The organism is Mongoliibacter ruber (assembly GCF_003003005.1).
Taxonomy (GTDB): domain Bacteria; phylum Bacteroidota; class Bacteroidia; order Cytophagales; family Cyclobacteriaceae; genus Mongoliibacter; species Mongoliibacter ruber.
On the sequence record NZ_PVTR01000013.1, the window covers coordinates 1 to 107662 of the forward strand.

The following is a 107662-nucleotide window of genomic DNA, read 5'->3' on the forward strand; positions in this document are numbered from 1 at the left end:
CTTCTGTTGAACCTCTATTCCCTTCGAACCTGAATATTTTCTATTTAGGCAGAATGCAAAATTACAGCAATGAATAAGGCTCAGCGATTTCTCAGATACGCATATCTACTCAACTAATCTTTTATTTCGATAAATTCTTAAATAAAATGCATTTTCAAAGAAATAAAAGGAATAATTCTATGCTATGCAGCCATAGAATTACGGTATTTAACCAATAGGCGGAATAAGTGTATGCATCATCCTTCCTTTCAAATAAAATTCCTGCTTGTTGAAGCTCAATGCTGTTTTGAGCAAAATTTAAAAAATTTCATAAACCAACCCTATGTTCAAATTTAGCATAGCTGCATGCTGAACATATCTTTGATCTTGCGCGTTGATTTGGATTCTTGGACCATAGATTCTTGAAATATCACTTCCCAACACAAGCAAAAGCCTGTCATTGCTCTCGAATTGATTGATAGCATACTTGAAATTTGCATTGAAGAAAAATCTATGATAATTAAGTCTGAATTTATTGTTCCCATCAAAATTGGTCATCACAGCACCTGCAAAACCTACAGCAGGTTCTATTATTATTTTGTCACCAATAGGGATTGCATAAGGAAGGTAAATACCTCCGGAATTCCACCTTGCCCTATCAAAAAAATTACCCAATAGTCTTGTTTCACCAACTTGGCCAGTTACACTAGACATAAACAATCCAATCCCCAAGCGATTCACAATCCCGATCTGAAAATTCAACCCTACTCCTGGCCTCATGTCATAATCATTGGCAAGAAGGTTGTCTCCAAGAAAAAAGGGCATTGTCAAGTTGCCACTTATACTAGGCTGCATTTTATATTTAGCCTTTTTTATCAGCACATCATTTTGCCCAAAAACAGAAAAGGATAAGAAAACTAAGATCGAGCAAAACCCAAAAAACCTCATTTGAATATTATTTCTATTTGACCCAGATCTGAAACAAGCTGATCTGATTTTACTACTGTTTCAAAAATATCCCTCACTTCTGACTCTACTGCCCCCAAATGATTCTCAAAGACAAACCTAGATCCTCCAAGAGTCATAAAGAAAAACCGAGCCTGGTTTTTACGAGGAATGACGATTTTAAATTCTCCATTTATATCAGTCTTTACTATGTAAACAAGCTTTAAAAAACCCCTTTGAGGTAAAAAGTTTTCATCTGTTGTGTAGTTGATGTTATATTTTAATTCCGTAAACCCAAACTCGTAATCTTCTACTGGGTTTCCTGATTCATCAGAAACTGTACCTATATAGGTAAAAAACATATTGTCCTCATAGACTTGGCAGCCATGGTTAAGAAAAACAACAAAAAGGAAGGTAAAAACTGTAAATACCTTCCCTATATATGTACTTGAATTTCTCATTTTAAACCTTTTGGGAAAAATGTCTTTATAGACTGTTTATTCAATAAATGCTCTCAATAATAGCGAAAATCAATTGCATTATTAAAAATTACGTTAAAAGAATCACATCTCCTACAAAGATTTTTAAAATAGTTCAATATTACATCTTTCTAATTTTCCATTTGGCCTTCAAATAGCCCCAAACCACCTTGGGGCTCATTGCTTTTTTCCTCTGGAAGCCTCCATCATGTCCCACATTTCTTCAGGAATCAAATCCAAATTATTAAATTCTCCTGCTCCTTTGAGCCACTCTCCACCATCAATGGTGATTACTTCTCCATTTACGTAAGCTGAAAAATCCGAAACCAAATAAGCTGCAATATTGGCCAGTTCCTGATGTTCTCCTACCCTGCCCACAGGTACTTTTTTGGCTGGATCAAACTTTTTGACCAGATCACCTGGTAGCAGTCTGCTCCACGCGCCTTCAGTTGGAAAAGGACCTGGAGCAATCGCATTAGACCTGATTTTATATTTTGCCCATTCTACAGCAAGCGAACGTGTCATAGCCAAAACTCCCGCTTTTGCAGCAGCGCTAGGCACGACATATCCAGAACCCGTCCAAGCGTAGGTTGTCACAATATTTAAAAACACACCTGGCTGTTTGGCATCTATCCATCTTTTTCCCGCAACCATAGTAACATTGGCTGTTCCCTTCAAAACAATATCCACCACTGTATTAAAGGCATTCGTTGACAGTCTCTCGGTAGGTGAAATAAAATTTCCTGCGGCATTATTGAGGACTACATCCACTTTACCAAACAAGGCATCTGCTTCATCAAAAACTTTGGAAACTTGATCTGCATCCCTTACATCACATGATACCGCCAATACTTTGCCTCCCGTCTCCGCTTCCATTTCTTTGGCAGCTTTATCAAGTACGTCCTGTTTTCTACTTGTTATTACCAAATTGGCTCCAAGCTTCAAAAAATAAGTCCCCATAGACCTGCCGAGTCCTGTACCACCACCTGTAATCAAAATGGTTTTCCCTTTCAATGCATTCTCTTTGAGCATTCCTTCTGTATATGTCATAATTCTTTGGGTTTAATAACCTTTGAATATAGGTATTACCCTAAGTAAAAAAAAGTACAATTGAAGAGGATTGGCATCATTTTATATGTTACCTAAAGGAATTAGCTTTGGTAAAATAATCGAACTCTATGTACCGCAATCTGTTTGTTGTTTTTTCTTTCCTTCTATTATCCTCCTGCTATGGTGATATAGATAAAAACATCAGCACCGACCTCCAAATTGAGGGAAATGAAGTATTCAATATTTCATTGGTTCTGGATGAATCCTTGATTTTTGCTTTTGATTCCTTTGAAGATTATAGAAAAGCTGATACCACTTCTGTGCTTGGATGTCCTAACATTCTGATAGATGAGACAGAAAAAAAAGTAACCTTGGAGTTTATGGGGAATAGACAATGTGTCAATGAAAACAATTTGAGCAGAACAGGTAAAATCCATGTAAGATTTATAAATGAAAGTTCTTTTACTTCCACTATTCTGGAATACGATGGCTATACTGTGAGAGGAAATAAAATTTCGGGGAAAAGAGAATTCATAAAAAGAAGGATGAGTAATGGATTCAACAACACCCCAATGGTAGAGACTTTCGAAAACTTTTTGATTATCGATGAAAAAGGCTCATCAAGCCAACTTAAGGGTGATTTTGAACACCGAACTTTGAGTTTAAATAATATTTCAACTGAAATTGTTTCAAATGGAAGCCTTGAAGGTAGAAATATTACCGGTAGACCAATTTTGATGAATAGAAATCAGCCAAAACGATATTCTATCACTTGTCTAAAAGGTGGTTTTGTCATTCCTTCTTCCGGAAGCGAAACATGGCAGGTAGTCAGACACACCAACCAAGCTACTTCCCACCAATTGATTTTTGAAAGTGAAGCTGCTTGTCAAAACCTCGCTACCATTACGCTTCATGATGGCCGAACTATTCAATATAGGCAATTATGATTATCCGCAATCATGCCACTAATCAATTAAACGAGGCTTATTTGGCAAAGTGATACTAATAGATATTGGATATTTATTGATAGTGGTTCGAAATCACAGGTTAATTCCATTATTTAGATTCTTCTGGTATGAAAGCGGATATACATACAGGCAATAATTATTTCTACTAATTCCAATTAAAATAAAAAAGCCTCTGAAAACGAGTCTCAGAGGCTAAATTCACAATACTTAATCTTAGTATCTGTAGTATTCAGGCTTGTAAGGGCCTTCCACTGTAACGCCGATATACTCAGCTTGATCTTGACTAAGCTCCTCCAAAACAACACCCAGTTTTGCCAAATGTAAGGCAGCAACTTTTTCATCCAGATGCTTTGGTAATACAAACACACCTGGTTCGTATTGATCTGTATTTGTCCAAAGCTCCAATTGGGCTAGTGTTTGGTTGGTAAATGAGTTTGACATCACAAAAGATGGGTGTCCTGTAGCACAGCCCAAATTGACCAGTCTACCTTCCGCCAAGACGATAATGTCATTACCTTCTATATTATATAAGTCTACTTGAGGTTTGATGACATTTTTGGTGTGGCCATAATTCTTATTCAACCAGGCCATATCAATTTCATTGTCAAAGTGACCGATATTACACACGATAGTCTTATCTCTCATTCCGCGGAAATGCTTTTCTGAGATAATATCCTTATTACCGGTTGCCGTAACCACGATATCTGCTTCTTTTACTGCATCCACCATTCTCTTTACCGCAAATCCATCCATTGCTGCTTGCAAAGCACAGATTGGATCAATTTCAGTGACTATCACTCTTGCGCCAGCACCTCTCAAAGAAGCCGCTGAACCTTTACCGACGTCACCATATCCAGCCACGACAGCTACTTTACCAGCCATCATCACATCTGTAGCCCTTCTTATAGCATCTACTAAAGACTCTTTACAACCATATTTGTTATCGAATTTAGACTTGGTCACTGAATCGTTAACATTGATGGCAGGCATTGGCAAAGTGCCTTTTTTCATTCTTTCATACAATCTATGAACACCGGTAGTGGTCTCTTCAGAAAGTCCTTTGATTTCTTTCACCAATTCCGGATAATTATCCAAAACCATGTTGGTAAGGTCTCCTCCGTCATCCAATATCATATTAAGAGGTTGTCTTTCTTCTCCGAAAAATAACGTCTGCTCAATACACCAATCGAACTCTTCTTCCGTAAGTCCCTTCCAAGCATAAACTGAAATACCAGCAGCTGCAATCGCAGCGGCGGCATGGTCTTGAGTAGAGAAAATATTGCAGGAAGACCAAGTCACCTCAGCACCAAGTGCTACAAGTGTTTCGATCAACACGGCTGTTTGTATAGTCATGTGAAGACATCCTGCTATCCTTGCTCCTTTTAGAGGTTGAGCAGCACCGTATTCTTCTCTCAGCGCCATAAGGCCAGGCATTTCTGCTTCCGCCAAAGTAATTTCTTTTCTTCCCCAATCTGCTAGGGAAATATCCTTCACCTTAAACTTGATGAATTTGTCAGATTTGATTTCAGACATATAATTATTGATTAATAAATTGATATTCAATTCAGAATTACAAAAATAGGCTTTTTGCTTGCAATATAAAATTTGGTGATCACAGGAAACTGACTTCTTTAAGCCCAAAATTCTTAAGGACTCCCTCTTGAGTTTCTATGATTAATTTTCCTTCCGGGGAAATGTTTACTATTTTTCCCTCGAAAACCTCTCCATCATCATAAAGAGCAAATTTTCCCAACCCAAAAAGATGAGACAAATAATGTTCATCCAGCTTCTGATTCTCTCCTTTTCTTAGCATTAAGTACCATTTTTCAATTTTTGAAATAAGATCGCCAAAGATTTCCTCCAAATCGAAATGGATATTTGTAAGGTTTTTCAATGAGCTGGCTTTGGGAAAAGGAAAATCAGTTTGATTGACATTCAATCCTATACCTATTACACTATACTCAACACTTTTTTGATTGATGATGTTTTCAATTAATACCCCACAAAGCTTTCCCGCTTCTGGATGAACAATATCATTTGGCCATTTGATTTTTATTTGCCTGTCATACACTGACAATAATTCCCAAATCGCCAGACACACCATTTTACTCAACAGAAACTGTTGGCTCGGACGAAGGAAAACGGGTCTCAATACAATCGAAAATGTTAGATTTTCTCCTGGATATGACCACCATTGACTACCTCTCTGACCTTTGCCTTTGGTCTGGGCATCAGTAATGAAAACACTCCCTTCTGAAGCTTCTTTACGCTTTATTTTTTCCATTGCCAACTCATTGGTAGAGTGACACTCTGTCATGAACTGGACATCTTTTCCTAGAAAAATGGTGTTGGCAAGGATTTTATACATTTTGATTAGTTAATTTGTAGGGCAATAAAGATATTACCATCCATTTTATGACCGGTAAATTTCAAAAAAAATAGGAGAAATAGCACATGACAGCAGAAGAGCTGAGTAAAATTATAGTAAAAGGAATGGAAGACAAGAAGGCTTCCGATATCGTTTTGATGGATTTGAGAGATGTAAGTAATTCATTCACAGATTTTTTTGTGATTTGTTCTGGAAATTCTGACACGCAATTAGAAGCAATTTCTGAATCTATAGAAGAACAAGTTTTCAAGTCAAACAAAGAAAAGCCATGGCGAAATGAGGGTAAAAATAACCTTCAATGGATTTTGATGGATTATGTCAACGTTGTGGCTCACGTTTTCTTGAAAGAAAAACGAGAATTTTATGGAATTGAAGAACTCTGGGGCGATGCCAAAGTTACAAGAATTGATTAAACCTGTTTGAACTTTAAGACAGTTTAAGCGTTTTACAACAAGTTTGCAGCATAGAAATAATAACAGATGAGCGATAATAAAAAATCTAAAAAGTTTATCCCAAAAGCACCCCAAAAACCAAATTTTCAACTTTGGTTGATTATAGCGGCTGTGGTAGTATTGGTAGGCATTACTTGGTTCAACCAAAGAAATGCTGTGATGGACATCACTTTAAAGAAGTTTGAAGATATCTATTTGGCCAATGATGTATCTAAGGTCATGGTGATATACAATCAAAACCTTGTTGAGGTCACACTAAGGTCTGAATCTCTTCAGAACAGGAAATATAAGGAAGAACTGGAATCAAACAGTCCCTTTTTCACTCCTGCGGGTCCTCATTACCAACTTAAAATTGCATCGGTAGATAAGTTTATTGAATATTACAATGAGCTGGAATCCCGTATGCCGGAAGACCAACGAATAAGTTATGAATCCAAAACCCAAGAGTCTTGGACGAATTGGTTTTCAAGTTTCGGTTTCTTGATTCTATTATTCCTGTTGTTCTGGATCATGATGAGAAGGATGGCAGGTCCTTCCGGGCCGGGTGGACAGATCTTCAATGTAGGCAAATCCAAAGCTCAGCTTTTTGATGCTGAAAACAAGGTCAAAATCACATTCGATAACGTTGCGGGTCTTGATGAAGCCAAAGAGGAGATTCAGGAGATTGTTGAATTCCTTAAAAACCCATCTAAATTCACCAAATTAGGCGGTAAAATTCCAAAAGGAGCATTGCTTGTAGGACCTCCTGGAACTGGTAAAACCCTATTGGCGAAAGCCGTAGCAGGAGAAGCAGGTGTACCATTCTTTACCCTTTCAGGATCTGACTTTGTAGAAATGTTCGTGGGTGTAGGTGCAGCACGTGTAAGGGATCTTTTCAAACAAGCCAAAGAAAAAGCACCATGTATCATTTTCATTGATGAAATTGATGCTATTGGTAGGTCAAGAGGTAAGGGACAAATGCCTGGATCCAATGATGAACGTGAGAATACTCTTAACTCTCTACTTGTGGAGATGGATGGTTTTGGAACTGATACGGGTGTAATTGTCCTTGCAGCCACCAACAGACCTGACGTGCTTGATTCAGCTTTATTGAGACCTGGAAGGTTTGACAGGCAAATAAGTATTGACAAACCGGATATCGTTGGAAGAGAAGCGATTTTCAAAGTTCACTTAGAACCAATCAAATCCTCTGATGATGTAGACCCTAAAAAATTATCTGCCCAAACTCCTGGATTTGCAGGTGCAGAAATTGCCAATGTTTGTAATGAAGCTGCCCTTATCGCTGCCAGAAGGAATAAGACAGCTGTAGATATGCAGGATTTCCAAGACGCTATTGACAGGGTCATTGGAGGCTTGGAGAAAAAGAACAAAATCATTTCCCCAGAGGAAAAGAAAATAGTTGCCTACCACGAAGCTGGTCACGCCGTTGCAGGTTGGTTCTTGGAGCATGCTGATCCTTTGGTTAAAGTAAGTATCGTGCCAAGAGGTGTTGCTGCCTTGGGTTATGCACAATACCTACCTAAAGAACAGTTTCTCTATCAGACTGAGCAACTTATCGATGAAATGTGTATGACACTTGGTGGAAGAGCGGCTGAAGAAATTATCTTCGGTAAGATTTCTACTGGAGCATTGAGTGATTTGGAGCGAATTACCAAAATGGCCTATTCAATAGTATCCATTTATGGTATGAATGAGAAAATCGGTAACGTATCCTTCTATGATAGCAAAAGCTCAGAATACAGGACGTCAAAACCTTATTCAGAGAAGACAGCAGAGACCATTGATGATGAAGTTAGAAAGTTGATCTTATTTGCTTACGAAAAGACAAAAGCGCTTTTATCTGATAAGAAAAACGAACTGGAAATTTTAGCCAAAGAGTTGCTTGAAAAAGAAATCCTCTTCCAAAGTGATTTGGAAAAACTCATAGGAAAGCGTCCATTTGGAAAAGAAACTACTTATGAAGCTTACACCAAAAAGGAGCTGAAAGAAGAAATTAAGCCGACTGAAATTTCACCGGATGCTGTTTCGACTGATGATTCCAAATCAGATATAAGTCCCTCTGAAGAAGAGGAAGTAGAAGAAAAAAAAGGTTAATGCCTTAAAACGCCCATATTTTAAAAGCTTCCTAGAAATAGGAGGCTTTTTTTAGTGCCCTATCCCGGATTTATTTCTCACGAAAGGTTTATTTTGCAAACATGAATATTCAACTACACGGAAAAAAGGTATTTTTTGCCTCCGATTTTCATTTAGGTGCCCCTGATGAGAAAACGAGTAAATTAAGAGAAAAGAAAATAATCAATTGGCTTGACAGTATTCAAGATGATGCTGCCGCGATTTTCCTGGTTGGAGATATTTTTGACTTCTGGTTTGAGTATAAAAAAGTCGTCCCAAAAGGATTTGTACGCTTTTTGGGTAAGATTGCAGAGCTCAGAGATAAAAATATTCCCGTTGTCTTTTTCACAGGAAACCACGATTTGTGGATGAATGACTACTTTGAAAAAGAATTGGATGTTCCTGTTCACCATAATCCCATACACTTGACCATTGAAAGCAAAAACTTTCTTATAGGCCATGGAGATGGATTAGGCCCCGGAGACAAGGAATACAAAGTACTCAAGCAGGTTTTTACCAACGATGTAGCAAAATGGCTTTTCAGGTGGCTTCATCCTGATGTTGGCGTGTGGCTAGCCCAAAAATGGTCTTCTAAAAGCCGTATTTCTAAGCTTGGAAAAGAAGAAAATGACTTCAAAGGGGAGAATGAGTGGCTTTGGCAATACTGTAAGCAAATTGAAAAGAACCAACATTTCGACTACTTCGTATTTGGACACCGTCACATCCCTTTGGATTTGCCTGTAGGATCCAAATCCCGCTATTTGAATTTGGGAGAATGGGTAAGTCAATATAGCTATGGTGAATTTGACGGCACAAAGTTTGACATCAAGACTTTTACTGAATGAAAAAGCTCTTGTTCCTTTTCTTTTGTATCATTACTCTACCAAGCTTTTCCCAAAATACAGAATGGGGACAGCCTGCAGTAATCAATTTCCCTCGTCTTGGCTTGCTATCTATAGACAATCAGGGGTTTATATTTATATCAGACTTGGAGGGAAATCTTTATCAGTATAACAATACAGGTATCCGGGTCAATAATTTCTCACCCCAAAGACAGGGGGCACTCAGTCAATTAGAAGCCGCATGGACCGTAAATATTTTTACATTTTCAGCTGATCTTCAGGAATATAGAATTCTGGATCGATTCATCAATCCAGTCTCAGAAAACAGAATACCACTTCACTTGATCACTCTCGCCAAGGTAGCTACTCTGGGGAACAACAATATCATTTGGGTGTTTGACGAAGCTGATCTTACGCTCAAACAGCTTGATTTTAGGCAACAAAGAATAGTACAAAACCAACCTTTAAATCTCGTATTGACCCAGTCTTCTCTCAGAATCGTTGACATAAGAGAATATCAAAATATGGTTTTTCTCAATATTGAAGATGAAGGCATTTATATATTGGACAATCAGGCTAACTTTCTTCAACAAATACCAATAGAGCTAAGCCAAAAGTTAAGCTTTTGGAAAGGAGAATTGGTCTATATTAAGGATCAGGAGTTGATTCTTTTTAGCCTGAAAAACAGAAGCAATATCAGCTTCCCAATCCCTGAAGGCATCCCTGCTCAAAACGTGGCAATCGATGCCACTTCGGTGATTTTTTACAATCATGAGAAAGTATGGATTTTCCCAAAAAATCAAACCCTGCTAAAAGACAAGTAAAAACCCCAAGAAAGATGTTATACCATTTTCTTGGGGTTATATTTCTCTATTCTAATGGATAGCAATTAGACAATTTCTACCAATGTAATATCGAATATTAAATCTTGTCCTGCCAATGGATGATTGGCATCAAGAATTATTTTTTCTTCATCTACACCTACCACTCTTACCGGTACAGGTTGTCCTTGTTGATTCTGAAGGGAGAGCTCCATGCCGATTTCAGGCTTGATATGAGGAGGAACTTGTGTCAAAGGTATATCCAACATCATGTCATCTCTTTTTTCTCCGTAAGCTTCAACACTAGGAATAGTCACACTTTTCTCCTGTCCTATTTCCATTCCTTGTACAGCTGCATCAAATCCTTTGATCATATTGCCATCACCGAGAGTAAATTGAAGAGGTTCTCTGTTTGCCGATGAGTCGAATACAGTGCCATCGTTAAGTTTTCCTGTGTAGTGAACTTTTACTGCATCGCCTTTACTTGCTATTGACATATTTTTCTTTATTTGTTGTTAAAGCTCAAAGGTAACAATTTTATTATGCCTATAAAAATCTGTCCGATTTCGAAAAATCAGGTGTACGGAAATGAAAAACACATGTTCAATATTGAACATATTTTTATGTAAATTAGCTGCAAAAGACAGAATATGAGGATATTTGGACTATGGCATCATTTTGTCAACTGAATTGCAAAACACATAATCATGGAAAATCAACAACTCGGTAAAATCCTAATCATTGACGACAACGAAGACTTATTATTTGCTGCCAAAATGCTATTGAAAAAGCATGCAAAGGAAGTGTCAATCGAGAAAGATCCAAGGAGAATTCCTTTTTTGATAAACAACAACTCGTATGATGTCATCCTCTTAGACATGAATTTCACTGAAGATACTACTTCGGGAAAAGAAGGATTTCATTGGTTGAAACAAATCAAGGAAATTGACCCGAAAGCCGTTGTTATCCTAATCACTGCCTTTGGTGATGTAGAAATGGCCGTCCAAGCGCTGAAAGAAGGTGCCACCGATTTTATCCTCAAACCTTGGCAAAACGAAAAATTACTTGCGACACTTACCTCTGCAAGTAGACTAAAAGACAGCTACAATCAAGTAGAAAAGTTAAATAAAAAGCAAAAACAGCTTCAATCAGACGCCAAAAAGCCATACACAGATATCATTGGTCAAAGTGCGTCAATGAAAAACATTTTCTCTATCATCGACAAGGTAGCACAGACAGATGCCAATGTCTTGATATTGGGTGAAAACGGTACAGGAAAAGAGCTTATTGCAAGGGCTATTCACGACAGGTCTCACCGCAAAGATGAGATATTTGTAGGAGTGGATATGGGGGCCATTACTGAGACTCTTTTTGAAAGTGAATTATTCGGCCACAAAAGAGGCGCATTTACAGATGCCAAAGATGACCGCGCGGGCAGATTTGAAATTGCCGATAATGGAACCCTTTTCCTAGATGAAATAGGAAACTTAAGTATGCCACTACAATCCAAGTTGCTCACTGTATTGCAACGCAGAGAGGTAACCCGAATAGGCACAAACAAAGCAATACCAGTGGATATCAGACTGATCTGCGCCACCAATATGCACGTGCATGAAATGGTGATGGAAAACACATTTAGGCAGGATTTGCTTTATAGAATCAACACTGTGGAAATCTTCCTTCCTCCCCTAAGAGAAAGGCATGATGACATCCCTGCTCTTGCAGACCATTTCTTAAAAGTCTACAGTCAAAAATACCGCAAAGATTTTGTAGGTTTCACTTCTTCCGGCATGCAATTGCTTCAGCGATACAATTGGCCGGGAAATATTCGTGAATTGCAACACGCTATTGAAAGGGCAATCATAATGGCTGAAGGAAATGAGCTGGATTCGAGGGATTTTTTCTTCCTTTCGGCAAAACCGACGAATGAAAAAATAAGCACCCCTGCGTCCTACAACTTGGATGAAGTGGAAAAAACCACTATCCAAAGGGCTATCGACAAAAATGGGGGGAATATATCCAAAGCGGCTAAGGAACTTGGCTTGACTAGGGCCTCCCTGTACAGAAGACTTGAAAAATATGGATTATAAGGTTGGATTATTGGGTAGGGTTGCCCTTCTCACGGTCTCTTTGTTTTTACTTTCATACTTTATCCTCAATAGTGCAGGGGTATTTGCTATTTCCCTGTTCATTATTTTGGTGATGGCTCAGATCATTTTCTTTCTGAGCTATGCCGAAAGTTCATTCAAAAAAGTCCGACAATTCCTCGACAATATCAAACAGGATAATTATACCAATGTCTATCCTGTCAAATTCGATGGAACAGAGACGGACGACCTTCATATAGAATTCAATGCCATTCTGGCAAAACTCCAGGAAGATCAGGCAGAAAAAGAGGCCAACTACCAATATTTCAGGTCAGTATTCCAACATCTCAGCATTGGACTTATTACTTATGATGAAGAAGGTAAAATCCAGATTGTCAACACAGCAGCCAAGAGGATGTTGAATATCAATCAACTTAGCCTTATTTCAGAAATACAAAACATCAACAAAGAATTGCACCACGCCATACACTCTTTGCGTACAGGAGGAAGTGAATTGATAAAAATAGCACATCCTGATGGGATCATGCAGCTCTCTGTCTATGTCATCGAATTGGTCATGCGCGACAGTAAGTTCAAATTAGTTTCCTTACAGAATATACAGAGTGAACTCGAAGAAAAGGAAATGGAAGCGTGGCAAAACCTCGTGCGTGTCCTCACCCATGAAATTATGAACAGCATAGCGCCTATTTCATCTTTGGCAGCCACCGTCAAGGGCGATATAGAATCTAAGATAGACAATAACGTACCTGTTGAACCTTCCGAGCTTGAAGATTACCTCATGGCAATCAGTACTATTGAAAAAAGAAGTGAAGGCTTAATCAATTTTGTGAGTGATTTTAGAAGCCTGGCCCACATCCCTACCCCAAAATTCCAGACAATAAGACTCAAGGCCCTGTTTGGACAAATGGAAACCCTTCTGCAGCATCAGTTTGAAAGGAATCAAATCCAACTTAAATGCAGTATTGAACCTGATGACCTGATTCTTTTTGGAGATCAAAACCTAATCGAACAGGTAATGATCAATCTTATCCAAAATGCCATTCATGCGGTGGAAGATGCGGTGACCAAAGTTGTTTCTTTGGATGCTTTTATTGATGAAGCCGGGAAAATCATTATCGAAGTGACCGATTCAGGCAAGGGTATTGAAGAAGAAGCACTTTCTAAGATTTTTATTCCTTTTTTCACCACTAAGAAAAAGGGATCAGGCATTGGATTAAGCTTGTCCAAGCAAATCATGAGAAGACATAAAGGAAATATTCAAGTAAGGTCTTCTCTTGGGTCGGGAAGTACTTTCAAACTGATATTTAACGCTTGATTTTCAAGAATTAATTTAAAAAAGTCTACCTCTTTTACTGTAAACATATCCTGGACCATCACATGCAGCCCAAGTCATGTTGATGAGCTTATTGTCTCTGGTGATGGTGATAAATTCCATATCCCCTTCACCACAATTTGCGGCCATCATTTGATTGGTTTCAAAAGTCAATTCAAAAGTATGGATGATTTCAGGATTGGGATGTGTTTCTTCTAACTTTTGATATTTACCAAAAGCTTGCTTGGGAATCTCCAAGAGCTCTCCCATTCCTTTGACTTTATTTGAAAACTTGATGAAAGTCCCATCATCATTGAAAATGTATTTTTCTTCAAAATCGATATCAACTGGTACCTCATCCACAGGCCAAGAATTCCTGATCTCGATCAGCGTCCAATAACCAAGCACATTGAATTCCGGCTCTTTGTCATCTTGGTTGCAAGACGCAAAGCCTAAGGCTAAAAGAAGAATCAAACTGCTTAACTTTTTCATCATGACACTAGATACGCAAATCAAACCAATTGCGACCACTAAAGGTTGGTAAATTCATGCAATTTCCAAAGAATCATAGAAAATTTCTCTTTGATGCAGGATATTAACGAGTAGTTAACTATTTCTTTACAACAATCAACTAATTGTTTGCAAATGTTCTTTATTTGATAATATCGGTTTCATCACCAAGTCATGTAGGCGATATACCTTGCCAGCAAAACTCAAAGACTTGAAAACTCAATTCAAAACAATCGTTGTCTCTGATATTCACCTTGGCACAAAAGGTTCCAAAGCCAAGGAGGTGGCCAGATTTCTCAAACAATATTCTTGTGAAAACCTCATCCTCAATGGAGACATTATCGATGGCTGGCAATTGAAAAAGTCAGGTTCCTGGAAAAGAAAGCATACACGGTTTTTCAACAGGATGCTCAAAATGATAGACCAAGACAACACAAAAGTCTTTTATTTGAGAGGTAATCATGATGATTTTTTAGATCAGATTCTTCCACTTCAAATCGGCAATCTTTCCATTCAGATGGATATGATATACGAAAGTTGCGGGAAGAAATATTTTATCACACATGGTGACATATTTGACAGTATTACTTCAAATCTCCGCTGGATAGCCTATTTGGGTGATATGGGTTATACTTTTCTATTATGGCTCAACAGGCAAGTGAATTACCACCGGAGAAAAAGAGGTCTCCCTTATTTTTCACTGAGCCAATTCATCAAAGGAAAGGTAAAATCAGCTGTATCCTATGTGGATCAATATGAAACTGAACTGGCAAAAATGGCTATGGCCAAAGGCTGCGATGGCATCATATGCGGGCATATCCACAAAGCAGAAGATAGAAATATTGATGGAGTTCATTATTTGAACTCCGGTGACTGGGTGGAATCTATGAGTGCGCTGGCCGAAGACCATAATGGCAACTGGCAGTTGATCTATTATAATGAAATAGATTTCAAATCCAGCTCTTCTGTTGTCAGTATGCCAAAACCGGCATCATCAGATATCAAAATAGTCGCATTCAGCAAGCCTCAGTCAAATCCGGGCCTCTCAGATTTTATGTAATATGAAGTTTTTGTTTGTTATACAGGGTGAAGGAAGGGGGCACATGACTCAGGCCATAGCACTGGCCGACATACTCCTAGAAGGTGGTCATAACCTAACGGCCGTTTGCATAGGGAAAAGCAAGAGAAGGCAGATTCCGGATTTTGTATATCAAAACATCAAATCACCGATTCACACTTTTGAAAGCCCAAATTTCATATCAGACAAAAAAGACAAGTCGATCAACATCGGGAAAACGATAATCCATAACCTCAGAAAATGGCCTATTTATAAGGAAAGCCTAACAGAGATTGACAATCTTGTCACAAAACATAAACCTGATGTAATCCTAAATTTTTATGATATCCTTGCTGGTCTATATCGTGCGATTTACCAACCCAAGTGTCAGTTTTGGACAATAGGGCATCAATACCTAGCTGGACATCCGGCATTTGAATTCCCTAGAAATTCCTTATTCAAAACACTCATTTTTAAACTTAACAATAAATTGACAAGTCTGAATGCTGACCTTAAACTGGCGTTATCCTTTCAACCCCTACCTCAAACTAATGAAAAAACTCTTGTTCTCCCTCCTCTATTACGAAAGGAAATAAGGCATCTTAAAGTAACTCAGCATGATTTCATTTTGGCCTATACTGTCAATCCAGGTTATGGTGAAGAGATTCTTGAATTTTCAAAAGCCAACCCAGGGATCAAGGTTGAAGCTTTTTGGGACAAAAAAGGTGCACCAAATCACTACAGGCCTTTACCCAACCTGGTTTTTCACCAATTGAATGATCGGTTATTTTTGGAAAAAATGGCAGCCTGCCGAGGTTTAATTACTACCGCTGGCTTTGAATCTGTCTGTGAAGCTATTTATCTTGGTAAAAAAGTCATGATGATCCCTGTCAAAGGCCAATTTGAGCAATCCTGCAATGCGCTGGATGCCATAAATGCAGGAGCTGGAATCCAGGCCTTAAGTTTTGACATTCAAAAATTTGATACTTACTTAAAAAAGGAATTAAGCCAACAGGAGATACAGAATAGGTGGGCAGATCAATTTAGTGGCATTTTTAAGAATCTTCTTGAAGAGAAAACTGCGCTCACTCCTGAGGTAAATACAAACCCACATTATGTTGCTCTAAATTGAATAGGAGCAAAAACAATAAACTGTTTTTTTGAACCTTTTAGGTCATTTGATGTTACCTTCGTGGTCGTGAATGGCAGGATAAAAAATTTTTATTTTAAATTTCCATTTTAGCGACGTTTAAATCGATTGCGGAAATATCCATAAAAATTTTTTAGTTTATTTTCGCAATTACCTGCTTCAGGCTTTCACAAATTAATGTAAATTCAAAATTGCTTAAGAGAGTGCAACCCATGAATATTGAGAAATTAAGGCTTCAGGAAGATAAAGACTGGAAAAAGCATTGGAAAAAGTGGGGTCCATATCTCACAGAAAGACAATGGGGAACAGTGCGTGAAGATTACAGTACATCAGGTAATGCTTGGGGTAATGTGACACACCATGAAGCTCGGAGCAAAGCCTATAGATGGGGGGAAGAAGGCATTGCAGGTATTTCAGACCATAACCAAAAATTGTGTATTGCTTGGGCATTTTGGAATGGAAAAGATCCCATGTTAAAAGAGCGCCTTTTTGGATTGACTGGTCCACAAGGCAATCATGGTGAAGATGTCAAGGAGCTCTATTACTACCTTGACTCCACACCTACCCACAGCTATATGAAGATGCTATACAAGTATCCTCAGCAAGAGTTCCCTTATCAAGAGCTGTTAAAAGAGAATGGGAGACGTACAAAAAATGACCCTGAGTTTGAACTCATGGATACGGGTGTATTTGATAAAGACGAATACTTTGACATCTTTTTAGAATATGCCAAAAATGATATAGAAGACATTGTTGCCAAAGCAACTATTCACAATAGAAGTGACAAGGAAGAAACTATTTGGGTAATCCCAACTATTTGGTTCAGAAAAACATGGTTTACAGGCCATGAACCATTCATGCCAAAGCTTTCCCTTTTAGACAAAAACAACGTCAAGGCATACAATCCCAAAAGCGGTAATTACTTTTTTTCTTTCGAAGGAGAACCTGACATCAAGTTTTGCGACAATGAAACAAACCGCGAAAAACTTTATCAGATTCCTAATGAAAAAAATTACTTAAAAGACGGCATCAATGACTATGTAATTCATAAAAATGAAGAAGCTGTAAATCCGGAAAATTCTGGGACCAAAGCTTCTGCAATCTATAAAATCACCATTCCAGCAAAGGGAGAAGCATCGGTAAAATTCCGCATGACACATTATTATGTGGAAACCGCTTTCAATCATTGTGATGAAATCATTTACGACCGTAAAAGAGATGCAGATGAATTCTATGCTGAAGTACAAGCAAGGGTAAAGGATGAAGACATGAAAAATGTCCAAAGACAAGCCTATGCGGGAATGATGTGGGGAAAGCAATTTTATTATTATAATGTAGAGCGCTGGCTGGAAGGTGACCCGGGCAGGTACTCTCCACCCAAAGAGCGGAAAAAAGGCAGAAACAGTGACTGGCGACATCTATACAATTTTGATATTATCTCCATGCCTGACAAGTGGGAATACCCTTGGTATGCAGCTTGGGATTTGGCCTTTCACTGTGTACCACTGTCAAGGATAGATCCTGAGTTTGCCAAGTCCCAGCTTGTGCTACTCCTCAATGAGTGGTATATGCACCCTAATGGACAGATTCCTGCCTATGAATGGAACTTCAGTGATGTCAACCCTCCTGTCCACGCCTATGCTGTGCAGAGGGTCTATCAGATAGATAAGAAAATGAATGGCGGAAAAGGAGATCAGGAGTTTTTGGAGAGGTGTTTCCACAAGCTGATGATCAACTTTACCTGGTGGGTAAATCAAAAAGACAGTGATGGGAAAAATATATTTGAAGGGGGATTCTTAGGCTTAGATAATATCTCTGTGATTGACCGATCGCACGCTCATCATTACAAAGGAAAACTCGAGCAAGCAGATGCCACTTCATGGATGGCAATGTTTTCATTAAATATGATGAGAATTTCACTCGACCTTTGTGAATTTAACAAGACCTATCAATATACTTCCATAAAATTTTTGGAGCATTTCCTTTATATCGCTGGTGCGATGAACAATATTTCAGGGGAAAGCATCAGTCTTTGGGACGACGAAGAAAACTTCTTTTTTGATGTTTTTCACCTTCCTGGCAAGGAACCAAAAGTAATGAAGGTCAAATCAATTGTTGGTATCATACCTCTTTTCGCAGTAGAATCTATCCGTCTGGACATGTTCGATAGTCTGCCAGATTTCAAAAACAGGATGGAGTTTTTCCTCAAAGAAAAACCAAAACTTGCCGCCTTGGTATCCAGCTGGATACAACCTGGTTTTGAAAAAAGAAGACTGTTTTCATTGCTTAGAGGGCACAGGATGAAGAGTATTTTGAACAAAATGCTAGATCCTCAAGAATTTCTCAGTGACTATGGTATCCGGTCCTTGTCCAAGCACCATGAAGAAAAACCCTACTCAGTAAGAATCAATGGAGACCACCTAACGATCAAGTACACTCCTGGGGAATCCGATTCCTTAATGTTTGGTGGAAATTCGAATTGGAGAGGGCCGATTTGGTTTCCTATCAATCACCTCATCATTGAATCATTAAGGAAATTTGACTACTATTATGGTGGTGAATTTTCGATTGAGTATCCTACGGGATCCGGCAATTACCTGACCATGGACCTTATTGCTAGAGAGCTTTCTCTGAGATGCATCAAGATATTTCTGAAGGACGAAAATGGCAATAGACCTGTTTATGGCAAACACAAGAAATTCCAAGAAGACCCTCACTTTAAGGACCACATTCTGTTTTATGAATATTTCCATGGAGATAATGGCTCAGGATTAGGAGCGTCTCATCAAACGGGTTGGACAGGTCTTGTTGCAGAAATGATTCATAAATATTACAAATCTTCAAAAAAGCCTACTGATAATGCTGAGGCCATATTTAGAATCCAATAGAATAGAAGCAGGTTGCGACGAAGTAGGCAGAGGTTGCCTCTGCGGACCTGTAGTGGCTGCTGCTGTAATTCTACCAGAAGACTTCGCTAACGAATTGGTAAACGACTCAAAAAAGCTCAAAAAAAGCGATAGATCTACCTTGGTAGCCGAAATTAAGGACGCTGCACTGGCTTGGGCAGTGGCGGAGGCGAGTGTTGAAGAAATAGACCAAATCAATATCCTCAACGCTTCCTTTTTGGCAATGACGAGATCCGTTGAAGCGTTGAAAATACAACCTGAACACCTACTCATTGATGGCAACAGGTTCAAAACAGCTTTAAATATCCCTTTTGACTGTATCATAAAAGGAGACGGGAAATTTGCCAGCATAGCCGCTGCCTCCATCCTTGCCAAAGTGTATAGAGATGAAATGATGGCGACCTTGGCGGAGCAATTTCCCGGCTATGGTTGGGAGCAAAATGTAGGATACCCAACCAAACGCCATAGAGATGGCATCAGGAAACTCGGCCTTACTCCTATTCACAGAAAATCATTTAAGCACCTTCCTGAACAAATGGTATTGAAGTTTTAGAATCGTAGCAGGATATATCCCTCCGGAATGTACTTTGTCAGAGTAGTCAACATAGACAAGGCAATTTCAGATCCATCCCAAATATCCTGAATTTCAATATTTCTCGCTATCAAAGATTGTCCGCATACATATATCTCTACTCCAGCAGCTTTCAAAGCGTCATAAACAGCCAAATTTGGGTTATCCACTCCATATAGTGCTTTGTATGATTTATGTTCTAGCAAACTGAAGATAGCACCTCCATGAACAGCCACTTTCACGTGGATGTTTTCGTGAGGTATACCGCCTAAGCCATGTAAGTTTATCATTCGTGCAATATTATTGACCATAAAATTAATCTCTGTGGGGTCTTCAGCTGCTGACACCAGGTCAATGATGATTTTTATTTCCGAACTTGGGTCAGGTAATTCAGTGGCTTCGGGAATTTCGTAAATCCCCCCAAAACCTTTGACTATAGGAAAAAAAGCCTCTTGAGCTAGCAGATTATGCGCACTGAATAAAAGCAGCACACAAATTATTTTAAATGTTTTTATCATATTTTTAACGGTTTCATATATTTGGGTTTTCAGATGACGCAAGACTAGTTTGAGGTATAAACAGCTATCTCAATAATTTTCATTATTGGATCCCTATCTCTAGAGATTCCTTCGATTTTGACAAGAATACGCTTGGTTTGATTTGACATTTCAAACTCTATAGGAATTGAAATTCGCTCTTTGTCCCAAATCATATTTGGATTCCAGTAAATTACAGATCTTTGCTTTAAGACTCCTTCATAATTATTCATTACTGGAAAGTCAGGCACTGAAGAAAAACCCCTAAGCTTAAACTTTTGAAATTGAGAAGCATCAAAAAACTGATCCTCTTGAATGCCTCTTCTCCCTTTTTTAGTTTCCACGAGAATAGCTCCTGCAAAACCCTGTAGTCCAAATGTTCCCGCAGAGAAGGTATAAATTTTAATGGACTCTACTTCTGCCGCCACAAATGTGCTTAAGTAAGCAAAAACAGTTTCTTCTTCGGATGGGAAAAATCGGGCCCCATCTACCATCAGCAAAGGTTCTCCTGCATTCAGCCCCCAATTGTACATCCCCATCGATCCGCCAGGCATATTCATAGATACCACCCTATCTAAGGTTAAATCGGGTCGAGACTCCAAAAAATCTGAACTGACTGTCCTGTCTGGACTCCCATACCCATAATTGTTTTCAGCCATACTTTTAGGGGCAATGGTTTCCACTGTCACCTCTTCAAGTTCAAAGTACTTCCCGGACATAAAATCATTAAAAGCATATTCCATCTCTTGATTTTTGATAGGTACTTTTTGATAAGAAAATCTGGGATAATATTGTATGATTTCAGGCCTTTGATAGGAAGTCAATCTAATTTCTCCAAAACTCCGCCTTCTCGCATTCAATGCGGCTATGGAAACCTCTGTACTATCTTGAAAAACCAATCCTGTTGCATAAAAATAGCCACTGCTGTCAGAATTGACTATAGCATAATCTTCTAGTTCGCCTTGAACAATCGTAATGGGTACTGGTACGAGCTGCCTTCGTCTGTGAGAAAAGTAGCCTTCCAAAGAAATGCCGTATTGAACCGGATATTTTGGTTCATCGTAGTTAATTGATTTTTCGGCATCAAGAAGCCAATCCATTGACTTTTCTATGTCGCTTTGAAGACCCAAACTTGGATTGAGGTCTGCATCAAGAACGGATACATTGAAGCTCCCACCAATAATTTCTTGGTCAGGCTCCAGGATATTGATTTCCAATTTCACCTTAGTATTCCAAAGGTTCTTTTCGAAATGAGAGGTGACTTGCACTTCTATATCCTCATCGATTTCAAATCTTTCTTTATCGACTTCGGCAATACCCAATTCTTGGGAGCCCAAAACAGGAATAGGAACAAAAGTAAAACCGTCACTTTCATAATTCCGCATCCAATTGGTATAAGCCCTCAACACATAATTATCTGCTTTCAAATCTGTCGGCAAAACCAAAACCCCTGAAACCTTGCCATTTCGTATTGGAAATACTTCTGAGGCAATGGCCTGAAAATTCCTATCATACAAATCAACATGCAGCACCTTACTCAGCGTATCAGCAAAAATAGGATTTTGATACAACATGTCTCCGCTAAACCAAATGGCTTCCCCTGGATAATAAAAGGACTTATTGAGACTTATATGCGGCTTTTCTCTTAATGAATTCCATTTGGTTTTCTGAATGAGAGTAGAATCAAAATCAGCCATCAAATCTTTCACTTCCCTAGTAGGTTCAAAATCATGTGGTAAAAACCTTGCCATTCTTTCCCTTCCCATAACCCCAGCCATTTCCAGTTGACCTGGATCAGGAAGCACTCCATATTTGTCCACTAAAAAATACTGTTGCGGTGCCTCAAGCCAAGAAATGCTATGATAAACATTTTCATAATAGTCATTCGGCCAGGGCTGTTTCTTATTATGAATTTCAATCTTATATGGTAATACTATCGCTGTCAATCCATTGGGAAAATCACAGATATAAAGTGAATCCCTATGAATTTTCACAATAGATTCATTAAGTTCTTCGGTAAAGTCATTAGACCTTTTTCTCATTAAATTATCTGGCTTCACCTGATAAATCTCATACTCAAGGCTATCAATTTTGTTATGAACCAAACTTTGGATAAAATGCCTCAAGGACCCGTAATGGGTTGCATTCCTCTTTTCTTCAACCTCTTCTGTCACTTCCAATTCACTGAAATTGACCAAGCCATAGTATTGGAATCCCCTTCTAGTCTCCACAAATCGCTGCAAATGGTATTCAATATTATACCCCAAAGCTTGGTTCTCGATCAGTATAGGATCCTGGGCAACAGCTGCAAAATACTTCATCCCACCTTCTCTTCCCTCTTCAAAGTCCAAGACCCAAGGATTTACTATTTTACTCTGTTTCAAAAATGGATCATCCAAAACAGCTAAAAAGACCCTTTCAAATCGCTTTATATTCCTCTCCCATTTCTTATCGCGTCTTGCTTTCAATTGTATTTCATCCAATTGTCCTATTTTGGGTGTCAACTGAAAATAAACAGTTACTTGCTCTCTACCACTTAGTGATATATTTCTGAATTTGGTGTAGTAGCCCATAAAAGAGGCCGCCAGTTCAAAGTTTTGAGGCAACTGACCTGTGATACTAAAATTACCATCAATGTCTGTAGTCGATCCAAAAGTGGTGTTGCTGATAAAAACATTGGCAAAAGGCAAAGGCTCACCTGTACTTTCATCAGTAATTTTACCTGAGATTGTTTGGGCTTGCAAAGCCGATCCAAAAAGTAAAAGAAACATCAATCCAAAAAGCATCTCAATTCTTTTGATGCCATAAGATTTATCAGTTTCCTTCATAGGATATGAATACGCCTTTAAATAAAAGTATGTTACAGAGAGTGATAATAACCTTAAAACTCTAAAAAAGCAAAACCCAGAATATCTCTGGGGTTTATAATTTTTGACTTTATTCCGAAACTTCAATGACATCAAGGATAAATAAAGGTTCTGAAGAATGGATTTGAAAAGAAGGAATCACTCCAAAAACTAAAAACTTATTGTCATACCAAAATTGAAAGCGAGGATCTCTCAAAATTGATGAATCTTTATTTTGAACCACTTTTTCAAGCACCTTTATTTCAGAAGAAGATTGATCCTTTTCTAAAACAAATACCTTTTCGCCTTGAGGGTTATTTCGGTTTTCATTTCCTCTATAGATAAATTGTACATTCCCTCCCATATTGGCCAAATCAAATGCGTCCCCATACAAGCCTTGATTAAAATATAATTTGACAGACTTATCGTAAACCTTATTTCCAGCTGCATCAATTGTCAAAAAATGTATGAATTTCCTGTCTACCTTTGGAGAAAATGAAGCTAAAGTAATATAACCATCATCGGAAACCGCCCCCGCAAGAGTCAGTTCTTTATTGTAGTTTTTTCTCTTTTTCTTTTTTCCTCTTTTTTTATAATCATAAAAGCCTTCAAAATCGCTATAAGCATAAGTGGTGAAAGTTTGCTCTAAAAATTCATTGATTTCTATATGAAAATATCCTGAAAACCATTCCCCTGGCTTGAAACTATAAGTACCAACTATTTTGTATTCATCATATGGCCCATATAGTAACCGAGCATTTTGAATAAAACATTCACTTACTTTTGGCAGGTATACAGGAAGTCGAATAGTCCTGTTGGCATCTTTATCGAAAGACAGGATTTGTAAGTATTGAGAGCGGTTTTTGTTTGAGGAATGTACCAATACATCTAATTGTTCTTCATGCACTTGCATATCCCATATTTGGGTACCTACACCAAAAAAATCAGTAATGGAATAGAGTGTATTGGTTTTATAATTAAAAATTTCCAAAAAATCCCCTCCTTCTATGGCGCCTTTCATAACAATTCCATCTTTGATAGGAATCATTTCTAAAGGAAAAACCAAGTTGGAATTTATTGCATATCTAGAAACAGCTCCTGTTAAGAAATCAACCTTGAGTAATAATTTCCTGAATCCCCACTCACTTCCCCAAGAAGCAAGAAAATAAGCATTCCTCTCATCTGTCTCATAGGTAAAATTCAAAATCCCTGGCTGCAAATCTTCTTCATGAAAAGCGGATATTTCTAAATTTTCATCTCTTATGTACAAAACAACGTTCCCTTTGGCCCTGTCGAGTTTGAAAACCATCACTCTTTTTTCAATAGACAGGATTCCATATTGTGTAATCCCTGAATGATTGTTAACCATTGTGACTTGTGCTGAGGTCTGATGCATATAGGGAAACACACAGACACAAAGAAGTAGTAGGTACTTAATCATAAGAAACTTTACGAAATCAAAGCAGTTTAGTTGAAAATAATCAGTTTAGGCTAAAAAAGCAAAAAGCCCCGATATTTCGGAGCTTTTGTGCGCACGAGAAGATTCGAACTTCCACACCCGTAGGGCACCACCCCCTCAAGATGGCGTGTCTACCAATTTCACCACGTGCGCGGTTGAAGGTCTGCAAAAGTAGAAAGGAAAGCCTTTCACTGCAACTCTTATTATTTATTTTTAGTCACCTAAATGACTCAAGGCTCATTTTCAGCTGATTATTTTGAATATATTTTACCCTCAGCTGCCAAAAGGGTATTGTAGAGCAAAGATGCAATGGTCATTGGACCTACTCCACCTGGCACTGGAGTTATTGCAGAGGCTTTGGCAGCTACCTCATCAAACTTCACATCCCCTATCAGTCTAAATCCTGATTTTTTGCTTTCGTCTGCAATCCTATGAATTCCCACATCAATCACAGTTGCTCCTTCTTTAACCATTTCTGCGGTGACAAACTCAGGTTTACCGATCGCTACAATCAGAATGTCAGCAGTTTTAGTGATTTCAGGGAGGTTTTTGGTTCTACTATGGGTCAAGGTAACAGTACAATTACCTGGGTATTCATTTCTTGCCATTAAAATACTCATCGGAGAACCTACAATATGGCTTCTACCTATTACCACACAATGCTTTCCAGAAGTTTCAATATCGTACCTTTTCAAAAGCTCTACGATTCCGTAGGGAGTAGCCGCTACATAAGAGGGCCAACCCAAAGTCATCCTACCAACATTGGAAGGTGTGAATCCATCAACATCCTTTTCAGGTTTGATTTTATTTGTCACCTTTTCCACAGAAATATGCTTTGGCAAAGGCAGTTGAACAATCAACCCGTCTATTTCAGGGTTTTCGTTGATATCCGCTACTGCTTTTAAGAGCTCTTCTTCGGTAACAGTTTCTTCCAGCCTTACCAATGTAGACTCAAAACCAACCTGTTGGCAAGATTTCACTTTTGCACCTACATAGGTTTGGCTAGCTCCATCATTGCCAACCAAAATAGCAGCCAAATGAGGGATCTTACCTCCTTCTTTTTTGATTTCCGCCACGCGCTGAGCTATTTCAGATTTGATTTGTTCAGAGGTGGTTTTTCCGTTAATTAAAAGCATTGGATTTACGAGTTACGAGTTACGATTTACGAGGCTTATTTGAGATGTAAGCTTCTTATGTTGTTTCAACTTGGATTAGAATAATATGATTTACGAACAACGATTTACGAGGCTTGTACGGGACATGAACTTTACTTATTGATTCAACTTGGATAGGGATATTGATGATAGTTATTGAAATCTTGAAGTTTTAATACTTGCAACTATTATTGCAACAAGTTCATCCGCCTCCTTAATCAACCGTTTGATTTCGGGAGTTAATTCCTGATTGGTATTTATTTCATCAATAACCTCTAGAAAGAATTGACTTTCATCTCCTTCTTCCTCCACAATCTTTAATTTATTGATAAAATCAGCTGTTGACTTTGCCCTTCCCGCTGCGCGATAATTTGCGGCAACTGAACTAGAACATCGTATCAATTGATTTACGTAAGCGTTAAACTCTCTTGAATGCGGTAATTTTTCACACAAACGCCAAACATCAATTGCAAACTGTTTTGTCCTTTGCTGCATTTCAAGTTTCATATCCAAGAAATAACTTATCTAAAACTTCAAAACTTTTCTACTCATTTGAAATGAAAATTATAATTACACCCCGTAAGTCGTAAATCGTAAGTCCGAAATAACTTTGAATAATGAAGTAAAATCATCAATCCAACTTCAACACAGCCATAAATGCTTCCTGTGGCACCTCCACGTTTCCTACTTGCCTCATTCTCTTCTTTCCTTTCTTCTGCTTTTCGAGTAGTTTTCGCTTACGGGAAATATCACCCCCATAACACTTGGCCAATACGTTTTTACGCAATGCCTTGACCGTTTCTCTGGCAATAATTTTTGTCCCGATGGCAGCTTGGATGGCTATTTCGAACATCTGTCGGGGCACCAATTCCTTCAATTTCTCACAAAGTCTTTTACCCCATTCGTAAGCTTTGTCTCTATGGACTATCGCCGAAAGTGCATCTACTATTTCTCCGTTGAGCATCACATCAAGTCTGACCATATGTGATTGCTTGAATCCTATCATTTCGTAATCCAAAGAGGCATATCCTCTCGAAATGGTCTTCAGCTTGTCAAAGAAGTCAAAAACAATCTCTGCCAAAGGCATATCAAAAGATAATTCAACCCGCTCTGAGGTAAGGTAAACCTGGTTTTTGATCTGTCCTCTTTTTTCCATACACAACTGAATAACTGCTCCTACATAGTCTGAGGCAGTAATGATGGTTGCTTTGACAAAAGGTTCTTCTATATGTTTGAATCTTGTTGGATCAGGCATGTCAGATGGTGCATTGATGAGGTTGATTTCATCATTGGTCATCAAAGCCCTAAACTGTACTGAGGGAACTGTGGTGATCACTGTCATGTCAAATTCACGTTCCAATCTTTCTTGGATGATCTCCATGTGAAGCATACCAAGAAATCCACAACGGAACCCAAAGCCTAATGCGGCGGAAGTTTCCGGTTCCCACACCAAAGAAGCATCATTGAGCTGAAGCTTTTCCATGGAAGCACGCAATTCTTCAAAATCAGTCGTTTCTACAGGATAGATACCCGCAAAAACCATAGGTTTTACATTCTCAAATCCCTTGATAGTGGTTGCACAAGGATTTTTCACATGGGTAATCGTATCACCTACTTTGACTTCCTTGGCGACTTTGATACCAGAAATCAGGTAACCAACATTTCCAGCTGACATGGTTTTTTGAGGGATTTGGTTGAAACCCAAAATACCGATTTCATCAGCCTCATATTCTTTACCTGTGTTGACAAATTTGATTTTATCACCCTTGTTGATAGTGCCATTAAAAATCCTAAAAAGTACCTCTACACCTCTAAATGGATTGTATAAAGAATCAAAAATCATAGCCTGCAAGGGCTCGTCCACATTTCCTTTCGGAGGTGGCACTTTTTCTATTACAGCGGCCAAGATATCTTCTATTCCTATTCCTTCTTTTCCGGAAGCCAAGACAATATCTTCCCTATCACAACCGATCAGGTCAATCACTTCATCTGCTACTACTTCAGGATCTGCACCAGGCAAGTCAATTTTATTCAACACCGGGATGATTTCCAAATCATGTCCAATAGCCAAATATAAATTTGAAATAGTTTGGGCTTCAATACCTTGGGAAGCATCTACAATCAACAAAGCCCCTTCACAAGCTGCAATAGACCTTGACACCTCATAGGAAAAATCCACGTGTCCTGGAGTATCAATGAGGTTTAAGGTATATTCCTCACCTTTATAATTGTACTTCATTTGGATAGCGTGAGACTTGATGGTGATACCTCTCTCACGTTCCAGGTCCATATTATCAAGTAATTGGTCCTGCATATCTCTATCAGTCACCGTATTGGTAAACTGTAGTAGACGGTCTGCCAGTGTACTCTTGCCGTGATCAATGTGGGCAATGATACAGAAATTTCTAATTTTTTGCATATTCATTCTGGGCGCAAAAATAGATAAAATTATGGGTTTTATTGGTATACAAATCAAAGGTTAACCTTTTTTGTTTTGTCAGATTGATCTTTTTATAACCTTTTGATTGGGTAAATGTGGTTTATCTTTTTTTAACAGATGATTTTGCATTTATCTTGACAAAATACCTGCAAACTTATTTTCTTTGTGGTCACAACCTGCCTTTACTTTATGAAGCCTGTAGCTGAAAAGAAAAAATCCCAAAATATCCCTGAATACATCATTTATATGTACCAAATGGAAGATTTGATCCGGGCCTATGAGTTCAACCTGGATGAAATCAAACAATTTGTTGTTTCTCATTATCCCATTTCTGATGAAGAGAAAGAAGAAACGCTAAATTGGTTCTCAGAATTGGCAGAACAAATGAAGAAAGAGGGGATTGCAGAAAAAGGACACCTCAGTAAAACCCAAATACATGTTGCAGAATTGGCTACAATCCATTGGTCACTGATCAAAACTGACAAAACATACTTTGAGCATTACAAAAACGCTAAACCGCACATTGTCCATTTGGTAATTGAGGCCGGAGAAGAAGCTCCTTCCAATGAAATCCAAGTTTGTCTAAATGCTGTTTACGGATTGCTTTTGGCCAAATTAAAAGGCAGAGAAATCCCCAAAGACATGAATGAAGCCACAGATGCCTTTGGGAATGTGCTGAGCTATCTCAACTGGATTTACTTTTACAATCAGGAGAAAAGCGTAAGGGAAAATTGATTACTCCAAATACTCATAAACACTTTTGTAACAATTATTTTCATCCACATAATCCAAAAACGCATTGTAAAAAGGATGAGTGCTTAGGGTGGCGCTGTCTCCAATGAGAATCATTTTTCTTTTGGCCCGGGTAAGGGCTACATTCATCCTTCTGGTATCACTTAGAAACCCTATTTCTCCTTTGGCGTTTGACCGAACCAAACTGATCATCATGATATCCCTTTCTCTCCCCTGAAAACCATCAATAGAGTCAATGGTCAGGAACTCTGAATAAGAGCGAAGGTTGGGGAATTCATACGTGTCAAAAAGCAATTCATTGAATCGTCTCACTTGTGCCCTGTATGGTGCGATCAGACCTATACTTCTTTCCTGTTCCTTAAGTGTACTCACTCCAAATCTTTTGAGCATTTTTTCTAAATAACTTAAGGCAAACCTTGCTTCCTCCAGGTTAAAAGTACTCAATGATTCTTCCTCTACCTGTTCTGTGTAACCCGATCCGGAAGTATCAATAAATTCCAAAACGGGTTCGTCTTCTTGGAGGTAATGCAATTTGGTATTTGAGGCAGCCAATAGTTCTCCTTTGTAAAAATAAGTGTTGGAAAAACCCATGATCAGCTTGTGCATTCTGTATTGCTCCTGAAGCATTTTTGAACTAGATGGCTGTCTGAGAATTGCTTTTTCAAATAATGTCACACTCAAACCCAGTTTGGCAGCCTCAAAGGACTTGATCGTAGGTGGAAGTTGGAAATGGTCTCCCGCCAAAACCACCTTACTGGCTTTTTGGATAGGTATCCAAGTGGCCGCCTCTAGTCCCTGTCCCGCTTCATCTATAAAAACAACAGGGAAATTCATGCCTTTGAGGTAATTGGACGCAGCCCCAACCAAAGTGCATGCAATGACCTGAACAGATTTGAATATGTCATACACAATATAATCTTCAAGATTTTTAGCTTCATCCCTACACCTGTCCGCTTCCTCAAAATTCCTCCTGCGTTGCATCCTTTCCTCATGGCCAAAATTGCGTTTATGCTTTTTACCCATTTTGACAAATTCTTCTATGGATTTTTTAAGGCGCTTTAAATCCTTGTAACTATCGTGATTGGCAATTCTGGCATCCAAAGTCTGGGAAAGAATCTGTTCATCAACCCGAGCGGGGTGCCCCATTCTCAAGGTAGCCACACTCCTTTCCGATAATTTCTCTACCAATAGATCCACTGCAGCGTTGCTCGGTGCACAAACCAGCACTTGAGGATTCCATTCGAGTGTTTTTTCAATAGCCCCTACCAAAGTAGTGGTTTTCCCTGTTCCAGGAGGGCCATGGATAATGGCAACATCATTTGCGTTTATGACCATCTCCACCGCTTCATTCTGCTTATCATTCAGGTGCTCCAGTGGATTGAATTCCCGCTGCTTGATTTCGGCTTCTTTTTCCCCCAGCAAAACACGCTTCAGCTCCCCCAACCTACTGTTATCGGCTTTGGCTACAGCATGTAAAGCATTTTCCATCTCTCTGTAACTTGCTTCATCAAACAAGAGGTCTACTCCCATTCTCCCCTTATGAAACCACTCCGGCAACTCCTCCACTTGAAAGGTTACCGTCATGACATCCTTTTTGACCTGATTGATGACCCCATTGATCCTGTTTTTAGGAGAATTAAAGGATTCATGATTAGAAAAAATAGAGACCGATTTGCCTGACTGAAATAGATGGGCTTGATTAGGTTCTGATCTTTCCAGGTCAACAATGAGACGTTCACCATAACCAAACCTTGTTTTTTTGAGTGAAACGGGATACCAACAAATTCCCTCATCTTTTCTATCTGAAAGTGAGCTGTATAAAAATTTTTTCTTGTATTGTTCCAGGTCTTCTTGCCATTCCTGCTTTAAAAGTTTTAAAGAAATTTTTAATTCTTCCTGAATTTCTGACATCAATTGCTAATTTTAACACAAATCTAACAGTTAAACACCACCCTTTAAATACTGTTATACATATACTGTGAATTATTTAGCGCATGCATATCTGTCATTTGAGGAACCTAAGGTGCTTGTAGGCAACTTTATAGGTGATTTTGTGAGAGGAGCAATAGAAAAATCCTATGAAAAAGAAATAGTCATAGGTGTAAAACTTCATTGGGAGATTGATCATTTTACTGACAATCACCCTGTGGTGAAAGAAGCTCAAGAAATCTTGAGACCGGAATATGGCAGGTATTCTACTGTAATCACAGACATGTATTTTGACTATTTTTTGGCCAAATACTGGAAAAATTATCATCGCGATCCATTGCAGGACTATGTTCAAAATGTATATGAAACAATAGAAAGTTTCCGTGATGTCTTACCTGTAAAATTCCTAAAGACCTTTGCCTACATGAAATACTACAATTGGCTTGGTGGGTATGGTGAGCTGGACGGAATCCGTAGAGCAATGACAGGTATGGCCAAGAAAACGCGGTTTCAGTCTAAATTGGAAACAGCTCATATCTTTTTGGATGAACACCATGAGTACTTAAGGATTCATTTCGGGGATTTTTTCGAGGATCTTGTTCAGCATTCCAAAGTCAAACTTCAAGAACTGAAATCAGAATGATTGAATGTAAACCAAAAACAAGTACTTATTTAGCACTTGGCTTAATAGTTATTATTTTGATCAGCGGATTGATTTACATACTCAATCATTTCGCCACTGTACGGACTTTAGGTTTGTTTTTCTACCTTTTTGCTGCTGTATTACTGACCTTGGTAATACTCTTGCTTTTGGTAAAAATGATGGCTTCATACAAGTTTATTTCTGCTGGAAAATCACAAATTATCACTAGACTGCCTTTGAGAGGGAAAACAAAAACCTATGCTTTGGATCAAGTATTGGTATGGGAAGAAGAAAAAGTAACAACCAATAAAAGGGAGTTCAGCCAACTTACCATTGTTTTTGATGATAAAACCTCTTTTACCCTAAGTAATCATGAACACGTAAATTATGAGAAGTTCTTGGCTTACCTGCAAAAGAGGCTAATCAAAAAAAAGGTGGATAAAATGAAAAAAAACTAAATTAAAATCTTACCGCCATAGATGTAGTCACAGCGGTGTTTCCTCTACTGAACTTTGCCCCTGGCAGTTCGAAATATGCCTCATCAGGAGTATAAAATTGTCTAATTTCCAACCTTAGTAAAGCTGATGGTGCCACGATATAGTCAAAATTTAATGAAGCACCTGAAACTTTGACTCCCTGATCTACAATTACACCTTTCGGATCTGAATAATACTCCAGTCTACCTGCAAGGATAAATTTTTCAAACACTTCTCTTTTTAAAGAAGCAGTTACACCGTACCAATGGTTGATAAAACCAAAGTAAGTATCTTCAATTCCATAATCAGCGCCTACTGTAGTTCCCCACCTGTTTTTTTCGTATTGCAGGTAAAAATTATTAAAGAAACGGGCCCTATAAAGAGGCTGTGGACTTTCGTTACCGAAATAATTGGCATAGTTGATTTCCATGCCTTCCATAGGCCTATAATTTACGCCCAGGCCAAAGCCAATAGACTGGTTTCTCGGATTCCTTTGGACATTCTGCCATCCATTTGTTGCCCAAAGTATTAAATCAAGTCTTTCGCTTTTTTCATAAGTCAACCTCGCCCCTGTAAGAAAATAAGGGGAATTTTCAGCCATCAGACTGCGGCTTAGGTGCCAACAATCCATACCATACCAACTTTCAAAACCTATATGTGAAGGCATAATCCCCATATCCAGCCACAATTTATCAGCGATTTTAACACCTACTGAAGCTTCATTGACAAATTGTGCCCAAGTAGGTTCCCCCGCAAGGTTATACTGGGCATAGGTTCCCGTCATCAAGGCAAAGTTAGCCCTAAAACGATCATCTGTGTAACTTGCTTTTAGTACAGCAAGGTTAACGCTAAACTCATTGTGTCTATTAAAGTTGAACAAAAAATCAGGCCTTAAATGCTCCTCAGGCTGATTGAAGTCATAAGAATAATAGGTCTCTACATATCCGGAAAAGGTAAATTTAGAATTAAAGGTATTCTCCTGCGCATAAGAAGCCTGTGTATAAAATAGGAAAAGCGCTAAAACCAATTTTCTCATAAACCCAAATATAAAAAATATGCCCGGAACAGGTTCCGGGCAATGGATATTAATGTGTTCTGAAGTTTTGATCATAAAGATCAATACTTTCCTGTATGATTTTGTAGGCTTCTTCCTTACCCAAAAAATCTTCTACTTTGACCTCTTTGTTTTCAAGTTTTTTGTAATCTTCAAAAAACCTGTGAACCTCCTTCATCAAGTGAGGAGGAAGCTCATCAATATCATTGATATAATTGACGGATTGATCTTCAGAGGCTACCGCGATAATTTTATCATCAGCTTCTCCACCATCTACCATTCTCATCACACCGATCACTTTGGCATTTACCAGAGTCATTGAAGGAATATCGATCTGAGAAATAATCAGGATATCCAAGGGATCCTTGTCATCACAAAAAGTCTGTGGAATAAAACCATAATTTGCCGGATAATGTACCGCAGAAAACAATACCCTATCCAAAAGAAGCATGCCTGTCTTTTTATCAAGCTCATATTTACCTTTACTCCCTTTTGGTATTTCAATCACGCCCATCACAAATTCCGGGGCGTTTTTTCCTATTTGCACATCGTGCCATGGATTAATCATAACTAAAAACTTTATTTAAATATCTGAATTGGAACGCAAATTACTGCCTATTTACATTTTGGCAAAGCTTTAATTTTCTTTTTCCAGTTCAATTCTATTTTTACTGGACAGGAAAAACAACTATAATGACTCTAAATCACTTTGTTCATGCCTCAGGCTGAGAAACTGGCAAGTGAATCATAAAGGTAGTCCCCTGACCCTCATCACTATGCACTGTAAGCTTCCCACGGTGATTCTCAATAATGGTATAGACTATTGAAAGTCCCAAACCTGTTCCCTGACCGACAGCTTTGGTGGTGAAAAATGGTTCAAAAATTCGATTTTGCAATTCTTTGGGTATTCCTGGACCATTATCCTCAATTTGAATCTTGACAAAATCTCCTTCAAGTGAAGTTCTGATGGTGATCATACCTTTCTTCCCTTCTTCGGGATGATCTAAAAGTGCATGAACAGCATTATTCAGGATGTTCATAAATACTTGGTTGATTTTACCTGCAAGACATTCTACCATTGGAATAGCGCCGTATTCTTTGACTATTTCTATTTGGCTACCAATAGTGCTATTGAGCAAGACTAAAGTACTGTCAATACCTTCATGAATATCCACATGCTTGATATCTTGCTCATCTATCCGTGAAAAAATCCTAAGTCCTTTGACTATCTCCACAGTCCTCTTTGCTCCATCTTCCATTCCTTTCAGCAACTGTTCTACCTCATTTAAAAGGTAGTCAAATTCCAGATCCCTTTCGAGAGCAGTAAGCTCTCTCCTAGTATCATCAGAAAATTCGACAGCACCTTTTCTTCTGTATGCCTCCACGATTTCCAATATGTCCTTGATGTCTCTTTTTAAAGGGGATATATTGGAAGAGACAAAGTTGATGGGATTGTTGATTTCATGTGCTATCCCTGCAGTCAATTGGCCCAAGGATGCCATTTTCTCTTGGTTCACAAGTTGGGTTTGTGTCTGTTGCAAATCGTGAAGAATTTCCTCAAGCTCCTCAGTTCTTTTGCGGACTTTTTCTTCCAAAACCTCATTTTGTCTCAAAATCAGTATTTCGGTTTCTTCCATAACCCTCAACTTTTCACTTTGCTCCTTATCTTTTTCCTGTTTTAAGGCATTGATTCGATATGCCAATGCGAGCGAAAGTAATATCGCTTCAAAAGCAGTCCCCAAAAGCATCGGTAGACTCGGGAAGGTCCCAAGGTAAATAAGGCCTGTATTGTGAAGTATAAAGGAGAATAATCCTACCAGGAAGAAAGCCCAGGCAAAAAGGAAATATTCAGCAGGTTTGAAATTCTTGTTGGCTACTACAAATGCTGTAGAAATAAAGAAAACCACAACCATCAATCCAGCCAAATCTGTGATGGAGTAACTCACTTCTACCAAACCAAACAGGCGAGAAGTAAAACCTATCCCATACAGAATGGCAACTCCATTGAGTACCAGGTGAAGCTTTGGAGTATGAAATTTTGTTTTGAGAAAGTTCTGTATGAAGAGTACACCAAATATTCCTGAAAATGATGAGAAGAAAATAATGCTGACTTGATACAAGTCGGTATTCTCTTGAAAAAAGAAAATATTGCTGTAGCCCAAAAGAGATATCTGAGCCATTCCTATACATATGATATACAAAAAGTAATAAAGATATCCCTTATCCTGCACTAAAAAATATAGGAAGAAGTTGTAAAGTGCCAGAGCAAGCATGATCCCGCAATAAATAGATACCAGGGTAAGTATTTGATTGCTTTTCTTCAAAATCCTCTCATTCTCATAAGTGGTCAATGAAAAACGAAGGGGATCTGAAGATAAAATTCTGAATTCCAGAAACCCTCTCGAATCCCTGTAAACAGGCAACCTGTAAACTGGATTTGGATAGAAAAAATCACTCTCTGTAAGCGCTTCCAGACGCTCGATAATCAAGCCCTCTTCATCTACATAATTGAGCGATGTGAAAACAAAAGTTGGGTTGGAAATTTCAATCAAATCAGCTTTTTCAAAAGCTGCACTGTTCAAGGGGATTTTTAATTTGACTGTATCTTCGACAAATCCTAAATCATTATAACCACTACTTTTTACATTTAAAACCTCGAAATCACCCTTTTCTGGATCAAAAACAAAGGTTTCAAAACTCTCCAATGAACTTGGAGTACGGTCTCCAAAGAAACCAAACAGAAAAATAAGTGTAGCCCCTAGCAAAAACACCAAGGGCAATAACCAATAAAGTCTGTTTATTTTTTTGAGGTCTCCCATTGATGAACAAGTTCACTGATATTTAAATCATATTGAATTTCCAACAAACCTTTATCACTTGATTCGGAAGCTATATGAAATGGATGCTCTCTTAAGTGAAATATCTTCTGTCTTTGCTTTTCATCTGCCAATGGAAGTTCTAATACATCCTTAATCTGCATGATAGTCGCTATCAATCCCTCCTTAGGATAAAGGTATGTCCCTTCATTGCCTAAGGCTGTAATGATTTCAAAGCCTACCGATTGCGAGTTTTTTACGGTATAGGGCGAACAAAAAGCCAAGAGTGCCTTTAATTTAAGAAAAGAAGCAATTGCTACTCCTATTCTGATCAGATAAATACTACCAATTCCATAACCTGAGACAAGTTTGGAATTCCATAGGCCACAATATTCAGCGACATCTGAATCCTTAAACTGTTCCATAAATGGCAGGATTTTTTCATCTTTCTCTAGAATTGCGCCTTCAAGGGGAAGTGGAAAATCATTGGATCTCAATTGTATTCTACCACCTCCTAGCACCAAATCCGGATTTTCTACTGACTCTACCAAAAGAAGAAAAACGTTTGGATTATTGACCCAAGAGGTATCAGCAGAAGTTACTTTCGTAACTCCATAAGACTCTAAGACCTTGAAATGTCCATCAATATACCTTTTTGTTTCTTCCGGGGAGGATATGGCCCTTACTACTTTTATTTTTACCTTCATGCTATTTGACGATCTCGTCCATGTCTACATAAAACCTGCCAGATTTAACTTGATGCCCAAGTAAAATCTGTCGCGAAAGATGCGTACATATCCCACCGCCCATAATCACTGATGATGCAAGCTGTGGCCAATTGGTAATTGTTTTTCCTATCTCCTTTATACTGATCTGAGCCCTTTCAGATAGCTTTTCAAAATCCAAAATAGCGCCTAAGATTTGCTTTTGTTTCTTATCAAAATTATCCAAAAGCAAATTTTCAGGACCAAACTCTTTTAACTTATCATTAAAAATCGGAAGATTTGAGTCTAAATCAAACCTTTCAATATCCAACATGCCTCTGTCAGAGGTATCCATAAGGACTGGAATACGGAGACTTTTTGCCATCAAACGGCTTTGAATCTTCATTTTAATGTTGTCACACTCTTCAATAAGGAGGTCAAGCTTTCCATCTTCACAAAAAAATGCCTCTATATTGTCATCATGAATGCCTTCCTCATACACCGTCACTTTGAGGTAAGGGTCTATTTCAGCTATTTCTCTTTTGACAATAGTGGTTTTTTTCACTCCAAGATTGACCAAAGAAGTCCTTATTCGATTCATATTGCCAAGCTCCACATGGTCGAAGTCTGCAATCCTAAGTTCACCAAATACGCGCTCAATTGCCAAACCTAAGGCTACACTTTGCCCAACAGACAAGCCTATCACTCCGATTTTCTTCGTACTGAGGGTCTTTTGCTCTTCTTCAGTAATTTTATATTTGTTGCGGATAGTGCGGACTTCTATAAATTCAGCTTGAGGTAGTATTCTTACAAGCGTATTTCTCCACGGATAATAAACCCAATTTCCATACTGGGATCCATTTTTTTTGAGGAATTTATTAACTTCATCCTTGAGGGCATCCTTGCTAAAAGTTACTTTTGGATTACTTAATTTTATCCATTCTGCAATCTGAGATTTAATTTGGTCCAATACTTGAACTCTTGGATCTGAAGCAAGTTGATCAATCAAGTCCATTTCCGAAGAATCTTCCGGTTGAAGAATCAGATGTTCAGACTGACTTATCTCATCAAGGTTATTAATGAATTTCATTATATACAGAGGGGTGAGTGTAGATAGTAAAGTTATGTGATTCAGATAACTTTCTTATTAAAAAGAAAAAAATATTACCTAAACAATAATAATTTCGATATTTAATCCATCAGGTTTTAAAAATTAGTTAATTTGTTTTATAAATATTGCTATAAACAATCATTCAAAATCGTAAAATCACAAAACCAAAATTACATACTGAGCAATGTCCGAAGAAAGCACAGAAAAAATCAAAATCCTATATGTAGATGACGAAGAAAATAACCTTCAGGCTTTCAAAGCTACTTTTAGAAGGGACTACAAAATTTCTTTGGCTATATCAGCTGTAGAAGCACGGAAAATCCTCATGGAAGAGCCAATAGATATCGTCATTACTGACCAAAGAATGCCCAATGAGACAGGCGTTGATTTTCTTGCTTCGATAATTGAAAAACATCCTGACCCTATCAGAATTCTACTCACTGGATACACGGACATTCAAGCTGTGATAGACGCCATCAATAAAGGGCAAGTATACCATTACCTGACCAAACCATGGGATGAAGACTATCTAAAGGCAGTAATCAAAAATGCGTTTGAAGTATATGCTTTGCGAAGAGCAAACAAAAAGCTGACAGAAGACCTTCTTAAAGCCAATGAACAATTGGAATTTCTACTGAGACAAAACTTACTTTCCTAATATCTTGCAGCTAGTAGAAGTTGTAGTTCTTTGTGTGTCATTGCAAATTTCCTTGCCAAGTGCGCGTTTGTCAAGCTACCTCTATAGGTATAGACACCTTTCATAAACCATTTATAATTAAAAATCATCTCCTCTGCTCCTTTTAAGTCAGCCATCTGCAGCAGAATCGGTGTGAAAATATTACTTAAAGCTACTGAAGCCGTCCTGGCAACCCTCGAAGCGATGTTTGGAACACAGTAATGAATCACTCCATGTTTTTCAAAGGTAGGGTTCTCATGAGAAGTCATTTCTGCAGTTTCAATACAACCTCCTTGGTCTATACTGACATCAATCAGAATACTCCCATCCATCATGGCGGCAACCATTTCCTCGCTGACCACGATTTTATTCTTCCCTTTTTCCACTCTCAATGCACCTATGACGACATCTGCTTCTTTGATTGCCTGCGCCAAGGTGAAATTATCTATCGTAGAGGTAAATACCTGTTGACCGAGTAATTGCTTTATCCTTCTAAGTTTGTAGATATGGTTGTCAAACACCTTAATACTTGCACCCAAACCCAAAGCTGTACGTGCAGCATATTCCGCTACTGTACCTGCTCCTATAATGACCACTTCTGTAGGAGGCACTCCTGTAACACCACCTAGAATAAGCCCTTTTCCGTCATTTACACTACTGAGATATTCTGCAGCAATCAACATCACAGTGCTGCCTGCAATTTCGCTCATTGCCCTCACTACTGGCATTCCTCCTACTTTATCCTCCAAATGCTCAAAAGATACCGCAGTGATGCGTTTTTTATTAAGTGCATGTATGAATTCCGCTTTTTGCTTACCTAGCTGAAGGGCAGAAATCAAACATGCTCCAGGCCTCATAAATTCTATTTCTTCTTCAGTTGGAGGCTCTACTTTAAGTACCACCTCTGCATCAAAAGCCTCTTTAGCTGAGTATACTACCTTGGCACCTGCATCTGAATATTCTCTATCCGAAAACTTGGAGAGCTTTCCTGCGTTGCTTTCGGCATACACCGTTTGACCATTGTTTACCAACAATCTGACTGCATCTGGTGTAAGTACAACCCTTTTTTCCTGAGCTGCTCTTTCCCTAGGCAATCCTATCACCAAAGAATGCTTTGAATTTTTAATTGCCGCAGGAGCTTCCTTGGGGGCCAATCCAACACCTTCTGTCATTTCAACCATGTCTTTCGTAGTTTACTATCTTATCCATTGTAATCTTTCTGCTGCCATCTTCTTCCACGTGTAGCTCGATAAGCATAAAATCCGGCGGGATGTAATCAGGGATTTTCTCGGCCCATTCTATCCAACAGTATTTTTGACTGTAAAAATACTCTTCTATTCCGATTTCCAATACCTCAGAAGGATCTTCGATACGGTAAAAGTCAAAATGATAGAATATTTGGCCCTCAGGATTATGGTATTCATTGATTATGGAAAAGGTAGGACTGGATACTACATCTTTTATTCCAAAAACTTTAGAAATTGACTTTATCAACGTAGTCTTACCAGCCCCCATTTGTCCTTTGAATACCCAAATGTAGGATGCTTTACAATACTCGATAACTTCTTTTGCTACCTGATCTATTTGATCGAGGGCAGTCATTTCTATTGTTTTCAAATCAATTTAATTGTCCTTAGGAATCATATGGGCTATAGGGATTATTATTTCTTCCATAGAAACACCCCCATGCTGGAAAGTATCCTTGTAATAATTTACGTAGTAATTATAATTGTTAGGATATGCAAAGAAATAATCTTCTACTGCAAAAACATAACTAGTTGACACATTAAATTTCGGAAGTTTCACATCTTCAGGTCTTGCAACTTCAAAAACCTTTCCACTTTCAAAGTTTAAATTTTTCCCCTGTTTGTACCTCAGATTGGTGGTTACATTCTTGTCTCCGATGATTTTATAAGGTTTATTTACGCGCTTGGTGCCATGATCAGTGGTGATAATCACCTCCGCTTTGGCATCATGGATTTTTTTGATAAACTCAAAAAGAGACGAGTGCTCAAACCAGCTTTTGGTCAATGACCTATAAGCCGATTCATTCGGAGCCAATTCACGGATCATCTTCATATCCGTACGGGCATGTGACATCATGTCTACAAAATTATAAACCAATACATTGAGGTCATTGCTAAGCATATTGTTGAATTGTTCCAAAATAGCTTTACCTTGGTACGCTTGGAGGATTTTGTTGTAACTGAACTTGATGTTCATCCTGTTCTTGTGGAGATTTTCACTCAAAAATTCTTCCTCATTATTGTTTTTTCCCTCGTCTGTATCCTCGCCTTCCCATAAGTCAGGATGGAATCTAGCCATATCAGAAGGCATCATACCACTGAACAGGGCATTTCTGGCATAGGCTGTTGTAGTAGGTAATATGCTAAAATAGGTTCCCTCCTCCTTTGTATTGAAATATTCAGAAATTAATGGCTTTAAAATCTCCCATTGGTCAAGCCTTAAATTATCGATCACCAACAAAAATAATGGTTTACCGGCTTTGATATGGGGCAACACTTTTTCCTTCAGCACCTTGTGAGAAAGAATTGGAGCCTCTGATTTGGAATCATTTAGCCAATCGACATAGTTATTTTTAATGAACTTTGCGAAAGAGGAGTTAGCTTCTACTTTTTGAGTATCCAATACCTCCTGCATGCTCTTATTCTCCGTTTTCTCTATCTCAATCTCCCAGTAAGTAAGCTTTTTGTATATATCAGTCCACTCCTGATATGTAGAAGCATCATCACAAGCCATACTGATATTCATAAAATCCTGGCGATAAGAAAGGTTTGTTTTCTCAGTTATCAGCTGTTTGTTCTGAAGGATTTTCTTTACAGAAAGCAAAATTTGATTGGGGTTGATAGGTTTGATTAGGTAGTCGGCAATTTTACCACCGATGGCATCATCCATGATATGCTCTTCTTCTGACTTAGTGATCATCACCACAGGAATTTGCGGCTTCATCATTTTGACCTGTTGCAAGGTTTCAAGGCCTGTCATTCCAGGCATCATTTCATCCAAAAAAATAACATCAAAATTATTTTCCTCTACCTTATCGATTGCATCCACTCCGCTGTTGACCGTAGTGATATCATAGCCTTTCTGTTCTAAAAAAAGTATATGAGGTTTGAGTAGATCAATCTCATCATCCGCCCAAAGTATTTTAAATTTTTGCATAAAATCCGGTTTATTTCTTTTAAAATTATAATTACTTTTGGAACCAATCAAATGTCAGAGACATTGAAAAGTCACAAGATTCTAAATGATCCAGTTTATGGATTTATTACCATACCCAGCGAACTTATTTTTTCTATCATTGACCATCCTTACTTTCAAAGGTTACGTCGTATCAAGCAGCTTGGTTTAACGGACTTCGTATATCCGGGAGCACTGCATACAAGATTCCATCATGCTTTGGGTGCTATGCACCTGATGACCATCACTTTGGACAATTTACGAAATAAAGGTAATGAAATCAGTGATGAAGAATACGAAGCTGCCCTGATAGCCATTCTGCTTCACGATGTGGGACATGGCCCATTTTCCCATGCCTTAGAGTTTAGCTTATTGCAGAATATCCCGCATGAGTCACTCTCGCTTTTGATTATTGAAGAGCTTAACAGACAATTTGACGGAAGACTTGAACTTGCTGTGAAAATTTTCAAAAATCAGTATGAGCGAAAATTCTTCCATCAGCTTGTATCCAGTCAGCTAGACATAGACCGCTTGGATTACCTTCAAAGAGACTGCTTTTTTACAGGTGTTTCTGAAGGCACTATTGGGGCCGATAGGATTATAAAGATGATGGACATTAAAAATGACCAATTGGTCGTTGAAGAAAAAGGTCTGTATAGTATCGAAAACTTCCTTTCTGCCAGACGGTTGATGTATTGGCAGGTTTATTTACACAAAACCACCGTATCTGCTGAAAAGATGCTCATCAACCTTATCATGAGGGGAAAGGAGATTCAACAGGGACGTGGTAAGTTGAATGGTACTGAGGAACTGATTTATTTTCTTGAAAATGACTTTAGATTTTATGATTTCGAGAATTCGAGGGAATTATTAGACAGGTTTTTAACTTTGGATGATTTTGATATTTGGGGAGCAATCAAGCTATGGAAAAATGAGTCTGACTATATTTTGAGGAACATTTCAGAAATGTTTTTGACCAGAAAACTATACAAAATCAACCTCAGAAGTGAGGAGTTCTCAGAAGAAGAAATAATGGATTTGAAACATAAAACGATGAATAGGCTTAATATTCCAAAAGAAGATCTGCATTATTTCTTCAATCATGGATCCTTGAGCAACAACGCTTACCTTACAAAGGAAAGAATCTATATTTTGACTAAAAAAGGAAAAATTATAGACGTAGCGCAAGCCGCAGACCTTCCAAACATAAAAGCCATGAGCAAAATAGTAAAAAAACACTACGTCTGTCTGGCTAAAAACCTCACCTAATTTAAAATGCAATAATGGAGTTTACTTTAGGACAAATCGCGACCATCTTAGGTGGAAAAGTAGAAGGAGATGAAAATCTCAAAGTCAATCGCTTGGACAAAATCCAAGAAGGAAAGGAAGGTGGAATTGGATTCTTAGCCAACGAAAAATATGAACCCCATATTTATACTACTGAAGCTACAGCTGTAATTGTATCGGAAGACTTCAGGCCCAAGTCCAATTTACCATGTACATTGATTAGGGTCAAAGATGCCTACAATGGTTTCACCACTTTATTGGAGGCGTATGCACAGCTCACCAAAATGGGAAAAACCGGTATAGAAGAGCCTTCATTTTGTGATTCTTCAAGCAGGATAGGTGATGACTGCTACAGGGCTGCCTTTTCTTATATAGGTAAAAACTGTAGCCTAGGCAACAATGTCAAAGTGCACGCTCATGTTTCTATCGAAGACAACGTAATCATTGGGGACAACACAATTTTACATTCAGGTGTCAAAATAAAGAATGGAAGTGTTATTGGAAAAAATTGTGAAATCCATTCAGGAGCAGTCATAGGTGCTGATGGTTTTGGATTTGTTCCCCAAGAAGACGGAACATACAAATCTATTCCTCAAATCGGAAATGTGATCATCGAGGACAGTGTAAGTGTAGGTTCCAACACAACAATTGACTGTGCAACTATGGGATCCACTATTATCAGGAAAGGAGCCAAAATAGACAATATGGTTCAGATTGCTCACAATGTGGTGATTGGTGAAAACACCGTAATCGCTTCACAGACTGGGATATCAGGATCGACCATAATCGGCAAAAACTGTATCATCGCTGGACAGGTAGGAATTGTTGGTCATATAAAAATCGCAGATAATACTACCATTGCGGCTAAAACAGGTATTTCCAAAAGCATCAAAAAACCTGGACAAACGATATTTGGCTACATGGGAATGGATATCAAACATTTTCTCAAATCTTATACAATATTTAAAAATCTTCCGCAGATACAGGATAAATTAAAGGAACTGGAAAAAAAACAATAACTTTGCGGGCGCATTACCAAAGAAAAGATTGAATTATCTATGAGGGTCAAACAACACACCATCAAAAATAAAGTAACTGTTTCAGGAGTAGGACTTCACACAGGAGTAATTTCAAACATGACTTTTTTACCTGCACCTCCAAACCACGGATTCAAGTTCCAGAGAATTGATCTCGAAGGCATGCCTATCATAGATGCTGATGTAGACAATGTGGTGGATATCTCAAGAGGCACTACACTCGAACAGAGCGGTGCCAGGGTATTTACTGTCGAACATGTCTTAGCAGCCTTGGTTGGTTTGGAGTTGGACAATGTTTTGATGCAGTTAGATGGTCCTGAGCCTCCGATTTTGGATGGTTCTTCTATCCAATTCATCGAGGCATTGGAGCAAGTAGGTTCTGAGGAGCAAAATGCCCTAAGAAGGTTTTTTGAAGTTCCTGAAAGCATCACCTACCGAGACCCTTCGAGAGAAGTGGAATTGGCAGCCCTACCACTCGATGACTACAGAGTCACAGTGATGGTCGATTACAATTCACCTGTATTGGGCAGTCAGCATGCCTCGATTATGGACATCAGCCAATTTAAATCTGAGATAGCATCTTGCAGGACATTTTGCTTTCTCCATGAATTGGAAATGTTGTACAACCAAAACCTAATTAAGGGTGGTGATCTCAACAATGCCATAGTAGTCGTTGATCGGATAGTAGCTGATTCTGAATTGGAAAATCTGGCAAGGATGTTCAATAAAGAAAAAGTTGAAGTTCGCAAAGAAGGAATTCTCAATAATGTAGAACTGAGGTATAAAAACGAACCCGCTCGCCACAAGCTGTTGGATGTAGTAGGTGACCTCGCTTTGGTTGGAAGGCCATTGAAAGCGCAAATTCTGGCAGCAAGACCGGGTCATGCCGCCAATGTCGCTTTTGCGAAAAAATTAAAAAGAGCTTGGGAAAAAATAGGTCCTTCCCACATTCCACATTACGATCCAAAGTTGCCTCCAGTCATGGATATCAATCAGATCAGTAATATATTGCCCCATAGGTATCCTTTCCAACTTTTGGACAAGATCATTTACTTAGACGACATGGTGGTGGCAGGAGTGAAAAATGTAACCATCAATGAGCCTTTTTTTATGGGGCATTTCCCAAATAACCCTGTCATGCCTGGAGTACTTCAAGTGGAAGCCATGGCACAAACAGGAGGTATTTTAGTTTTAAGCACTGTTGAAGATCCTGAAAATTACTGGACTTATTTTCTTGGAATCGAAAGCTGTAAGTTCAGGAAAATGGTGTTACCTGGTGACACTTTGGTTTTCAAATGTGAGCTTTTAGCTCCTATTAGAAGGGGAATTGCCAAAATGAAGGGAGAGGCTTTCGTTGGCAACACCTTGGTTTGTGAGGCTATAATGACAGCCAGTATTGTAAGAAAAGAATCATGATCAGCAATTTATCCCATATAGGTAAAAATACAGTCATCGAAGAAGGGGTGCAAATAGACCCTTTTTCGATGATTCATGACAATGTAGAAATCGGCGAAGGAACGTGGATTGGTTCTAACGTTACTATTTTTTCCGGTGCCAAAATCGGCAAGAATTGTAAAATTTTCCCAGGGGCGGTCATTGCAGCTATTCCTCAAGACCTGAAGTTCCAAGGCGAAGATTCTACTGTAGAAATCGGTGACAATACCACCATCAGGGAATGTGTCACCATCAGTCGTGGCACCGCAGACAAAAGGACCACCAAAGTGGGTGACAATTGTTTGCTGATGGCCTATGTCCATATTGCTCATGACTGTTTTGTGGGTGACAATGTTATTATCGCCAATTCCGTGCAAGTGGCTGGACATGTGACCATAGACGACTGGGCTATCATTGGCGGGAGCAGCGCTATTCATCAGTTTGTGAAAGTAGGTATGCATGCCATGATTTCAGGTGGTTCTCTGGTAAGAAAAGATGTACCACCATTTACCAAAGCTGCAAGAGAGCCATTAAGCTATGCAGGGGTAAACAGTCTTGGACTCAGAAGAAGAGGTTTTTCAAGTGAAAGCATCAGCCACATTCAGGAAGTGTATCGGTACCTTTTTCTGAATAGCATGAACAATTCCAGGGCTTTGGAAGAAATTGAAATCAACCTTCCAGCTACCAAGGAAAGGGATGAAATTGTGAATTTTATCAGGTCATCAGAAAGAGGTGTAATGAAAGGTTATATCAGCTGATAATGTTGACCTTAGATTTCATAAATGCAGGAAAAAGGTTTCAGTATGACTGGATTTATAAAAACCTAAGCCAACAAATTCCCGCTGGCAGCAAATGTGTGATCACAGGCAGCAATGGTTCTGGAAAATCAACCTTATTAAAAGGAATTTCAGGCATACAACCCTTGACAGAAGGAAGTATCCGCTACACATATCAAGACAAAAACATTTCGGAGGGAGATATTTATAAACACCTCGTCATCAGCGCGCCATACTTGGAGCTGCCGGAAGAATTTAGTTTGCTCGAATTGCTTCAATTTCATTTTAAATTTAAAAACCCCATTTCAGGAGTCAGTTTTGAGGATATGATGGAAATCATGTACCTGGAAAACCAACAAAACAAATCCATCAGCCAATTTAGCTCAGGGATGAAACAAAGACTTAAAATCGGTCTTTGCGTTTTTTCAGACGTCCCATTGATCCTTTTCGATGAACCAACTTCCAACCTGGATCAAAAAGGCGTGGAGTGGTATCTCAAAATGGTGGAAAAATACTGTGAAGAAAAAACAGTGATCATTTGCAGCAATGAACCCAAAGAATATGTCTTCTGCAGTGATAAAATCCATATTGAAGATTACAAGCTCAAATCAAGACTTTGATTATTGAAGGGATTGATTAATTTTACCAATCTCAATACTAATTAATTTTATGCAAAAACTGTTTTTCATCCTAGTTATAGCCCTAGGCTCAAGCATCATTTTATCTTCCTGTAACAGAAATGGTGAAGACGATCCTGAACCACAAAAAACGCCTGAAGAGTTGGCAACCGAAGACCTGACTGGTGGTTCATCACAAGTATGGACACTAGAAGGAGGTGGCTCAGTAGCAAGAGACGGCAGATCAGAAACAGCTAATTACAGTGGATTTGAAATCACTTTCGCAGCCAATCAAGGAGCAAGAACCTATGCTACTGTCAATAACAATGATCTTTTTGACGGCAATGGAAACTGGTCTTTTGCAGGTGGAAATCTGGATAAAATAGAGCTTAGCGGTAGCAGACCAGCTTCCAATCAAGAAATATCATTTACCAGAACAGGCAATGACCTTAGACTTCAATTTACCATTCCTATGCCCAGCAATGCAAGAGTTGAAGCTGTGGCAGGAAGCTATATTTTTAACTTGAAAAGGAAGCAGTAAGAAATAATACATGCTACATATTATTTAATATGATTATCCGCAATCATGCCACTAATCAATTAAACGAGGGTTTTTGGGCAAAGGGATACTAATAGATATTGGATATTTATCGATATTGGTTCGAAATCACAGGTAATTCAATTATTTAGATTCTACTGGTATGAAAGCGGATATACATATTATTTAAAAAAACATCCCCCATTTTGAAAATGGGGGATGTTTTTTTGAGGTTTTAGTTTACTGAACGCCCTCTTATCGTCAGGTTTGCGTCATTTTTCAAAATTGACCTTTACTATAGAGCCAATGTCCATGAATGTCTAAATATCTGTGAGGTGAGTATCAGAACATCAAAAAACATATCCTCTTGCTTACTCACAGAACTTCAGATCTACACAATTATTAACTCCTCAAAGTCACCAAAGTAACTCCAGAGCCACCCCTATCAGCATGTTCGTCTTCTGTCTTGGCTACTTGTTTCATTCCTCTGAGCAGATTGCGAGTAATATCCCTAAGTATGCCATCTCCCTTGCCATGAACTACCCGCAAGTCCTTTAATCCTAGCATATACCCATCATCTACAAAGTTTTGGACGAGCGAAAAAATCTCCTCTCCCCTTTTGCCACGAATATCCAAATTGGGTGAAAAATCCATCATCTTGGAAGTGGTATCAAAACCAGTACGCTTGGCATGGGACTTTTTCTCTTTCTTCATTTCGGTACCCGATATTTTCTCCAAGCGATTAAGTTTCACTTTTGACTTCAATTCTCCAATACTGATTTCCACTTCTTTTTTCTGTAAAGCCAAGACCTCTGCAACAGCGCCATTGTCCTTTAGCCTTACAAAATCACCGACTTGAATTTCACCGCCAATCACCCTGATTTCAGGAGCTTCCTGCACCTTTTTCTCAGGCTTGACTTTTACTTTTACCGCTTCTATTTCTTCCCTGATTTTCTTGGTAATTTCTTTATCAGCCTTACTTTCCTTGATAGCTTTGATAGAGGCTTCTATTTTTTTATTGACATCATCAAGTAAAATTTTAGCCTCTTCTTTGGCCTCCTGAAGGTATTTTTTCTTGTTGTTTTCTATGGTTTCCTTCAGCTGATTGTATTCTTTGAGTCGGATTTCCAACAGCCTTTCTTTCTTCTTAGCTTCAGCAATTACCTGCTCATACTTACTTTTCTCATTTTCCAGCTTGGTCAGCATCCTGTCATATTTGACACGCTCTTCACCAATATTATCCTTGGCATATTGAATGATATCTTTCGGAATACCGATCTTTGAAGCAATCTCCAGCGCAAAAGAACTACCGGGCTTACCGATTTCCAGTTGATAAAGGGGCTCTAATTTATCGACATCATAGCGCATTGCACCATTGACCAAACCTTGGTTTTTTGAGGCTACTTGTTTCAAGTTGCCATAATGCGTGGTGATCACCCCATATGCTCCACTTTTATTTAAGGCCAGCAAAATCCCTTCTGCGATCGCACCTCCAAACAAAGGCTCTGTACCTGTACCAAATTCATCGATAAAGAGGATTGTCTTTTTATCTGCAAATTGAGAAAAGTATTTCATGCTCATCAAGTGTGAGCTGTAGGTACTCAGGTCATTTTCAATATTCTGTTCGTCACCTATATCAATAAAGAAATTATCAAATAATGTACAAACCGAAGCTTCATTCACGGGAATCAAAAGGCCACATTGCAGCATGTATTGTACAATGGCGACGGTCTTCAGTGTCACAGACTTCCCTCCAGCATTTGGACCCGAAATTACCAACAACCGACGGTTATGGTCCAAAGAAATATTGAGAGGGATGATTTTTTTTCCAGTTTGCTTGAGTGCGAACTCTAACAATGGATGTCGGGCTTCTGTCCAATTGAGTTGACGTGCTTTTTCCAGCTTGGGCCTGTTAGACCCTGTCTTGATGGCAAACTTAGCCTTGGCTCTAATAAAGTCAACCATGCCTAGAAAATAGAATGCCCTTCTCAGTTCCGGAATATATGGCCTCAGCACATCTGTCAGCTGTGTAAGGATTTTTTGGATTTCCCTTTTTTCCATATAGGCCAAATCCATCAAGTCATTGTTGATATCCAAGACCTCTGCAGGTTCTAGGAAAACTGTCTGACCCGTGGCTGATTCATCATGGATAAAACCCTTGATTTTCCTCTTATTCTCTGCCAAAACAGGGATGACCATTCTCCCACCTCTGATTGTAATGGAGGCATCATCAGGAGTAAAACCTTTGCCTTTGGCCTCACGAAAGATCCTTTCCAATACCTTTCTCAGTCTGTTTTCCTCATATATAATCTGAGACCTGATCAGGGCAAGTTCTTTGGAGGCATTGTTCCTGATTTTTCCTTTTTCATCAATTATTCTTTCTATTGCTCTTAAAAGATCATTATTGAGATTCACCAATCCCAAAAGCTGAAATAGCTGAGGATAATCTTCTTCGTGATCCAAAAAAAACTCAATACACCTACTGAGTGTGCTTAGTGAAAGCTTGATTTCATGAAACTCATCTTCATAGAGGTAAGTCCCTTCAATCTTGGCTTTTTCCAGAAATGAGTGAATATTGGTGAAATTAGAAGCTGGAAAATTCTCTCCTGATTGGATTATTTTTCTAAACTCTTCTGTCTGATCAAGTAATTTATTGACAAGGTTATGGTCCTTAGAAAAGGACATTTTGTCTACAAAATCGGCTCCCAAAGTGCTACTGCACTCTTCTTTGAGCAATTCCCTGATTTTGGTAAAATTGATTTTGTCCTCCAGGTTCTCGGGGTATCGCATCATTGGTTGTTGTTTCCTTCTTTTTCAATCACATGCAGAGAATCTATCGTCCTGGCATATAACCTGTCCATAAACCGCGCATCTCTCATGTAATACTCAAGGCTTCTTACAAAAACTGAATCTGACAGCTGATGTTTTTTAAAAACCTCTTTTTCGAACAATGGATACAAAACTCTCGAGGAGTCATAATGAATGGGGAATGTGCTTACAAGGCCTTCGGCAAGGTGGATATCAATCATGACCTCTACCATTTTGTCCTCGCTAAGAACCCCTTCAGGGAGTTTCTCTTGGCTACAGGCAAAAAAAGAGAGTGCAATTAGTATGGCAGTTATTTTTTTCACACAGCAAAATTAATAATTATAGAAGGAATCAACGTGTCTTCTGCTTAATTTGATGTCATGAATGAGTACACAATTGTCTTTTTTGTCGTTTAAAAATAAGATTCGTAAGAATTTACGCAAGATCAACAATATTTGTAAAACTGAATTTAAATGGTATTTAGCACTTAATTGGTATTAAACGAGCTACATGGCAGCATTTACCGGCAGATCCAAAACAAACGGATATCAATGAATATCAAAGAGATGAGTTATTTAATGTTTTAATACCTGATATTCGGCTTTCATTCCAAATACTATCTCAAAAACAGTCAATTGACAATTATTAACTACCGACCAAAGTTATTGGATTTTATAATTCAAAAGACTGCCTTAAATTAGGCTTTCGAAATTCTTCTGAATGAACCAACTACTCAAAAAGCTTCGCAAATATGAAATCAAGATCCGGAAAGTGGCCAACAACCACCTTCAGGGTGATTACCAATCCATCTTCAAGGGTGCAGGCTTGGAATTTGACGACTTACGGCCGTATCAATACGGAGACGATGTCAGGACAATCGAATGGAAGGTCTCTGCCAAAGGTCATGGAACATTTGTCAAAACTTTCCGTGAGGAGAAAGACCAATCAGTCTATTTTCTTTTAGATATATCAGGATCACAAGATGTGGGTGATGCATCGAGAAAAAAAATGGATGTAGGCAAGGAAATTGCGGGTGTGTTGACATTGGCAGCAATATTTGAAGGCAGTCAAGCGGGGCTGGTTTCATATTCAGATCAAAAAGAGAAAATCATTTTACCTGGTAAAGGTCCAAAACAAGGGGTAAAGATCATTCAGGGTATATTTAATCACCAAAACAAGTCTCTGAAAACAAACCTAAAAGAGATGTTCAATTTTGCCCTCAACCTGGTCAAGAAAAGAAGTATCATCATCGTAATATCTGATTTCATTGACGAAGGATACGAGCGCCCATTCAAGGCTTTGGCCGAAAGACATGATGTCGTAGCCATACAGGTTACCGACCCCAAAGAAGCCGCTTTACCGTCTCTTGGAATTATTCCTGTATACGATAAGGAAGAAGGCCGTACTACTTGGGTGAATACAGCTTTTGGCTCATTTTCGAAAAAAATTGCTGAAACTTTCACTTCAGAACGGACCCATTTACAAGATATCTGTAAGAAGAATCAAATCAACTACTTAGGAGTAAGCACCAAGGATGATATTGTATTGCCATTGATAGAATTATTTAAGAAACGTAACCGAACTATGAAGCGTGGGTAAGTTATTGCAAATATACATGTGCGCAGTAATGCTGATGGCTTTCAGTATTTCAGGCCATAGCCAAAATATTGAAGTAGAGGGCTATTTCTTACAGGATTCTGCCAAAATCGGCGAAAGAGTCCCTTACATCCTTAAAGCCAAGTACGGAAAAGGTTACAATATTGTATTTCCTGACTCTACATTTGATTACAGCCCTTTTGAGCTTTTGGAGAAAAAGACTTATATCAGTTATACAGATGAGGGAGTCACTTTAGACTCGGCAGTATATTATGTTTCTAATTTCTCCCTGGATCCCATCACTGAATTTGCACTTCCGGTTTTTGAGGTATTCAAATATGACAGCCTTGAACACAGACCAATTGAAGCCAATTTAGCACTTAAGCTTATCATTGATCAAATTCCACAAGAACTCTCTTTCAGAGAAAACAACGTATACCAACCCATTTCCACAGATTTCAATTATCCTCTTTGGGTGGCTGTATTTGTGAGCATCTTGGTAGTGGCTGGACTACTTGCCTTCTTCTTTGGCAAAACCCTTCGTAGAAAGTGGCAGATTTACCTTGAAAAGAAAAAATACAAGCGTTTTACGAAAAGATGGGAGAAAGCCGAGCAGGAATTTGCTGCCACCCCTGACATGGACCATGCAGATGAATTACTTGGCCTATGGAAAACCTACATGGAGCATTTGAAAAACAAGCCTTTCAGGGATTGGACTACCACTGAGATATCCGATTTCCTTGAAAACAAGGAAATCATCAAAGACTTTAGAGAGATCGAAGTGATCATCTATGCAGGTAAAGAAGGGCAAGACCTTCCTCAGGCCTGCCAAAATCTAAGAAATATCTGTACAGATACTTACCACCAAAAAATTACAAGCCCGGATGAGCGCGAATAGTATAGCTGATTTTTTCTCATTGTATTGGTTTTGGCCGAATACCCTTCAGACTTTTGATTGGGAAAACCTCTGGGCACTACACCTATTATGGGCAGTGCCGCTGATGTTGATATTGAGAAAATTCACAAAATTCCTCAAAAACCCTGTCTTAGAACTTTCCCTCCCCGGCTCTGTGTCACAAAGCAACCCCTGGACATATTTGAGACTGGTCCCTGGGCTTTTCTTTATGCTGGCACTGTTGATGATGGTGATAGCATTGGCAAGACCACAGCGCACCAATGAACGTGTGGAGCAATTCACAGAAGGTATAGACATCATGTTGGTCATGGATATCTCAGAGTCTATGGACTTACAGGACTTCCAGCCCAACAGACTGGAAGCGGCAAAAGAAACAGCTGTCGATTTTATCAACGGAAGGTTTGGAGATAGAATCGGAATGGTGATTTTCTCGGGTGAAGCCTACTCACTTGCACCCCTGACCACCGATTATGCTTTACTTACCGATTTGGTCAAAGACATCTCCTTCAATATGATGGATGCCAAAGGCACAGCGATTGGTTCTGCTTTAGCTTCAGGAACCAATAGAATGAGAGAATCGGATTCAAGTTCCAAAGTTATGATCTTGCTGAGTGATGGGGAAAATAATGCCGGAAACATAGATCCTGTTTATGCAGCGCAATTGGCTGCAGCCTTAGATATCAAGATCTATACTATTGCGGTAGGTAAGGATGGGCCTGTGCCTTATGGGACTGATTTTTTCGGAAGACCTCAGATGATAGAGAGTTACTTGGATGAAACCACTTTGAGAGAAATTGCAGAGATCGGTGGAGGAAGGTTTTTCAGGGCTTCGGATGGCAATGCCCTAGAGCAGATTTTTGATCAGATTGACGCCATGGAGAAAGCTGAAATTCTTGAAAACAGGTATAAAGAAACAGTAGATTACTACCGTGCATACATGTTTTGGGGATTGGTATTCTTTTTTGTCTGGCTAGGATTGAAAAGCACTTTCTTCAACAACTTCCTATTGGATTAAAAATTCAGACTTTAAGCTCTTTTTTCCAAAGTTCAAGCCTTTTATCCATTACCGTAAACCAAAGAGGAGGAAAAAGAGCCAGGATGATCATGGCAGAATAACCTTGAGGCAACTGAGGACTACTATCGTGATGCTCCAAAACCTGGTACCTTTTATATGCAAAAGCATGATGGTCAGAATGCCTCTGTAATTGAAACAAAAGGAAATTACTGACCAAATGGCTTGCATTCCAGGAATGTAAAGGCGTTACATTTTCATACCTGCCACTTGGAAGTATTTTACGCTCCATGCCATAATGCTCGATATAGTTCACCAATTCCAAAAGGGTAAATCCAAGAATACTTTGGCCAAAGAAAAAGGCCGGAATTTCCCATACTATTCTTTCAAAGAAAATAGAGAAGCCTAAGGTAAATACTCCTACAAAAATGATCGGAGCTAGGCTAAATACGATCATTTGGTTAGACAATGACCAAACCGAGGCTTTTGACTTTTCCAATCTTTTGACTTCAAGATCAATGGCAGACAAGAAACCATCTTTGACTGATCTCCACCAAAATGAATAGAAATGTTCCCCTCTCCTACTTGTCGCGGGATCTTTTGGTGTGGCCACATGAACATGATGCCCTCTGTTGTGCTCGATAAAAAAATGCATATAACACACAGTCATTAGGAGGATTTTGGCGTAATTCTGCTCTAATTTATCAGCTTTGTGGCCTAATTCATGAGCTACGGTAATCCCTACACCACCTGTCACCAGCGCCATCCCTGATGTAAACCACAGCCACTCTCCTAAGGTCAGAGATGCAGTGGCTACAATATAAAAGCCCCAAATAAGTACAGCAAACTGGACATAGACCCAAATAAAAGTAACAAGCTTATAAAACCGCTCCTTTGAAACCTCGGGAATATCGGATTGCGGGATGTTATTTTTATCCTTCCCTATCAGGTAATCCATTATTGGGATCAGGACAAATACAAAAATATGGATAAACGATAAACCGATGCCTCCAAGATAATAACCTCCAATGAGAAGTACAGGCAGGATAAATGCTGCGTAAAACCCTATTTTTTTGATTCCTTTCACTTTTCCAATTTATAAAAAATGATTGAAAGAAAAATGGCCAGCAAAAAGACTTTGCATGATTTTATTGCTCCTCTACAAAAACATCTTCGGTCAGGTCTTCAAACAACAAGTAAATCGCATAATAAGTAATAGGCAAAGTAAGGACCAATCCAAAAAGGAAAAACAAAGCCCCAACAATGTTCAATATCACTAGAATCAGGATCAAAAGTGCCATTTTCCACCACCTGACAGTGATTAATTTCCTACTTTCTTCCAAAGCAGTCCAAAAATCAAAGCCTCCGAAAATAGCCATCAATACAGCAAAATTATAGGCCACAGCCAAGTAAATACCGGGGATAATAAAGGCAAAAATCCCCAAAGCTGTGAGTATCTGACCTATTAGCCAAATCGAAAATATAGGCATGTAAAAGGAAAAACCTTTGAAGAAATCAGGATAAACCACATGTTCGCCCTGACTGTATTTATTGGCTACGAAATAAAACCCTGAAAAAAGATGTGGCGCGACAAATAGAGAATATAAGAACGCATAATCCTTAAAGTAAAGAGCTGCAAGCAAATTTGCTGAGATAATCAGCATGGTGAATGAAGCATTGAGCAAAGGCTGGATTTTATACATAGCCCATGCCCTCTCAAATAGATTCTGGATATCAAAATCATATCCTCTTTCTCTAATTATTGCCAGTTTTTCCTTGCTCATCTTTGATTTTATACACAATAAAGGCAGGATATCGCTATCCTGCCTTATTAATATATCCTAAAATACTACATTATTGTTTCGAGAAAACTTATTTTTTTATAAACACCATCATTTGGTGATGGCTTCCAAAATATCATGCTTGGTAATGATGTGTATATGGTGATTTTCATCCCTTACCAATACAGCTTTCTCCTTGTCCACCATAGATGAAAGTACATCAAGCGTGCTGTCCAAGGCTACAAATTTCATAGAGTCTTCCATGACATCCGTGACAGCAGCATCCTTCAAATCTGGATTTTCGATGATTTTGGAAAGTAGCTTATTGTCTGTAATACTGCCTATGACGTGTCCATTGTCCATCACGGGAATCTGAGATACGGACTTACCGTTCATCAGCGCAATGGCATCTTTCACTTTATCAGTCTTTTGAGATACTACCAATTGGTATGAACCATTTCTAGCGGCAATAATGTCTCTTGCAGTTCCGAAAGACTTATTTTCCAAAAACCCATGATTCCTCATCCAATCATCATTGTATATTTTACCTAAATATCGGGTACCATGATCAGGCAAAATGATAACCATGGTATCTTCCTCTTTTAGGTTTTCTTTGGCCCATTCGAGTGCACCATGCACAGCCGATCCGCAAGACCAGCCTACAAATAGTCCTTCTTCCTTGGACAATCTTCTGGTCATCACGGCCGCATCTTTGTCAGTAACTTTTACAAAGTGGTCAATGACAGAAAAATCAACATTTTTAGGCAATATGTCTTCACCTATACCCTCGGTCAGATAAGGGTAAACTTCATTTTCATCAAATACACCTGTTTCTTTGTACTTTTTGAAAACTGAACCATAAGTATCGATACCTACAGTGACTACATCTGGGTTTTTCTCCTTTAGGTATTTAGCTGTACCACACATTGAGCCACCTGTACCCACACCCGCAGCATAATGCGTGATTTTACCTTCAGTATCATTCCAGATTTCCGGTCCGGTAGTTTCGTAATGGGCCTTTGTGTTGGATAGGTTGTCGTATTGATTTGGATAAAAAGAATTGGGGATATCCTGATTGAGTTTTTTGGCTACAGAATAATAAGACCTAGGATCATCAGGGGAAACATTGGTGGGGCAAACAATCACTTCAGCTCCCACCGCTTTAAGGATGTCAATTTTTTCTTTTGACTGCTTATCTGCCATGGTAAAAATACACTTATAACCCTTTGCAATAGCTGCCAAGGCAAGTCCCATACCCGTGTTCCCACTTGTCCCCTCGATGATGGTCCCACCCGGCTTTAGAAGTCCTTCCTTTTCAGCATCTTCTACCATTTTGATGGCCATCCTATCTTTCATGGAGTTGCCAGGATTGAAATACTCTACTTTTACCAGGATCTGTCCTTTTATGCCCTTGTTGAGCTTGTTTAATCGGACAAGTGGTGTATTGCCTATGGTGTCTATTATGGAATTATAAATCATAAATATTTGGGTTCTTTTTTTCTGCAAGTTACAAATAATTTCAGAGCTGCTTGAACAGCCCTGCTATTTTCCCAAATATTATTTCGAATTTTCAACTCACAGGGTTAGCCTGAGAGATATATTCATCTACCAAAGCTACAGCTCCATGAATGGCTGTCTCATCCAGATTGGAAATCAGGACTTTCAGGTCTTCACTGATCGAGGGATATCTGAAAGTAGCAATCGAAGCCATCATACTATCTTTGAAAAACGGGTAGGCTTTACGGATTGAACCTCCTAATACAATGGCCTCTGGCGCCATGGCATATAGGATGTGCTTGATCAATTCGCCTAGGTGATGGCCAAATTCATTATAAGCCAAAAGAGCCTTTTCATCACCTTTTTGGGCTTTTTTAAATAGGGCTTTCGGCTTTGCTCCATATTTGGAGATGAAAAATTTACTGCTGCAATATTCTTCAAAATCATTCTCCAAATAAGGCACAGAACACCATTCGCCGGCTGCACAATTACGCCCACAGTACAAGTGCCCATTTGCAATGATACCTCCACCCAGACCAGTACCCAGGGTTATTCCAACCACATGTTTGAAGTCCTGGGCTACACCAAACCTGTATTCACCCAATGCGAAGCAATTTGCGTCATTGTTTATAAAAGTAGGTTTATTGAATTTTTCTTGAAGATAATCTTTGAGGAAGACTTTTTTAAACGAGGGGATATTGCCCAAATTCAATACTATGCCTTTTTCCACATCAATCAATCCCGGTATACCTATACCGATGGCATAAAAATCATGATGAAGGTAAGTCTGTATAAAATCAGCTATGGTTTCTAAAATAAAATCCTGCGGCATCTGCGCAGGTGTAGGGATAGATCTGATGTCTTCAAGTTGGCTGCCTATCAACACACCTGCCTTGATGGAAGTGCCGCCGATATCCATTCCCAAAATAGGTCTTTCGGTATTGAGCATATAGGTTTGGGTCTTAGGTTGTTTTAGAAACCAAGAAAGAAAGGGCAATTCCCTTTCTTCGCTTGGCATAGGTTTGAGTTGTAATTACAACATACCCTCAATTGATTTCTCCAGCTCTCTGGCAGTGGCCAAGAATTCCTCAACATTCATATCTTTGAAGAAAATGAGTCCGTGACTGGACCTGACCTTAGCCATATCGTGGAGATAGAAATAATTTTTACCCAAAAGCAATTGAATATCATTTAGCTGACTTACCCATATTCTTTTGGCTACTGTACTGAATTTACCATTATGGGAATAGCTTGGAAAAGAAGCATTTACTTGACTTAAGTAACAATTCGCAAATGAATCCTCCATGACAGACATATCGCCCAATGAAACCGGTACAATCACATTGGCTTCATGTGGTTCAAATTTAAACCAAACATTTCTATATCCGATTATTCTCAAGTCACTGAGATCTTTTTCTTCTTTCCATTGCCTCACAGCTTCGGCAGTAGCCTGCAAGACTTTATAATGAGTATCAGGACCTGACCCTTCAGGATCTAGGGTAAGGCTTACTTTAGTTGGATTCACTTTTCTGAACATTTCCAGAATAGGCTCTACATCCCTTTTTTTATCAGGTTGCTCCGTAAAAATGTCTCCAGTATAAAAACCTAATCTTAGGTGATGAACATTCTTAACCTGAACACCAAAATGGGCCCAGACCAATTCCTCTTCAAACTCCCTGATCATCCCTTTCAAGGTCTGAATTTTAGATGGGTTTTTCTCACCGTCATACGAATTACGAAGGATGCTGATGACATCGTTGATGGTTTCGCGGAGCTGATGCTTGTTTTTGATTTTGTGTATGGTAACCAAAGCCCTGACTACCCTATGGCAAAGTCCTCTTTTTTTCCCATACTCATCTTCTGCTGCAACTTTTGTCAGGTAATGGTATACGTCTTTGTCCGTTTTAAGCTTGAAACCTACCTCGAAAAAATCTTCATAATTGACCATTTGGATCTCCCCGTCATCCAAAAGTTTTTTGGTATGCAGTAGTGTGTCAATCACAAAGCTGTTTGTCACAGCAGTAAAACCAGAGGTCAAAACAGAGAAATGGGCCTCGTTGCTATTTTCTTGCAATTGATTGGTAATATGAGGCAATATTCCAAGAGAAATATCATCATGATGAGGCCCAGTATGAAGCAAAACTTCATTTTTCTCTTTTATCAAACCCCTGTTGAGTTTTTCCACCATACTCTCCACAACCAAATTGACCGTATTTTCAGACAGGTCAGGTATCATGGAGGTATACTTATCATTTTTGAGGTCTTCAAGCTTAAGCCTGTGACCGTATTTTTTTAATTTCTTGCAAAGATCCATTACGGATCTTTCGGTTTTTTCCCAAGTCCACTCTCCCGATTCATAGTATCGGTCTACAGAGTCTGTCAACTTTACAGCTGCACCTCTGGTGAGGTAAAACCTTCCATTCTTCAATTTTTGTAGCACAGTAGCCGGATACACATTGTCAAGTGGGTTTTCCAAACTATCCTTGACAATCTGGGCTTTGGCTTCACCGGCTGCAATGATGATTCCTACCGCTTCTGGATTGTACACGATTGTATCAAGGCCTATAGTAATCACCAACCTATTGGCGGAGACTTCTATGCCACCTAAATCTCCTGCCGCAACAGCCTGTGTTTCAAAATTGGTTTCTGTGAGTCTTGTTGTTGAAAAAACGTGGGAACCTCTGGTATTGAAAGCGATATGACCATCTGGACCTATACCACCCAAGAAAAAACCTATCCCTCCTAAATCCCTTATTCTTTGCTCGTAATCACCACACCATTTATCGATGAGGTAAATGGATTCCTGTTGGATCTTTTCCATTGGAGTCTTTGGTTCTCTAAACCTAAGCGAAAGATCGACCTTCATATCCGGAAATACCTCTTTGAAATGCCTCCCTCCTGACAATGGGATTTCGTCAGAATTGATCAGAATTGCCTTCTCCTTACTCAAGCCAAATCCTTCGAGATAGAACTTATTTACATAGTGAAAAAAGCTGTTGTTTTGCTCTGCCGAAATCGGATAAAACTCATCAATCTGCACAAAAGTCAATCCACTGAGTACCGGCTTCTTGGTGTTGCTAAGGTTGTAACGGTCTCTGATCTGTTTACCTTTTTTTGTGTCCCAATTTTCCAAAAGAAATTGGCTCCACTTGATAAAATATTCGGGTGTTTTGCCTGTGGGAAGACTGATAACGCCATCAGGGTTATTGGCAGCCCATTCCAAAAACCTACAGGCTGTAATGAGGCCTAGCTTAGGAAAATTGTCTACCAAAAGATATGGAATTTTGGTGCTTATTTTTTGGACACCTGATTCTTCAAGAAATGCTGTTTCAACTTCTGATAAAGGATAATTGCTGAGCATAAACGGTTATTTTAGATAGTGAGTGTTGCAAAATCGGGTTGCTTGTAGACACAAGCTTTATCATTTTTGAGAACTAAATGGGTAACTGAAAACAAAACACCACTTAGGCATTTTCAACTGCACTTAAATGCAGGTGGATATTTTATTTAAACACAAAATAAAAAAACTTTTGATTTAAATCATAGACTTTTATAAAAAAATTAAAAAAGATTAATAATCTTCTCTAAAATATATTCTTAGTGAATTCAACCTTAATTTTCAACTGAAAATCCTTGATCACCTTAAAAATTTCCACTAAGGTCACCATTTGTACTTTGGTCAGTTCTTTAAGTGCCACATAGTTAACTGGTTTCTGCCCTTTTCGGATCATAGTCAGGGATTGTTTCTCCAGCCTGAGCCCCATGAGATAATAGTATGCATGACTCAATTCTCTTGCTTCTTTAGAGGAAAAAATACCTAAAGCCTGCAATTTGTCAATTCTTTCTCCTGTATTGGTTTCAAAAATCCTATGCTTGAGGGCAAAAAGACGGGTCAAATCTACTATTGGTGTCATGGTATGCTTGATATTGAAATGCTCCTCGCCATCAATTTTGAAGGTTTTGATATGCTTTCTGAAAAAAGTCAATGGTGGCTCATATTGCAATGCATTGGTGCCGAGATTAATAAAGAATTTTTCGGTAGGGTTTTGAAGTTGCTGATCCATAAACTCCCTCAAATCATCCAATAAAGTAAAGTCACCGAAAATGGCCCTGCAGTCAAAGAAAGTAGCATACTTCATCATGGTCTCGGGTGTGGACTCCTTGATCCAAGATTCATAATTTCTTTTCCAATGCGAAAGTGAGTGCGTCCATTTGGGATTTTTGGCCATAAAGCCACCTTTGCAAAACTCAAAACCAATCCTATCCAAGGCCGCTGATACTTTTTCTGCAAAATCCAAAAAGTAGGCCCTTACCAGTTCCCGCTGCTCGTTGGCTTTATCCTCATAAATGATGGCGTTATCCTGATCCGTGACCAAGGTCTGTTCGGATCGGCCCTCAGATCCCAAAACCATAAACACAAAGTTTGCCGGTGCTGGACCGATCTCCCGAATGGTATTTTCGATAACGCGTAGCGTAATAGCATCGTTGATGGTGGTGATGATCTGATTGATGATTTGAGACCGAAGGCCCCTTTCTGCCAAGCGGTGTACCATATCCGGTACGTGTTTCCACTTTTGAGCGAGTTCTTCGGTGTAGAGTGACTGCTTGACAGATTGAATAAGAATAAATGGACCTTGGTGCTGGGCAGTGAGAATTTTATTTCTACTGATCATCCCTACAAATTTTTCTTGGTCTTTTACAAGCAGGTACCTTGTCTTGGTTTGGAACATCAACAACAAGGCTTCATACAAAAAAGAATCTTTTGATATTGCCACCAAATTTTCATCCATTATATCCGCAACAAGTGTAGATGCACTGAGATTTTTCGCCAACACCTTATCCCTCAATGTGATATCCGTAACAAAACCTTGAATAGCAGTATCTCCTACAAACAAACAAGAAACCTTTTCTTTTGACATCAACTGAGCCGCCTCATATACAGGAGTATCTCCAGGGATAATTTTCAAGTCTCTGGAATGCAGCTCTCCTACCTTTTGGGTGAAAAACTGGCCATTGTTCAAGTTAGTTTCGATGCTCATAGTACAAATCTAATCATTGAAAATAATTAATTTTCTTAACTTCGATCATGGTAATAATAGTAACAGGTGTTTCTGGTAGTGGCAAAACCACTGTGGGTACTTTACTTTCACAAAAAACCCACTTGCCTTTTTTTGATGCGGATGATTTTCACCCTTCTGCTAATGTAAAGAAAATGACCCAAGGCATTCCTCTAGACGATTCAGACAGGATGCCATGGCTTGAAAATCTGGCTTCACATATAACTGAATGGGAAAAAGGAGGGGGTGCCATTTTGGCCTGTTCCGCCCTAAAAGAAGCTTACAGACAAATGCTCACCGTTGATAAAAATATAACTTGGATCCATCTCAAAGGTGAAAAGCCGATTTTGGAAGAAAGGCTACAAAAAAGAGAGAATCATTATATGAATCCGGGACTTCTTGACTCTCAATTGGACACGTGGGAAGAACCGGAATATGGAATTCATGTAGATATTTCCCGAAGCCCCGAAGAGATCAGCAAAGACATTTTAACACAATTGAATATCAAACATATGAAATCCAAACTTGGTATCATTGGTATGGGGGTGATGGGAAAAAGCCTTGCCCTAAATTTTGTAGACAATGGAATAGGCTTGTCCGTTTTTAACAGGACTGTTCCGGGCAAAGAAGAAAAGGTAGCCACTTCATTTGCTGAACAAAACAAAGATTTCCCTTTGCTCAAAGGTTTTGATGACATGGATGAATTTCTAGAATCTCTAGAAACACCAAAGAAAATATTATTGATGATCCCTGCAGGTGAGGCAGTTGACGCACAATTGGACCAACTTTCCGAGCATTTAACTGGAGGAGACATTGTCATCGATGGTGGAAACTCATTTTTCGAAGAAAGCAATAGGCGTGTAGAAACCATGCGTGCAAAAGGCATTCATTTCATGCCTATGGGTGTATCAGGGGGTGAAGAAGGTGCCAGGAAAGGACCTTCACTTATGCCAAGCGGCAACCAGGAAGCCTTCTCTCAGGTAGAACCCTTTTTGCAAAAAATCGCTGCGAAGGACAAAAACGGAGATGCTTGTATGACCTATGTGGGACCTGATGGCTCTGGTCATTTTATCAAAATGGTGCACAATAGCATTGAATATGGGGAAATGCAGGCCATCGCAGAGGCAGTGCATTTGTTGCGTTTTGGACTTAAACTCAGTCCTCCCGAAATTTCAAGAATTCTCAGAAGCTGGGTCAACGATGACCTGAAAAGCTATCTCCTTGAAATCACGGCAGATATTTACCAAGCCAAAGAGGGAGATAATTTCTTGGTAGATTTGATTTTGGATGCAGCAGGTCAAAAAGGAACCGGAGGTTGGTCGCTCAGTACCGCATTGAAACACCACGTTCCGTACAGCCCCCTCGCCGAAGCGGTTGTTGCCAGACAGTTGTCTTCAAGAAAAAGTGAGCGAACTGAACTATCCAAAATTTTCGGTCACAGGTTTCGTGCCTTCGGGGAAGACAAGGTTTTGCTCATGGAACGTATAAAAAATGCCTATGCCCTTTGTCGCATTATTAACCATGAGACAGGTTATAGCTTGATGAAGGAGGTATCAGATGCAAACAATTGGAACCTTAATTTTTCGGAAATTTCAAGAATCTGGACAAATGGATGCATCATTCGATCAAGCCTTATGGAACAACTCATACAGGTTTTCGATGAAACTGACAGCTTATTCAAACACAAAAAAACAGTTTCGAAGATCAAAGAGCTCAAGACGGACCTCACCTTTATAGTAGGGCTCGGATTACAACATGAATTTGCCATCCCGGTAATGTCCTCCGCTGCCAATTATTTGTTTGGGCGTATCATAGAGGATTCCTCAGCCAATATTCTACAGGCTCAGAGAGATTATTTTGGCGCACATCAATATCAGCGCAAAGACGATCCAAGCAGAAATTATCACCATACCGATTGGTTATTTCTTAAAAAACAATCACCCAAATAAAACCAAACCCGCAAGCACCATGAACAAAATTAAAGCTATTTCGATCAAACTGCTATTCGGCCTTTTACTGCTGCTTGGCAATCAACAGCTCATGGCACAGGATTATTTTATTAAAAATATCCATATCCTAAGCATGGAAGGCGATGCTGTCACAAAGAATAAAGCCATCTATATCAGTAATGGTGAAATAAAAGCAATCCTGGAAGCTGAGGCATCAAGTCCCGAAGGTGCTCAGGAGATTGATGGCAAGGGGTACTATATTTTTCCAGGGCTTGCAGAAATGCACTCCCATATCCCAACCACCAATACCGATGACTTTTCTTACATAGAAGACACCATGTGGCTTTACTTAGCCAATGGTATTCTCAATGTCAGGGGAATGATCGGTCATGCTTCTCATCTTGAATTGAAAAAGAAAATTGCAACAGGCCAAATCACCGGTCCAAGGATATTTGCAGCTGGCCCTTCCCTCAATGGAGATACGGTAGAAAACCCTGAGTCAGGCGCTCAAATGGTGAAAGACCAAAAATCGGCAGGCTATGACCATCTTAAATTACATCCCGGTCTGGACATGCCTCGTTTTTTGGCTATTTCTCAAACAGCAAAAGAGGTGGACATCAAGTTTGGGGGACATGTTTCATTGGACGTTGGTTTACAAAACTCTTTAGAACATGGTTACCGCTCAGTTGAACACATGGATGGTTACATCGAAGCCTTGATAGATGACAGAGAGAGGTTAGATCCTCAGGTAGCCGGTCCCTTCAGCATGCTTTTGGTCAATGAGGGTGATAAAAACAGGATATCTGAATTGGTGGCACTGACTAAAGAAAAAGGGGCTTGGATTGCGCCTACACTTACACTTTTTGAAAGGTTTTTTGGATACATTCCCGCTGATGAATTCAGGTTGGAGCCTGAAATGAAATACATGCCCGGATTGCAAGTACAACAGTGGGTCAATCAGAAGAAAATGCTTGAAAGTCAAGGAATTCTTAAGGAAGAAAATGTCAAACCATACTTAGAATTTCGTGAAAAAATGCTTTTGGCCTTGCATGAAGGAGGAGTTCCTCTGATTATGAGTTCAGATTCTCCACAGGTGTTCAACGTGCCGGGTTTTTCTATTCACAACGAAATCAAATCCATGCAAGCTGCGGGCATTTCACCGTATGAAATCTTAAAATCAGGCAACGTCAATGTTGCGAAATACTTTGAGATGGAGGATTCTTTTGGAAAAATCAAAGAGGGCATGAGTGCAGACTTTGTAATGGTACCAAACAATCCCTTGGAGGATATGGACACCTTGCGTGAAGTAGAAGGCCTGATGTTGCGCGGCAATTGGATTACCAAAAACACGCTTCAGAACGAACTGAAAAGGATAGAAGAGAAAAACCTACGAAAATAAAAAAAGCCCTTAAATGGGCTTTTTTTCATAGAGCTGGGTAACAAACATTCGCTATGCTTTTTTTACATTTATAGCATTGGGGCCATTTTTGCCCTCTTTTACATCGTAAGTTACTTTGTCATTTTGGGCTACTTTGTCCAACAGACCTGTGGCATGGACAAATACGTCGCTTTGGGACTCGTCATCAATGATAAATCCGAATCCTTTTGCTTCATTGTAAAATTTTACTGTTCCGGTAAGCATAATAAATTAGATAAATATGTGGTTAAATGTGTATTAAATGTAAATATCATAAATTTAAAAACAAAACCTTATTTCGTTAAATTGGCAAAATGAAAAAGCTTGTATTAATTCGGCATGCAAAATCTTCTTGGGATCAACCTTTTTTGAGTGACCACAAAAGACCTTTGGCAGACAGGGGTTTGAGAGATGCGCCCCGCATGGCCCAAAGGTTAAAAAAGAGGGGTATCCAAGCTGATGGAATGACTTCTTCGGATGCCGAAAGGGCAAAAATCACCGCTTATATTACCGCCGAGCAATTGAAGTTCCCTAGAGAAAAAATCCTCTTGACTCATGACCTGTACCATGCTTCTGTCTCAGGAATCCTTCATGTGGTACAGCAAACTGATGATTCCATAGGAACGCTATTTATATTCGGCCACAATCCCGGATTCAATGATTTTGTATGGGAAATGGGTTTTAAAATCGATAACCTGCCCACAGCCGGTCAGTTTGGATTTCAGTTTGAAACCAATTCATGGAAAAACATCAGTTCCAAAAATGTAAAAAATTGGTTTTTTGATTATCCTAAGAATGATAGCTTTTAGGCATACGCATGCCCACAAAACTTACTGTCAGCAAATTGCCTGATTCTTCCATTCATTTAGATTTTCAAAGATAATTGCCTTCTGCAAGCAGGTTGGATATTTATGGATATTGCTTCTAAGATCTTGAAGATTTATTGAATTAGAACAAGCATCTAGATTTTGAAATTCTCTGCTGTTTTCCCAAAGCAAATTCTGATCAATACTCCCTGACATCTTGAATTACCCCTTCGAACTGATCCCTATTGTCAATTAAATAGAGGATTTTTTCGGCGGCTTCTTGGGGAGAACTCAATTCATTATTGGATTTGAGTTTCTGGAATTTATCTAACTTCGAGAAATCCTTTTCAGATGCTCCCCTGATATCTGTCTGCATATCGGTATCTACCACTCCCGGCGCCAGCGCAAAATACTTTATCTTACTCCCATCCAAATCTGCTTCCACTTGAGCAGCCTCCGTCATCATATTCAAAGCAGCCTTGCTTGAAGAATAGCCAGCCCATCCATCAATAGCTTTTTTGGCAGCACCCGAACTGATATTGATTACTGTTTTTTCTGCTTCCACATCTGCATACTTTTTTACAAATGCATTCATGAGCAACATTGGCGCTACTACATTGAGGTCAAATAGACTTTGTACATCTTGGTTTCTCAAATTTCCTATATGGGAAATCGGCCCTATCCACCCTGCATTATTGATCAACACTATTTTGGAAAAATCACCCTCGGGAAAAATAGAATCCATATTGGCTTCAATATTAGCCACATTGCTCAGGTCTATTTCCAAACCTTGGAAATTCTCCTTATCAATAGTTTGTTTTGAACGTGCCAAGCCAATCACGCTATTTTGCTTGTTTTCCAATAGCTGCGACACCAAGGCCTTCCCTATCCCTTTGCTACTTCCTGTTATGATATACAATGCTTTCATGGTTGAATTAAATTTCAAGGTGAAAATGTTTTTTTAACATTTTAAGTATTTAGTCCTGGATTCTATTTCAATCTGATATTGATTGATGTTTAGATAATATTTGATATTCGTCAAGATTCAGTGGCAGCCTTTACAGGTAACGAATCGAAATACAAACTAATAAGATAAATCTAAATCCCTTAATTCTTTAAACCAAAAGCGCTTTGAATGTTCTTCACCATCATCAGTTTTAAAGGTATAATTTTTAGATATGGTTTCTCCTAATTGGAAAACAACAGGTTTTACAAAGATCGGCCCCTTGAAGCAGAATGTATGAAACTCCCCGTTTTCTCCACATGGGTCAATTGGTTTTTTCAGTTGGTTGATCAGCGATTGTGAAAGCAGCTCTCCCACCTGATCTTCTGCAAAAATATCCGCATCAGCGGCACAGACCAGCGTTTGGAATCCCATATCGAGAAATTCCCCCAGCAGATTTCGGGTATCTTTTGCCCATAATGGAAATACCCCTTTGAACCCTTTCTCATCAAGTTGTGTCTCTCTGTATTTTTTCAAATCCTCCAAAAATATATCCCCATAAGCAATATGGTGAACACCTTTTTTTCTCAAAACATCCAAATACGAAGACATCATCTTCTCATAAGCAGCATTGCTCTGACTGGCAGGATAGTAAATCCTATCCAATGGCAGGCCGATGGACTCGGCCTGCTTTTGAATCAAACTTTCGTGTATGCCATGGAGGCCTACTCTCTTGGTCTCTTCTCCAAAAGTTGTGTGTAGGCTTACTATTTCGTAGCTTTCATCCTGCATCAACTTCCATAAGGCAAGCGCTGAGTCTTTTCCTCCGGACCATGCAATTGAAATTTTTATTTTAGTTGACATTTATTGAGATTTTTAAAATTTGCCAGGTTGATGAGCTATAGGCTCAAGAATCAGAATCCGAAGGTTGTACCTTCGGATAGCGTAAACCAGTCAGGTTTCACTCTAGTAAATTACTTAAACACAAAACCCGATGGGCCTCTTCCTACTGGTAAGGTTCTGAGCTCACTACCGCTTTCATCCAAAATAATCACCGTTCCATTGCCCTGAAAACCATTGTTATCTGCCACATAAATGTGATTGTCACGGGGATGAAAACCTATACCATAGAAACCTGAGCCCCTAAAAATTGAGGCTTCAGCTACCTGAGCTTGAGGAAGGGAAATTTTAGCCACTGCATCATCATAATCAGGCCAACCTGTTGAAGTCAATAGGTAGACTTCTCCATTTCTACCCAAAGTCAAATTACTCGTGGCTCCTGCCAAGGCTATTTCTATGGTACTTTGGACGGTAAAATTATTGGTATTGATCCGATGAAAATAAACATTGGCGGCATCTCTTGCATAAAGGTATAGGTTACCCTCGAAGCTAAGAAACTTGGCAGGAATGCCTTTTATTTCTACCGTATTTAATAAGGTGTCTGCCTCTAGGTTAACTATGTCCATATTTTGGGCATTGGCCACGAGTAAGCGGCTACCAAGAACATGCATTTTTTCAGGCCGACTAGAGACTTCTATTTTCTTTTGGATGGCACCTCCACTGAGATTGTCTACTACTGCAATGTATGAATCAGGGCTGTTGAAATCGCCATCATAGGCTCCCCAATCACTGATGTACAATTTGTCATCATAGACCACTAAAGACCGCGTAATATCCAAGCCTTCGGACACAGCACCTAAACTGGTAAAGTCACGTGAATCGACTATTTCTACCTTTCCGGTATTGGCAACCAAAAAAGTCTTTCCATCGTGCTCAAGTACATCCTGTATCAATCCAGCAAAAGGCCTATTGTTGACCCTTTCAAATACATCAGCAGATACATCATCGTCTCCCTTATAATGGTAAACTTCTCCATCGTTGGCTCCAAAAGCACCTTCATTGTAAATCAATACACCACTTTCAAATTCACCGAGTGGTATCTGAGGGCCTTCGTTGTCACAGGCCAAAAAACCAAATGCTGCAACAAGTAACAGCAAGCTTAATCTTACATTCTTCATAGTGTGATAGTTATATTTAGTTGATAATTTCTTCCCGGCATCGTGCGCAGCCTTAAAATCTGGTACTCGGTATCCAATACATTATTGATCTGAACTCCAGCTTGCCCCTTCAAAAAGAAACCTTCGGGAAACTGATACCTCAGTCCCATGTCCCAGAGGCGATATGGGTCCAAGCTGGCAATATTGTCTGTTGCTATAAACCGCTGCCCCACCCATTGATGATTGACAAAAACTGATGTTGAACCTTTGCTCACATCGATCTGGCCTTGGGCTTTGTGCACAGGCGTATAGGGCAGTTGTTTCCCCGAACTACGGTCATTGCCATCTATATTGGTCTGATTGATGGCGCTGTTAAAGGCATAATTCCCACTCAGACCCAGGTTATACCCACGCCATTTGAGTTGGGAATTGAGGTTATACTCAATACCCGTATTGTTTACATTTCTGATATTTTCGGGTGACCAAAAACTCCCTCTAGGCAGCCAAATGATCCAATTTTCTACCCACATTTGAAAGTAGGTCAGGCTTTGATCCAAGGAAAAATTACCTCTTTTCCATTGCTGTACTATACCCAATTCTGCGCTATAGCTATCTTCCGACAATAAATCAGGATTACCTCCCGGTACCCAAAACCTGTCATTCAAAGTGGGGACTTTAAAGCTTCTGGCCAACATGCTTTTTATCCCAATTTGCTGTTCTTCACTTGCAAAAAATGTCCACTCTCCGCCCAAACTTGGTGTAAATGGAGCAAAATTACCATCATAAATAAGTTGCCTCAGGTTGAGCGAAAATTGCAAGTTTTCTTTCAGGGAAAAATTGCTTGAATGGTAAAGCTCGGACCTGTTTTCTGACGCATTATAGGCACTTAGCTCGCCGAAAATAAAAGTTTGCCTCACACCTGTTTTGGCTTGAACCCCAGGCCACATATCCCACTCCAAATCTCCAGAGAGGAAATACTGCCTGGTTTTATTGACCGAGCTTACATTGAAAACCAACTCATCACTTACGATTCCTCCTTTGAAGTTCCATGTATTTTTACTTCCAAAATAGAAGTAATCCATCACCCACCTGAGGTTCCAGTCCTGTTGCTGATCTTCGGTATTGGAGCCTATCAAAGGGATGATTTCCCTGTCAGAAGAATTGTACCAAAGCGAAGTGCTGAGTTGGGATTTGTCAGTGGGTCTCCATGCCAGATCTTGGACAAGACCATATTGAAGCACCTGACCATGTTCATGCCTTTCTACCGGTGTACCGATTTTAGAGAGGTTACGGAAGGGGAAATCATTCCGGGAAAAATTCCTGTACACCTGTGTTCTGCTAGAAAACTTCTCGACAGAATGGCCTACTTGAACAGACTGATTCCAAAGGCCAAAACTGCCAATATTTGATTGAACCTGTGCCTGAAACCCTTGATTGTATTTCAGTTTGGTGTGCAAGTGCACTGACCCACCGATGGCATCTGTACCAAAGAGCGCACCTCCAGCACCTAACAGGATCTCGGCCTGATCAAAACCACCTACGGGAAGAATGGAAAAATCAGTTTGCCCCAAAGAAGGGCTATTGATCGGTAAACCATTCCAAAATACCGCATTATGGCCTGCTGAAGTACCTCTCATGGTCAGAGAAGCCAACATCCCAGGACCGTGTTGCCTTAAGAACAATCCGGTCTGCTTTTGCAAAAACTCCGTAAAAGCCTGCCCCTGAAAACGCTCCAAATCACGTTCTGTGACACGGATCAGCGATTGACCAGATGCGTACTTTTCTACAGGAAGGTTATATACCTCCACGCCTTTCAAGTCAAGCGTATCTCCCAACATGGGCAAAGAATCGACTTTGCTCAAGACCGGAAGATTGCCAAAAGCCATGCTACTATGGCCAATACAAGCCATAGCACAAATGTAAATAATGCGTAAAACCAATGCCTTTAGAATTAAATGATGACACATTTAATTCAAAGTCATTTCAAGCAATGATTGGAGAAAAAAACGAAATAGGAATCATGGAAATGCCATAATCCTGTTCTGAATTTTATCCCAGCCTTTCACCCGAAAGCTTTGAATACAGAGAAAAATGGCAGGTCTCCTGGCTTCCCTGGATTTGCCGGCCTTCTCATCCCGATCGATCGGGACAATGGCATGAGGTGGGCAAATCGCTATCCCGATTGCTCGGGATGGGGTTACAGTTGCGGGGACAGCTCCGGATTTAAACCGGATTCCCTTTTAATCCCAAACAAAATTTTCATTCGGGAACCGTTTTCCAAAGGCAAACTTACAAATCAATTTGAATTTTTCTCATAAAAAAGGGAAATTCTATATTTAAGATCTAATGTTTACGTATCGGATAAGGTAAACCAAACACTCAACTCAATTCTAACCTTAAATTTGACAACGCGGGGGAGGAATGAATTTCGACCGGGCCAGCGAAGGCCATGAGCGCTGATAGGATTCGAAATTCTTGATTTTTTGGCTACTTTTTTATCAAGAAAAAAGTAGCTCCATAAATAAAATCTACTCATAGAAAAGCTTATCGAATAAAACAAAACGATAATTTCTTCTACTTGTAAACAAGCCAATCCTTATGAAACTTTATCCGGAGAAAGGAGACAATACCCCAAAATCAAAAAAATCATAAGCTATTCCTATATTTGGCTTTCCCAATATTTTGAATCTCTATGAATTTTCGTTTTCGACTAAAACTCATCCTTTTCACTTTGTTATTGCCTTCTTTTTTTTCTTGTGGAGAAAAAGAAAAAGACGATATCCAAGACCTCAAAGAAATTCAACTCAGCTATTCCACTGGTTTTTCAATTTTTCAGGGAGATGGATTCAAAATTATTGAAGTCAAAAAAGGATACCCCAATCAGAAAACCCCTATTCGGTATTGGGTGAATGAGGGTCATGATCATTTGCCAAACATAGGGGATTTTGAAGCGCTGATACCTGCCTTTCCTCAGAAAATCATCTTGACCTCCACCACTCAAGTCCCCCACTTGGACTACCTTGACCTCAGCCAAAACTTAATAGGATTTCCTAACCTTGATTTGATCAGTTCGGAAAAAACCAGGGATAGAATTGAGAATGGAATGGTCGAAGATTTGGGTTCAGGCGCGCAGGCCAACATTGAAAGAATGATTGACCTAGAACCTGATTTGGTGGTTATTTCCACTTTGGGAGAGGACATGAGAAACCTGGAAATCCTCAAGAAAGCGGGAATACCTGCGGTTTTAAATGGGGAGTATGTGGAACAACACCCCTTAGGCAGGGCTGAGTGGATCAAATTTACAGGAGCCCTTACTGGCAAATATGAAGAGGCACTTGCCATTTTTGAAGAAATAGAAGCCGCCTATTTGCAGGCAGAGCAACTGGCCTCTGACATAGGACAAAAACCCACAGTTTTGTCAGGGATTATGTACAAGGACATTTGGTATGTGCCTGGATCGGATTCCTGGGGTGCGAGGCTCCTTGAAGCAGCTGGAGGGCAATACCTTTTTGAAGAGCAAAAGGGAAGTGGCTCAGCACAGCTCAATTTTGAATATGTACTGGAAAAAGCACAGGATGCAGCGTTTTGGATTGGAGCTGCGGATCATGCAAACTTACAGGAAATGAAAAATGCTGATCCACGTTATGCACATTTTTCATCATTTCAACATGGAAACGTGTATACCTATTCACAGAAAAAAGGGCCTACAGGAGGTCTGGAATACTTTGAATTAGGCTACCTTCGCCCAGACCTAATTCTCAAAGATTTGATCAAAATCCTTCATCCTGAATTGATGGAAGATTACCAAAGCTATTTCTACCAAAAACTGGATGAAGCATAATCACCGATACCGCTTGGTTTTTGTCCTCGGACTGTTCCTTTGCCTGATTTGTTTTTGGGCAAACCTGTCTGTAGGTTCAGTAAACATCCCCTTCAAGGAAGTAATAGGGAGGTTTTTCGGTTACCAATTCAGCAAAGCTTCCTGGGAAACCATTGTAATGGAGTACCGTTTACCTAAGGCATTTACGGCTATTTTGGCTGGTATATCCCTTTCCCTGAGTGGTTTGCAGATGCAGACTTTTTTCAGAAATCCACTTGCCGGCCCCTTTGTATTGGGTATCAGTTCAGGTGCCAGTTTGGGTGTGGCCATTTTGATTATGGCAGGCTCTGCATTCGGTTGGTCATTGTACAGCGGAGGTATTGGTGTTTGGGCAATCATTATGGCTGCCAGTGCAGGTGCGATTATGGTTTTGTTATTGGTGAGTTTGATTGCCTGGCGGGTAAAAGACAGCATGACCTTACTGATCGTAGGTTTGATGTTTGGGTCAGCGGTTTCGGCTGTGATATCAGTCCTTGCTTACTTTACCGAAGCCGAGCAACTCAAGCTATTCACCGTGTGGTCAATGGGCAGTTTGGGCAGCACCCAGACCGACCAACTCTTTGGTTTTGGGCTTGCTACAATAATAGGCACCATCCCCATACTTGTGATGCTCAAATCCTACAACGCCATGTTGATGGGTGAAGCCTACGCAAGCAGTATGGGTGTCAATATCAACAGGCTACGTTGGGGAATGATCATCAGCACGGGTGTGTTGGCGGGCACTGCCACAGCCTTTTGTGGCCCAATAGCATTTATAGGCATTGCAGTTCCACATATCGCCCGTTTGGTATTCAAGACAGGAGACCACAGGATCCTATTTCCAGCATCAGCTTTGAGCGGAGCCATTATCCTCTTGGTCTGTGACGCCTTCAGCCAACTTCCAGGTTCCGCCCAAACCCTCCCCATCAATGCCGTAACTTCCCTAGTCGGAGCCCCCATGGTAATTTGGTTGATTTTGAGGAGGAATTTTTCGAAGGAGTTTTAAGTTTCAAAAAAACACTTTGACCTTATGACTCTCTTAATGGTACACATCTTCCCCCTTTCCCGATTTTCCCCTAATTTTGATTTATGAATGATTTCACATCAAAACAGATTACCCTCTCAGCCGATAACCTTAGCATAGGCTATTCCAAAGACAACAACATTCTTGCTGTGGCTGATGGGCTTTCTTTTCGATTGGAAAGGGGTAAACTTACTTGTCTGATGGGGCCAAATGGGGTGGGTAAATCTACCCTTATCAAGACCATCATGAGGCAAACTCCTGTTTTGAAGGGAGAAATCATTTTGAATGGCATACCCATCATCAATGTGCCTTTAAAGGAGTTGTCCAAAAAGATTTCCGTGGTACTTACCGATAAAGTGAGTACGGGAAACCTGACGGCCGAACAGTTGATCAGTTTGGGTAGGATCCCTCATACTGCTTGGCTAGGAAATCTCAGTAATAGGGATGAAGCGATCATGGAGAGGGCCATAGAACTGACCAAAACTGACTATATCAGAAGCAAGAGGTTAAGTGAACTCAGTGACGGACAATTACAGAAGGTCATGATCGCCCGTGCCTTGTGTCAGGATGGGGAGATCTTGATTTTGGATGAACCTACTGCCCACCTTGACTTGGTCAACCGCTATGAAATCATGCACCTCTTGAAAGAAATTGCCCTCAAAGAACAAAAAGCCGTCTTAGTGGTCACCCATGACCTTGATATTGCAATTGATACAGCAGACACCTTTTGGTTGATGCAATGTGGATTCCCTTTGGAAAGCGGCACCCCAGAAGACTTGATTTTGCAAGGTAAATTAAACCGCTTGCTACCTGAAGGACATTTGGTTTTTGATGCCCAAAACGGAAAAGTACAAGAATCCAAGGTAATGGTGTTTCCAGAAATTAAAGGGGATCCTATAGCCGTGAAATGGGTGCAAAATGCCTTAAAAAAAACCGGACAAGACTTTTCGAAATCCAACCTTGAAATAGAAATCAAGTCTGAACCATTTCAAATTCTATTGAAAGAAGAAAAGAATATTTTTTATTTTTCTACCATAGGCGAATTGATCCAGCATTTGATTCAAGATCATAAGGTTTCATTAGAAGAAAATAGGCACTAAGACCCAAAGGCACTAAGAAAAAGAGCAAATCAATCGTGCCCTCGTGGCAAATAAACAAACCCTTTGTGCCTTCGTGCCTTCATGGCAAATAAACAAACCCTTGGTGCCTTCGTGCCTTCGTGGCAAATAAACAAACCCTTGGTGCCTTCGTGCCTTCGTGGCAAATAAACAAACCCTTTGTGCCTTCGTGCCTTCGTGGCAAATAAACAAACCCTTGGTATCTTCGTGCCTTCATGGCAAATAAACAAACCCTTTGTGTCTTCGTGCCTTCGTGGCAAATAAACAAACCCTTGGTGTCTTTGTGCCTTCGTGGCAAATAAACAAACCCTTGGTGTCTTCGTGCCCTCGTGGCAAATAAACAAACCCTTGGTGTCTTCGTGCCCTCGTGGCAAAAAAAACAAACATTCTACCTATAATTTCCCTCACTCCTTTTCAAGCCACCATCATTTTACCTATTTTTACCAACGCACTAACGACTTCTTTTTTTAACCATGGCTTATAATGATTCACGGCGTGCCGCATTCCGACTTTTCAAAAAACTTAAATTCGGTTGGATATGGGCCAGTTCCACTTTTATCGGAAACTTTGTCCTCGCATTCTTTATATCCTCTTTTTTCAATAACCTAGGTTATGCCGAAGACATCAATTATGTATTCTTCCTCAGCATCTTGGCTGTCGGCCTTTGGGTCACTGAAGCCATCCCTCCATTCGCGGTAGGGATATTTATCATCGCCGGATTATTGTTGGGCTTTGGGACGGAATTTATCCTCGGTGAAGAACACAAAACTCCTGTCGAGATGTACCTCGGCACCTGGACCAGCAATGTAATCTGGCTTTTGCTGGGAGGTTTTTTTCTAGCTGAGGGCATGAGTGTGGCCAACTTGGACAGGGCTTTGTTCCGCTTTACCATCAAAAAATTTGGATCTAACCCAAACCGACTCTTACTAGGCTTGATGATCACCACAGCGATTGGCTCAATGGTCATGTCCAATACAGCAACTACAGCCATGATGATTTCATCCATTTTGCCTCTGGCAAGGACAATGGGGAAAGGCTCGCCTTATGCAAAAGCCTTATTGGTAGGTATCCCCGCAGCGGCCACTCTAGGTGGTATGGGAACCATCATCGGCAGTACTCCGAATGCCATAGCGGTGGGTGCCTTACAGGAAAAAGGCGTCAATATCACCTTTGTAGAGTGGATGATTTTTGGTTTGCCAACGGCAATGGCAAGTGTTTATATTTTCTGGAGATTCTTGGTCAAAAGCCTCAAACTGTCGACCGTCAAACTCGACCTGACTGAAATGATGAACAAACCTTCAGCCAAAAACAGCTTTGAAACTTACGCAGTATTATTCACTTTGACAGTAACCGTTTCGATGTGGCTAACCGAACCGCTGCATGGGATACCCATCGCCGCCACTTCGGCCATCCCGATTGTCTTATTGACCTTGTTTCAAGTAATAAAAGCAGAAGATGTCAGAAGACTCCCATGGGATACCTTGATGCTAGTGGCAGGTGGATTGGCTTTGGGGATTGCAATGGTGGATGTAGGATTGACCGATATCATCATGGAGAAAATTTCCGCTTTACCGATACCAATGGTCGGCGTGGCTATTGTCTTTGCCATCATTGGCGTTTTAATTTCCAATATCATGAGCAATACAGCAGCCTCCTCCATTTTAGTCCCGCTGGGCTTGGCCTTACCGGGAATCTGGGGCTTTGCTGTGCCATTACTGGTCGCCTTGAGTTGCAGTTGTGCCCTGCTCCTGCCGGTGTCTACACCTTCCAACGCCATTTCTTTTAGTACAGGCATGATTGAACAGAAAAACTTCAGGCCAGGTGGAATCCTGATGATTTTCGTTGGCCCTTTATTGGCATTTGCAACAGTAATGATTTACGTCTTGATTTTTGGAGCTTAAATCACACTGCACCGACTGCTGTCTTCATTTTCTCCAAACCTGTTTTGGCAACCTCCAAAGCATCTTTTTCCCAATAGTCTTTATTGAAAAGTTCCAGTGACAAGACTTTCTTCCCTCCCATGTTTTTCAGGGTTTGGATGATTTCTTTCATTGGAGCAGCACCATCACCTGGATAAACCCTATCCTTGTCCTCCTGCTTCTCTCTTGGAATGGATGACACAAAATCATTCATGTGAAAAATATCAATCAGGTCACCGTTGAGCATTTTTAGTCCTTCATATCCTGAACCTCCACGAAAAAGATGGTAAACATCAGGTAAAATCTTGGCATCGGGATCATTGGCCACTGCCGCTACCATCAGAACTTGTCCCAAATGATGAAAATATGGAAAAGCACCCCAGAATTCTAATTGGGGCATCACTCCTGTTTTTCTGCCCAAATCCAACAAATCACGGTACCTTTCACCCGCTTGCATCAGATCTAGTGGTGCATCTACGCCAAAAGCAGGAGCAGCTACCCGGGTACATCCAATACCTGCCAACAATTGCATCTCTTCTTCCATTTGACGAAATCCCCCTTTTCTTTTTTCTTCATCATCCACCATCCAGGGAGCAAATCCAATGGCATTTTCGCATTTAAGACCAGCGTCATCCAAAAGTTTTTTGAGACTGCCAACTGAATTTCCCGCCTTTATATATTCCTGAATATCCCTCACCCAAAGCTCCACACCGGAATATCCGGCCCGAGAGGCAATATCTATGTATCCTTTCAGCCCAGGGTTCTGCCCCATAATGGTGCTTGTATTGAGGCAAAAAGAAAATTGTGTTTCTGGCAGTTTGGCTGAATGTGAGCTCAACAAGGCAGAACCCATCACGGCTCCTGTGCTGAAACCCAAGGCTTTGAGAGCATTTCGTCTTGAGGTCATTATATTTTAGGTAAATAGGTGTATTGAAAATTGATTTTTAGCTTTTCCCAAAAGAGAAAAGTGGAAAAACTAAATTACCGCATTCAATCCATTATTATCAACCACTTATATAAATATGAAGCTCAAAATTATCATCACCTAAATATTTTGTTAAATTGATTGCCTCAAACTGCCTATTGTAACCTATCCCATGAAAACCGCATTTTTTATTGCTTCTTGTCTTACTTCTTTCATTTCCTTTGGCTGGGCCCAAGGAGATTTTTCCTATCAACCCGCATACAGGGAAAATATAATACTTGACCAAGACATTGTCACAGGAGGCTATTATGTAGATCCTTCCAAAAACATAGAAGGTCACCCCTACTTTGAAAGTAGAAATTTTGAAAATGGAGAAATCGAAATAAATGGCCTTGTATACAGGGAGGTTCCCCTACTCTATGACATTTGGAATGATGAAATCCTGACTTTTCAACCTGTACACAAAAAGAAAATCCTGGTACGGGCGGACAAAGTTCAAAGCTTTGCCATTGGTGAAGACCAACCAAAAAGGTTTATCAGGATACCTGAAAACCCAGGCTACAATTTTCACAAAAACGGCATTTATGAACTTGTTAAAAAAGGAGAGGTAAGCCTTTTGGCCAAACATTACAAGCAAACCAAGGACAAAAGAGATGTGAGTAAATTTTCGGATGTCTTCTATGAAAAGAGGGATTACTTTTTGAAAAAGGACACCGAACTTCAATTGATCAGAACAAAAAAACAAGCCAGAGAATTTTTAAACTTAGACAAAAAGGCATTTCGAGAGGTCTTTAAAGGTCAAAGGATTAGCTTCAGAAATGAAAGAGAGCGCTACTTAAGTAAATTGGTTGATCACTATAATGGCAAACAACCATGAGGATGCGGAGTCTTTTGATGATTATTTTTCTTTTCCTCCTTGGGCAAAACTTATTTGCACAGGATGAAGCCCAGAGGTTCAATGCCATGTATCCCGGGATTACCTTCCCAAGGTTTGCTCGACTTATTGAGTCACAGAGTGATTACCACTTTTACTTTCTAGAGAAAGACATCGCTGATATCCAAGTCAACATCAGTGCTTCTGACAATACTTTGCCACAAATGCTTCAGGCCATTTTCGAAGGCACTGAGCTCAAGTTCAGTATAGATCAAGAGAAAAGGGTTTTTGTTAGTAAAAACCAAGCGTTGAGCGTGTCGTTACGTCCTGACTTTTTCACTTTTGCCCAAGAAGGCGATGGGGATGATGGCCTAGGTAGGCAAAAAGATATTGCTAGGGAGTTTTCCAGAAATAAACTGTATGTAATAGGAAGTCCAAGCACCAAAAAAGAAGCCGTTTTAAGAGGGAAAATAACAGGTTTGGACACTGGAGACCCTGTTTTTGGGGCGGTGATTTTTGAAAGGATAAACTACACCCGTGCCATTGCCAATGAAGAGGGTGAGTATGCTATTACCCTTCCTGTAGGGCGACATACGCTTTTCATCCAAAATCTGGGAGGCTTTATAGAACAAAGGCAAATCAGTCTCCAAGGTGATGGGCTTCTGGACATTTCGATAGAAGAGAACATCATTTCTTTGGATGAAGTCACGATCAGTTCTGAGAAAATGACAAATATCGCCCGACCTGAAATGGGCGTTCAATCACTCAATATCCAATCCATGCGCAAGCTCCCTGCAGTATTGGGAGAAGTGGATGTCATCCGCAGCATCTTGACCTTACCTGGAGTGCAGACTGTTGGAGAAGCCTCTGTAGGCTTCAATGTGCGCGGAGGTGCTGCCGATCAAAACCTGATTTTGATGAATCATGCCACCATTTACAACCCTTCTCACCTATTCGGTCTCTTTTCAGCCTTCAATCCGGACATGGTGGAATCAGTCGAATTATACAAAGCTGGAATTCCCGTACAATATGGCGGAAGGTTATCTTCTGTGCTTGAAGTCAACTCAAAATATGGGAATCCGGACAAAATCCAAGTCGCGGGCGGCATAGGCTTGATGACCAGCCGATTGACCGTAGAAGGCCCTATCGGTGAGAATACCACATTTATGATTGGGGGAAGGACGACCTACTCCGATTGGATTTTGGATCTCTTGGAAGAAAATACAGACTTCAATGATGCCAGGGCCTCATTTTATGACTTCAATTTCAATATCTCTCATCAATTGAATGAAAAAAATATCATCCGGCTGAATACCTATACCAGCAGGGATAACTTCCGATTTGATAGGGACACTACTTTTCTCTATGAAAACAGAAATATCAACTTGTCATGGACTCATTACCTCAATGAGAAAACAGAAGCAGAACTGGTAGTGGGAAGAGATATGTACAGTTTTGACATAGAAGGGCGGGACAACCCAAGCAATGCCTATGACTTTGGGTACAATATCCAGCAGGATTTTGCCAAAATCAACTTCAATTACGAATACAGCGATCAGCACAAACTCAATTTCGGGGTTCATAGCATCCGCTACAGGCTGCAGCCAGGGCGATTATCTCCCTCAGGTGAATCTTCCATCGTCATGGAAGAGGCCGTCAATCAGGAACAGGCTTTAGAAACTTCTTTTTTCATCGGAGATAATTTTGAAATAGATGACCGCTTGACTGTCAATTATGGCTTGCGATGGGCTATCTACAATTACCTTGGCCCAAATACAATCAGGGAATATCAAGATGGGCTTCCCATTTCTGCTCCAAACTTGATTGCAGAAAGGAATTTTGACGGAGGCAGTATCATCAATACTTACCATGGTCCAGAATTCCGGTTGTCAGCCAGATATATACTGGACAATATTTCTTCCATAAAAGCAGGGTACAACACAGGACGACAGTTTATCCACCTGATCACCAACAATGCTGCTATAGCCCCTACCGATATCTGGAAATTGAGCGATCCCAACATCAATCCTCAATGGGGAGATCAATTGTCAATTGGTTACTACAGAAATTTAAAGATCGATAAGTATGAATTTTCTGTAGAAGCCTACCATAGAAATCTCAGAAATCTGATTGATTTTCGCTCTGGTGCCACTTTGATTTTGAACAATGCAGTGGAACAGGATGTACTTCGTACAGATGGAAGGGCCTATGGAGCTGAGTTTTTATTGAAAAAAAACACAGGAAAACTCAATGGCTGGGTGAGTTATACCTATTCCAGGTCTTTGCTGAGAACTGCGGATGATGAATTGGCCGAAAAAATCAACGGAGGCAATTGGTACCCTAGCAATTTTGATCAGCCTCATAATGCTGTACTTGTGGGCAACTATGAATGGAGCAAGCGCTTCAGCACCTCCATCAATGCCAATTATAGCACAGGTCGCCCCATAACATTACCTACCGCTCAATTCAATTATGGAGGCAATGAGCGGGTGTATTTCTCTGATCGGAATGCTTACCGCATACCAGACTACTTCAGGATTGACCTTTCTGTAAACTTAGAAGGTAACCATAAAGTCAGAAAATTGGCACATAGTTCATGGTCCGTAGGTGTGTATAATCTTTTGGGGAGAAGAAATCCGTATTCTGTTTATTTCACTCCTGTCAATGGCGTTTTGGAAGGTTTTCAGCTTTCTATTTTCGCCCAACCTATTCCTTTCATTACTTACAATTTCAGAATATGAGGGTAAATAACATCCTATACCGCTACTGCCTTTTTTCCCTATTGATTGTCTTGGGGTGTAGAGATCCATTTGAACCTGAAATAGTGAGTCAAGACTTGGCCCTTTTGGTCGTAGAAGGCTACATTGAAATCGACGGTGATTCAGAAATCATCCTGAGCCGGACCTCTACAGTCAGGGACACTTCCAATGTCCGAATGGTCACAGGAGCCAGGGTTTATGTCAGTCCAGAATCAGGTAACTCTTTTTGGGACTTTGATGAGGCAGAAGATCTAAATGGGCATTATTCATTCACAGGCAACTTTGAAGCAAACCAAAATTATTACCTCAATATATTACTCCCAAATGGACAAATGTATCAATCTGAGCTACTGACTCCGGTGATCACACCCGAAATAGAGGAATTGGGTTGGCTTCGGGATGATGGTGGCGTAGAAATTTTTGTCAGTACCCAAGGTGATACTGATGCAAAGTATTTCCTCTGGAGCTTCAATGAGGATTGGATTTTTTTTCCGGGGGTATCCTCGTTTTTGATTTATGAAGATGGCGGCGTGAGGGCAAGAACAGAGGAAGAAAGAGTGGACAGGTGTTGGGATGCTACAAGACAACCTAGGATAGTTTTGCAAAACTCAGCGAGATTTGAGGGCAACCTTATCGTAGAAAGGGAATTGGTCAGGATACCACCCCTTTCAGAAAAGTTGCAACGTCGCTACAGCATTGAAGTCATTCAAAGGGCAATTGACCAAGATGCCTTTGATTTTTGGGAGATTTTGAGAAAAAATTCTGATGACATAGGTGGAATCTTCAGTCCATTGCCTTCATTGATCGGAGGTAATATCCATTCTATCGAAGGCAACAGTGAAGAAAATGTGATTGGCCATATCAGCATGGGACGCTCGGCAAGAAAACGAATCTATATCGACGGAACGGATGTTTTTCCTTGGAGAGTAGAGATCCCTGAGTATGAATTTTGCAACCTGAGTCAAGACACCATAGCTGTAAATCTTGCCAGCAGCCGCTTCCGCTCAGGACTTGAGATCCCTGCACGTGAAGTGTTTCAAGATTTCTTTTTGATTGGTTATAGGAGCGGTAGTCGTGCATGTGTGGATTGCACCCTTAGAGGATCGAATGTAAGACCTGATTTTTGGGAGGATTGATATGAAAAAATTAATATTTGCATGCTTCTTCTTACTTCTGGCACTCAGCGTTGAGGCGCAATCATTGCCTCAAGAAGCTGTCTATGCACACCTCTCCAAAGACATAGCGGCTACAGGTGAATCAATACACTTCAAGGTCTTCATAAGAGCCAATTCACAATACTCCGATTCAAAAATCGCATACGTGGAATTGATTGACCGCACCTACCAACCTGTTTTGCAGGTTATTTTCCCTTTGGAAGATGGACAGAGTGAAAATTACCTAGACATTCCGACAAATCTCCAATCTGACCATTACTTATTCAGGGTTTACACGAGAATCAGCCCATACTTGGGTGACTTGGGCGTTTACAACCAATTCATCACTATTATCAATCCTGAAGCTCCACCTTCAGTAGAATCGGCCTCAGCAAAGCCTTTTTCTTTCCCCTCTTCTTCAAGTAAAACTCCTCAATTCAACCTTCAACCTATTGGGACAAACAGTTCGTTTGAAATCCAACAAAACCTACTTCCACAAGCGCCCAAAACTACACTTTCCATTTCACTCAAAAACCCATACCTAACAGAAACGTCAAGAGGATATTTCCACAGCGAAATCTATCAGAACACCAATGCTCCAAAAAGATTAATACCAGAACCCTTTGGGCATATTGTATATGCACGTACGATGGATACTGATATTGATACTACAGAAACATATTTTCTATCCTCACATGGCAAACAATCGGTTTTGAATTCCTCAAAACCTTCCCTAGGTGGTGATCTGTTTTTTGAATTGGGGGCATTGAAAGAATATGACTTCCTGATTGCCCAATCATCTAACCAAGACAAGCAATTGGACTTTTCTCCACAATCTCCTTTTGCCAATCTGAGTTTCAAGAATGAATTCAACTTCCCTCCTTTGGTTTTGGAGGAAAAAGACAAAGCATTTTTGCAACAGGTTATTCTTGCAGGTAGGACAGGTAGTTATTTTTTTGAGGAAGAAAAAAATGAGTTTATGCCAATTGCAACGGGTTTTGTGGCAGACAAAATCTATAAATTGGACGATTACACTAGATTTGAAAATATAGAAGTTACCCTCAAAGAATACGTCCCTGAAGTTTTGGTAAGGCGTCAACAAAGAAAAATGATACTAAAAGTACAGGACAAACCTCTGGCGGCGGTATTTGAGGAGAATCCTTTGGTTTTGATTGATGCCATGCCTGTGTTTGACGTTGATCGATTGGGGAAATTCGACCCCCAAAAAATTGAAAAGTTGGAAGTCTTATCGCGGGAGTTTTTTTTAAACAAAGACCGATTTGCCGGAGTGGTCAGCTTTATTTCCTTTGAAAATGATTTTGGAGGTTTTGACCTACCTGAAAACTCTCTTTACCTGAACTATTGGACCATTCAGGCTGGCAAGAAATATATGTCTCCACACTTGGTCCAGCAACCTGTTTCACCCAATATTCCTGATTTCAGGACCACTTTATATTGGGACACGGATTTTCATAAAGCAGCCGAAAGTCTCTTCTACACGTCTCATACATCAGGAAAATATGAGATGAAGCAATCTTTCATAAATGAAAAAGGTGATTGGCAATTGCAAATTGGGGAGTTTTCAGTTGGAGATTGATTGTCTGGTAAATCGTAAATGATTCTTCATCACCCTTTTCCTCCATCCAGACCTTCAGGGTTTTGAAATCCCCAAAGGTCAGGGACTGCCAACCTTTGAGGTCTTTTTCTGACCTCGAAGGTTTTTCTGTTGGTAATAGCAAAAACAATAAAAGGCCTATTTAATTGAAAGACCTTCGGGGCTTTGGAAACCCCAAAGGTCAGGGACTGCCAACCTTTGAGGTCTTTTTCTGACCTCGAAGGTTTTTCTGTTGGGGATAGCAAAAACAATAAAAGGCCTATTTAATTGAAAGACCTTCAGGGTTTTGGAATCCCCAAAGGTCAGGGACTGCCAACCTTTGAGGTCTTTTTCTGACCTCGAAGGTTTTTCTGTTGGGGATAGCAAAAACAATAAAAGGCCTATTTAATTGAAAGACCTTCGGGGTTTTGGAATCCCCAAAGGTCAGGGACTGCCAACCTTTGAGGTCTTTTTCTGACCTCGAAGGTTTTTCTGTTGGGGATAGCAAAAACAATAAAAGGCCTCTTTAATTGAATCACCTTCAGAGTTTTGGAAACCCCAAAGGTCAGGGACTGCCAACCTTTGAGGTCTTTTTCTGAACTCGAAGGTTTTTCTGTTGGGAATAGCAGAAACAATAAAAGGCCTCTTTAATTAAAAGACCTTCAGGGTTTTTGAAACCCCAAAGGTCAATATCAACCCATTTTAATTCTTGTTTCTTGTCTCTAAATTTTCGCTTCTCGGCTCTTTATCCTTTACCTCTCATCCCTGTTTTTGGCGGAAAGCTTTCTTCTCTATTGACCATCATTCTGCCAAAAACAAAAAACATAAACATTTCAAAATCCTAGGGTTAAAACCCTAGGCTATTATATCGGTCACCCCTGCGGGGCTTGGCTAAAATCGCTTTATTCAAGAACAAGTCTGGAAATATATGATTTGTGAAGAAAGATTTACGAGGGTCACTTGTTAGACCTCTGTTTTTCATTGTATTGATTCTTGTATCTAACCTCTCACATCACCTTTTTTATCCATCTCTCCAGACCTTCAGGGTTTTGAAATCCCCAAAGGTCAGGGACTGCCAACCTTTGAGGTCTTTTTCTGACCTCGAAGGTTTTTGTGTTGGGAATAGCAGAAACAATAAAAGGCCTCTTTAATTGAAAGACCTTCGGGGTTTTGGAAACCCCAAAGGTCAATATCAACCCATTTTAATTCTTGTCTCTTGTTTCTAAACTTCTTCCTCCTTTCCTCCCAGACTTCTACAATGGCAGCTTATACTCCTTAAACCTATTCCCTTCCCTAACATAAATCACATACTCATTTTGCGAAGCTACATGACGCAAATCAATGGTCCCTGTCCCACCGAGTGGTCTGGAATTGAGCAATTCACCCTTGAGGTTATAGAGAAATATAAATTCTTGATCTCTGTCCACAACCACGAAAATATTCCTATCCGCACCGAAAGAGAAGAGCTGGAAAGTTAAATTTTCGGAGAAAATATCTACAACAAATAGCTCCTTACCATCAGGATTGAGGGCAGTTACTTTATTGAATTCATGGACTGTAAAAAGATACCTGTCATCTTTTTGATCCTTGACCAAATTGAATTTGCTTTCCCTATCAGGTCTTTCGAGCTGATTTCTGAATGCCACTTCGCCTCGTAGATTGGTGTGCACAATTTCACCATCGGAAGTAATGGTTACCACTCGGGTATCTCTTGCGCTACCTCTTTCAACTAGGATGTAATCAGAATCAACTGCATTCCCAAGTCTAATTGGCGATCCCAGTTCGGCTTCTCCTCTCCTACTGAAGAAATACAATTCTCCGTTTGTAGCCAAACCAAGCATCCTATCCCCAACACCAGCAATTCTATGGTGCGCGGGCTTAGTAGCCAAAGGAGCATTTATTTTCAAAGGATTCCAACCATCCAGTCCTTTACCCACTCTATCCAAAAGGAATAAATTACCTGATTCAGTACCTAAGAAATACCTGTAATCCCTATCGTTATTGTAATCTACCAAGTTGAGATGGGTGATCAGGTCACCTTCTGTGGGTTTTACAGGGAAGCCCTGTACCAAACTCCCAAGCCTGTCAACAATATAAACCTGCTCGGAAGTCGCAAATAGCATTTGAAGCTTACCATTTCGGAAGTAATCCACCTGATAAATCTGAGAAACTATTTTGCTATCTAATTCAAGGGAAAAAACAGGTTCACCGTCTGAACTCAACAGGTGGAGCACATTTTCGGTGTCCTGCACTACAAACTCGGTACTTCTATCTACAAAATTCTGAATACTTCTAGGCCCATAGACCAACATGTTTTCAAATTGTACTGACCTATTTTCACTCAAAACTACATCAGCAATTGCTTTGATTGGTTGTGGGTTGTACCCGAACTCAAGGTTTACCTGACTCCCTTTGTCTTGTTGCCTGACCTGCATCGTCATCAGATCTATAGATGTCAGTTGAGGTGCATATTTTTGGAAAAATGCTTTCCAGTTAGGAGAGCTTACCTCTACAAGGGAGCTGTAAAATTTCGGGATATTTATGGTAAAATTAAATCCCACGTTAGGGGAAATGCTTTCCAACATATTTTTGAAGGATACGGATTTCCCCCATGTATTGTCATTGAAGTAATCATCTAAATAGATTTTCATTGCCTTGCTGCTATTGGCAAAGATCAGATAGTCATCCAAAGCAGTAATATAAGTGTCAGGAAAACCTACAAATTTCCCTTCAAACAGGTGGGCAGGAAACTCCTCAGCTACGACCACAAAAATCTCCTGATCTCTGTAATAGTCTACAGGCACCAGCGATATATCCATTTTATCCAAACCGCTGTTGAATTCCTTCAGTAACTTAATTTGTTGCTCCGGAGATTCTGTATTGATCAAGAGAATTCTATCCTGCTGCTCTGTACCTGATAATTCAAAAAGCATATACCCTAATTCTCCGGTTAGGTCTTCCAAAAAACCCCTTTGGATCAGGTTTTTATCAACATCTCCTTTCAGTGTGCTTTTGAATTGGAACCCTACATCCTGAATACCCTTCAATTGCCTGGGGCTTTTCAGGTTATAGTTAAAATAAACCGACGTCCTATTACTCACGAATTGGTTTACTCCTCTTCCTTGAACCCCTGTTTTATGAGAAAAATCCACTTCTTTCCCATCCACAAAAACTGCCAAACCATCCAAAATGATTTTTTCGTCAGAAAATTTCAACTCAAGATTTGCAGCTACATTACTTCTTCCAAAACTTTTGATCATATCCAAATCCTGATCTCTGGAAATGCCTTCTGCCAACCTGGCAAACCCCTGACTTGAAACTCTAACAATACCCAATCCCTTTGTTTTTGGTTGAGCATCAAACAATTCCTTATACCTGGATTTGAAATTATCTATTCCGCTATTTTGAGAATACCTGATAGCCTCTTCTACCAAAAATGAAGTATAGCTGATGATGAGCACATTGTTTATCAGTGTATAGCTCAGATTTCTTTCTAAGTCAAGGCTTTGAAATTCCTTGATGGTTACATTACTGTAGTTTCGGGTATTGATTTGGGAAAGTGGTGGAATTTTACTTTCGAGATTTTCCAGAAATTCGAAGTCAGTTCCTGATCCCAATGCGATGGCATATAAAAAATCAAACTCTTCCTTCCCGATAGGATGCATGGATAAGACGAACTGATTGCCCCTGAGTGCCTTTTCCATCTCACCTTCTTGACCAAACAAACTATCTAACAGCTGTAATTGGTTTGCCGCATTTTGCAATGAAGGCATATCAGACATCCTGTCCCAAAAAGGCTGAGACATCAATTGATTCCAAGCAAATACCGGCTGCTCAGTTTCAAATACAAAAACAGCATCTGGTGCTATCAACTCCAAAGCGGATTTGTTGGAAAACTGATAATATTTTTGATAAATGTAAAATCCTCCACCCGCTACTCCAGCTAGGATGAATATAATCAACAGAACCCTTATTACTCTCACAGACCTTGCAAACTTGTTATGTTAAATCAGATGTAAAAAAATAAAAAAAGCAAAAAATCCCGACCTTAGGCCGGGATTTTATTTGTTTCCGGTTGCAATTACTTGTTGGAAAGTTTATCCAACACGCTCATCACTTCTTTTACATGTCCTCTGGAAACTTCCAAAAGCTCTTTTTCGTCAGCATTGAGGTCTAGCTCCAATACTTTTTCGATACCATTTTTTCCTAAAATCACCGGTACACCTAAGTAACAATCATCGATATCATATTCACCGTCCAATTTGATACATACAGGGAATACTCTTTTTTGATTTTTCAAGATGGATTCTACCATTTGAGCAGCTGCAGATCCTGGCGCATACCAAGCAGAAGTTCCCATCAGTTTCACCAATTCACCTCCACCAAACTTGGTTCTCTCGATAATAGCGTCCAACTTCTCAGCAGAGATCAATTCTGTCACAGGAATACCTGCTACAGTAGTGTACCTTGGAAGTGGTACCATTGTATCACCATGTCCACCCATAAGGATAGCCTGAATTTCTTTTGGAGAAATATTCAACTCCTCAGCAATAAAAGCCCTGTACCTGGCAGTATCCAAAATACCCGCCATACCCATCACTTTGGTTCTTGGTAATTTTGAAGTGATGTGCGCTTGGTAAGTCATCACGTCAAGTGGATTGGACACCACAATGATGATGGCATCAGGAGAATGTTTGATGACATTTTCTGTCACAGACTTCACGATACCTGCATTGGTTTCGATAAGGTCATCTCTGGTCATTCCCGGCTTTCTTGGCAGGCCTGATGTGATGACAACTACATCTGAATTGGCTGTTTTGCTGTAGTCATTGGTGCTACCTACTGTCCTACTGTCATATTGGTTGATAGGAGCCTTTTGCCAGATATCCAAAGCTTTACCTTCAGCAACACCTTCTTTGATGTCAATTAAAACAATTTCCTCGGCAATTTCTCTGTATGCAAGTACATCTGCACAAGTAGCGCCAACATTTCCTGCGCCTACTACGGTTACTTTAGTCATGAACGTATGATTTATTTTTCGTTTTTAATTTATTTATTCAAAAGTCCCGCTAAGTTATTAAACAAAGACAATTTTATAAAGGAATCGACCTGATTCCTTATCCTTTACGAAAGTTGATTTGCTAAATGGTATATACGGAAGCTATATGGTCAGCGCTCATCATTGGTAGTCCGGTCAAACATTTCTTGAAGATTAAAAAAACCAAAGGAACTCCTGTAAGACTTGAAAAGCCTGAAATTATTCTGATTGTAAAATTCCGCTAAGGAAGTCATCATCTTGGCCTTGATTTTGGAATGGCTGTCAAACACCTCCTGAATGGCAAAATGGGGTATCACATACAACTCAGCCTCTTCTGAAGCTACTATGGAAGTGTATATCCTTTTGACATTTTCCAAAAGAGCGTTTTCTCCAAAAATCTCACTTTTCCGCACTTCATTGATGGTTTCAAAGGTATCTTTGACATCTATTGTCAAACGGATTTTCCCGGATTTAACTATATACAAGGCCTGACTAGGGTCTCCGCTAAAAAACACAACCTCATCCCTTTTATACTTCCTTGTATGCAATGCCGGAAGAAAACGTGACATCTCTGCGTTTTTTAACCTTGCAAAAAGAAAAGTCTGCGCCAGAAACTGGAAAGTCTCCAGCTCTGTGGCATTGAAGGTTCGTGAAAAAGGATTGATCATGACTTATCTTTTTTTGATGTATAATATGTTTTTACTTTCCTTGCTGTATTTGAAATGCTCCGAAATCCTATGACCTACAACCCACACAATTTCTTCTCCCGATAAAAGAACCGCAATTTTTTTCTTCTCAACTAAAGGTACTTTCAAATCTATCAAAAAATCAGATATCTTTTTCTCCTTTTGCATACCGAGTGGCACAAACTTGTCTCCGAGTTCCCACTTTCTCAACCTGAGGGGAAAACTGAGTTTGTCTTTATCCAGCATCGCATTGGAAGAGTCTTTATCCAGTGAAACCTCTCCTTGCAAATGTAAAAGATCATACTTCCCAAATTTGAACCGCAATGAAATGTCATGTACAGAAATCCATTGTTCTTCCCATTCAAAATCATTACTGGATAAAATCAGGTAATCCCTATCAAGGTTAAGAAAATAATTCTCAGAATGGAACACCTTGCCTACCTCACCTGACACGCATGCATCAATCAGGTCTTCCACATCGGCAATGTTAAATCCATAATCCCTCAACCAATAATACAGCAAAGAAGATTTCCCGGGGAGATTATTCAATATTCGGATAGGCAAATATTGACTATCTCCCTCAATTTTGATATTATCAGCTTTCCATATATCATACAAATGAAAAAAAGCTTTTCCGGTATCTCTTAGCCGTTTGAAACTGTCATCCAAACTAGTCAATGCTTGAGGAAAGGAAGACTCCAGTAAGGGGAAAACTTCATTTCTAATGAAGTTTCTCTTATACACAGATTTGTCATTACTACTGTCATGCCTCCAAGAATGCCCATTTTTGAGTAAATAGGCCTCCAATTGTGAACGTTCAAAGGGCAATAGTGGACGAATAAGACCCGCTTTTTTATCTGCCATACCATAAACACCTTCAATGCCTGTTCCCCTCAGCAAATTGAGTAAAACCGTTTCAATCTGATCTGAAAAATGATGCGCAACCAAAACCCCATTTAATCCTCGTTCCTTACACAATTCTTCAAACCAATCGTACCTCAACTTTCTAGCTGTCATTTGAGTGGATTGACCACGTTGATCAAATTCCTCCGGTACTATCTTTTTAATATGAAGCTTTTTTCCCCATTGCTTACTCAGCTCATTCACAAAAGCCTCATCTCCATCACTTTCATCGCCTCTAAGCCCGAAATTGACATGGGCCATTTCAAAATCAATTCCTGTCTCTCTGAGCAAATGGCCCAAACAGACACTATCGAGTCCTCCACTGATGGCTAATAAATAGCTCTTATTTTCATCCAAAAGATTTTTTACCCGTATATGTTGGATAAATTGCTCTACCATAATTCAAAAATATCATTTTTGATTAATTTTGAGCCGACAAAACTTCAAATGATCAAAAACTTCCTTTTCGCCCTTCTTCTTTTTTTCGGATTATCCCCCTTTTTGGTAGTGGCCCAAGACTCCAATACCCTGGAGATCCAGCAAGCTGATTTGCTTCAAGGTGCTGCTGGATTTGAGCGTCTGATCCACAATGTGAGAATGAAACACCAGAATTCCCTGATTTATTGTGATTCAGCCCACTTTTTCAGGTCAGAAAATAGGGCCAAACTCTTTGGAAATGTCCGTATTGTAGATACAGAAGACCCTGTCACCACCAATAGCAGGTATGCAGAGTATGACGGTAATACTAAAATCGCCAAGTTAAGAAACAATGTGGTGTTCAAAAATGAAGAAACAACCCTCTACACTGATTTTTTGGACTATAATAGAACTACCGGGGTGGCCAACTATTTCAATGATGGCAAAGTGGTGGATTCTACAAATGTGCTCACAAGTACAAATGGTGAATATGAGACCCGAATAGAAAAAATCACGTTTACGGAAAATGTCGTCTTGGTCAACCCTGATTACACACTCAAGACCAATTTCATGATTTACATGACCGTTCCCAAGACAGCTGAAACGGTCGGCCTAACCAATATTGTTTCCAAAGACGGGGACAAACTCAATGCGCAAAAAGGCAGTTTTTACGATACAGAGCGCAAAATATTCAGGTTTTATGATGGTGATGTAGAAACAGCCACGAGTAAAGTCTATGCAGAAGTGCTTTATTACGACGAAAACCTCAAATACTACGAGGGTAGAACAGATGTGAGTGTGTACAACAAAGAGCGTGAAATAGAAATTTTTGGTGAAGAAGGAAAATACTGGGAAGATCGGAAATACAGTATTGTTTATGGCAACGCGTTGGTTCAAAAATATTTTGAAAAAGATACCATGTATATGATATCTGACACATTGATATCTCAAGACAGTGAAAATGAAGAAGAAAGGCATCTCCTCGCTTTCCGGAATGTAAAAATGATCAAGTCAGATTTTTACGGAAAGTCAGATTCCTTGGCCTACATCTATTCTGACTCTACCATACATTTGTACCAAGATCCTGTTTTGTGGAATGACAAAAGCCAGATTACCGCAGACTCGGTCAGCTTTTTGATAGCAAATGAGGAGATTGACCGCGTTCACCTCAACAGGAATGCGTTCAACATCAGTAAGGACACCCTTGGCAATTTCAACCAAATGAAAGGTCGGAAAATGACAGGCTATTTTACCGAGGGACAGATTTCAAGATTTCATATAGAAGGAAATGGCGAATCGATCTATTTTGATGTGATAGGTGATTCCACACTTCGGGGGATGAACAAGATGCTTTGCGCTAACATCATGATGTACTTTGAGGAAGGAAATATCAAAAAGATAAATTGGCTGGTAAAACCAGAGGGAGAATTCAACCCACCACACCTCATTGACGAAGAAGACAAGCTTCTTGAAGGTTTTACATGGAGGGAGGAAGAAAAACCTAACATGGATATGATTTTTGCATGGAGAACACCTAAGAAAAGAGAGGATTTTCCAGATGATTTCTTTGATCAGCCAGAGGTAATCATCACACGCCCAAGTGATAAAGAACTGCAGGAATTGATAGATGAAAAAACTAAATCTGGATTTGAAATGAAGAAGCCTGAAGAGCCTGTATTGAAAAAAGAAATCAGGAACGTAGAAGGGTGAAAAAAATTTTACATGGGTTAACAAAAATTAACCGCCAAATAGTACAAAACTGAAACCTATTTGGTATTTTTAATCGTATTTAAAATAACGTTCGAGGAAATATAATTTTAAGCTTATTGATAAAACTCTACATGAAAAGTATTCTCACCTTTTTAATATGCAGCATGTTTGTGTTTCCACTAGTGGTGGATGCTCAGGTACGCGTGTTGTCTGAGAATATAGAATTCAGCGGAAAGATAGGCTCCTCACATAGAAAATCACTCATCATCCAAAACGATTCCAAAGAAACAAAAGAATACACGCTAAAATACCTTAGGGGAAATATAGGTTCTTCACAGAACATCAAAGTGTGTATTGGAGACAAATGCTTTGACCCTAGAAGGGAATTGAGCAAAATAAAACTAAACTTAAAGCCAGGTGAGATATTTACTGATTTGTATATAGACTTTTACTTGGGAATCGCTGAATTAAGAGGGAATTTTGATTTGCATTTTGTAAATTCCGACAACGTAAGGGACGCATTCCTCATAGAAGCTGTTTATGAAGTGTACAATCCATCAGTAGATGAGACCAATCACAAAGACATTTCTCTGGGAAGCATTTTCCCAAACCCGAGCAATACAGTAGCTCAAATCGACTATGAGTTCAAAAATCCAAGTGCGGCTGCTAAAATTACCCTCAACAGTTTCATTGGAAATCCGGTAGCGGAATTCCAACTTGACCCCCTGCAAAAAAGCTTGGTCATCAATGTGGCTGACCTCAATCCAGGAGTATATTTTTACACCTTATTCGTAGACAACAAAAATATTGTCACCAAAAAGCTCGTTGTCAAGAAATAACAACATAACCCTTAGCAGGGCAGAATTTGATACCAATGATTAATCCTTTATATTTGCGCCTCTTAAAATTTATGAAACACCAACTTACACGCATAGTTACGCTTCTGTTAATTGTTCTGATTTCAGCTTGTGGACCTTTCTACAAACTTGAAAAAAGCACCAATTGGGAAGAGTTATATGCTGCGGCAGACAAATATTATGAGGCCGGAGAATATAACAAAGCAATTATCCTATATGATAAGGTCTTGCCCATTATCAGAGGAAGTGACAAGGCTGAAATGGCTGATTTCAATTATGCTTATAGCCACTTTCGTCTTAAAAGATACATAGAGGCAGCAGGTTATTTCAACACTTTTTACCAAACCTACAATAGGAGTCCATTGGCAGAAGAGGCTTTGTTTATGAATTCATACGCCTTGTACCTCGATTCTCCTGATTTCAACTTGGATCAAAAAAGTAGCAAGGATGCCGTAAATGCCATTCAGCTGTTTATCAATAGATTTCCAGAGTCAGACTCCTACGAAAGGGCAATGACTATGATAGACGATCTGCAGGTAAGATTTGAAGAAAAGGCCTATCAAGAGTCAATTTTGTATTACAAACTTACAGAAGGTTTGTATCCAGGTGACTTCTACAGAGCCTGCATCATTTCGTTTCAAAACTTTGCCAAGAACTATCCCGATTCCAAGTACAATGAAGAATTGGCCTTCAAGCTAATAGAAGTGACCTTGGCGTATGGCGAAAGAAGTGTATTTGACAAAAAAGAAGAAAGGCTAAAAAATGTTGCAGTATATGCGGATCAGTTCAAAAGACGTTTCCCGGAAAGCAAATACACAGGTGCAGTAGAGCCCCTGATCAAGAAAGCAGACGCAGAACTATTGGCGCACATGAACTTCAAAAAAGAATACGAAGAAAGACTAGCCAAAGCAAAAGAAGAAGCTGCCGCTGAGGAGGAAGCTGTGGGACCTTCAACTGAAGTAACTTCTGCACCTCCAATAGAAAATTAACAAGAAATCATAAACAATTAAATCATATGGCTATCAATCCATCCATCATTACAAGAGATTTGGATAAAATTTCTGACCAAACAGGTAATTTGTATGAATCACTTCATATCATTTCCCAAAGGGCCAAGCAAATCTCTTCTACTATGAAAGAAGAGCTTAACAATAAACTTTCAGAGTTTGCCTCTACTGTAGACAACCTTGAAGAGGTTTTTGAAAACAAAGAACAAATTGAAATTTCAAAGTTTTATGAAAGGATGCCAAAACCAAGTACATTGGCAATGGAAGAGTTTGTAGAGAAGAAACTCTATTTCCGTCATCCTGACGTAGAAACACAAGAATAACAATGCAACTGAAAGGTAAGAGGATACTACTTGGAGTCACTGGAAGCATTGCAGCTTACAAATCGGCTCATCTTACAAGATTATTAGTCAAAGAAGGAGCAGAAGTACAAATCATCATGAGTACTTCTGCTCTTGATTTTATTACCCCTTTGACTTTGGCTACCCTATCCAAAAATCCAGTTTACCATCAATTTCACGACCCCAAATCAGGTGTATGGACCAACCATGTAGACCTTGGATTATGGGCTGATTTATTTTTAGTGGCTCCAATTAGCGCCAATACTCTCGGGAAATTCGCCAATGGACTTTGTGACAGTTTACTTACTGCCACTTATCTATCTGCCAGATGCCCCGTTATGGTAGCGCCGGCCATGGACCTGGACATGTACCAACACCCATCCGTAAAGCAAAACCTGGAACGTCTGATAACTTTTGGCAACATCATCCTTGATGCAGAATCAGGAGAATTAGCCAGCGGACTATCCGGCCAAGGCCGAATGATGGAACCGGAAAATATTTTAGAGAGGGTATTGGGTCACTTTCAGCCTTCTCAGGATTTTGTAGGAAAAAAAATCCTCATCACTTCCGGACCTACGCAAGAAGCCATAGATCCAGTAAGGTATATCAGTAATCATTCCAGCGGAAAAATGGGAGCCGCTATTGCAGACAGTTTTGCTGACCAAGGAGCGGAAGTTCATTTGGTATTGGGAAAAGGGGCTGTAAGACCACAACATCCCGGTATTACCATCCATTCAGTGGTGAGCGCCCAAGAGATGTATGAAAAAGTCTCTTCCCTACATCCTTCAGCTGACATTACTGTTTTTGCAGCTGCTGTGGCTGATTATGCCCCCAAGAATATCGCTGAAGAAAAAATTAAAAAAGCAGGAGATGCCATGACCATAGAATTGGTCAAAAACGTAGATATAGCCTTTTCACTTGGAAAAGAAAAAAAATGGAACCAAATCCATGTTGGATTTGCATTGGAAACCGAAAATGAGGAATTCCACGCAAAGGAAAAGCTGGAGAAGAAAAACTTCGATCTTATTGTACTCAATTCCATGAGAGATTCAGGCGCTGGATTTCAGTCAGATACCAATAAGGTACGCATATTTTCAGGAGACGGGTCAAGTATAAATTCAGAAGTATTGCCCAAATCCGAAATTGCACAATTGATATTAAAATGTATCAAGCAGCTTCCTGTTAAAATCTAAAGCTTGGATTTTCGTTATCTATTTATAATAGTTTTTGAGCAATGAAAAATCTCTGTCTTCCACTCCTTTTGATACTTCTTACATTCCCAGCTTTTGCTCAGGAGTTGAATTTTCAGATCATCATCAATTCTGATAGGGCCAGAACTCAGGAAACAAGGGTATTTGAAGACATGAAGGTCAATTTCGAACAGTTTATCAATGGCAGGGTCTGGACAACAGACCAATTCCAACCGGCAGAGAGAATAAAAGGAAATATCCTGATTACGATTTCAGATATGCCTCAAGTGGGTTTTTACAATGCCACTGTTCAAATCCAATCTGTGAGACCTGTATATGGCACCAGTTACGAAAGTATGGTGATGAATTTTATAGACCGTAATTGGTCCTTTGAGTTCCTTATGAATCAACCACTGGAATTCAACCGGTTTTCCTTCCTTAACAATATCAGCTCATTATTGGCCTATTATGCCTATGTCATCATAGGTTTTGATTATGACAGCTTTTCCTTAAGAGGAGGTGATCCCTATTTTGAAATCGCCAATAACATAGTCAACAATGCCCAACAGTCTCCAAGGCCAGGCTGGCAGGCAAACCCAAATGACAGGAGAAACAGGTATTGGCTGATAAATGACATCTACACTTCCTCTGTTTTTGCTCCAATAAGAGAAGCTGTCTATTTATACCACCGTAGAGGACTTGACCTTATCACATCCAATCCGGAAGAAGGATATAAAAACATAGTGAAAGCAATCCAGCTGGTAGCCGAAGCAAACCAACAGCAGCCCAATGGGATTTTCACCATAGCATTCATAGATGCGAAAGGTGATGAAATAAGTAAAATTCTCAAAAATGCACCATTAGAAGTCCGCACAGAAGCTGTGGAGAGCCTGATGAAAATCGATCCAAACAATGCCAGAAGGTATAACGATTTACTTAAAGGTTGATTAGTTTTTTATTAGATTTGTGCAGCCAAAACCTTTGACTATAAATGCTCAAATCTCTCAGTATCGCCAATTACGCTCTTATTCAGGAACTGGAAATGAATCCTTGCAGGGGATTGAACATGATCACAGGAGAAACAGGGGCCGGAAAATCCATCATGCTGGGTGCTGTGGGCTTATTGCTTGGCAATAGAGCGGATACAAAAGCACTTTTTGAAGAAAGCAGCAAATGTGTGGTCGAAGGCAGTTTCGAAATCGGCAATTATGGCTTGGAACAGTTTTTTAACTCCGAGGACCTAGACTTCGATAAAGAGTGTATCATCAGAAGAGAAATCAGCCCCTCGGGTAAATCAAGAGCTTTTGTAAATGATACCCCGGTAAGGCTGGAAACCTTAAAAGAACTCGGCAAAGTCCTGATGGACATCCACAGTCAGCATGACACCCTCAACTTAGGCGATGGTGCTTATCAATTGCATTTAGTGGATGCCTATTCTGAGAGTTTTACGGAATTAAAAGCTTATAGCGGTGCTTATTCTGATTGGAAAAAGAGCAAAAAATCACTCGAACAACTTCAACATACTTCACTAGAACTCAAAAAAGAAGCGGACTTTAACAAGTTTCAACTTGAAGAATTGTCTGTGTTGCAACTACAGGAAGGTGAGCAAAGCAATTTGGAGGACGAGCAGGAAATTTTAGAAAATGCAGAAGAAATAAAAGCTAAAATCCAGGAAATCCTCAGCCAATTGCAGGATGAGGAGTTTGGCGCTTTACGCATGCTGTCCATTGCCCAACAAGGTATCGGGCAGTTGGCCAAACTGGCACATAAATTTGAAAGTTTTCAGGAGCGATTTCAAAGCATGCTGATAGAGCTCAAAGATATCTCGGCAAGCCTGGAAGATGAAGACAGTCAGGTAGAGGTAGATTTTGAAAAACTCGAGACCGTAAGAGAGCGCTTGACAAAAGTCTATCATCTCCAACAAAAACATGGAGTGGATACTGTCGAAGACCTGATTAGGCTGGAAAAAGATTTGGCTGACAAGGTTTTAAAGGTGGAAAATCTGGATGAAGAGCTGGAAAATCTGGAAAACAAAGTCAAAGCGGCCGAAAAAACATTGATGGAAAAGGCACAAAAACTAAGCAAAAAAAGAAACTCGGTTTTCAAATCATTCTCCGCTGAGCTTGCCAAATTACTGCAACAACTGGGGATGGAAAATGCCCAAGTTGAAATCAGTTCTCAAGAAGTTGCACCTACCAAAGATGGAATAGATCAAATAGAAATTCTTTTTTCGGCAAATAAAGGCGTCAAACCTCAACCACTCAAGCAAGTGGCATCAGGAGGTGAATTTTCTCGATTGATCTTTGCCATAAAATACATCATGGCCGATAAGATGGCCCTCCCTACCCTCATCTTTGATGAAATCGATACAGGAGTATCAGGCGAGGTTGCATTGCAAATGGTCAAAATGATGCAGGAGATCGCAAAAAAACATCAAGTAATCTGCATATCTCACTTGCCACAGGTAGCTGCCAAAGGTGAGCAACATTACTTTGTATACAAGGATAACAGTGCTGCCAAGACCATCAGTAAAATCAAATTACTCGCTGGAGAAGATCGGATACATGAAATTGCAAAAATGATAGCAGGTGCAAGCCCTTCCGCTTCGGCTTATGAAAGTGCCAAGGAGTTATTGACTGACTGATTGGCATTTACGGATCCCACCTTGAAGAATAAATCCCCAAAGCTTATCATTAAAACTCATTTGAGAAAAACCACAGCAGCGCTAAACAAGCCTTAAGTGTCCATTCTAAGGATAAGGCAGAAGCGCTTCATTTAAGCTTTATGGAAATTTTCCCTATTTTTACCCAATCATTAAAGAACCAACCTAAATAAAAATTATATGGCAGAGAATCTATTAAAAGGAAAAGTCGGTATTATCACAGGCGCACTGGATGAAAACTCAATTGCTTGGAAAACTGCTATCAAAGCACATGAACAAGGAGCAAAGTTTGTATTGACCAATGCTCCTATCGCCATGAGAATGGGTGCGATCAAGGAGCTTGCGGAGCAATGTGGCACGATTGTCATACCTGCCGATGCGACTTCTCTGGAAGATATCGAAAAACTTTATGCCGAAGCAAAGGAATATTTGGGCGGAAACTTTGACTTTTTACTTCACTCCATCGGTATGTCCCCAAACATCAGAAAGGGTCGTTCTTATGGTGACTTAAACTATGACTGGGCTATGAAATCTTATGATGTCTCTGCCATTTCCTTCCATAAGATGATGCAGGTCGCAGAAAAAATGGACGTCATGAAAGAATGGAGTTCCATTATGGGCCTTTCTTATATTGCAGCGCAACGTGTTTTCCCTTTTTATACAGATATGGCTGATGCCAAGGCATTGTTGGAAAGTATTGCAAGAGGCTATGGCTACCGTTTTGGGAAAGCCAAAAAAGTCAGGGTCAATACCATATCACAATCTCCTACCAAAACTACAGCAGGTACAGGTATAGGTGGGTTTGATGCTTTCTTCAATTTTGCAGATAAAATGTCTCCTCTTGGAAATGCCTCCGCAGAGGCCTGCGCGGATTACATCATTACCATGTTCTCTGACCTGACCAGGTATGTCACCATGCAAAACCTCTTCCATGACGGAGGATACTCCACTACAGGGATTTCAGAGGAGTTGATGGAGCAGTTCAAAGATCTTTGATCTCTGACAATACAAAACGTCTAAACTTTAAAACCATTTATACATTATAAAAAAATCATGATGAATTTGAAAACTTTGATTCCAAGTATCATTACAGGGGCTCTTTTGGTCTCATGCAATACTGAAAAATCTGTTCAAACACAGGATTTGGATAATGTCGAAGGAATCAGTCAACTCGAACAAGAACACATTCTTGAAAAAACCGAATATGCAGACAGCATCAATGCGGGCTTAAAAGAAGACACCTTCAAAGGAAGTGCCAGAAGAGAGGCTAAAGGCAGCATCGGCGATGCTGAAGTCACGATCAATTATGGATCTCCGGGAAAAAGAGGTCGTGTTATTTGGAACGGTCTGGTATCCTATGATCAAGTTTGGGTAAGTGGTTCACACTGGGCTACCGCTGTTGATTTTAGTGAGGATGTCATGATCGGTGACACAGAAGTAGCTGCTGGCATGTATGGTTTATTTACTATTCCCGGAAGAGAAGAGTGGATATTGATTTTAAATAAGAATTATGACCAACACCTCGCGGATGATTATGACGAATCAGACGATGTGGTCAGGCTGACTGTTGGCCCAGAGGAATTGGAAGAGGAAGTACAACGCCTGACTTACAAGGTGGAAGTGGAATCCGGAAATCATGGAGCCATATCTTTGATGTGGGATAAGGTGAAGGTGAGTATGCCTGTGAGAGGCAAGTAAAATCCAGATTTAAATATTGGAGTAATATACAAAGGGAGCAAATTCACATTGCTCCCTTTTGTTTTTGAAAACTTCAGATGACAAGGTGAAGCTGGGTTTTTTTGCTGGAGTTATAAGTTTCAACATGTTAATTCATTCAAGATTGGGGACTATCACAAACCTCTGTCTTGTTTCATGATTCTACCTATGTCACGTCCTGATTTTTCTTGTCACTTTTTTAGATTGTTTTTATATAGTTCGTGACATACCTACGGCAGGAAATCCTACGGCACTTTAGAACTTTTTCTTAATCTTTATACCGGGCAATAAATTACCGGGCTATTATTTCGGTCAATCCTACGGCATTTAATCCTGCCTTGATTCTTGTTTTTTGCTCTCGTGTCTCGTATCTACCCTGATAGCTATCGGGGCTCAAAGGTCATCTCCTCCCTACTTTTCAGGTGAATTGATCAAATACGGCGTTTTGCCATCTGTGATGATGATTTTGGTATTGGGAGAATTGGCCAGTTCCCGGAAGGCTTCAATGCTTCTCAACTCGATGATTTCTCTCACCAGTCCTTCTGCCAGAATTTTCTGAGCATCACGGGTCCCTTCAGCTTCTATGCGTCTTCTTTCGGCTTCCTGTTTTTCCCGGTCAAGAACATACTCCATTTGTTGGGCCTCTTGTTCGGCTTTTAGCTTTCGTTCTATGGCCCTACTTAGTTCAGTTGGCAATTCTATGCTTTTCATCAACACACGCTCTACTACAAAACCCCGATCTCTCAAAGACTCATGCATACGGTCTTTGATGTTGTTTTCGATAACTGAACGCATTCCCGAGTGCATGTCCTTGGCCATGTACTGTGCTGTCACATCAGCTGCAGCAGATCGGAATACATTGAGGATCAGTACCCGCTCATAATTTTCACCGACATCCTCCAAAATAAAAGGAACCTGCTGTTTTTCAATACTGTATAAAATGGAAATTTCGGACTCGATTGTAAGTCCTTCTTTACTGGGAAGATTCAATTTCACTTCCTGATTGACTGTACGGATTGGCACTTTGATTACCCGAGAGGTAAAAGGGTTGAAACCTACCAGGCCGGCATCAGATACATTTGGGGAAAGTTTACCAAACCTACTTTTGACCCCAACTTCTCCTTGCCGGATCACAGCACATGACGTCGTCAGCACTGCCAATAAAACGAGTATAGACCATATATTTTTCATAAAATTTGATTTGGTGTTACCTCTCTTACGGAATACTGATTTATAGTGGTTGCCTCAAACTAATTATTTTGTAATAAAATTTATTTTGCACAACCCAATTTAAACCCAAACGTTAGAGCGGAGAAAAATCTCCATCTACAGAATTGGATGCCTAAAAAAAAGCCAACTGATGCAAGTCCTGTAATTTCTCTTGGAGAGTCGTTGACATGTACCTATTTTTGGTACTTCAATAAAGAAAGATCATTTGAAAAATATAGCCATATTGGCCTCCGGCAGCGGCAGCAATGCTGAGGAAATTGTCAAATACTTCGCAGATTCCAAAAAAGGAAAGGTAGCTCTGATCGCTTCCAACAAAAAAGACGCTTTCGTGCTTGAGAGGGCTAAAAAACTTCAAATTCCCCACTTTACTTTTTCCAAATCTGAACTGGAGTCAGGAGAACTCGTCCAAAAACTGCAGGAAGCAAAAATAGACTGGGTAATACTCGCCGGCTTCTTGCTTAAAATACCTTCAAATTTGATTCAAGCCTTTTCGGATAGGATCATCAACATCCACCCTGCCCTACTTCCAAAATATGGTGGAAAGGGCATGTACGGTATGCATGTGCACCATGCAGTAAAAAATGCCGGAGACCAAGAGTCCGGAATTACCATCCACTTGGTAAACGAACACTATGACGAGGGAAAAATCATTTTCCAAGCTGCTGTGCCTGTTTCAGCTGAGGATTCTCCTGAAGATATTGCAGCCAAGGTCCACAAACTGGAGTACAAATACTTCCCAAATGTGATAGAAAGCCTGCTTTAATGCCTTGGTTTTCCTACCTTTGTCAGTGAAAATTTTCTAATCAAAATATAGTCACAAGGCTCCAATCCATTTATTTGGATCCCTTTGTCATTGTGGCATTCAACAATATTATGGCTAACAAAAAAATACAATCAGCACTCATTTCGGTCTTTTATAAAGACAACCTAGAACCAATTATCGCACTACTCAAAGCTAATGGTGTCAGCATCTATTCTACAGGTGGCACGCAGAAGTTTATCGAAGAACAAGGAGCTGAAGTCATCCCTGTAGAGGAGTTGACAGGTTATCCTTCTATCTTCGGCGGTAGGGTAAAGACCTTACACCCAAAGGTTTTTGGCGGTATCCTTCACAGAAGGGAAAATGAGGGCGATGTATCCCAAGCCACGGAATATGACATCCCAGCCATTGACTTGGTGATCGTTGATTTGTATCCATTTGAGGAAACAGTTGCCTCAGGTGCAGCCGAAGCAGATATTATAGAAAAAATCGACATCGGAGGCATCTCCCTTATCCGCGCAGCAGCCAAAAACTTCAAGGATGTTACCATCATCGCTTCCAGAGATCAATATGGCGAATTGGAGGAAAGACTGAGGACCCAAAATGGCAGCACTACTTTGGAAGACAGAAGGTACTTTGCCGCACAGGCATTTCAGGTTTCTTCCCATTATGACACCCATATTTTCAACTATTTCAACAGAACTGAAAACATCCCGGCCCTAAAAGTGTCAGAAAACAAAGCCAAAGCCCTGCGCTATGGTGAAAATCCGCACCAAGCGGCACATTTTTATGGAGACTTGGGAGAGATGTTTGCCCAACTCCACGGCAAAGAGCTATCCTACAATAATCTAGTCGATATAGATGCAGCTGTGGCTTTGATTGCTGAGTTTAAGGGTGAAACAGCTTTTGCCATACTCAAACATACCAATGCCTGCGGATGCGCTACAGCCGATACCGTAAAAGAAGCCTACCAAAAAGCATTTGCTGCAGATACCACATCCGCTTTTGGCGGCGTTTTGGTCACCAATCAAAATGTGGATTTAGCAGCTGCGGAGGAGATGAACAGTTTGTTTTTTGAAGTGCTGATCGCACCATCGTTTGATGAAGAAGCTATGGCAGTATTGAAAAGCAAGAAAAACCGTATTCTCCTGCAACAAAAAATCGATGTCCCGGGAAATAAGCAAATCAAGACCTTGCTCAACGGAGTAATCGAACAGGACAAGGACCTGAACACAGAAAGCAAATCAGACTTCAAGATTGTTACCAAGCAGGCACCAAGCGAATATGAAAAAGATGCTTTGGTATTTGCTGCCAAGATCTGCAAACATACCAAGTCCAATACGATTGTATTGAGCAACAGTGACCAACTGTTTGCTTCAGGCGTGGGACAGACTTCAAGGGTAGATGCTTTGAGGCAGGCGATAGAAAAGGCCAAGTCCTTTGGTTTTGAACTCACTGGTGCCGTGATGGCTTCAGATGCTTTCTTTCCATTCCCTGACTGTGTGGAAATCGCCCATGAAGCGGGTATCACCTCAGTGGTACAGCCCGGCGGATCCATCAAAGATCAGGATTCCATAGACTATTGCGATGCCAATGGGATAAGTATGGTAATGACGGGTGTGAGGCATTTTAAGCATTAAAATGAAATATATTGGATTACCAAAATTAAAGAGTTCGAGATAATGCTTCGATGCTTTTCTCTTTAACCCCTGCAGCTGCTGTGGGGGTTTTATTTTTTTAAGTTAACCGGATACTTAATCGACTATTCTATCCTAAACCATCTTTTGATATCCATGAAAATTTTATTTTTATAAATAGAATTGATTTTTAAATCTGATTTTTATGAAAAAGCTAGTTTTGAAAAATGACTGGATGGGCAAAAGTCCAATAATCAGGATAGAGTTCCTGTATGAATTTGAACTAAAGGAACTGGTCAAGCAATTTCCAGGATGTAATTGGGATACCAAGAAGAAAGTGTGGTGGGTTTCTTATGAAGATAGTAAGCTTTCAGAAATGCTGCAATATTTTAAAGGGAAAGTATGGTTGGATTACAGTGAGTTGAGGAAGTTAGAGCTGCCCAAGACATTTTCGGAATTGCCGGTAATGGCTGATTTTTTAGCCATTGAAATCAGCAAGTTTGAGGATTGGCTGCGGAATAAGCGCTATAGTGAAAGTACGGTAAAGACTTACAGGGATGCTGTGTCCATATTTTTGAGGTTTTTGGAAAACAAGCCTATTGAAGAGATTGATAACCATGATCTTGAAAGGTTCAACAAGGAGTATATTTTGGCCAGGGGTTATTCTGGTTCTTATCAAAATCAGGTGGTCAATGGAATTAAGTTGTTTTTTAAGAATAGAAGGGGCGTAAAATTCAATCCTGAAATTGTATACCGGCCTAAGAGGCAGAAGATATTGCCCAATGTGTTGAGTAAAGAGGAAGTAAAAATTATTCTAGATAGTCATCAGAACTTAAAGCACAGAGCAATGCTATCTCTTATTTATTCTTGTGGTCTAAGAAGGAGTGAATTATTGAATTTGAAAATTACCGATGTGGACAGCAAGCGGAGGTTTTTAATTATCAGACAAAGCAAAGGTAAAAAAGACAGGCTGGTTCCATTATCCCCAAAAATTTTAGAGTTGCTTAGGTCTTATTTCAAGATTTTTAAGCCGAGTGTTTATTTATTTGAAGGCCATAGATCAATTGGCAAATACAGTGAAAAGAGTCTGGAAAGTGTGCTTAAGCAAGCTTTGGTAAAATCAGGAATTAAAAAACCAGTCACATTACATTGGCTAAGGCATTCCTATGCAACTCATTTATTGGAGCGAGGAACGGACTTGAGATATATCCAAGAATTATTAGGTCATAATTCGAGTAAGACCACTGAAATTTATACCCATGTCAGTATTCAGAACTTGGGAAAAATCTGGTCTCCATTTGATGATTTATAATAAATATGTAGTTTTAATAAACCCTGTAACAATTAATAAAAAAATCAGGCTTAGCCATCCTTTATTGAAGGGCTAAGCCTGAAAGTTGTCAGGGGTATATACAAGTTACCTGCAAGCTTAAAAAATGACAAAACTTAAAATATGATAATAATTCAGTCGATAGAAATTATAAATTTTCGTTCAATTGTCAAATTGGATAAAGGACTAACTCTAAATAACTTAAATATTGTTGTCGGTCAAAATGATATTGGAAAATCAAATTTTTTGAAAGCTCTGAATCTATTTTTTAATGGTGAAACTGAAATTGGAAATCAATATAGGTTTATTGATGATTTTTCAAAATACGCGAGAACACCAAATAAAAAGGCTGAAGAGATAACAATAAAAATCACATTTCTAACCCCAAAAAGATTCAAAGACAAAGATGCAGTTGTGTGGACAAAAATTTGGAGAAAGGAGGGTTTACATAAGGATGAAATCAAGACAATAAATGGTAAAGTTCTACCAGGGAGAAGCGGGGCTTTACAATGGCTAAAAAAACTAAAATATAAATATGTTCCAGCCATAAGAGGAGTTGAGTATTTCAATCATTTGATGGGGGAATTGCACGATTCATTAAGTGAAATAACACCAACTGCTTTTAATGATGCGTCCTCAAATTTTATTGAAGCTCTGAAAAATGAAGTTGAAGTTTTAGTCGATAATATTACAGCAGAATTAGGCTACACTAGTCAAATAGGTATGCCAACCAATTTTAAATCGTTGTTTTCAACGTTGGATTTTTCACTTGACAAAGGTGGTGTCGTTATTTCTCTGAACAAAAGAGGAGATGGTATTAAAGCACAGCATATACCAATTATTTTAAAGTTTATTTCAAATCACTACAAGTCTATCACAGGTCAAGCCGTCATAAACCCTGATACGATTTGGGGATTTGAAGAGCCTGAAAATAATTTAGAAATGGGTAATGCTTTTAAACTTGCCAAAATCTTTGCAGGTTTTTCTACTGACTTACAAATCTTTATAAACACACATTCTCCAGCCTTTTATTCACTTTCAAAAGATTTCCCTGAAATAACCAATTTGTATTTGGTAAAAACAGAGAGTGAAGAAACAGGCACCAAGCTTTTCAAAGTTGATGACACTCAAGTTTTTGATAAGGAAGTAGGTATTTTACCTATAATTACAGACTACATTGCAAAGGAAGTTGAACTAAGGCAAATTGCTGAATTAAAGGCTCAAGAATTAGAAAAACTGAAAAGCAATACGAGAACTCTTGTTCTTTCGGAAGATCAAGATTTAAGTTTCGTAAAAAAGCTTTTTGAAATCCAAGGCTTTGATATTGAAAGTACCGAATTCATATCGTATGAAAATCGCACAAATTTACTTGCTGCTATGCAGTCTTGTAAAATAAAATTAACAGACAAGCCCGACTTACGACATATTATTTTTCACCGTGATAGTGACTTTTTTGACAATGATGAACCAGATAAAGATAGAGTGAAGGAAAGGCTTATTAATTTAAATAAATCAAGTGACATTAAGTTTCATTTGTTTCAGACTGAATATTATGATATTGAATCATACTTTATAAATTCCGCACACATCAACTCGTTATATCCGAATTTTAGCATTGAGGAAATAGAGCAAAAGATAAATGAATCAACAGAAGAAGCAAAAGATAAATCACTTGACAAGTTGTATAACAAAATTGCAGTTTATCAAAAAGAAGCAGAATATAACGGTGAAGCCTATAAATTTAGCTACCCAAAAACAATAAAAAAATTGAAAGAACAGTATGAAGCTAATCCGAAAAGATATAGGTATGGCAAAACTGTCTTGGGTATTCTAATTGGGAAATTGCAAAATGGTTATGAAAACATAGATTTACTGCAAAAAACTGACAAAATTACAATACCTCAGTTGAAAAAAATAGTTGAAGAATAAAAGCCAGCAGGTAATCGAGTGGATGGCCGCAGGCCATAAGCCTGCGGAGCACCCCTCACACCACCGTACGTACGGGTCTCGTATACGGCGGTTCATCAAGCATAGG

General features: G+C 39.6%; 90 protein-coding genes, 1 tRNA gene and 1 riboswitch. Of the genes, 48 read left to right on the forward strand and 43 right to left on the reverse strand.

The features are described 5' to 3' along the window. Positions 1 to 297: 297 nt before the first annotated feature. The 3 genes from CLW00_RS17890 to CLW00_RS17900 form a co-directional block, all read right to left on the reverse strand. A complete protein-coding gene (locus CLW00_RS17890) occupies positions 298 to 834 on the reverse strand; it encodes a hypothetical protein (protein ID WP_146131453.1) in 537 nt (178 codons plus the stop codon). An 89-nt stretch (positions 835 to 923) separates the two neighbouring features. Continuing rightward, the gene (locus CLW00_RS17895) at positions 924 to 1385 is read right to left on the reverse strand and encodes a hypothetical protein (RefSeq protein ID WP_106135081.1); all 462 of its coding nucleotides are present in this window, start codon (positions 1383 to 1385) and stop codon (positions 924 to 926) included. 195 nt (positions 1386 to 1580) lie between these two features. Then, complete coding sequence (locus CLW00_RS17900) at positions 1581 to 2453, reverse strand: SDR family oxidoreductase (protein ID WP_106135082.1); 873 nt, start codon at positions 2451 to 2453, stop codon at positions 1581 to 1583. A gap of 128 nt (positions 2454 to 2581) precedes the next feature. Here CLW00_RS17900 and CLW00_RS17905 point away from each other — a divergent pair, with 128 nt between their 5' ends. After that, on the forward strand, positions 2582 to 3400 hold the full coding sequence (locus tag CLW00_RS17905) for a hypothetical protein (RefSeq protein WP_106135083.1): 819 nt from the start codon (positions 2582 to 2584) through the stop codon (positions 3398 to 3400). 234 nt (positions 3401 to 3634) lie between these two features. Here CLW00_RS17905 and ahcY read toward each other — a convergent pair whose 3' ends face one another. Further along, positions 3635 to 4954 carry an adenosylhomocysteinase gene (ahcY, locus tag CLW00_RS17910; protein ID WP_106135084.1) on the reverse strand — a complete coding sequence of 440 codons (1320 nt, stop codon included), beginning with the start codon at positions 4952 to 4954 and terminating at the stop codon, positions 3635 to 3637. 79 nt (positions 4955 to 5033) lie between these two features. Beyond that, a complete protein-coding gene (locus CLW00_RS17915) occupies positions 5034 to 5789 on the reverse strand; it encodes a biotin--[acetyl-CoA-carboxylase] ligase (RefSeq protein ID WP_106135085.1) in 756 nt (251 codons plus the stop codon). Between the two features lie 86 nt (positions 5790 to 5875). Between CLW00_RS17915 and rsfS the strand changes: the two genes are divergently transcribed. The 4 genes from rsfS (at position 5876) to CLW00_RS17935 (ending at position 10040) form a co-directional block, all read left to right on the forward strand. Further along, positions 5876 to 6223, forward strand: coding sequence for a ribosome silencing factor (gene rsfS, locus CLW00_RS17920; protein WP_106135086.1), 348 nt, complete (start codon positions 5876 to 5878; stop codon positions 6221 to 6223). A gap of 66 nt (positions 6224 to 6289) precedes the next feature. Next, positions 6290 to 8356: an ATP-dependent zinc metalloprotease FtsH gene (ftsH, locus tag CLW00_RS17925; RefSeq protein ID WP_106135087.1), complete on the forward strand. Its 2067-nt coding sequence runs from the start codon at positions 6290 to 6292 to the stop codon at positions 8354 to 8356. A gap of 101 nt (positions 8357 to 8457) precedes the next feature. Further along, the gene (locus CLW00_RS17930) at positions 8458 to 9219 is read left to right on the forward strand and encodes a UDP-2,3-diacylglucosamine diphosphatase (protein WP_106135088.1); all 762 of its coding nucleotides are present in this window, start codon (positions 8458 to 8460) and stop codon (positions 9217 to 9219) included. Continuing rightward, positions 9216 to 10040, forward strand: a complete 825-nt coding sequence (locus tag CLW00_RS17935) for a hypothetical protein (protein WP_106135089.1) — start codon at positions 9216 to 9218, stop codon at positions 10038 to 10040. Before CLW00_RS17930 ends, CLW00_RS17935 begins: the two co-directional genes overlap by 4 nt. Before the next feature lie 65 nt (positions 10041 to 10105). Here the strand turns inward: CLW00_RS17935 and CLW00_RS17940 are convergent, their stop codons facing one another. Then, the gene (locus CLW00_RS17940; RefSeq protein WP_106135090.1) at positions 10106 to 10534 is read right to left on the reverse strand and encodes an FKBP-type peptidyl-prolyl cis-trans isomerase; all 429 of its coding nucleotides are present in this window, start codon (positions 10532 to 10534) and stop codon (positions 10106 to 10108) included. Positions 10535 to 10744: 210 nt separating this feature from the next. On the opposite strand from CLW00_RS17940, the gene CLW00_RS17945 reads away from it, so the two are divergent. Beyond that, complete coding sequence (locus tag CLW00_RS17945) at positions 10745 to 12127, forward strand: sigma-54-dependent transcriptional regulator (RefSeq protein WP_106135091.1); 1383 nt, start codon at positions 10745 to 10747, stop codon at positions 12125 to 12127. Next, positions 12117 to 13460 carry a sensor histidine kinase gene (locus CLW00_RS17950; protein ID WP_106135092.1) on the forward strand — a complete coding sequence of 448 codons (1344 nt, stop codon included), beginning with the start codon at positions 12117 to 12119 and terminating at the stop codon, positions 13458 to 13460. The genes CLW00_RS17945 and CLW00_RS17950 overlap by 11 nt, the downstream gene beginning before the upstream one ends. A gap of 15 nt (positions 13461 to 13475) precedes the next feature. On the opposite strand, the gene CLW00_RS17955 is transcribed toward CLW00_RS17950, so the two are convergent. Further along, positions 13476 to 13952 carry a hypothetical protein gene (locus tag CLW00_RS17955; protein WP_211300221.1) on the reverse strand — a complete coding sequence of 159 codons (477 nt, stop codon included), beginning with the start codon at positions 13950 to 13952 and terminating at the stop codon, positions 13476 to 13478. A 226-nt stretch (positions 13953 to 14178) separates the two neighbouring features. Here CLW00_RS17955 and CLW00_RS17960 point away from each other — a divergent pair, with 226 nt between their 5' ends. From CLW00_RS17960 to CLW00_RS17975, 4 genes are all read left to right on the forward strand, one after another. Beyond that, positions 14179 to 15027 (forward strand): UDP-2,3-diacylglucosamine diphosphatase, encoded by an 849-nt coding sequence (locus tag CLW00_RS17960; RefSeq protein ID WP_106135162.1) that lies wholly within the window; start codon positions 14179 to 14181, stop codon positions 15025 to 15027. A 1-nt stretch (position 15028) separates the two neighbouring features. Next, the gene (locus CLW00_RS17965; protein ID WP_106135094.1) at positions 15029 to 16156 is read left to right on the forward strand and encodes a glycosyltransferase family protein; all 1128 of its coding nucleotides are present in this window, start codon (positions 15029 to 15031) and stop codon (positions 16154 to 16156) included. 230 nt (positions 16157 to 16386) lie between these two features. Beyond that, positions 16387 to 19062, forward strand: coding sequence for an MGH1-like glycoside hydrolase domain-containing protein (locus CLW00_RS17970; protein WP_106135095.1), 2676 nt, complete (start codon positions 16387 to 16389; stop codon positions 19060 to 19062). Continuing rightward, positions 19034 to 19633 (forward strand): ribonuclease HII, encoded by a 600-nt coding sequence (locus CLW00_RS17975; RefSeq protein WP_106135096.1) that lies wholly within the window; start codon positions 19034 to 19036, stop codon positions 19631 to 19633. The genes CLW00_RS17970 and CLW00_RS17975 overlap by 29 nt, the downstream gene beginning before the upstream one ends. Here CLW00_RS17975 and CLW00_RS17980 read toward each other — a convergent pair. The 7 genes from CLW00_RS17980 to lepA form a co-directional block, all read right to left on the reverse strand. After that, a complete protein-coding gene (locus CLW00_RS17980) occupies positions 19630 to 20169 on the reverse strand; it encodes a DsrE family protein (protein WP_106135163.1) in 540 nt (179 codons plus the stop codon). The genes CLW00_RS17975 and CLW00_RS17980 overlap by 4 nt on opposite strands. Positions 20170 to 20213: 44 nt before the next feature. Then, positions 20214 to 23015: a carboxypeptidase-like regulatory domain-containing protein gene (locus CLW00_RS17985; protein ID WP_106135097.1), complete on the reverse strand. Its 2802-nt coding sequence runs from the start codon at positions 23013 to 23015 to the stop codon at positions 20214 to 20216. Positions 23016 to 23124: 109 nt separating this feature from the next. Beyond that, the gene (locus CLW00_RS17990; protein ID WP_146131454.1) at positions 23125 to 24474 is read right to left on the reverse strand and encodes a hypothetical protein; all 1350 of its coding nucleotides are present in this window, start codon (positions 24472 to 24474) and stop codon (positions 23125 to 23127) included. An 88-nt stretch (positions 24475 to 24562) separates the two neighbouring features. Further along, a tRNA-Leu gene (locus CLW00_RS17995) sits at positions 24563 to 24645 on the reverse strand. 98 nt (positions 24646 to 24743) lie between these two features. Beyond that, on the reverse strand, positions 24744 to 25628 hold the full coding sequence (locus CLW00_RS18000; RefSeq protein ID WP_106135099.1) for a bifunctional 5,10-methylenetetrahydrofolate dehydrogenase/5,10-methenyltetrahydrofolate cyclohydrolase: 885 nt from the start codon (positions 25626 to 25628) through the stop codon (positions 24744 to 24746). 171 nt (positions 25629 to 25799) lie between these two features. Beyond that, a complete protein-coding gene (locus CLW00_RS18005; RefSeq protein ID WP_106135100.1) occupies positions 25800 to 26153 on the reverse strand; it encodes a four helix bundle protein in 354 nt (117 codons plus the stop codon). Positions 26154 to 26277: 124 nt separating this feature from the next. Further along, a complete protein-coding gene (gene lepA / locus CLW00_RS18010; protein ID WP_106135101.1) occupies positions 26278 to 28071 on the reverse strand; it encodes a translation elongation factor 4 in 1794 nt (597 codons plus the stop codon). 204 nt (positions 28072 to 28275) lie between these two features. Here lepA and CLW00_RS18015 point away from each other — a divergent pair, with 204 nt between their 5' ends. Beyond that, positions 28276 to 28821 (forward strand): DUF4924 family protein, encoded by a 546-nt coding sequence (locus CLW00_RS18015; RefSeq protein ID WP_106135102.1) that lies wholly within the window; start codon positions 28276 to 28278, stop codon positions 28819 to 28821. Here CLW00_RS18015 and CLW00_RS18020 read toward each other — a convergent pair whose 3' ends face one another. Further along, on the reverse strand, positions 28822 to 30750 hold the full coding sequence (locus tag CLW00_RS18020) for an AAA domain-containing protein (RefSeq protein WP_106135103.1): 1929 nt from the start codon (positions 30748 to 30750) through the stop codon (positions 28822 to 28824). Between the two features lie 67 nt (positions 30751 to 30817). Between CLW00_RS18020 and CLW00_RS18025 the strand changes: the two genes are divergently transcribed. Together CLW00_RS18025 and CLW00_RS18030 are read left to right on the forward strand one after the other, a co-directional pair. Further along, entirely contained in the window at positions 30818 to 31411 is a 594-nt protein-coding gene (locus CLW00_RS18025) for an acyl carrier protein phosphodiesterase (RefSeq protein ID WP_106135104.1), read from the forward strand. Further along, positions 31408 to 31869, forward strand: a complete 462-nt coding sequence (locus tag CLW00_RS18030; protein WP_106135105.1) for a hypothetical protein — start codon at positions 31408 to 31410, stop codon at positions 31867 to 31869. Before CLW00_RS18025 ends, CLW00_RS18030 begins: the two co-directional genes overlap by 4 nt. A gap of 1 nt (position 31870) precedes the next feature. Here CLW00_RS18030 and CLW00_RS18035 read toward each other — a convergent pair whose 3' ends face one another. The 5 genes from CLW00_RS18035 to CLW00_RS18055 all read right to left on the reverse strand — a co-directional run bounded on the left by CLW00_RS18035 (position 31871) and on the right by CLW00_RS18055 (position 37551). Beyond that, entirely contained in the window at positions 31871 to 32923 is a 1053-nt protein-coding gene (locus CLW00_RS18035; protein ID WP_106135164.1) for a porin, read from the reverse strand. 49 nt (positions 32924 to 32972) lie between these two features. Then, positions 32973 to 33509 carry an inorganic diphosphatase gene (locus CLW00_RS18040; protein ID WP_106135106.1) on the reverse strand — a complete coding sequence of 179 codons (537 nt, stop codon included), beginning with the start codon at positions 33507 to 33509 and terminating at the stop codon, positions 32973 to 32975. A 145-nt stretch (positions 33510 to 33654) separates the two neighbouring features. Next, complete coding sequence (locus tag CLW00_RS18045) at positions 33655 to 35760, reverse strand: 7TM diverse intracellular signaling domain-containing protein (RefSeq protein ID WP_106135107.1); 2106 nt, start codon at positions 35758 to 35760, stop codon at positions 33655 to 33657. Further along, positions 35739 to 36464: a hypothetical protein gene (locus CLW00_RS18050; RefSeq protein ID WP_106135108.1), complete on the reverse strand. Its 726-nt coding sequence runs from the start codon at positions 36462 to 36464 to the stop codon at positions 35739 to 35741. Before CLW00_RS18050 ends, CLW00_RS18045 begins: the two co-directional genes overlap by 22 nt. Position 36465: 1 nt before the next feature. Then, entirely contained in the window at positions 36466 to 37551 is a 1086-nt protein-coding gene (locus tag CLW00_RS18055) for a ThiF family adenylyltransferase (protein WP_106135109.1), read from the reverse strand. A 205-nt stretch (positions 37552 to 37756) separates the two neighbouring features. Here CLW00_RS18055 and CLW00_RS18060 point away from each other — a divergent pair, with 205 nt between their 5' ends. Continuing rightward, complete coding sequence (locus CLW00_RS18060) at positions 37757 to 38230, forward strand: response regulator (RefSeq protein ID WP_106135110.1); 474 nt, start codon at positions 37757 to 37759, stop codon at positions 38228 to 38230. On the opposite strand, the gene CLW00_RS18065 is transcribed toward CLW00_RS18060, so the two are convergent. Genes CLW00_RS18065 through porX form a run of 3 tightly spaced genes read right to left on the reverse strand, consistent with a single transcriptional unit; the run spans position 38227 to position 41431 of the window. Further along, on the reverse strand, positions 38227 to 39429 hold the full coding sequence (locus tag CLW00_RS18065; RefSeq protein ID WP_106135111.1) for an alanine dehydrogenase: 1203 nt from the start codon (positions 39427 to 39429) through the stop codon (positions 38227 to 38229). The two genes, CLW00_RS18060 and CLW00_RS18065, sit on opposite strands and share 4 nt — an antisense overlap. Beyond that, entirely contained in the window at positions 39422 to 39865 is a 444-nt protein-coding gene (gene tsaE, locus CLW00_RS18070) for a tRNA (adenosine(37)-N6)-threonylcarbamoyltransferase complex ATPase subunit type 1 TsaE (RefSeq protein ID WP_245917370.1), read from the reverse strand. The genes CLW00_RS18065 and tsaE overlap by 8 nt, the downstream gene beginning before the upstream one ends. A 6-nt stretch (positions 39866 to 39871) precedes the next feature. Then, a complete protein-coding gene (gene porX, locus CLW00_RS18075) occupies positions 39872 to 41431 on the reverse strand; it encodes a T9SS response regulator signal transducer PorX (RefSeq protein WP_106135165.1) in 1560 nt (519 codons plus the stop codon). Positions 41432 to 41482: 51 nt separating this feature from the next. On the opposite strand from porX, the gene CLW00_RS18080 reads away from it, so the two are divergent. Genes CLW00_RS18080 through CLW00_RS18105 form a run of 6 tightly spaced genes read left to right on the forward strand, consistent with a single transcriptional unit; the run spans position 41483 to position 47141 of the window. Then, positions 41483 to 42718 carry an HD domain-containing protein gene (locus CLW00_RS18080; protein WP_211300222.1) on the forward strand — a complete coding sequence of 412 codons (1236 nt, stop codon included), beginning with the start codon at positions 41483 to 41485 and terminating at the stop codon, positions 42716 to 42718. 14 nt (positions 42719 to 42732) lie between these two features. After that, positions 42733 to 43755 (forward strand): UDP-3-O-(3-hydroxymyristoyl)glucosamine N-acyltransferase, encoded by a 1023-nt coding sequence (lpxD, locus tag CLW00_RS18085; protein WP_106135113.1) that lies wholly within the window; start codon positions 42733 to 42735, stop codon positions 43753 to 43755. A 39-nt stretch (positions 43756 to 43794) separates the two neighbouring features. Continuing rightward, complete coding sequence (locus CLW00_RS18090) at positions 43795 to 45189, forward strand: bifunctional UDP-3-O-[3-hydroxymyristoyl] N-acetylglucosamine deacetylase/3-hydroxyacyl-ACP dehydratase (protein WP_106135114.1); 1395 nt, start codon at positions 43795 to 43797, stop codon at positions 45187 to 45189. Further along, positions 45186 to 45965: an acyl-ACP--UDP-N-acetylglucosamine O-acyltransferase gene (lpxA, locus tag CLW00_RS18095; protein WP_106135115.1), complete on the forward strand. Its 780-nt coding sequence runs from the start codon at positions 45186 to 45188 to the stop codon at positions 45963 to 45965. Before CLW00_RS18090 ends, lpxA begins: the two co-directional genes overlap by 4 nt. Before the next feature lie 2 nt (positions 45966 to 45967). After that, a complete protein-coding gene (locus CLW00_RS18100; RefSeq protein ID WP_106135116.1) occupies positions 45968 to 46603 on the forward strand; it encodes an ABC transporter ATP-binding protein in 636 nt (211 codons plus the stop codon). A 49-nt stretch (positions 46604 to 46652) separates the two neighbouring features. Beyond that, positions 46653 to 47141 carry a hypothetical protein gene (locus CLW00_RS18105; protein WP_245917373.1) on the forward strand — a complete coding sequence of 163 codons (489 nt, stop codon included), beginning with the start codon at positions 46653 to 46655 and terminating at the stop codon, positions 47139 to 47141. Between the two features lie 399 nt (positions 47142 to 47540). On the opposite strand, the gene CLW00_RS18110 is transcribed toward CLW00_RS18105, so the two are convergent. Next, positions 47541 to 49928, reverse strand: a complete 2388-nt coding sequence (locus CLW00_RS18110) for an endonuclease MutS2 (protein WP_106135168.1) — start codon at positions 49926 to 49928, stop codon at positions 47541 to 47543. Continuing rightward, positions 49928 to 50269, reverse strand: coding sequence for a DUF4296 domain-containing protein (locus CLW00_RS18115; protein WP_106135117.1), 342 nt, complete (start codon positions 50267 to 50269; stop codon positions 49928 to 49930). The genes CLW00_RS18110 and CLW00_RS18115 overlap by 1 nt, the downstream gene beginning before the upstream one ends. A gap of 397 nt (positions 50270 to 50666) precedes the next feature. Here CLW00_RS18115 and CLW00_RS18120 point away from each other — a divergent pair, with 397 nt between their 5' ends. From CLW00_RS18120 to CLW00_RS18130, 3 genes are read left to right on the forward strand one after another with little or no spacing between them, the layout of a single operon-like run. Next, a complete protein-coding gene (locus tag CLW00_RS18120; protein ID WP_106135118.1) occupies positions 50667 to 51545 on the forward strand; it encodes a DUF58 domain-containing protein in 879 nt (292 codons plus the stop codon). Further along, complete coding sequence (locus tag CLW00_RS18125; protein ID WP_245917375.1) at positions 51538 to 52440, forward strand: hypothetical protein; 903 nt, start codon at positions 51538 to 51540, stop codon at positions 52438 to 52440. The genes CLW00_RS18120 and CLW00_RS18125 overlap by 8 nt, the downstream gene beginning before the upstream one ends. Further along, on the forward strand, positions 52427 to 53473 hold the full coding sequence (locus CLW00_RS18130; protein WP_106135120.1) for a vWA domain-containing protein: 1047 nt from the start codon (positions 52427 to 52429) through the stop codon (positions 53471 to 53473). Before CLW00_RS18125 ends, CLW00_RS18130 begins: the two co-directional genes overlap by 14 nt. A 4-nt stretch (positions 53474 to 53477) precedes the next feature. Here the strand turns inward: CLW00_RS18130 and CLW00_RS18135 are convergent, their stop codons facing one another. The 6 genes from CLW00_RS18135 to CLW00_RS18160 form a co-directional block, all read right to left on the reverse strand. Further along, positions 53478 to 54557, reverse strand: coding sequence for an alkane 1-monooxygenase (locus CLW00_RS18135; RefSeq protein WP_106135121.1), 1080 nt, complete (start codon positions 54555 to 54557; stop codon positions 53478 to 53480). 61 nt (positions 54558 to 54618) lie between these two features. After that, the gene (locus CLW00_RS18140) at positions 54619 to 55254 is read right to left on the reverse strand and encodes a hypothetical protein (RefSeq protein WP_106135122.1); all 636 of its coding nucleotides are present in this window, start codon (positions 55252 to 55254) and stop codon (positions 54619 to 54621) included. Positions 55255 to 55362: 108 nt separating this feature from the next. Next, positions 55363 to 56730 (reverse strand): cystathionine beta-synthase, encoded by a 1368-nt coding sequence (locus CLW00_RS18145; protein ID WP_106135123.1) that lies wholly within the window; start codon positions 56728 to 56730, stop codon positions 55363 to 55365. 91 nt (positions 56731 to 56821) lie between these two features. After that, positions 56822 to 57766: an ROK family protein gene (locus tag CLW00_RS18150; protein WP_342747919.1), complete on the reverse strand. Its 945-nt coding sequence runs from the start codon at positions 57764 to 57766 to the stop codon at positions 56822 to 56824. A gap of 15 nt (positions 57767 to 57781) precedes the next feature. Further along, on the reverse strand, positions 57782 to 60109 hold the full coding sequence (locus CLW00_RS18155; RefSeq protein WP_106135124.1) for a PIG-L family deacetylase: 2328 nt from the start codon (positions 60107 to 60109) through the stop codon (positions 57782 to 57784). A 223-nt stretch (positions 60110 to 60332) separates the two neighbouring features. After that, complete coding sequence (locus tag CLW00_RS18160; protein ID WP_106135125.1) at positions 60333 to 61787, reverse strand: DUF294 nucleotidyltransferase-like domain-containing protein; 1455 nt, start codon at positions 61785 to 61787, stop codon at positions 60333 to 60335. Between the two features lie 47 nt (positions 61788 to 61834). On the opposite strand from CLW00_RS18160, the gene gndA reads away from it, so the two are divergent. Further along, entirely contained in the window at positions 61835 to 63754 is a 1920-nt protein-coding gene (gndA, locus tag CLW00_RS18165; RefSeq protein ID WP_106135126.1) for an NADP-dependent phosphogluconate dehydrogenase, read from the forward strand. Positions 63755 to 63773: 19 nt separating this feature from the next. After that, entirely contained in the window at positions 63774 to 65153 is a 1380-nt protein-coding gene (locus CLW00_RS18170) for an amidohydrolase family protein (RefSeq protein ID WP_106135170.1), read from the forward strand. 51 nt (positions 65154 to 65204) lie between these two features. On the opposite strand, the gene CLW00_RS18175 is transcribed toward CLW00_RS18170, so the two are convergent. Next, positions 65205 to 65396, reverse strand: a complete 192-nt coding sequence (locus CLW00_RS18175; RefSeq protein ID WP_106135127.1) for a cold-shock protein — start codon at positions 65394 to 65396, stop codon at positions 65205 to 65207. 89 nt (positions 65397 to 65485) lie between these two features. Between CLW00_RS18175 and CLW00_RS18180 the strand changes: the two genes are divergently transcribed. Next, entirely contained in the window at positions 65486 to 65980 is a 495-nt protein-coding gene (locus tag CLW00_RS18180) for a SixA phosphatase family protein (protein WP_106135128.1), read from the forward strand. Between the two features lie 196 nt (positions 65981 to 66176). Here the strand turns inward: CLW00_RS18180 and CLW00_RS18190 are convergent, their stop codons facing one another. From CLW00_RS18190 to CLW00_RS18205, 4 genes are all read right to left on the reverse strand, one after another. Further along, positions 66177 to 66905 carry an SDR family NAD(P)-dependent oxidoreductase gene (locus CLW00_RS18190; protein WP_106135130.1) on the reverse strand — a complete coding sequence of 243 codons (729 nt, stop codon included), beginning with the start codon at positions 66903 to 66905 and terminating at the stop codon, positions 66177 to 66179. A gap of 156 nt (positions 66906 to 67061) precedes the next feature. Then, entirely contained in the window at positions 67062 to 67784 is a 723-nt protein-coding gene (locus CLW00_RS18195; protein ID WP_106135131.1) for a Dph6-related ATP pyrophosphatase, read from the reverse strand. 110 nt (positions 67785 to 67894) lie between these two features. Then, on the reverse strand, positions 67895 to 68938 hold the full coding sequence (locus CLW00_RS18200) for a YncE family protein (RefSeq protein ID WP_106135132.1): 1044 nt from the start codon (positions 68936 to 68938) through the stop codon (positions 67895 to 67897). Further along, the gene (locus CLW00_RS18205; protein ID WP_245917377.1) at positions 68935 to 70884 is read right to left on the reverse strand and encodes a TonB-dependent receptor; all 1950 of its coding nucleotides are present in this window, start codon (positions 70882 to 70884) and stop codon (positions 68935 to 68937) included. The genes CLW00_RS18200 and CLW00_RS18205 overlap by 4 nt, the downstream gene beginning before the upstream one ends. Before the next feature lie 109 nt (positions 70885 to 70993). After that, positions 70994 to 71207: riboswitch (cobalamin riboswitch) on the reverse strand. A gap of 402 nt (positions 71208 to 71609) precedes the next feature. Here CLW00_RS18205 and CLW00_RS18210 point away from each other — a divergent pair. From CLW00_RS18210 to CLW00_RS18225, 4 genes are all read left to right on the forward strand, one after another. Continuing rightward, positions 71610 to 72758, forward strand: coding sequence for an ABC transporter substrate-binding protein (locus tag CLW00_RS18210; RefSeq protein WP_106135134.1), 1149 nt, complete (start codon positions 71610 to 71612; stop codon positions 72756 to 72758). Next, positions 72748 to 73782, forward strand: a complete 1035-nt coding sequence (locus CLW00_RS18215; protein WP_106135135.1) for an iron ABC transporter permease — start codon at positions 72748 to 72750, stop codon at positions 73780 to 73782. Before CLW00_RS18210 ends, CLW00_RS18215 begins: the two co-directional genes overlap by 11 nt. Before the next feature lie 83 nt (positions 73783 to 73865). Then, the gene (locus CLW00_RS18220; protein WP_106135136.1) at positions 73866 to 74900 is read left to right on the forward strand and encodes an ABC transporter ATP-binding protein; all 1035 of its coding nucleotides are present in this window, start codon (positions 73866 to 73868) and stop codon (positions 74898 to 74900) included. A gap of 491 nt (positions 74901 to 75391) precedes the next feature. After that, complete coding sequence (locus CLW00_RS18225; RefSeq protein WP_106135137.1) at positions 75392 to 76819, forward strand: SLC13 family permease; 1428 nt, start codon at positions 75392 to 75394, stop codon at positions 76817 to 76819. Position 76820: 1 nt separating this feature from the next. On the opposite strand, the gene CLW00_RS18230 is transcribed toward CLW00_RS18225, so the two are convergent. Then, positions 76821 to 77744 carry a sugar phosphate isomerase/epimerase family protein gene (locus CLW00_RS18230; RefSeq protein ID WP_106135138.1) on the reverse strand — a complete coding sequence of 308 codons (924 nt, stop codon included), beginning with the start codon at positions 77742 to 77744 and terminating at the stop codon, positions 76821 to 76823. Between the two features lie 190 nt (positions 77745 to 77934). On the opposite strand from CLW00_RS18230, the gene CLW00_RS18235 reads away from it, so the two are divergent. From CLW00_RS18235 to CLW00_RS18250, 4 genes are read left to right on the forward strand one after another with little or no spacing between them, the layout of a single operon-like run. Continuing rightward, complete coding sequence (locus tag CLW00_RS18235; RefSeq protein ID WP_106135139.1) at positions 77935 to 78639, forward strand: hypothetical protein; 705 nt, start codon at positions 77935 to 77937, stop codon at positions 78637 to 78639. Next, on the forward strand, positions 78636 to 81377 hold the full coding sequence (locus CLW00_RS18240; protein ID WP_106135140.1) for a TonB-dependent receptor plug domain-containing protein: 2742 nt from the start codon (positions 78636 to 78638) through the stop codon (positions 81375 to 81377). Before CLW00_RS18235 ends, CLW00_RS18240 begins: the two co-directional genes overlap by 4 nt. Continuing rightward, positions 81374 to 82531 (forward strand): DUF4249 domain-containing protein, encoded by a 1158-nt coding sequence (locus tag CLW00_RS18245; RefSeq protein WP_106135141.1) that lies wholly within the window; start codon positions 81374 to 81376, stop codon positions 82529 to 82531. Before CLW00_RS18240 ends, CLW00_RS18245 begins: the two co-directional genes overlap by 4 nt. A 1-nt stretch (position 82532) precedes the next feature. Then, entirely contained in the window at positions 82533 to 84146 is a 1614-nt protein-coding gene (locus CLW00_RS18250) for a hypothetical protein (RefSeq protein ID WP_106135142.1), read from the forward strand. A gap of 29 nt (positions 84147 to 84175) precedes the next feature. Here CLW00_RS18250 and CLW00_RS18255 read toward each other — a convergent pair whose 3' ends face one another. The 5 genes from CLW00_RS18255 to tilS form a co-directional block, all read right to left on the reverse strand. Then, complete coding sequence (locus CLW00_RS18255; RefSeq protein ID WP_106135143.1) at positions 84176 to 84415, reverse strand: hypothetical protein; 240 nt, start codon at positions 84413 to 84415, stop codon at positions 84176 to 84178. A gap of 981 nt (positions 84416 to 85396) precedes the next feature. Then, entirely contained in the window at positions 85397 to 88126 is a 2730-nt protein-coding gene (locus CLW00_RS18270) for a hypothetical protein (protein WP_106135146.1), read from the reverse strand. Between the two features lie 98 nt (positions 88127 to 88224). After that, positions 88225 to 89163 carry a malate dehydrogenase gene (mdh, locus tag CLW00_RS18275; protein ID WP_106135147.1) on the reverse strand — a complete coding sequence of 313 codons (939 nt, stop codon included), beginning with the start codon at positions 89161 to 89163 and terminating at the stop codon, positions 88225 to 88227. Positions 89164 to 89312: 149 nt separating this feature from the next. Beyond that, positions 89313 to 89849, reverse strand: coding sequence for a Crp/Fnr family transcriptional regulator (locus CLW00_RS18280; RefSeq protein WP_106135148.1), 537 nt, complete (start codon positions 89847 to 89849; stop codon positions 89313 to 89315). A gap of 3 nt (positions 89850 to 89852) precedes the next feature. Beyond that, complete coding sequence (gene tilS, locus CLW00_RS18285) at positions 89853 to 91169, reverse strand: tRNA lysidine(34) synthetase TilS (RefSeq protein WP_106135149.1); 1317 nt, start codon at positions 91167 to 91169, stop codon at positions 89853 to 89855. Between the two features lie 48 nt (positions 91170 to 91217). Here tilS and CLW00_RS18290 point away from each other — a divergent pair, with 48 nt between their 5' ends. From CLW00_RS18290 to CLW00_RS18330, 9 genes are all read left to right on the forward strand, one after another. Continuing rightward, positions 91218 to 92897 carry an OstA-like protein gene (locus tag CLW00_RS18290; RefSeq protein ID WP_106135171.1) on the forward strand — a complete coding sequence of 560 codons (1680 nt, stop codon included), beginning with the start codon at positions 91218 to 91220 and terminating at the stop codon, positions 92895 to 92897. Positions 92898 to 93028: 131 nt separating this feature from the next. Next, positions 93029 to 93736 carry a T9SS type A sorting domain-containing protein gene (locus tag CLW00_RS18295; RefSeq protein WP_106135150.1) on the forward strand — a complete coding sequence of 236 codons (708 nt, stop codon included), beginning with the start codon at positions 93029 to 93031 and terminating at the stop codon, positions 93734 to 93736. A 71-nt stretch (positions 93737 to 93807) separates the two neighbouring features. Further along, positions 93808 to 94743 (forward strand): outer membrane protein assembly factor BamD, encoded by a 936-nt coding sequence (locus CLW00_RS18300; RefSeq protein WP_106135151.1) that lies wholly within the window; start codon positions 93808 to 93810, stop codon positions 94741 to 94743. A gap of 26 nt (positions 94744 to 94769) precedes the next feature. Further along, positions 94770 to 95084, forward strand: a complete 315-nt coding sequence (locus CLW00_RS18305; protein WP_106135152.1) for a DNA-directed RNA polymerase subunit omega — start codon at positions 94770 to 94772, stop codon at positions 95082 to 95084. A gap of 2 nt (positions 95085 to 95086) precedes the next feature. Next, positions 95087 to 96295, forward strand: a complete 1209-nt coding sequence (coaBC, locus tag CLW00_RS18310; RefSeq protein WP_106135153.1) for a bifunctional phosphopantothenoylcysteine decarboxylase/phosphopantothenate--cysteine ligase CoaBC — start codon at positions 95087 to 95089, stop codon at positions 96293 to 96295. A 41-nt stretch (positions 96296 to 96336) separates the two neighbouring features. Continuing rightward, the gene (porD, locus tag CLW00_RS18315) at positions 96337 to 97239 is read left to right on the forward strand and encodes a type IX secretion system protein PorD (RefSeq protein ID WP_106135154.1); all 903 of its coding nucleotides are present in this window, start codon (positions 96337 to 96339) and stop codon (positions 97237 to 97239) included. Positions 97240 to 97283: 44 nt separating this feature from the next. Then, positions 97284 to 98936: a DNA repair protein RecN gene (recN, locus tag CLW00_RS18320; RefSeq protein ID WP_106135155.1), complete on the forward strand. Its 1653-nt coding sequence runs from the start codon at positions 97284 to 97286 to the stop codon at positions 98934 to 98936. 198 nt (positions 98937 to 99134) lie between these two features. Then, positions 99135 to 99950 (forward strand): enoyl-ACP reductase FabI, encoded by an 816-nt coding sequence (locus CLW00_RS18325; protein WP_106135156.1) that lies wholly within the window; start codon positions 99135 to 99137, stop codon positions 99948 to 99950. Positions 99951 to 100007: 57 nt separating this feature from the next. Continuing rightward, positions 100008 to 100652, forward strand: coding sequence for a DUF2911 domain-containing protein (locus tag CLW00_RS18330; protein WP_245917378.1), 645 nt, complete (start codon positions 100008 to 100010; stop codon positions 100650 to 100652). A 429-nt stretch (positions 100653 to 101081) separates the two neighbouring features. On the opposite strand, the gene CLW00_RS18335 is transcribed toward CLW00_RS18330, so the two are convergent. Further along, positions 101082 to 101861 carry a prohibitin family protein gene (locus CLW00_RS18335; protein ID WP_106135157.1) on the reverse strand — a complete coding sequence of 260 codons (780 nt, stop codon included), beginning with the start codon at positions 101859 to 101861 and terminating at the stop codon, positions 101082 to 101084. 244 nt (positions 101862 to 102105) lie between these two features. Here CLW00_RS18335 and purN point away from each other — a divergent pair, with 244 nt between their 5' ends. The 4 genes from purN to CLW00_RS18355 all read left to right on the forward strand — a co-directional run bounded on the left by purN (position 102106) and on the right by CLW00_RS18355 (position 107556). Beyond that, positions 102106 to 102663 (forward strand): phosphoribosylglycinamide formyltransferase, encoded by a 558-nt coding sequence (purN, locus tag CLW00_RS18340; protein WP_106135158.1) that lies wholly within the window; start codon positions 102106 to 102108, stop codon positions 102661 to 102663. Positions 102664 to 102773: 110 nt separating this feature from the next. Next, complete coding sequence (purH, locus tag CLW00_RS18345) at positions 102774 to 104300, forward strand: bifunctional phosphoribosylaminoimidazolecarboxamide formyltransferase/IMP cyclohydrolase (protein WP_106135159.1); 1527 nt, start codon at positions 102774 to 102776, stop codon at positions 104298 to 104300. Positions 104301 to 104502: 202 nt separating this feature from the next. Next, entirely contained in the window at positions 104503 to 105609 is a 1107-nt protein-coding gene (gene xerA / locus CLW00_RS18350; RefSeq protein WP_106135160.1) for a site-specific tyrosine recombinase/integron integrase, read from the forward strand. A 141-nt stretch (positions 105610 to 105750) separates the two neighbouring features. Next, complete coding sequence (locus CLW00_RS18355) at positions 105751 to 107556, forward strand: ATP-dependent nuclease (protein ID WP_106135161.1); 1806 nt, start codon at positions 105751 to 105753, stop codon at positions 107554 to 107556. Positions 107557 to 107662 lie beyond the last annotated feature (106 nt).

What these genes read in the sequence shown, in the direction of transcription:
- CLW00_RS17890 (WP_146131453.1), bottom strand. Translation starts at nt 834, where the DNA reads ATGCAGCCTAGTATAAGTGGCAACTTGACAATGCCCTTTTTTCTTGGA.
- CLW00_RS17895 (WP_106135081.1), bottom strand. Translation starts at nt 1,385, where the DNA reads ATGAGAAATTCAAGTACATATATAGGGAAGGTATTTACAGTTTTTACC.
- CLW00_RS17900 (WP_106135082.1), bottom strand. Translation starts at nt 2,453, where the DNA reads ATGACATATACAGAAGGAATGCTCAAAGAGAATGCATTGAAAGGGAAA.
- CLW00_RS17905 (WP_106135083.1), top strand. Translation starts at nt 2,582, where the DNA reads ATGTACCGCAATCTGTTTGTTGTTTTTTCTTTCCTTCTATTATCCTCC.
- ahcY (WP_106135084.1), bottom strand. Translation starts at nt 4,954, where the DNA reads ATGTCTGAAATCAAATCTGACAAATTCATCAAGTTTAAGGTGAAGGAT.
- CLW00_RS17915 (WP_106135085.1), bottom strand. Translation starts at nt 5,789, where the DNA reads ATGTATAAAATCCTTGCCAACACCATTTTTCTAGGAAAAGATGTCCAG.
- rsfS (WP_106135086.1), top strand. Translation starts at nt 5,876, where the DNA reads ATGACAGCAGAAGAGCTGAGTAAAATTATAGTAAAAGGAATGGAAGAC.
- ftsH (WP_106135087.1), top strand. Translation starts at nt 6,290, where the DNA reads ATGAGCGATAATAAAAAATCTAAAAAGTTTATCCCAAAAGCACCCCAA.
- CLW00_RS17930 (WP_106135088.1), top strand. Translation starts at nt 8,458, where the DNA reads ATGAATATTCAACTACACGGAAAAAAGGTATTTTTTGCCTCCGATTTT.
- CLW00_RS17935 (WP_106135089.1), top strand. Translation starts at nt 9,216, where the DNA reads ATGAAAAAGCTCTTGTTCCTTTTCTTTTGTATCATTACTCTACCAAGC.
- CLW00_RS17940 (WP_106135090.1), bottom strand. Translation starts at nt 10,534, where the DNA reads ATGTCAATAGCAAGTAAAGGCGATGCAGTAAAAGTTCACTACACAGGA.
- CLW00_RS17945 (WP_106135091.1), top strand. Translation starts at nt 10,745, where the DNA reads ATGGAAAATCAACAACTCGGTAAAATCCTAATCATTGACGACAACGAA.
- CLW00_RS17950 (WP_106135092.1), top strand. Translation starts at nt 12,117, where the DNA reads ATGGATTATAAGGTTGGATTATTGGGTAGGGTTGCCCTTCTCACGGTC.
- CLW00_RS17955 (WP_211300221.1), bottom strand. Translation starts at nt 13,952, where the DNA reads ATGATGAAAAAGTTAAGCAGTTTGATTCTTCTTTTAGCCTTAGGCTTT.
- CLW00_RS17965 (WP_106135094.1), top strand. Translation starts at nt 15,029, where the DNA reads ATGAAGTTTTTGTTTGTTATACAGGGTGAAGGAAGGGGGCACATGACT.
- CLW00_RS17970 (WP_106135095.1), top strand. Translation starts at nt 16,387, where the DNA reads ATGAATATTGAGAAATTAAGGCTTCAGGAAGATAAAGACTGGAAAAAG.
- CLW00_RS17975 (WP_106135096.1), top strand. Translation starts at nt 19,034, where the DNA reads ATGCTGAGGCCATATTTAGAATCCAATAGAATAGAAGCAGGTTGCGAC.
- CLW00_RS17980 (WP_106135163.1), bottom strand. Translation starts at nt 20,169, where the DNA reads ATGATAAAAACATTTAAAATAATTTGTGTGCTGCTTTTATTCAGTGCG.
- CLW00_RS17985 (WP_106135097.1), bottom strand. Translation starts at nt 23,015, where the DNA reads ATGAAGGAAACTGATAAATCTTATGGCATCAAAAGAATTGAGATGCTT.
- CLW00_RS17990 (WP_146131454.1), bottom strand. Translation starts at nt 24,474, where the DNA reads ATGATTAAGTACCTACTACTTCTTTGTGTCTGTGTGTTTCCCTATATG.
- CLW00_RS18000 (WP_106135099.1), bottom strand. Translation starts at nt 25,628, where the DNA reads ATGCTTTTAATTAACGGAAAAACCACCTCTGAACAAATCAAATCTGAA.
- CLW00_RS18005 (WP_106135100.1), bottom strand. Translation starts at nt 26,153, where the DNA reads ATGAAACTTGAAATGCAGCAAAGGACAAAACAGTTTGCAATTGATGTT.
- lepA (WP_106135101.1), bottom strand. Translation starts at nt 28,071, where the DNA reads ATGAATATGCAAAAAATTAGAAATTTCTGTATCATTGCCCACATTGAT.
- CLW00_RS18015 (WP_106135102.1), top strand. Translation starts at nt 28,276, where the DNA reads ATGAAGCCTGTAGCTGAAAAGAAAAAATCCCAAAATATCCCTGAATAC.
- CLW00_RS18020 (WP_106135103.1), bottom strand. Translation starts at nt 30,750, where the DNA reads ATGTCAGAAATTCAGGAAGAATTAAAAATTTCTTTAAAACTTTTAAAG.
- CLW00_RS18030 (WP_106135105.1), top strand. Translation starts at nt 31,408, where the DNA reads ATGATTGAATGTAAACCAAAAACAAGTACTTATTTAGCACTTGGCTTA.
- CLW00_RS18035 (WP_106135164.1), bottom strand. Translation starts at nt 32,923, where the DNA reads ATGAGAAAATTGGTTTTAGCGCTTTTCCTATTTTATACACAGGCTTCT.
- CLW00_RS18040 (WP_106135106.1), bottom strand. Translation starts at nt 33,509, where the DNA reads ATGATTAATCCATGGCACGATGTGCAAATAGGAAAAAACGCCCCGGAA.
- CLW00_RS18045 (WP_106135107.1), bottom strand. Translation starts at nt 35,760, where the DNA reads ATGGGAGACCTCAAAAAAATAAACAGACTTTATTGGTTATTGCCCTTG.
- CLW00_RS18050 (WP_106135108.1), bottom strand. Translation starts at nt 36,464, where the DNA reads ATGAAGGTAAAAATAAAAGTAGTAAGGGCCATATCCTCCCCGGAAGAA.
- CLW00_RS18055 (WP_106135109.1), bottom strand. Translation starts at nt 37,551, where the DNA reads ATGAAATTCATTAATAACCTTGATGAGATAAGTCAGTCTGAACATCTG.
- CLW00_RS18060 (WP_106135110.1), top strand. Translation starts at nt 37,757, where the DNA reads ATGTCCGAAGAAAGCACAGAAAAAATCAAAATCCTATATGTAGATGAC.
- CLW00_RS18065 (WP_106135111.1), bottom strand. Translation starts at nt 39,429, where the DNA reads ATGGTTGAAATGACAGAAGGTGTTGGATTGGCCCCCAAGGAAGCTCCT.
- porX (WP_106135165.1), bottom strand. Translation starts at nt 41,431, where the DNA reads ATGCAAAAATTTAAAATACTTTGGGCGGATGATGAGATTGATCTACTC.
- CLW00_RS18080 (WP_211300222.1), top strand. Translation starts at nt 41,483, where the DNA reads ATGTCAGAGACATTGAAAAGTCACAAGATTCTAAATGATCCAGTTTAT.
- lpxD (WP_106135113.1), top strand. Translation starts at nt 42,733, where the DNA reads ATGGAGTTTACTTTAGGACAAATCGCGACCATCTTAGGTGGAAAAGTA.
- CLW00_RS18090 (WP_106135114.1), top strand. Translation starts at nt 43,795, where the DNA reads ATGAGGGTCAAACAACACACCATCAAAAATAAAGTAACTGTTTCAGGA.
- lpxA (WP_106135115.1), top strand. Translation starts at nt 45,186, where the DNA reads ATGATCAGCAATTTATCCCATATAGGTAAAAATACAGTCATCGAAGAA.
- CLW00_RS18100 (WP_106135116.1), top strand. Translation starts at nt 45,968, where the DNA reads ATGTTGACCTTAGATTTCATAAATGCAGGAAAAAGGTTTCAGTATGAC.
- CLW00_RS18105 (WP_245917373.1), top strand. Translation starts at nt 46,653, where the DNA reads ATGCAAAAACTGTTTTTCATCCTAGTTATAGCCCTAGGCTCAAGCATC.
- CLW00_RS18110 (WP_106135168.1), bottom strand. Translation starts at nt 49,928, where the DNA reads ATGCGATACCCCGAGAACCTGGAGGACAAAATCAATTTTACCAAAATC.
- CLW00_RS18120 (WP_106135118.1), top strand. Translation starts at nt 50,667, where the DNA reads ATGAACCAACTACTCAAAAAGCTTCGCAAATATGAAATCAAGATCCGG.
- CLW00_RS18130 (WP_106135120.1), top strand. Translation starts at nt 52,427, where the DNA reads ATGAGCGCGAATAGTATAGCTGATTTTTTCTCATTGTATTGGTTTTGG.
- CLW00_RS18140 (WP_106135122.1), bottom strand. Translation starts at nt 55,254, where the DNA reads ATGAGCAAGGAAAAACTGGCAATAATTAGAGAAAGAGGATATGATTTT.
- CLW00_RS18145 (WP_106135123.1), bottom strand. Translation starts at nt 56,730, where the DNA reads ATGATTTATAATTCCATAATAGACACCATAGGCAATACACCACTTGTC.
- CLW00_RS18150 (WP_342747919.1), bottom strand. Translation starts at nt 57,766, where the DNA reads ATGCCAAGCGAAGAAAGGGAATTGCCCTTTCTTTCTTGGTTTCTAAAA.
- CLW00_RS18155 (WP_106135124.1), bottom strand. Translation starts at nt 60,109, where the DNA reads ATGCTCAGCAATTATCCTTTATCAGAAGTTGAAACAGCATTTCTTGAA.
- CLW00_RS18160 (WP_106135125.1), bottom strand. Translation starts at nt 61,787, where the DNA reads ATGAGCATCGAAACTAACTTGAACAATGGCCAGTTTTTCACCCAAAAG.
- gndA (WP_106135126.1), top strand. Translation starts at nt 61,835, where the DNA reads ATGGTAATAATAGTAACAGGTGTTTCTGGTAGTGGCAAAACCACTGTG.
- CLW00_RS18170 (WP_106135170.1), top strand. Translation starts at nt 63,774, where the DNA reads ATGAACAAAATTAAAGCTATTTCGATCAAACTGCTATTCGGCCTTTTA.
- CLW00_RS18175 (WP_106135127.1), bottom strand. Translation starts at nt 65,396, where the DNA reads ATGCTTACCGGAACAGTAAAATTTTACAATGAAGCAAAAGGATTCGGA.
- CLW00_RS18180 (WP_106135128.1), top strand. Translation starts at nt 65,486, where the DNA reads ATGAAAAAGCTTGTATTAATTCGGCATGCAAAATCTTCTTGGGATCAA.
- CLW00_RS18190 (WP_106135130.1), bottom strand. Translation starts at nt 66,905, where the DNA reads ATGAAAGCATTGTATATCATAACAGGAAGTAGCAAAGGGATAGGGAAG.
- CLW00_RS18195 (WP_106135131.1), bottom strand. Translation starts at nt 67,784, where the DNA reads ATGTCAACTAAAATAAAAATTTCAATTGCATGGTCCGGAGGAAAAGAC.
- CLW00_RS18200 (WP_106135132.1), bottom strand. Translation starts at nt 68,938, where the DNA reads ATGAAGAATGTAAGATTAAGCTTGCTGTTACTTGTTGCAGCATTTGGT.
- CLW00_RS18205 (WP_245917377.1), bottom strand. Translation starts at nt 70,884, where the DNA reads ATGTGTCATCATTTAATTCTAAAGGCATTGGTTTTACGCATTATTTAC.
- CLW00_RS18210 (WP_106135134.1), top strand. Translation starts at nt 71,610, where the DNA reads ATGAATTTTCGTTTTCGACTAAAACTCATCCTTTTCACTTTGTTATTG.
- CLW00_RS18215 (WP_106135135.1), top strand. Translation starts at nt 72,748, where the DNA reads ATGAAGCATAATCACCGATACCGCTTGGTTTTTGTCCTCGGACTGTTC.
- CLW00_RS18220 (WP_106135136.1), top strand. Translation starts at nt 73,866, where the DNA reads ATGAATGATTTCACATCAAAACAGATTACCCTCTCAGCCGATAACCTT.
- CLW00_RS18225 (WP_106135137.1), top strand. Translation starts at nt 75,392, where the DNA reads ATGGCTTATAATGATTCACGGCGTGCCGCATTCCGACTTTTCAAAAAA.
- CLW00_RS18230 (WP_106135138.1), bottom strand. Translation starts at nt 77,744, where the DNA reads ATGACCTCAAGACGAAATGCTCTCAAAGCCTTGGGTTTCAGCACAGGA.
- CLW00_RS18235 (WP_106135139.1), top strand. Translation starts at nt 77,935, where the DNA reads ATGAAAACCGCATTTTTTATTGCTTCTTGTCTTACTTCTTTCATTTCC.
- CLW00_RS18240 (WP_106135140.1), top strand. Translation starts at nt 78,636, where the DNA reads ATGAGGATGCGGAGTCTTTTGATGATTATTTTTCTTTTCCTCCTTGGG.
- CLW00_RS18245 (WP_106135141.1), top strand. Translation starts at nt 81,374, where the DNA reads ATGAGGGTAAATAACATCCTATACCGCTACTGCCTTTTTTCCCTATTG.
- CLW00_RS18250 (WP_106135142.1), top strand. Translation starts at nt 82,533, where the DNA reads ATGAAAAAATTAATATTTGCATGCTTCTTCTTACTTCTGGCACTCAGC.
- mdh (WP_106135147.1), bottom strand. Translation starts at nt 89,163, where the DNA reads ATGACTAAAGTAACCGTAGTAGGCGCAGGAAATGTTGGCGCTACTTGT.
- CLW00_RS18280 (WP_106135148.1), bottom strand. Translation starts at nt 89,849, where the DNA reads ATGATCAATCCTTTTTCACGAACCTTCAATGCCACAGAGCTGGAGACT.
- tilS (WP_106135149.1), bottom strand. Translation starts at nt 91,169, where the DNA reads ATGGTAGAGCAATTTATCCAACATATACGGGTAAAAAATCTTTTGGAT.
- CLW00_RS18290 (WP_106135171.1), top strand. Translation starts at nt 91,218, where the DNA reads ATGATCAAAAACTTCCTTTTCGCCCTTCTTCTTTTTTTCGGATTATCC.
- CLW00_RS18295 (WP_106135150.1), top strand. Translation starts at nt 93,029, where the DNA reads ATGAAAAGTATTCTCACCTTTTTAATATGCAGCATGTTTGTGTTTCCA.
- CLW00_RS18300 (WP_106135151.1), top strand. Translation starts at nt 93,808, where the DNA reads ATGAAACACCAACTTACACGCATAGTTACGCTTCTGTTAATTGTTCTG.
- CLW00_RS18305 (WP_106135152.1), top strand. Translation starts at nt 94,770, where the DNA reads ATGGCTATCAATCCATCCATCATTACAAGAGATTTGGATAAAATTTCT.
- coaBC (WP_106135153.1), top strand. Translation starts at nt 95,087, where the DNA reads ATGCAACTGAAAGGTAAGAGGATACTACTTGGAGTCACTGGAAGCATT.
- porD (WP_106135154.1), top strand. Translation starts at nt 96,337, where the DNA reads ATGAAAAATCTCTGTCTTCCACTCCTTTTGATACTTCTTACATTCCCA.
- recN (WP_106135155.1), top strand. Translation starts at nt 97,284, where the DNA reads ATGCTCAAATCTCTCAGTATCGCCAATTACGCTCTTATTCAGGAACTG.
- CLW00_RS18325 (WP_106135156.1), top strand. Translation starts at nt 99,135, where the DNA reads ATGGCAGAGAATCTATTAAAAGGAAAAGTCGGTATTATCACAGGCGCA.
- CLW00_RS18330 (WP_245917378.1), top strand. Translation starts at nt 100,008, where the DNA reads ATGATGAATTTGAAAACTTTGATTCCAAGTATCATTACAGGGGCTCTT.
- CLW00_RS18335 (WP_106135157.1), bottom strand. Translation starts at nt 101,861, where the DNA reads ATGAAAAATATATGGTCTATACTCGTTTTATTGGCAGTGCTGACGACG.
- purH (WP_106135159.1), top strand. Translation starts at nt 102,774, where the DNA reads ATGGCTAACAAAAAAATACAATCAGCACTCATTTCGGTCTTTTATAAA.
- xerA (WP_106135160.1), top strand. Translation starts at nt 104,503, where the DNA reads ATGAAAAAGCTAGTTTTGAAAAATGACTGGATGGGCAAAAGTCCAATA.
- CLW00_RS18355 (WP_106135161.1), top strand. Translation starts at nt 105,751, where the DNA reads ATGATAATAATTCAGTCGATAGAAATTATAAATTTTCGTTCAATTGTC.